Below are 115,343 nucleotides of genomic sequence, written 5' to 3'. Positions count from 1 at the left end.
GCCGTCACCCATACCGGAACCTTCCGCTTGTACCGTGCGGATACCTCTCCAGTGGAGGTGCTGCAGTCCGATCTGGTTGCTTTTGAAAGCGGCAGCGGGCAGGGAAGCAAGGCGATCCTTCAGCTGGAGCTGAAGAGTGTCTCCAAGGACGGGTTTGAATACTCTGTCTCCAGCGACAATGGCACCACATGGGGATTGTGGAGACCCTACACGAATTTCGTGCAGGTGGCTGTTCAACAGACCTCAACCGACCAGCTTCAGTTAAAGGCCAAATTCCGTTCACCTTCGGGTGTGGAGAGCACTCCTGTATCTATTGATACGAGCCATTTCGATGCTACGGCCGATCCTCTGTATGGTCTGGCCGCTTACAGTACTCTGAGGCCGACAAAGAGCGGTGGTATTTCGTTGAGCATAGCTGTGGCCACAGGGATCAAGGTGACTCCTGCGGCAGATAATCCAGCTCTGGCAGAGCGGGTGAAGGGCAATACCTTCAAGATTTCGCAAAATGGCCTCTATACCTTTAATCTGGTTGACCTGACAGCGCCGGAGCGCAAGACCCAGCTGCTGGCGGTAGTGAGTAATATCGATTTGACCCCGCCAGTAGGATTGGTTGAATACAACATAACCGGACCTACAAGAGGGAATGTGACTGCCAAGCTCTCTACCTCCGAGCCGGTGCGTATTGTGAACAATGGAGGAAGAGACAGCTATATTTTCAAGGACAACGGTTCATTCACCTTCGAATTTGAGGATGAAGCAGGGAACTTGGGCTCTACTAAGGCGACGGTGAATAATATCGACAGAACGCCTCCGGAAGTATCTCTGGTCAAGAGCTATGCCTACGGAATAGGCGGCTCCAAATCCTTCAAGACGATTCTGGACACTCTGGGCAACGTGCTGTTGTCGACCGGAGTAACGCTGACGGCAGAAAAAAGCTTGCCTGGCAGCGAGGATTTCCAAGTAGTACAAGGTAAGAATCCAGCGGTCATGCTTCAGAACGATCCGGTCAAGCTCATTGTACAGGACCGGCAGGGCAATACTGCGGCTCTGGAGGAGACCATTGCCAATATTGCTCCTGACCTGTTGCAGCCGCGGATTACCCAGGAATTTGTGGACGGGACCGGGCAGCCGCTGGAGGCAGGCAAGCGGGTCACCATCAACGGCAAGACCTATGCCAAGGGTGCGGTGAAGGTAACGCTGAGTGGGCGGATTGATGAGCCTAACCAGATGTTCGCAGGAGCTGTCCCGGTGGTGCAGGGAACTGGCTATGCCAACAAAATCAGCGACGCGGACGGCAACTATGCCTATACCGTCACCTACCGCGCAAACGGCAATGCCAGAATGGTACTGAGTGATCTTCTGGGTCGCACCGTTGTGTCGGCCATTCAAGTGGACGGACTGGATAACACGGCGCCGGAGATTCAGCTGAAACGTCCGGTGACTGCGGTAATCCGGGGACAGAAGGATTTCGAGCCGCTGCGGGATCTTGGCGGCTTCACCGCAATGGATAATGTATCTGCAGCGGATAAGCTGAAGGTCACAGTAAGCGCACTAGATCTGACCAAGACAGGCAAACAGATGGTCACTTATACAATAACCGACCAGGTGGGCAATACGGCGACTGCCAAGCAGGAGGTTATGGTCATGAATGACAGCGGTCTGCTGATTATCGGCAACGGCCAGGTACTGTCCTCCAGCCTGGCGGAAACGGTATTGTTCGACACGAACCGGATTACGTTCAGTGTGCTTGGCTATGACAAGATGAGCGTAGGCGGAAAGGAGCGGGTTAATGAGAGGGCTGCGTATACGCTGCTCTATCACACCGGATTGTACCGGGAGGGTCAGATGAAAACGATCGCCGAGGAAATACCACTCCAGGAGCTGACAGCGAATCAATATCAAGTCATCTTCCCGAAGACTGGCTGGTACACCCTTATTATCAGAACGCAAGAGAGAGAAAGAGAGTATGTCACCTTCTTTATCGGCGGCAAGGAATCATAAGCTAGCATCAGGCTCTAATACCGGGTGAGAAAGCGGGCGAACGAAAGAGGTGGAAGTATCCCTCTTCGGGTGCCGGCTTTCTTCCTACATCCCTAGAATGAAGGAGTTAAGATTGAATGAGAGGATTAAAGCAGACAATCACGGTTCTACTGGCGTTACTCCTTGCCTTCGGTTCTCCCGTCTCGGCACTGGCCGGTGAAATCGGCAAGAAGGACACAACGGTTCTGAGCAACAGCCTCGTGAAAGTAACCGTTAATAATGATACGGGCCGATTTGCCATCCGCACGGTGGAAGGGCAGCCGATCCGCAAGAAAGACCAGAATATTAACATGATGTTCAGGGGCGATGATCCAGAGACTTCGTTTACGACCTTCCGCATTGACGGAACTGATTATATTTTCGGTAACCCTTACAAGTTCGGCGCAGATTTTTTTTCCGAGATTACAATGCCCCAGATTGTCCAGAATACCGACGGAACCAAGCAGATTGAGACGATATGGACGATTAAGGGTATCCAGATCAAGCAGATTATCAAGCTGTATATGAACACTTCCGATGTGATGAATGCCGGCAATGTGAATGTCAGCTATCTGGTTGTGAATAACACGAAATCCACGGTCGAGGTGGGCTCGCGTATTCTGCTGGACACCATGGTCGGCAGCAATGATGGTCCGGCCTTTCAAGTAGGTAAGGTCTACAAGACCCCTTTGCAAGTAGAGCGGAGGCTGGTGGATGCGGATAAGCTTCCTCCCGGCATCGGCGACGATGAGAAGGCGCTCTATACGCTGCCTGCCTATTGGGTTATGAAGGATAAGTATGACAGCACGGACCCGCTGGCGACCCATGCTGTGGCCTATGGCTTCAATAATTTTTCGGAGAACGACATCAATATTGTCGATGAAATGGTTGTGGGCCACTGGAGCAAAATGGCTAATACGAAGTGGGATTATGAGGTTAATCCGAACCTCGACTTCACGGCGGACACCAATGATTACGGGACAGCGGATTCGGCTGTTGCCTTGTACTGGAACCCTGACGCTATTGCTGCAGGTGCCGTACACAGCTATGAAACGGTATACGGGCTGGGAGAAATTGTGCAGCCGGACAAGGCGTTCTCCATCCGCTATATCGATCCGGTGAACCAGCTGGCGACACTGGAGGATGGCAGCGGATATGAGAACGAGAGCGTCTTTGATATCACTGCCGAGGTGGAAAATCTGGAGGCGTATGCCACGGAGCAATCCAGTATTAGCGTTAGTCTTCAGTTGGACAACGCACTTAAATTCGTTGATTTGGATACAGACGGGAAGATCAAACGGGATGCGAACGGAAAAATCATGACAAGGTCGGGCAACTCGCAGACTGCGATATTCCGCAAGGATGCCACACCGGAGGAGGCGGAGCAGGGGATCCAGCCGAAATTCAAGCCAGGTGAAACTGTAACAGCTTCCTTCAAGGTCATAGCTACCGGTAAAGCTTGGCCGACAACGCCGGAATATTTGCTGAACGTCAGCAGTCCGGAGACTGAGGCCAAGCTGGAAAACATCAAGGATGAGACGGTTAAGGCCCAGTATAAGTCGAGCAAGGCCAATTTTGTATTGTTGCCTCCTGTCGGCACGGCTACCTCGACCTATGTATACGCGATGTCTCCAGAGGAAGTGTACACCTCGGATGTGAAGTACATTACCCTCAATCTGTCCAACATCGAGGCGTACAATACCGGAAGCGCGACGACAGTCCCCAATTTCGACCTCTATTTCAGAGAAGTCGCTACAGGCAACCGCTACAAGGTACCGGTAAAAGAAGCGGTCATTCTGCAGCCTGCCAATGACGGCCAGGTGGGCGATATGCGGATTACCTACCGCACCGGTGATCTGGTTGATAAAGCTGGCAACATCCTAAAGGATGAAGACGGCCGGGAGCGTAAGGATCTGGGGCCAAATCTGCCTCTGGGAGAATATCAGGTGGAGATTGACTACAAGGATTCGGGGGATACCGGCGGTCTGTATGATCTGACCACCTCCCAACGGTTTGTGGTCAGCGACAACGAAGAGGCCCGGATCAAGAAGGCAAGCATTCTGGCAGTAGTCAAGAGAAGCTTCGACTTTACAACTCCTTATAACAGCAGCAACAAGAGCGAGCTGGAGGAGGCCTACGAAGAGGCGTTCCCGGGGTACACCTTCCCCGGCCAGGCTGGATATGCGGGAATGAAGACAGCCTATACTACCGCCATGAATGCGATGGTTCTCAGTGCCAAAGTAACGGACCCTGAATTCGGCGGAGAGTATCTCATGCAGGCAGAGGAGGTTCCCGCCTATCATCTGCAAGCTTTTGAGAGTGAAGAGGAACTCGAGGAATACAAGAAGAGCCTGGCTGAAGAGGATAGCGGCACTGGCAGCGACGAGGAGGAAGAGCCAGGCGATGAGGTGCTGCTGGAGATTCGCGGGATGATTAACCAGATTGGCAGCGGCACTGACGCCGAGTATGTGGTGGACACCAAGAGTGAGCCGGCGATCATAAACAACGCTGTGGCCTATACCGGAAAGGACATGGTGTTCGCCAGTGGCAAGCTCGATGTGCTTAGCATTAAAAAGGCGATTAATACAGACGATACGCCATTATTCGATACGTTAAGTGTAAAAGGTGAAGGTACTCTGAGCGTGGCGGGCAGCGGTTTTGTTTTCTTTGACGGCGAATGGACACTTGATTTCTTCAACGGCTTCAGCAAATCACTGACGAAGCAGGAAGAGGAAGAAACCGGCGATGACGGTGAAGAAGAGCCGGATGAGCAGAAGGAGCAAAAGAAGAAAGATCAGGGAGGCGGTGCGGAGGACAGCTCACTCAACGGAGCGCTAACCTGGGCTGCCGGAGCTGTGGGTGAGCGCCTTAATCCACTGCGTCAGCTGATGATTCCGGATGTTTATTTCAACCAGCGCAGCCTGTTCGCGGCACCAAGCTTCTCGGTTAACGGCTTCGGATTGAAGTTTAACGATTATATCCTCCGTCCGGGCGGGATCTCGTTCGGAGGTAACGTCAATCTGAAGATTGTTGAGTCGGAGATTAACAATGTGATTTTTAATGACAAAGGCTTTGTCGGCATTGACGCCAATCTCAAATTCGATCTGAACGAGAGTATTGGATTGATCTCCAAATCGAAGGAGGGCGACGAGGAGGACGGCAGCAAACCGTCGGGCGAAATCTCGATTGTCCATTATGTGCAGGAAGTAGAGGATGTGTCCAATACCTACGGCCTGAAGTTCAATGCAACCGTGAGTAGCGTAGGTGTAGGGGTAGAGCTTGCCTTCAAGCAGGTTGCGGACAAGCGGATTTTGCCGGATGCCATCGGCTTTAAAGCGGAGCTGGGAGATCCGGGCGTGCTGATTACCGGCGCTACCTATCTGACTGGCATCCGCGGCGCGATCCGCGAACTGGCAGATACGATTGCCGGAGAGGGCGATGTGCCGCTGACACTGGAGGCCGGTGCAGACATCACCTTCGGTGTCCAGCCGGCAACCTTCTACGGCAGCATTGATATGACGCTGAAGAAATCGGGAATTAAGCTGGTCGGCAAAATGGACTACAGCCCGTCTCCTGAATCCGATAAACTGACCATGCTGACTGAAGCCAAGATCGCCGCCCAATGGATGACGCCATGGTTCGTCAGCGCCTCGGCAACAGTGGACGTGCTGGGCTGGGATGTCATTATCGGCAAGGCGTCCCTATTCGTTGGCCAGAATCTGATCAAGAACCGGATTGATTTTGAAGGCTTCCTGAGCGCGAAGCTCCAGATCCCTTCTGATGTGCCGATGGTTGGCGGAATGCCGCTGGCCGGTGTATCGCTGGGGGTCAACAATGACAAGATGTGGGGTAGCTTCGCGATCTTGTTCATCAGTCTGGGTGTGACCTATTATTTCGACGGTGATATTGAATTTGGCACCTCCGGCGAGAAGCTTCCGGATGGATTGCTGTATCTGCAGGTTCAGGATCCGGAAACCGGGCCTAAGCTGGTCGTGTTCGGCCAAGGTGCGGAAGCGGTGGCCACGTCATGGGTCACGAAGGAAGACGTGCAGCATGAAATTGAGTATCACAGTATCGCGGACGGTGTGAGCCTCATGGACAATGGCTCGCTGGATGTGGGCATCGGAGGCATCAAGGTTTCTGAAGATGGCAAGCTTCATGAAATCCCGATCTCGAAGGTAACCGGGAATGCGATCCTGGAAGTGCAATATTACGGCAATTCTGTGCCGCAGCTTGAACTAATGGACAACAACAACCGTGAGTACAAGCTTGTGTACGATGAGCGCCGAGTCAATGATCCGAGCGCCAATGCCTTCACCCAGGTCATTGCCGGGCAGAACGAAACGATCCGCAAAGCGTATATTGCCATTCCGGCAAGCCGGGCCGGCAGCGGCACCTGGAAGCTGCGTGCGGATCAGACGGTGGATACGCGGTTGTTCAACATTCCTGAGGTGTCCAAGCTGGATGAGGTCAGATTGGACCAGGACAGCGGGAACGCGAACGCCTTCACAGCCTCCTGGAAGGTATCCAATGCCAAGTCTGACGATACAGTCAGCCTATATTTAACCAAAGATCCGGTACTGCCGGCTGCTTCCGCTGACGGAGCGGTTCAAGCACCCGGAGATGCAGGCGTACTGATCGCCAAGGATCTGAAAGTAGACCAGGGCGGCAGCGTATCCGGCAGTCTCACTTCCGGCAGCGTCTTGATCGATGCTACCCAGGTATCCCTGCTTGGAGCAACGGAGGACATCCGGGGCCTGATGGCCCAGGGTGACTATTATCTGCGGGCGGAGCTGAAATCGTCCACGAGCTTCGGGACGAAGACGAGCGCAAACAAGTTCAAGCTGGTTGACCCTCTGGCTCCGGCGGAGGTAAGCGACGTAGCGGTCAAGCCTGCGGGCAACGGATATTTTGAGCTGTCCTTCAAACCAGAGGAGAAAAAATCGGCCCAGACCAGCTATGAGCATAGCTACAGCATAGAAGTGCTTCAGCAGGCGAACGGAAAGCTTGAGGAGTACGAGAATTTCAGCTCACTGCAGTTCACTGAGGAGGAATTACAGCCGTACTGGAATAAACAGAGCGGCAAATATGAAGGCATCCGGCTCGGCGGCTGGACACCAGCCTCTAAGTCGAGCCAGGTGGATCATTCCAGTCTAGAAGGCAAGGCGTTTGCTGGTGATTCGCTGAGCTACAAGGGGCTGAAGGTTGGGGAGAAATACGTCGTGGGCGTATCCTCGGCAGTGAAGCCAGACAAGGCTGCAGACAAAAATGAGAATTGGCATTTCGCCAAGCGGGTGGATACGGCTAGCACGCTCCTGCCGGTTCCGGCGAAGCCTGCCCTGTCCATTCTGAGTACAGATTCAACCCAAGTAGGAAAGGCAACCGCCGCTTATGCAGAGGTGCTGAGCAGCAGCGCTGCAAAGCAGAGTATTCGTGTTGTTTCCAATCAGCGCAATGTGGAGGTCGAGGCGATTTATGACGGCAAGTCACTGGGCCAAACCGAGCTTACGGACGGCTCGGCCGGAAGCAGCGGGACGCTGAATTTCACTACTTTTACAACAGACGGTACTTATGCGGTTGAGCTTCGCACAAGAAACAAAACAACCGGCGATTTCACAATTACAATGCTATATCTGACCGTGGACACAATAAATCCGGTTCTCTATATTGATTCTCCGCTTCCAGGGGCCAGGACTTCGGGAGGCAAGATTAAGGTATCCGGACGGACGAGTAACGATGCTGTGCTGAAAGTGAACGGTCAGCCGGTAACCGTAGGCACAAATGGTCACTTTGACGGTGAAGTCACTGCGGCTGGTACGGAGCCCACGCTGAATTTGACGTTTGAGGCTGTAGACCATGTTGGCAACACCAACAGTGCCTCGGTTGTACTGACCAATGGAGGGTATCAGCTGCCGGTTGGCCTGGTGCTGCGAACAGTAGGTACCCTTGGCGTTAAGGATGAACGGCAACTGGAAGCCTTCCTGCGGATCCCCGATGGCAAGGATGCCAGCGGCAAAACCAAGTACAAGGAAGTGCCGGTTGCCGAGAACGACTTGGCCAAGCTGACTTATTCCTTGTACACAGGAGAAGCTGCCGAGGTCTCCGAGGACGGCAAGGTCAAGGGAGTGGCTGAAGGCGCATCAATCGTGTCTGCAGAATACAAACTGTCGGAAAACGCTTCGCTTCAAGGAATGACGGTGGTGAACGTAGTTACCGACATCAAGGCATATACCTCTGCAGTTTCCGGCAATGGGGCAGCAACGAAGATCAATGTATTGTCAGCAGGAGACCTGAACGACGCTAAGCTGGTCTACAAGATATACCCTGCGGGCGACAGCGTTACAACGGTTCCGCGTTACAAGGATGATGTAAGCGGTTGGAAGGTTCTCCCGGCTGACGGTATTCTTCCGGCCGCCAGCGGCGACCGGATAGCAGTAGCTAAGCGTCCTGATGGCGGCAAGCAGGCGCTGGCGGTATCAGCGCTTATGCCGGCGGTGCTGTGGAGTGACAGTGGAAGCGGCACAGGCGGTGGCAACACAGGTGGCGGCAGCACAGGTGGCGGTACGGGCGGCGGTGCCGGCGGTGCGGGTGCAGGCAGTGCAGGAACCGGCAACGATTCCGGCGTTCTTGTCGGCGGCACCGCAGTTCTGGCAGAAATGCAGAATGGCCGTCTGGCGGCCAGAATCACCGGCGCCGGAGCGGTGGGCGACGCCTCTTCCAAAATCTTGCTGATCGAAGGCAAGAATGCGGTCGTGAGCGGATATGAATTCGCCATTGACCGTAAGGTGCTGTCACAGGCAGCGGGTCTGAGCCAAAGGATTCATATTGTACTGCCTTATGCGGAGCTGACCTTCCCTGCCGGTGCAGCAGCAGCAACAGGAGAGGATCTGAAAATCAGCATCGACAAGAACAGCAGTAGCCGGAAGGCAGAGCTCGCACAAATGGCCAAGACACTTGGCGCTACACTGCTGGGCGATGGAGATGGAGTTACTTTTGATGTACAGGAAGCAGGCATTTACAAGAACCGTTCAGTCACGGCGAAGGTGGCTGTGCCAGATACAATTGCCGCAAGAGATATTACTGCGGTTGTGCTGAAGGACAGCAGAGGCAGCTGGACTACGGTGCCATGGTCGCTGGATGTTGTCAGCAACAAGGCATATGTCGATCTGAATTTGACAGGCAACGGAACCCTTGGATTTATCAGCAAGAAACCGGCATTCACCGATGTGAATGATACCCATTGGGCGAAGACGACGATTCTGGAGGCGGCGGCCAAGCTGTATATGCAAGGCCGTTCCGATAAGCAGTTCGAGCCGAACAGCCGCATTACACGGGCCGAGTACCCCGCAGTGCTGCTCCGGGTTCTGGGGCTGATGAATCAGCAAGAGCAGGTGTCCTTCTCTGATGTGAAGACGGACAGCTGGTACAGCCGCACATTGTCCATTGCCGTCAAGAACGGATTAGCCACCGGCTACAAGGACGGCACATTCCGTCCGAATGAGGAAATTTCCCGTTTGTCAGCGATGGTAATGGCCGGACGGGCGGTGAAGCTGCTGGGAGTGGACAAACAGGTCACGAAAGCGGAAGCCGATACCATCCTGGCGAAGTTCAAGGATGCTGAAGCAATCCCGGATTGGGCGAGGGATGCGGTTGTCCTGTGTGTCATGCAGAAGCTGATCTCGGGGCAGGATGGATACCTTCTCCCTGAGGGTGTACTCACCCGTGCCCAGGCTGCAGCTATTGCGATTCGCCTTGGTGATCTTGAACCGGTGGGCACTCCGTAAGTAGCGAGGAAGAGGAAATTCATTTCATAAGGTGGAAGGTGACCTATGCTATTCTCAAATAAATGGATCAAGCTGTTATGCTGCACATTGCTGCTGGTTCCGCTGCAGCCCGGCGCTAAACCGGCGAACGCCAGCGGCGGAAGCTGGGGGGATCATGCGGATACCAGCTGGTATTCAAGCGACTATTCTACCTATATTATTGATTCGGCGGCCAAGCTTGCGGGTGTCGCTAAGCTTGTGAACGACGGCATTACTGATTTCGGCAGCACAACGCTTCAAATTGCCGCCACGGGTCCGCTGTCGCTGGCAGAATATAACTGGATGCCGATTGGCAATGCGGAGCATCCGTTTCGCGGAACTCTCGTGGGTCAGGCCGGGCTTAGCCCGGAGCTGACCGGTATGACGGTTACTGACAGCGTATATGGGGGGCTGATCGGCCGCATGAGCGGGGCCACGGTTGGCCGGTTCTCCCTAACCGGCAGTATTGACACCATTGTATCCGGTGACGCATCTGTGGGCGGGATTGCCGGATACATGGATGAAGACAGCACCATCCTGGATGTGAACAGTGATGTATCCGTTCAGGTTAGAGGAACGGTGACAGGCAATGTGTATGCCGGCGGGATCGTTGGCAGCGGATCAGGGCTGCTGTCGGCAGTGGCAAACCATGGCCGCATTTCGCTTATCGGCGCAAATTGGGGGATGGCTGGAGGTATTGCAGGCTCCACTAATAGTGTTCTGACACTGAAGAAGAGTGACAATACCGGACCGGTGAGCGTATCCGGCAGTGTCTACATGGCAGACGCAGGCGGCATTATCGGTCTGGTGTCCGCCCCGTTGTTCATGGCAGAGGAAGATACTTTCATGAAGAACAGCGGCCAGATCACGCTCGCAGATGTCGGGAGCGGGTCTGCAGGCGGGATTATGGGCAGGGTGACAGCGGATAGCAGCGTCACCATTTCGCTTCAGACCTCGAATACCGGGGAGATTCGAGTGGATTCCGGAGCCGCGGCTGGGGCTGGCGGTACTGGTATCGCTGCGGGTGGACTGGTCGGTGCGTATGAGAACACCGGAGGGCTGAACGTTTCTATCCCATTCGTGCAGACCGCACCGGCCATAGTCAACAAGGCGGGCGGACGAGCTTATACCGGCAGTATTGTCGGCCGCGTAGCCGGTGACTTCACCTGGGGACAGAGCGTTGTCAACAGCTCGTCTCTGGCTGCCGGAGGTTCGTCCGAGGTCTACACTGGCGGGATCGCCGGCAAGGTAGAGGGAACAGCCTCCTTCGTGGCATCGGCTTGGAATCAGGCCACAATCCAGGTGGCGGCTTCCGGTACTGGAGTATATACCGGTGGATTAGTAGGCTTCGCAGGCGACCAGCTGCTATTTCACAGCACTGGAGCTGAAGCATATGGTAACAGCGGCAGCATTGCTGTAACCGGAACGGCATCGGATGTGAATACCGGGGGGATTATCTCCAACCGGAACTATGGCAAGGCTGCTGCCAATGTATTGAGTAAAGGGGATATTGAGGTTACGGGGGGAGAAAGACTCTACAGCGGCGGATACGTAGGGAAGATGACCAATGGGGAATCCGGAATAACCAACGAATCCTACAACGGCCATATTTCCGTGTCCTCTATAGCATCCGGTACTGATAATCAGGTGTATACCGGCGGAATTGTAGGATACTACGGGCTGGGCGGCGTCATCACTGATCCTGTCTTCACTGGAAGGATTAAGGTTGCCGGGGGAGCAGGCGTTCATACCGGCGGTGTTGCCGGCTATATGACGGGAGGCGGCACCATTGCCGGTGCGGTCATCGGCGGAACGGCCGGGTCACCGGCCGTGATTCATTCCAGCGGTAACGCCGGGGGTGTTGCCGGCTACGCAAACGGTGTGATACGTTCTTCCACCGTCAAAAATACTGAGATTACTGCTTCAGGGTCCGGCGGTTCAGCAGGTGGTATCGCTGGTACAGCCAGCGGTCAAATTGCGGACGTGGCGGTAGGCGAAGCGGATGCCGACGGCAGCTACACTGTGAAGATTACCACCGCCGCCGCCGATTCGGCAGCGGGCGGCGTAGCAGGACGGGATGCCGGGACACTGGTGCTTGGAACAGCCAGAGTTAACCGTATCACTCTGTCCGCAGAAGAATTGGCGGCTCGCTCCTCCCTTGGGGGGCTGGCAGGTAAACTTTCGCTAGGAACCACGGTAAGTGTGGCCGGAAAGACTTTTAATGTGCGGAGTATAAAGATGAGCTCCGCAGCGGCCGGCAGTGCCTTAGGCGGAGTTATTGGTGACAACAGCCTGGATCTTAATGCGGACATCTTGCAGAACGTATCCGATATTTCGATTGATGCCCAGGGTGATCATTCAGATCTGGGTGGCATTGCTGGCAGAAACAGCGGCCAGCTGACTAAGCTGACTGTAATGGATGTAAGCATCAAGTCGGCTGGGGCTGCCAGTCAGCTCGGGGGGATTGCAGGATGGTCCACGGGTGTGATCATCAGCCCGGTCGTTATTCCCGGGGACGGGGAGCTGCAGCTCGCCATAGAAGGTTCGGATAGCACAGTCGGCGGTGTAGCCGGAAGCCTCAGCGGAGGAGCTGCGGTCAGCGGCAACGGGGCAGACCGCAATGTGACCGGACTAAGCATCACCGCTGCAGCATCTGCCAGTAAAGCGCGGATCGGTGGTATCGCAGGTGATAGCAAGTCCTCTGCAATCAGGAATATGATTGTGGAGAGTCCGGTATTGAATGCGGCAGGTGCGGACAGCATGATCGGGGGGCTGGTCGGCCGGATTACCGGTGCAGACATAGAGCAGTCGGTGGTCCGGGGGATTCTTCCCGATTATGCCATACTGAATGTGTCCGGCAGTGGCGTCCAGGCGGGCGGTGTGGCCGGACGGGCCGAAGATGCAGTGCTCACAGGAGGCGGAGCATCGGCTCCAGCCGCCGAGACTCTGCTGCTGACCGGGACGGAATCAGCGGCCGGTCTGTATGCCGGAGGTATCGTAGGCTATAACACAGACAGCGCCATCAAGCAGGTGTCTGGTTCCACGATCAAGCTTTCATTGAAAGGAACAGGGACCATCGCCGGCGGCATTACCGGCTATAACCGGGGCGTGGCCGGCTATGGTCTGCCCGCTGCTTCCAGAGTGATGGAGGACAATGTGATGAACGCTATGACCCTTGTCCTGTCCGCTTCGGCGGCTTCCTCGACTGCAGGAGGTCTGATCGGACTGAATGATGCCAGAAGTGACGAGGATTCAGGGAAGCCAGCCTCTTCATCCATAAGCTCCATTCAGCGCAGTAAAATGACCGGAAGCCTTACGGTCCATGGACCTTCTTCGGTTACCGGCGGCCTGGTTGGCGAGAACCGGAGCGTTGTTGCCAAGAACAGCATCAGCAACCTCCTTCCTGTTGTATCTGACGGGGGCAACGGAGTGGTTGGTGGTCTAGTTGGCAGAAACACGGGTACGATCTATTTCATGTCCTCCAATGCAGTTCTGTCCGCAGGAGGTAAGTCTACTGTTATCGGGGGGCTGGCGGGAGTCAACACGGGCCGGGTCGGGTCGTCCTATAACGAGACGGATCTGAAGAGCAGCCTGTCCGGCACGGCAGACAACTACGCCCTGCTGGGCGGTTTGATTGGCAGGAACAGCGGTAGTATTGATAAAAGCTTCACTATGTCCAAAGTGACGGCGAGCGGTGCCTATACGTATGTTGGCGGACTAATCGGTGAGCATTCCGGTTCCGTGATCAATTCGTACACAGGCAAGGATGTCTCTGCCAGCGGCAAAGGCTCATACAGCGGCGGCCTGATCGGACGGATGACAGAGGGCACGGTAGCCAGCAGCTACTCCGCCGGGAGGATCACCGGAGACAAAGGTGCATATGCCGGAGGCTTTGCGGGATATTACGCCAGTACTAACAAGAAACTCATTGACGATACGTATTACGTTAAGGATGAGAGCCTATCCATCAACAGCGGAGTCCTGGATTTTGGCGGGGGAACTTATAATGAATTGAACAATTATGCCCGTCTGAGTCCTGTTCTGTCCTCCACACTGGCCGATAGTAAAGCATTTGCGGCCTTATCCGGCTGGACCTTCGGCAGTTCACCCTGGCGGTATGGCTCAGCCGGTGCGAAGTATACATACCCGGAGCTGAACCTGAGCGCTGATGATAGTGATGCAGGCAGCAATCCGCCTACCCTGAATTTGGACTGGTATACACAAAATCCGCAAACGCTGCGCTTTACCATCAAAACAGAGGATGAGCTGGCAGGACTGGCGGCAATTGTAAACGGTACAGCGGCAGAGGTCGAACCGTTCAATTTCATCGGAAGAACGGTCGATGTGGCGGGGCCGATCAGTATCAGAGCTTCGAGCTGGACTCCTATTGGGAAGGATAACAGCCATTCTTTTGAAGGCACGTTTAACGGCAATCATCACTTAATCGGAGATTTCAGAGTAATTGAAGGGGAATATGCAGGTTTATTCGGAGTGATCGGAAGCAGTGCGGTTGTCCGCCAAGTTTCTGTAGCACCTCTTTCCTTAACCGGCAGCAGCTACGCCGGAGCCCTGGCGGGATTGAACCTGGGTAAGGTTGAGCAGGTGGAGGGAAGCTTGTCAGGTGGAGCCAAAGTGGCCGGAGGGACAGCAGCCGGAGGTCTGATTGGCCAGAATAATGGCGAGATCACCGGCTTGGCGATGACTCTCGGTGAAGGAAGCAAAGTGTCCAGTACGGACGACGGGGCTTCCGTGGGCGGCCTAATCGGCAACAGCCGCTCGGGCCTCAACCAAGGCAGCCTGAGCTCGAGAGCCGGAAGAATTGAAGCGACAGGCCGTAATGCCGCAGCAGGCGGTGCGGCTGGAAGAGTGGACGGCGAACTTACCGCCATCTCCGTTACCTTGCAGGATGGAGGGGCAATTGTCGCGGAAAGTCAGGATAGTGTAGCTGGTGGTGTGGCTGGTGTGGCAGAATCCGGAACATCCGACGGCCTGACTGTCAGTTTGACTGGCGGAGGCGTACAGGCCCTTGCCCCGGGTTCCATAGCCGGTGGGATATTTGGCCATTCGGCAGCAGGCCAGGTGATCCGCCATGCCAAGGTACAGGGAGATCACTCTCCCGGGGCTGCTGTCTCAGCCAGTGTGGCAGCCGGAGGCATTGCCGGCGATAAAGCAGGTGCTGGCAGCAATACGTTTGATATCGAGTCGGTTCAGGTTCGGGACATAACGGTAGTTTCTGCGGGAGAAGGCGGAATTGTGGGCGGGATCGCCGGCAAGCTTGCGGATGCCGCATTGAAGGATAATGTATTTAGCGGAGCCCTCAGGGCAACGGGCAACAGTGCTATAGCCGGCGGGATCGTCGGGCAGGCCAAGGACTCCATCCTGTACAAGCTGGAATCTTCACCGCAGATTACAGTGAACGCGTCCTCGGGTGTAGTTGCAGCCGGCGGCATTGCCGGAATTCTGGAATCCTCGAAGAGAGACACTCCGCTGGACTTTGGGCTGCTGGTCTCATTATATCCGGGGGTATATGAAGCGGAGCTTCCTGCGGGTTTGATCTCTATCAACACGTCCGGTCAGGCAGCAGAGCTGTATGCCGGCGGTATTGCCGGGAAGCTGGACTCCGTCTCCCTGTACAATTCCTCCTCCTCGGTCTCCCTAGACCTGAGCGGAGGGAAGACAGCGACAGCCGGCGGCGCGGTCGGCTATGCCAAAGACACCCGGATGGCTGGAATTGATAGCACAAGTCCGATTCAGGCTGGCAGCAGCACGAATTACAATGTGGGCGGTCTGGCGGGGAAGGTGTCCGGAGGCAGCATCGCCTACTCCAAGGCTCAAGCAGCCGATAACATGCCGATTGTTGTTGGAGATAGCATCGCGGCAGGCAGAACAGAAGCCTATGCGCATATCGGCGGGTTCGTGGGCCAGGCGGACGGTGCAGATATCCTTTCCTCCTCGGCTACCCAAGGAATCTTGATGAACAGCACCTATCCGTATTCCACAGTCTATGCGGGCGGATTCGCCGGTCTCTTGGGAGAAGACAAGAGCGGCGTCATTTCCGTAGCATCTGCTACGGGTGAGATTACGGTTCGCGGGGCGGCCGGGGTCTATGCAGGTGGCTTTGCCGGTACTGTCAATCAGTACCGTATTGAGCAGGCCTACGCCTCAGGGAATGTATCGAGCACAGCCTTTGATGCCAGAGGCGGCGGGTTCGCCGGAGTTATTAACCACGGAAGTACCATTGAAGATGCCTATGCGGCTCAGGTACAGGTCAGCGTTGCCGGAAGCAACGGGGCAACCCGTTCGTATGCAGGTGGCTTTGCCGGTTACAATGATGGCAGCCTTTCACGGGTTTATGAGGGCGTATCTGAGGTTTCAGCCGTGGCGGGCGGCTCTAATTCCTATATGGGTGCTTTTATCGGCTATAACTTCCGGAATGGTCTGATCGAGGACTCTTATTATGAAGGAAGTCTGGCTCCGATCAAACATGATACAAGCAGCGGTGTGCAGAATGGGAATCTGCAGTTGTTGTCCTTGGACGGTTACAGCCAGCCGGAGGGCTGGAATTTCTCGGGAATTAACCCGGTATGGGGCTTTTCTGATGCTAAACAGTCTTATGCGCCTATACTTGTAGGGCTATCCAACTGGCGGTTCACACCTGATCTGAATGTGATTACGGGTGCAAGCAAGAATCAGACTTCATATTCGGCAGGCACCGCCGAAGAACTGGCGGCACTTTCGCTTTTGTATGATGATGGCGCTTCTGTCTATGCTTTGTATGATCCGGCAGCCGCTGCACCGCTCTCAATCAAGAGTATCACACTGACTGGAGATATTTCCCTGTCCGGCAAGCTGTGGCTCCCGGTGGCGGACTTTAGAGGTGTGCTGGACGGCAAACTTCATACCATTTCAGGCTTGAATAATCATTCAGGTGATTTTAACCACTATAGCTTGATTGCCGATAATTTCGGCGTCATTGCTAATGTGAAGCTGCAGGATGCGGTTGTAAGCGTAGGACCTTACACCGGTGTGGTTGCCGCAGTAAATCATCCGGACGGGATGATCAAGAATGTGACTGTAAGTGGCGGCAGGGTGTCGGGCACGTCAGCTGGAGGAGTTACCGGTGACAATCAGGGGATGCTAAGCGGCATTATTACTGAGAATCTCACGGTTGCGGGCGAAGAGTATGCTGGCGGGGCAGCAGGGCTTAATACTGGACAATTGGAAGGTATCTCTGTAAAAGGCCTGACCATCAGCTCTCCAGCCGTGGCGGGCGGCATCACCGGTCTCAATGAGGGAAGCATAGAGGCCTCGTATTCTAGAGCCACTATCAAGGCTTTCGGCCAAAACGGAAGCAGTACGGCCGGCGGGATTGCCGGACAGAACGGAGATGTCGGCCGGATTCATGGGAGCTTCTCGTTCTCTGACATCGTTGTGAGTGCCAAGGACTCAAGCGCAGGAGGCATCGCCGGAGCAAGCAGAGGGACGATTGCCGACAGCTACAATACTGGAACGGTGGAATCAAAAGGTCAGGCCACTGCCCGCGCGGGCGGCATCGCCGGGGAGGCAGCAGCGGGAATGATCTCCACCGCTGTGAATGGAGGGCAGATCGCTTCCAGCATCAACGGCAAACTGGTCAAGGGCGGAACGTTTGCCGGTGGCATTGCCGGACAGGCTGCAAAGACAGTAGTTCTCAGCCACAACTTCTATGATGCACAGATGCTCCAGTATCCGGTAGCTTATTACACCGCAGAGGGAAGTAAGACCAGCGGTGTTGTGGGGCAAGCGGAAGGAATAAGCACCGTACGGCTGACTGGCGGTATGCAGCCTGACGGATTGGAACCTTCCATCTGGAAGACGGTCCAGGGCTTCTATCCACAGTTGGCGTCGTTCTCGGGTGGAGTGGACAGCGATTTGTCCACTGTGGCGGTTGTATTAAAGGAAGGAGATACTGCATATAAGGTAAGGGGGAAATATACGACCACTCCTGACGCAACGATCCACTGGACGGCTCAGGATGAATCCGGCTCGGGTCCGATTTATCTGACCGCATCTAAGAGTGGGATCAGCAGGCTGATCGTCGTTAACAAAACGCCGCTGGCCTACGGCGAAACAGCTGTTGCACCAACAAGCTCCACGGCTCTTCAGTTCAAGGACAAGACCGAGGTGATCCTGACAACGGCTGAGGCGGAAGGCCGGGTTCATTATACAATGGATGGTTCAGCACCTTCCGAATTTTCACCGGTGTATGCGAAGCCCATCCCGTTAAGTGCTTCTGCCGTAGTCAAGGCAATAACGGTAGTAGAAGGCAAGAATGACAGTGCACTGCTCATTGCAGAATTCAAGAAGATTACGGACGTGGACAATGGCAGTGGCAACGGTGACGGCGGTGGGGGCAACTCCGGGAATGGCGGCGGCAGTTCCGGCGGTGGCACTGGTGGTGCAAGCTCCGGAAGCGGGAGCAGCAGCACGTTGCCGGTGGACAGCGGCAACGGGTTCGACATCCTGGTGAACGGCAAGGCCGCGTCAGTGGCTGAGGCCAAGAGCACAACCGCAAACGGTAGAACCACAACCACTATTACTGTCGATGAGGCGGCTCTGATCAAATTGCTGCAGGGTGCAGCCGGTCCGGCCGACGTATCCATTATCTTCAGCGGGAAGACCGATGTGAACCGGGCGGAGCTGAGCGTAAAGCTGGTCAAGCTGATGGCGGAGCACCAGGCGGTGATCCGGCTGGATACCGGGACGGTTGCCTTCCGTATTCCCACCGCGCTTCTAGCTGTTTCGGCAGCGGATCAAGAGGTAGTGAGTCTTGAGTTTTCAGCGCCGGATGAGCAGGAGACCAAGCGGTTGGAGCAAGCCGCAGCAGCCGGTTCATATACCTTCCTTGCAAAGCCGATTAATTTCCGGGCTATGTATGGAAGAGGAGATCAGATGAAGGAGATCGGAATGTTCGACGCTTTTGTGGAGCGGACGATGGCTTTGCCTAAGACAGCGGCTGCCTCGAACGCCATTGGAGTGAGCATCGCGTCAGACGGAAGCGTCAGTCCGCAGCCTATCCGGATTACAGAAGGTGACCAGAGTCTGACCGCTGTGATCAAAAGCTTATCTGCAAGTGGTCTGTATGCTGTGATTTCTGCTAAGGCCGAGACTTCTTTCCGTGATGTTCAGTCACATTGGGCACGGGAAGCTATTACTAACCTGACCCGCCGGTTGATTGTGGGAGGTACAGGGAGCGGAAGCTTTGAACCGGAGCGCAGTATAACCCGGGCAGAATTTTCGGCCATCCTCGTGAAAGCACTGGGTCTCGGCGGGTATGCGGCTGCAGACAGCAGTACATTCAGTGATGTGAACGCGGGAGCCTGGTATGCTTCTTATGTAAAGACTGCTGCTGAGTATGGTCTCGTATCCGGTTATCCGGATGGCAGCTTTGGGGCACAGGAACCCATCAGCCGCCAGCAGATGATGACGGTCCTCTCCAGAGCCATGAAGCTCACGGGCTTGCAGACAGAGGTCAGTCAGGCACGCAAGGAAGAGCTGCTGAAGCCCTTTGCCGATGCCGGCAGTGTTGCTGGTTATGCCAAGAGCGGTTTTGCCGCAGGTATCGTAGCAGGACTGGTATCTGGAAGAAGCAGCACAAAGCTGGCTCCCTCCGATCTGACTACCAGAGCTGAAGCAGTAACTGTTATAGAGAAGCTGCTTAAGCTGGCTGGCCTTATCTGATGAACGGTAATACGCATGCGGCAGAGGTTTGCTCAGAATAAAAGCCTGGTTATACCAATGAAGACCAGTGAGTCTTACGTTAATGGAGGCTCACTGTCTTTTACAGCTTTGGATTACAGGAAATCTTTAGCAAAGGTTATTTCTTCTATTTACATATCGTTTATTTCGTACCTTGAGTGAATGAGACAAGGACAGAAATTGAGGGATTATGAGATGATGTTATACATTGCTCAGCGTTTTGAGAAGAAGCCAGAAGAGATGGACGCGATGAAAGAGAAAAGGCAGCCCGTGGTATCAAGAATTTCAGCGAATACAGATCAGGTCCTCCGGCTGCACCTTGAGATGGATTTCAGAAGGCTTGAAAGAATGTATTTCAAACAAGAACAAATCCAGGAACTGAAGAGGCATGCCAACAGTTCCCAGAAGCTAATCTCACTGCAGCAATTGGAGCGGCTGGAGACTACTACAAACAGCTGTATTTCATCCATGCTCAAGCGGTTGTTTGAAGCAGGGTACGGGCAGGAACTCAAACAGCGGGGACTTGTACAGGAATACCAGACCACCGTTTCGGTCATTTTACATTCTAGTGTGTGATTGAATCGACACCGATGAAGCTATATCTGAAGGATACGTAGCTTGCAGCAGGGAAACCCATACAGTACACTTTCTTTATCCGGTACGATCTAAGATCACTTGAGATGAGTATTCTGTGAAAAAGGAAGTGTTAAGGAATGAATGCAGAGATGGTTATGAAGGAGCTTGAAGCACTCGGCAAGGAACGGACCAAGAAAATATACAGCTCAAATGGAGCGCAGGAACCGCTTTTTGGCGTGGCTACCGGCGCGATGAAGCCTATTTTCAAGAAAACCAAAATCAATCAACCTCTGGCTGAGCAGCTTTATGCCACAGGAAATTACGATGCGATGTATTTTGCGGGCATCATTGCCGACCCCAATGCCATGACGGAAGCCGACTATGAACGGTGGATGGATGCAGCTTATTTTTATATGTTGTCTGATTATGTAGTTGCAGTAACCTTGGCAGAAGCGGATATTGCTCAAGAAGTTGCCGATAAATGGATCGCGAGCGGGGAAGAGCTTAGAATGTCAGCGGGCTGGAGTTGTTATTGTTGGCTACTCGGCAACCGGCCGGACGAAGAATTTGCCGACAGCAAAATTGCCGGTATGCTTGAGCTCGTGAAAAATACGATTCATGATTCTCCGGAACGCACCAAATACGCGATGAACAACTTTTTATACACAGTGGCGGTATCCTATTCCCCTCTTCATGATAAGGCATTCGAGACCGCAAAGACTGTAGGCCAGGTAGAAGTCAATAAGGATAAGGCAAACAGCAAGTTTCTTCACGCTTACGAAAATATTCAAAAGGCAGTCGAAAAAGGTAGGGTTGGTTTTAAACGCAAACATGTAAGATGTTGACGGTGATTAGAGTTAATAACTCCGTCAGGGTCTTTCGCTTATTTTACGTTTATCGTAGCTTGACTGGTAACCTGCAGCAACGCTATGAATGATATCGCTAACTTAACGAAGCCTGACTCACTAACTGGTGAATGTCAGGCTTTTTAATAAGTAACAGCTTGCGAATTGCCTTCCAAAATAATCAGTAGAACCGAATCCGACGCCTAATGAAATCGTAATGGCTTTATGCATGTATGAGGAAGCCACTCGAATTAGGCTCATGCGCTCTGGGTTGGTTTCTTGCGTATGCTAGTAAGTTCAAAAGCCTCTTTAGGAATTCCCATTTCATGAGCCTTCTTCTTTTTAATTACCATGGCCTGTTGTAAGCTTGTGGCTTGAAATTCAATTGTGGTGCCAAGCGGCTCCTCAAATGCATAGTAACTTTTTTTATTGGACATTACTTGTGCCTCCTCATCGTATTCTCGAATAATTTTGCCAAAGGGCATAAGTATATTATCTTGGCTGTTTCCCAGATAGGGCATATCACTTGAATAGTGTGCGTCTCATCTCAAAGAACTATGCACGAAAGACATCCAGGCTTTGATTCAATTCAATTGAATTGTATTGATTCCATTAAGTCTACTATCACGATCGATATATGTAATAGCTGATGACGTACCATCTTTATTCAGAGCTGAGTTTTTCCGTAGTTCATGACTGATGTCTTGTTGGTATTACCAAGGCAATCAGCAGTACAAAACCGAGAGTCTTTTCTTATAGTACCGCGATCCGGAAGTCGCCAAGATGATGGGCAATTGGAGAGTCGAGCTGTAAACCTTGACCGAGCCGCAAGGCCATTAGCGTTTATCCTCATCTATTAACAAAGGACAGGGCAAGTGCTCCCTGTCCTTTGTCAGTTCATAAGGGTGCTTGCGGAATCTGAGTTTCACCCTTTAAAGATACGGGTATATAACCTATGTTTTTGAAATATAACACGAGAAGAGATTCCAGAAGTTGGAAGGTGAGGAGAGCCATGAATTTTCCAGTCAACATCCTGCTCGTAGACGGTCACCCGGAAAACCTGATTGCCATTGAGGCAATTCTCAGCGGAGAACCCTATCGTTTGGTTCGCGCATATTCCGGGATGGAAGCTTTGCGGTGTTTATTGGAAGAGGAATTTGCTGTTATTGTCATGGATGTGCACATGCCGGAAATGGACGGGTTTGAGACCGCCAGTATCATCCGTACCCGGGAGAAAAACAAATACGTGCCAATCATTTTTATGACGGTCACCAGTAATACAATGGAGCATATCGTCGCCAGCTATTCCGTCGGTGCAGTGGATTATATGACGAAACCCGTTATTCCGCAAATTTTCAAATCCAAAATTGAGGGTTACGTCAGCATGTATGAAGCTAACAAAGCCCTTCAGATACAAAGTGAAATGTTGCAGAAACAAACGAGGCAGATGGAAAAAACCAATCAGGCGCTCAGTAAGGCAAAGGAAGCTGCGGAAATCGCCTCCCGTGTGAAATCGGAATTTCTGGCCATGATGAGCCATGAAATCCGGACTCCACTGAATGGAATCATTGGCATGTCGGATCTGCTTCAGGCCTGCGATTTGCCGGAAGAATACGCTGAGATGGCAGGGATTATCCACAAAAGCGGCAATGCACTGCTCTCTGTCATTAACCATATCCTTGATTTTTCCAAAATCGAATCCGGAAAGATAGAGTTGGAGGAGGCACCCTTTTCCCTTCAGCACTGCCTGAATGAAACCATTGATTTGTTCACGGCTCAAACCAGAGAACGGAATCTGGAAATGATGTTAATGGTTGATCCATTAGTGCCATCTAGCATAAAAGGGGATATGAACCGCCTGCGTCAGGTGCTGAATAATCTTGTAGGCAATGCAGTAAAGTTTACACCTGAAGGCAGTGTATACATAATGGTTAACAAGCTGGCGGAGACGGAAAGTTCGCTTACGCTTGAATTTATGATTAAAGATACCGGGATCGGTATCCCTCCGGATAAAATAAACGAACTGTTTCAGCCATTCTCCCAGCTCGATGCCTCAACCACACGGAAGTTCGGAGGCACGGGGCTTGGATTATCGATCAGCAAATCGCTGGTCGAACTAATGGGCGGTACGATTTGGGTTGAACCGTCGAATGGACCTGGAGCAACGTTCATTTTTACGATTGAAGTCAAACCGCACTATTCAAAAATATATGATGCAAAAGGGGTAGGCTACCGTGAAGGATCAAAACCAAATGAACGAAAAAAACGATGATCAAATTGACGCCGGTGAACTGCTTAACGCCTTAATGGCAATGAAAAAAGGCAACTTCACCTATAGAATGCCCTATGACCGCACAGGTATAGCCGGCAAGGTAGCGGATACGTTTAATGAGATCATGGATATTCAAGAAGGACTAGTCTATGAAGTTCAGACCGTAGCCAAGGTTGTTGGTAAAGAAGGCAATCTGTCGAGAAGATTTGTGCAGAAAAATCTGGGTGGTTCATGGGAAACGATCACCAATTCGCTCAATGGGCTAGTCATTGATTTGATTCAACCGACGAGCGAGATGGTTCGGGTGATTAACGCCGTAGCCAAAGGCGATCTGTCCCAGAAGGTGGAACTGGAAATCGAAGGAAGACCGCTCACCGGGGAATTCCAGAGAACGGCAAGCAACATTAATATGATGGTGAATCAGCTCAGCACCTTTGCCTCCGAGGTTACTCGTGTGGCGCGTGAGGTCGGTACGGAAGGGATTTTAGGCGGCCAGGCAGATGTTAAAGGTGTTTCGGGGACCTGGAAAGATCTTACGGATAGCGTGAATTACATGGCTACGAACCTCACCGATCAAGTGCGTAATATCGCGGCAGTAACAACGGCCGTAGCCAATGGGGATCTGTCGAAGCAAATCACAGTAAATGCACGGGGAGAAATCCTCGAACTGAAAAATACGATCAACACCATGGTGGACCAGCTCTCCATGTTCTCTTCGGAGGTTACCCGTGTGGCGCGTGAAGTCGGTACGGAGGGTAAGCTCGGCGGGCAGGCTGACGTTAAAGACGTATCCGGGACTTGGCGGGATTTGACCGAAAGCGTAAACTACATGGCGTCCAACCTGACCAACCAGGTGCGTAACATCGCGGTGGTTACAACAGCGGTTGCAAATGGCGACCTGTCGAAGAAGATAACTGCAGATGTGCAAGGCGAAATTCTGGAGCTTAAGAACACCATCAATACCATGGTGGATCAGTTGTCGACCTTCGCTTCCGAGGTAACCCGGATGGCGCGCGAGGTCGGTACGGAAGGGATACTCGGCGGGCAGGCGGATGTTAAGGGCGTATCCGGGACCTGGCGGGATTTGACCGAAAGCGTAAACTACATGGCGTCTAACCTGACCAACCAGGTGCGTAACATCGCTGAAGTGACAACCGCAGTGGCTAAGGGCGACTTATCGAAGACGATCACCGTGGATGCGAAGGGCGAGATCCTCCAATTGAAAAGCACCATTAACATCATGGTGGATCAGCTTAGCAACTTCGCCTCTGAGGTAACACGGGTGGCGCGCGAGGTTTCTACAGAAGGAATTCTGGGAGGCCAAGCGGATGTTAAAGGAGTATCCGGCACCTGGAAGGATTTAACGGATAGCGTTAACTTTATGGCCGGTACACTGACCGATCAGGTGCGTAATATCGCCGAAGTGACCACTGCGGTTGCGAAAGGTGACCTGTCCAAGCAGATCACGGTGAATGCGACGGGCGAAATTCTGGAGCTTAAAAACACCATTAACACCATGGTGGAGCAGCTCTCTACCTTTGCTTCCGAGGTTACGCGGGTGGCACGGGAGGTAGGAACCGAGGGGATGCTGGGTGGACAGGCCCAAGTGAAAGGTGTTGCCGGAACCTGGCGCGATTTGACCGAAAGCGTAAACTATATGGCTTCGAACTTGACCAACCAAGTGCGCAACATCGCCGTCGTGACGACGGCAGTAGCGAACGGCGATCTGTCCAAGAAAATCACAGCAGATGTGCAAGGAGAAATCCTGGAACTGAAGAATACGATCAACACGATGGTGGACCAGCTCTCGATGTTCTCCTCCGAAGTTACGCGGGTGGCCCGAGAGGTGGGTACGGATGGGAAACTGGGCGGACAAGCTCAGGTTAAGGGGGTCGGCGGGACCTGGAAAGACTTGACCGAAGGCGTTAATAACATGGCCCGGAATCTGACCGACCAGGTGCGGAATATCGCGGACGTCACGACGGCTGTCGCTAAGGGCGACCTATCCAAAAAAATCACCGTCGACGTAAAAGGAGAAATCCTGGAACTGAAGAATACGATCAACACGATGGTGGATCAGCTCTCGACCTTCGCCTCCGAGGTTACGCGTGTAGCCCGCGAGGTTGGCACGGATGGTAAACTTGGCGCGCAAGCAGAAGTAAAGGATGTCTCCGGTACGTGGAAAGATCTGACCGATACCGTTAACTACATGGCCAGCAATCTGACTATTCAGATGCGTAACATTGCTGGTGTTACAACGGCGGTAGCGAACGGAGACCTGTCCAAGAAAATTACTGTAGACGTAAAAGGCGAACTATTGGAACTAAAAAACACGATCAACACGATGGTGGATCAACTGAATTCATTCGCCTCCGAGGTTACACGGGTGGCCCGTGAGGTTGGTACGGACGGAAAGCTGGGCGGACAGGCCCAGGTTCGCGGCGTCGGCGGGATCTGGAAAGACCTCACCGATAACGTTAACATTATGGCGACCAACCTGACGGATCAGGTACGAGGAATCGCCAAGGTCGTGACTGCGGTTGCGAACGGCAACCTGAAACAAAAACTGACCGTGGAAGCCAAAGGCGAAATCGCCGAACTGACGGATACAATCAACAATATGATCGATACACTGGCGACCTTCGCCGACCAGGTGACCACCGTGGCCAGGGAGGTGGGCGCCGAAGGGAAACTGGGCGGACAAGCAAGTGTGCCTGGAGCAGCCGGTACTTGGCGTGACCTGACCGACAACGTTAACTACATGGCGAGTACGCTTACCACTCAGGTGCGTGCCATCACTAACGTCGCAACAGCGGTAACGAATGGCGATCTGTCACGTGCTATTGACGTATCTGCATCCGGAGAAGTCGCAACGCTCAAAGACAATATAAACGAAATGATCCGGAACCTGAAGGAAACAACCCGAATCAACACAGAGCAGGACTGGCTCAAGACCAATCTCGCCAAATTTTCACGGTTGCTTCAAGGACAAAGAGATTTGTATGCGGTCAGCCGCATGATCCTGTCCGAGCTGGCTCCGCTCGTGTCCATGCAGCATGGTGTTTTCTATATCAATGAACCCGTCGATGGTGAACCGGTCCTGAAGCTGTTTGCCAGCTATGCTTACCAGAGCCGCAAACATCTAGCGAACGAATTCCGCGCCGGGCAAGGGTTGGTAGGCCAGTGCCTAATCGAGAAGCAACGGATCCTGCTTACCAATGTGCCGGGTGACTATGTTGTGATATCGTCCGCTTTGGGAGAAGCGACGCCTCTCAACATCATTTTGCTGCCAATCATTTTTGAAGATCAAGTACTTGCGATTCTGGAACTCGCAACCTTTCGTCCTTACAGCGATATCGACATTGCATTCCTGGATCAGCTTACGGAATCCATCGGAATTGTGATTAACACCATGCAGGCGAACCAGCGTACGGAGGAGCTGCTGATCCAGTCGCAGTCCCTCACCGAAGAACTCCAAAAGCAGCAGATGGAGCTGCGGAATACGAATGATGAACTGGAGGATAAAGCAAAGCTGCTCGTACTGCAGAAAGCAGAAGTGGAGAGCAAAAACCATGAGGTTGAAGTAGCCAAACGTTACCTGGAGGAGAAAGCGGAACAGCTTGCTCTCACATCCAAGTACAAATCTGAATTCTTGGCCAACATGTCGCATGAACTTCGTACCCCTCTGAATTCCTTGCTGTTGCTCGCTGAACAGCTTGCCGAGAACCCGGATGACAATCTTCATGAGATTCAGGTGAAGTTCGCGAAGACCATTCAGGACTCCGGACTCGAATTGCTTAACCTTATTAATGATATTCTTGACCTGTCCAAAATCGAATCCGGCACCATAACGCCAGATTACAGTGAAGTATCTTTGGCGGAACTGACAGATGGGCTGGACCGAACCTTCCGTCATATGGTGGATGCCAAGAAGCTCGACTACCGGATCAAGGTTGATCCCGGGGTGCCGGCTAGTGTCATGACAGACTTTAAACGGCTTCAGCAAATTTTGAAAAACTTGCTCTCAAATGCCTTTAAGTTCACGGAACAGGGACAGATCATGCTTCAGATCCGGAAAGCGGGCGAGGGCTGGCACCCGGATAATGAATCGCTGAACCGTGCCAAAACGGTCATTTGCTTTTCCGTAAGCGACACAGGGATCGGTATCCCCCATGAAAAACAGCAGATCATTTTCGAAGCTTTCCAGCAGGCCGACGGCAGTACGAATCGGGAATACGGCGGAACAGGCTTGGGCCTTGCGATATCACGTGAGATTTCCGAAATGCTAGGCGGTGAAATCACCCTGTACAGTGAAGTGGGCAAGGGGAGCGTATTTAATCTGTACCTTCCAACGGAAGCGGAATTCACAGAACTGGAGCCGAAAAAGACACATGTTCCGGAGGTGATCGATATCACCCCGCCGAAACGCAGAAGCAGTCTGGTTAAAGCAGAGGAAGACGCTTTGATGGATGACAGGGATCATATTGAGCCGGGAGACCGTGTATTCCTGATTATCGAGGATGACCAGAAATTCAATGAAATCATTCTCGATCTTCTCCGTAAAAGAGGCATCAAAGCTGTCATTTCAGCCAGCGGCTATGATGCCCTCGAACTCGTTCATAAGTATCTTCCGATTGCGATTACGCTGGACTTGCACCTTGGCGGGGATTCCAACGGTTGGCTCGTATTGGAGCAGTTGAAGAGCGATATCGATGTGCGGCATATTCCGGTTTGCGTCATGACCGTCGATGAAGATGAGTTGCTCCTGCTGCAAAAGGGGGTTCACGATTACTTCCGGAAACCGGTGACGAACGAGGAACTCGAGAATGCCCTTGATCGTTTGAACCAAGTTGCGGACCATAAGGGCCGCAACTTGCTGGTGGCCATCCATGATGAGCAAGAGCGTAAGCAAATTGTCGAACTGCTAAGCAATCAGAATCTCAAGCTCACAGCAGTGGACACGGGGCGCAAAGCTTTGAACCAGATCAACACCAAAGATTACGACTGTGTAGTGCTGGACAATAACTTACCGGATATGAATCTCATCCGCCTAGTCCGTGACATGTACAAGAACGCCAAAAACAAAAGGGTTCCCGTCGTAGCCCGCCTGAGCAAGAAGTTGACGTCAGAGGAGGAGAAGGAGTGGGATGAGCTCTTTAAAATGGCGGTTATCAAAGAGGTGAAGTCGAATATCCAGTTGATTGACGAAACGACGCTCTTTTTGCACCTCAAAGCGGAGGAGCTGCCGTCCGGTTTAAGGGACAAGCTGGTTAAACGATATAATTCCGATGAAATGATTGAGTATAAGAAAGTGCTTGTTGTGGATGATGACATCCGGAACATTTTTGCACTTACCTCCATTTTGGAACGCCATCATATGAAAGTCATTCCTGCAGAGAACGGCCAGGATGCTATCCATCTCCTGGAACAGACACCTGACATCGATATCGTGCTAATGGATATTATGATGCCGGGAATGGACGGTTACGAAACGACCCGCGCGATCCGGCAGAACGTGAAATTCAAGCACCTTCCTATTCTTGCACTTACGGCGAAAGCCATGAAGGGAGACCGGGAGCTGTGCCTTGAAGCAGGCTGCTCGGATTATATCACCAAACCGGTCAACAGCGCGCAGTTGTTATCTATGATGCGTACATGGTTAGACAAGTGACCCCTTCTAAGTTCTAGAATCAAGTGGAAACGGCTTCGCAGGAGATATGTAAGCTGTTTGGGTGGAAGCTCCGCGAACGAACCGTGGTCCAATCTCTGTTGTCCCCAGATTTTATTTATTCTCCTTAGCGTTGAAAATCCGGGGACAAAGGCGACCGCTGCCGCTTTTACGCAGGTCGTTCCGTCCTCTCCGCTAGAGGAAGATATTCAGAACATCACCTCGTTCGTATCGTCAATGCCTACAATCTATTGAAGCGAGCAGCCATGAACCATTGACATAGAGCAGCGTCCTCCGATGACGAGGAGCGCTGCTCTATTGAATTTTATGCTTATAAAATTGAAGGTGGCTTGTCTCTGCTCGCAGAAAATCCACTTTTGAGCCCCCCATTTTCCATCTTCCTTGCTCAGCAATAGATTTCGTTGCTCGCAGGGATGCACGTAAATCCAGCCTGAAGGTAAGCTTAAGTAGGAGGCAAGGAAGAATGGAGGTAAGGGATGTGGAAGGGAATTCATTCAAACCGGAGCAAACCTGGTCACCGGCTGCGCTGGGCGGGGGCGGCTATATTACAGGGCTGATTCAGCATCCCTCAAAAAGCGGTGTGTTGTACGCCCGCTGCGATGTGGCGGGAGTCTTCGCCAGCATTGACGGCGGCTTCCGCTGGGAAGCACGTAATGCCGGACTCACTAAGGCGTATCACCACCAGGTGCAGAGCTTTGCCATTAGTCCCCATCACCCGGAGGTGCTGTTCCGCTGCTCGGGGGAAGTGCGAAGCCGCAAATTTCACGGCTCGGTTCACAAATCAGACGATGACGGACACACCTGGAGAGAGGTTTGTACAGGCATGGGTTTTTACGGCAATGGGCCGACCCGGATGTACGGTGAAATTATCGCGGTAGATCCTCATCACCCGGGAATTGTAGCTGCCGGGGGCTACACGGGCGGTTTATGGATCAGCAGGGATGAAGGGGAGTCCTGGAAGCAGTCTTCGCTGCCGGAGGAGCGGTTTGGCTGCGTCGCCTTCCATCCCGGTATACCGGGATTACTGTATGCTGGAACCATAAGCGATGAAGATCTCAATATGGATTATGTCGAGACAGACGGCGGCGGGGTGTTGGGACTGCTTCAGGACCCGCCCCGTGGCAAGGCTGGCAGGCTGTATGCCAGCACCGACCTCGGTGAATCCTGGGTGCTGCTGCATGAAGGCCCAAGCTTTGCCGAGCTTGCCTGCGATATCCGGGATCCGCAGCACCTGCGTGCTGCCTGCATCTGGAATGGCATCCTCCACAGTCAGAATGGCGGGCAGACCTGGCAGCCAGACATGACAGGGCTGCTCCAGGATGGGCATAGATACGGTACAGTTGTACAGGATATCCATCACCCGCAGCTGTGGTATACAGCCCCGGATGCCCGGCCTCACATGCAGACCGTTCCGCCGATTCCACTGTATGTATCCGGTCTAGACAGCGGCGTCACTGAACCATGGAAGCTCCTCCGGCAGCATAAGGATGAGAATTTGAGCGGATTTCCAGCCTATATGGATCACTTCGGCAGTGGTTCACGTGCGGAGGCCACGGGATGGGCAATATCCAAAATTCTAGTTGACCGCTTTATTGAAGAACGCCTCTATCTGACGAATTGGTACGGAGTTGCAGTTAGTACAGATAGAGGAAGGACATGGCGGGCTGCACAGTTTCAGGGGCTGGAAACGACCTGCATGGAAGCCGTCACCTCCGCTTGGGAGCAGCCGGGCAAGTTCTGTGTTACGATGGCTGACCACCCTCCGAAGGTTACTGAGGATGGCGGAAAAAGCTTTTGGAATCTCCCGGGTCTACCCGGTTATTCAGGAAGTACTGCAGCTGTAATACCGCGAACATCCCGTCAGAGTTATCTCTACGGACTAGTTGGTCAGGGGCGGACCGCATGTATTGCGCTCAGCCGTGACAACGGAGAGACTGCTTCAGCTGTACTTACATTGAGTCCCGGTCTGTTTGTGCAGGCTTTGCAGGAGGACGGAGTGAATGCAGACACCTTTTATGCGTATATGGATGGAGCAATTGCATCGGGGGCTGGAATCTACCGCTCTACGGATAGTGGAATGACCTGGGAGCAAACTGCTTTTCGCCCTCCTGCCTACATGACGGAAATACCGCATATGAAGAACTGGATTGAAGCCGATTTGCTGTCTGTAGTTGTCTATCAGGTCAAGAATGCCTGCGGGGCCAATCAGCTGCTGGCGGCAAACCCCTTACAAGAAGGCCGGGTACTGGTGGGTGAATGGACCGAAGGGATCTGGGAATCATCCGATAGCGGAGACAACTGGGTATCCATTGGAGCAGGTCTGCCTTTTAAGCGAAGAGGTCTGGGCTCTGTATTGAACGCTGTAGCTTATTCTCCAAGTTACCCGGATACGATATATGCCGGCTTCATTACAGAAGGCTTATGGCGCAGTACGAACGGAGGCCAGTCCTGGAGCAAGCTGTATCCTGCTGAAGTGGATGGGCTCTTTAATGTATCCGCTCTGACTCTAGGAATTGGTGACCATGGAGAGGATCTGATAATCGTTGCCTGTGAACCGATGGTGATGAATGGTACAGACTCTCAAGTGTTGTGCAGCAGGGATGGCGGTGAGAGCTGGGAGGCTTGGAATCAGACAGAGCTGGGGGCGGTTCGCTGGAAAGGAATTGCCCTTGATCGTGCAGGAAAACAGGTGCTCGGCGTCTCCTGCGGGAATGGTGCCTACCGAATACTCCTGAAGGACAAAATATAATTCGGCACAAAAACCGGACATCGTTGCTGCAGCATAGTTTTCGTTGCTGTAGTACCTTGTTGAGTTTTGTGGAAAACGCTTACATTGGAGATGCCGGACGACATTATAGTCGTAATTTCACCGGCTAATGTGAGTGGAGGCCTGATTAAAGTGGTACCACGTATGAGGGGGAAATGGTTCCATGGTTGGCTGGCCGTAGTTCTGATCTTTGCTTCATTACTCGTCCCAAGTGTCCCGGTGCTGGGAGCTGGCGAGAATTTGCTGGGTAATCCCGGGTTTGAGTCGGGAGATACGCTGTGGGAGAAATGGGGAAGTCCGGTGGTGACAACCGCCGAGAAGCACGGTGGCGCAAAAAGTCTTCTGGTTAAGCGCAGTACAGGTGGGGCATCAGCGTCAGTCGCAGTCCAGCAGGGGAAAACCTACCGGGTTGGATTATGGGTTAAGTTTGCTGCTGCTGGGGTCACGAATGCAACGATGGATATGGACATTTTCGGCACGCAGCAATCGAAGGAACAGCTGCATTTCTCGGGTTCTACGGAATGGGAATACCGGCAGCTCCTGTATACACCCGGGCCAGGTGTGCAATATATCCGCTTGTCGTTCTGGAACGGTACGAGTAAGGATTATTATATCGACGACGCTGTCATTCGGGAGAATGTGGATATTGAACGCCCAACGACTCCGGGTGTATGGCAGGCCCAGCATGACTCCAAAGCGCTGAAGCTAACCTGGACGGGGTCCACGGATGATATGGGAGTTGATTCCTACCAGATTTTTTACAAAAAAACAGATGCTGCTGACTGGAGTACCGCGGCTGTCCCTCAACAGGAATCTGTTAACCAGTACACGTATACCCTCAATAATTTGGATCCTTTTTCAGTGTATGCAATTATGCTGCGGGCCAAGGATGTCGCGGGCAATACCTCCGATGCCGTGATGGGACTAGAGGCTACGCCGGGATTTAATCAGGTACCCAATGGAGGTCTGGAGTCTGGACACATCTTTCCATGGTATAGAACAGGGACTGTACAAACGACAACTTATGATCCCTATTCAGGAATGTATGCGCTGAAGCTGAAGAATCTATCCACAGTCAAAACGCCATTACTCCCCGCTAATAGCAACGCTTCTTATCTGGTTTCGTTTTGGAGCAAATTCAATACGGTACTGCCGGGGCCATTCACGGTAACACTGGATGTATATCAAGGTTTCTCTGTAAAATCCTATCCGTTCTATACTAACGCCACAGCAGCATGGTCCCGTTCGGAGCAGCAGATTCAGACCGGCAACGGATTGGCTGGTCTGCAGCTGAGGGGCGCGAATTGGAGCGGCGGAGATATGTACCTGGATCAAGTTTTTATCGGCAAGATGCCTGTAATTCCGACTAACCTTAGTCCAACTGCACCTGCGGGTTTCAAGGCTGGAACCATAGACGGGGTATCTGCAGAGCTGGAATGGGCAGCCTCCACAGGACCCTTTGGAGTGAGAGAATATAAGCTGCTATACAAAAAAGCGGCCGACACCGAGTGGAGCAGCCTGACGGTTCCTTATGTTTCCGGGCAATCACTGTATGCTTACAAGCTGGAAGGACTGTCGCCTGAGAGTCTGTATGACATTGAGGTTAAAGCGGTTAGTGAAGGGACCGCAATCTCTGCCCCGAGCACGCTTCAGTTGACCACCGGCAGGATGGTCCCGGTCAACCCGAACGCTAGCGTTGAAGCGACAGCATTGCTCGACCGGCTCTATGCAACGGTGGGGAAAGCCGTCTACACGGGCCAACATAATTATTACGAAGAGCCCGCGAAATGGTACAACACGGCAGCAGAGCTGACCGGTTATTATCCGGCATTATGGGGTTCGGATTTCGCCTATTATATCGGGGGAGACATAGGCGAGCTGCGCCAATCCATGATTGACGAGGCCATTCTTCAGGGTAAGGCAGGAACCATGGTGACTCTAACCTATCACCAGACCCGGCCTATGGACCCGGCTACCTCCGGCTGGGAGAGTGTCACGGGTGACGTGACAGAAGCCCAAATGACAGAGATTGTCACTCCCGGCACCGCACTGTACAACCAGTGGGCTGCCCAGGTGGATGAGATCGCGGGATATCTGGAGCAGCTACAGGATGAAGGTATTCCTGTATTATGGCGTCCATATCACGAGATGAATGCTGAATTTTTCTGGTGGGGTGCAAGACCGGAGCTGTTCAGGCAGCTATGGCACAACATGTACGACCGCTTAACTAATCTTCATGGTCTGAATAATCTGATCTGGGTGTGGAGTCCGAATGCGGAGAGCTCCTGGGCATACGATTCAACCCCCTATTATCCCGGCCACGATGTGGTAGATGTGTTAGCCATGGACATCTACAACAACGATTACCGTGACACTTATTACAACAAGCTTCTGAAGCTCAGCGGCGGCCGGCCTATTGCTATCGGGGAAAACGGTGAGCTGCCGGATATGCAGATGCTTCGGGAAAAGCAGTCAAGATATGTGTATTTCATGACTTGGTCCCAGTATTTAACCGACAAAAATTCGATTAGCGGTATTCAAGCGCTCTACAGTGATCCGCGGGCGCTCAACAACGGAGAGACCGGAAATGGCCCGTTTATTCCGCCTCCGGTGGACTCCTATCTGATCGATGATTTCGAATCCTATGGTGGCTCGAATGGAAGCCTGCGCTCCAAATGGCAGCGCAATGTCTCGGGCAATGCTGCAACTGTAACACTGGATACGTATCAGCTAAACAGCGGAAGCTATGGGCTTAAGCTGGACTATACGGTTGGCAATCCTGGCTATGCAGGTGTCTACCGCAGCATGGGCAAGGAATGGCCGGGCATGGGAGCGATCTCCTTCTGGCTCCAGCCGGATGGCTCGAACCGTCAGCTGGCGGTTCAGTTTCATGAGACGAACGGCGAAGTCTGGGAAGCCGGAATCAAGATTGAAGGCACCGAGCCAAGGCTTGTAACCATTCCGTTTACGGACTTCGCAAGGCCCGGCTGGTCAACCGGCGGCAACGGGGTCATTGATTTGGGCTCCATTAAAGAGTTCGCCTTCTATGTAGCCCAGGGCAGTGGTACCCAGGGCAGCGGGACGATCTACATTGACGATGTGAAGGCCATTAAGCTGTAATCTGCTCATCATTGCTGAACCACACATTTCGTTGACCACGGTACTGGTTCCTCCTTTCAGAACTGCATAAGATTAAGGTGTAGAGCAAAGAAACAGGAAGGATGACAAACGTGGAAATCGAACGAAAGGTCATTACCAGGGCGAAAGGTAAGCCGCTATCATGGTGGACCAGGTGGTTCAGGCAATGGGATATTCAGCTGATGGTTATACCCGCTATGATGTTTATCTTCGTATTCAGCTATTTGCCCATGTACGGGGTACTGATGGCGTTCCAGGATTATCAGCTGTTCGGCGGTTTTTTTCACAGTCCCTGGGTCGGGCTGAAGCATTTTGAAGCATTCTTCAATTCGCCCGACTTCTGGACGGTCATGCGCAACACCATTGTAATCAGCCTGCTGAAGCTGTGCATCGGGTTCCCGGCTCCGATCCTGCTCGCGCTGATGCTCAATGAGATTCGGCTTATGTTATTCAAGCGGATCATCCAGACTGTCAGCTATCTGCCGCATTTTCTGTCCTGGGTAATCGTCGGAGGGTTCGTGGGATCGATGCTGTCGACTGATAATGGAAGCGTTAACATGCTGCTTATGAGTCTGCATCTCACCTCAGAGCCTATCAGCTTTCTGTCCGTGCCGGAGTACTTCTGGGGGATTCTGGTGGGAACAGGCATCTGGAAGGAGATGGGGTTCGCAGCCATCGTCTATCTGGCGGCAATTGCCGGAATCGACCCGCATCTCTATGAAGCCGCTTCCATTGACGGTGCTGGGCGGTTCAAGCAGATCCAGCTGATCACATTGCCCTGCATCCGGCCGGTCATCATCATCTTTCTCATTCTGGCTGTGGGTAATATTCTGAATGCCGGGTTCGAGGATATCCTGATCTTGGCCACCAATCCGATCCTGCGTGATGTTTCAGACGTAATCGATACGTATGTCTACCGGATGGGGATTTTGAACAACCGCTTCTCTTATGCGGCGGCGGCGGGACTGTTCAAAGCGGTAGTGAGTATTGGACTGCTGGCCCTGGCGAATAAGGCAGCCAGAAAAATGGGTTCAAGTCTATGGTAAGCAACAGTGAAGCAGAACAAATGTGGAGAAGGAAGGCGGGGGTCAGGTTATGATGAAGCTGTCGGCAGGAGACAAATTCCTGCAAGTTATTATATATGCAACGCTGCTGCTGCTGGGCTTCATCACCCTGTACCCCTTCTGGAATTCACTCGTGATTTCCTTCAATATGGGCTCGGACACGGCGCTTGGCGGGATTACGTTCTGGCCGCGCAGCCCAACGCTTGATAATTACGAGGTCGTGTTCCGGGACAGCCGCATCGGCCATGCATTTCTAATCTCCATCATGCGCACCATCGTAGGAACCACTCTATCGGTCATGTTTACCGCCATATTGGCCTACGGACTCTCCCGGCATGAACTGATGGGACGCAAAATATATATGGTATTCTGCATCATAACTATGTATTTCAGCGGAGGACTGATTCCCACCTTTCTACTGCTGCGCGAGTTTGGCATGATGGATACCTTCTGGGTGCTGGTCATTCCCGGGATGATCAGTGTCTACAACATGATTATTTTCAGGACTTTCTTTTTGGGACTGCCGGCGGGACTGGTTGAATCGGCGCGGATTGACGGCTGTAACCATATCGGAGTGCTGACCCGTATCATTTTACCCATCTCTGGTCCTGTAGTGGCTACCCTGTCCTTGTTTACTGCCGTATATCACTGGAATGACTGGTTCTCGGCCAGCATTTATATCAATAATCCCGATCTGATCCCGATTCAGACCCTGCTGAAGCAGATCCTGAATTCCAATATTGTGACAGATCAGCTCCAGAAAGCTATCGGGAGTAGTGCAGCTGCTCAAGACCGGCTCGCCCTCGTGCAGTCGGTAACCAGCAAATCGCTGATCATGGCAACCACCATGGTCGCTACGCTGCCGATTATTATGGTCTACCCGTTTTTGCAAAAGTATTTTGTGAAAGGTGTATTAATCGGGTCGCTTAAGGAGTAGAAAGTGAACATTAGAGAGGGGTTACTCATTTGAAATCTACGAAACGGTACCATCCCTTCAAAGGACGGCAAAGCCATTTCTGCTTGCTGCTGAGTGTTGTGTTGTGTTCGGTGCTTTTGATTGCCGGTTGTGGAGGGGGGAACAATACTGCAGCGCCATCCGCTGATCCTACCAAAGAACCAGCGGCAACGGAGGCAGCAACGGCAAGTGCAAGTCCTGAAGCTACATCAGCCGCTGTAGGAAGCACGGTCAAACCGGTCTCCTTCACGTATTACAGTAATTACGATTGGGATACCACGGAAGAATGGGGAAGGGATTCGACCACCAAGTGGATTGCCGACACCCTCAAGGTCAAGATGACCCCGGTTCAGTCCAGCGGCGCTGCCGAAACCAAGTTCAGCACCATGATCGCCTCGGGAAGTCTGCCGGATGTCATTATGATGGACCGCGGTGCGAATGTCGAGCGGCTTCGTCAGCCCGGGCTGCTGGTACCCTTCGATGATTATCTGGACCGTTATCCTAATCTGAAAAAGAACGCCGGTGAAGCCACGCTGAACATGCTGCGCTCTGAAGACGGCAAGCTCTACCAATTCCCCAACTGGTATACGTCAAGCCCGAATGGCAACGGCGGCTGGATCATTAACCGGAAAATATACAAGGAACTGGGTTCACCGAAGCTGGAAACCTACGATGAACTGTATGCCTACCTGAAGCAGGTGAAGGTGAAGTATCCCGATGTAGTGCCGCTTGAAGTGGGAGCCAAAGGCCGGGGACTTGAGACGATGTACGGCGGATTTGCTGAAAATAAACCATATCTGCCCAAAGCCAATCCGGTGGGTAACACGCTGCAATCGATTTTTGAGGATCAGGTGTTCATCGACAACATGCAGTACGCCAGCAAGCTCTTCCGTGAAAAGCTGATCACGCAGGATCTGTTCACCCAGACCGGTGACCAGATTTCCGAGAAACTCAAGACTGGCCGCGTAGCAGTATATGTAGACGGTGATGTGGTGAACCCTGGACGGGGAGCGGATACCGCGCTGCGTACAACAGACCCTGATGCCGGCTACGATATCATCTGGCCGATTCACAAGGCGGGTCTGGATGCAACCCAAATTACACCCAACAATTACAACTCACTGGGTTGGAACGTGCTGGTCATCACGAAGAACGCCAAGGACCCGGAAGCGATCTTCTCCTACCTCGACTGGGTGACCAGCGAAGAAGGCCAGCGGATTTTGAACTTCGGACGTCAAGGCCTGTATTGGGATGAGTACGATGCAGACGGCGTGCCTATTCTGAACGAGGCCGGCCTGAATACACCACAGGGAGACAAGGACAAGGAAAGAATCGGCCGTTTCAACTGGGTCGGCAACACCACCTTTATTGACCAGACCAAAGCCAAGATGGATGCGCAGCTTCCGGCCGACAAGCAGAACTGGACTACGCTTGCCCAGCAGAAGGTGACCTGGAAGACATCGAAGAACTTCACGGAGTTCGTCAATCTGGACCCGCTGCCGGACTCGGAGGAAGGAACGATTGCTACGGCGGTTAACGATATTTATCAGGAGGTTTTTGCGAAAACCCTGTACGCCAAAAGTGATGATGAAGTTCTCAGCCTCTTAAACAAAGCGAATGAAGACGCCAAAAAAGCAGGCTATGAGAAGCTGCTGAAATTCCAAACCGCGAAATGGCAGGACAATTTGAGCAAGATGAAATAAAGCTAGAGCCAGCCTAAACCGTGGGGTATACTGAATCCAAGTGTACCCCTTTTACTATTATATGGTATTCACCACAAGCACAAGTTGCCGGGGGCGGATTGAATTCTGAGTGCGAGGGTGGGATGGGATGTACAAGGTACTGCTGGTCGACGATGAGCTGCTGGATCTGGAGGGTCTGCAGCGCTTCATGAACTGGGAAGGTCTTGGCATGGAGGTGTGTGCAGCCGCGAGCAGCGGCTTTGAAGCTCTGGAGGTGCTGGATTCGCAGGCTGTGGATATTATGGTCACCGATATCAGAATGCCGATCATGTCAGGGATGGAGCTTGCCCGCAGAGCCCTTGAGCTGAACCCGAAGCTGAGGATTATTTTTGTCAGCGGCTATGAAGATTTTCAATATGCCAAGCAGGCCATATCCATGAGCGCATCCGGTTACGTGCTGAAGCCTGTGGACGACGACGATATGCGCAGATCACTGGAAGAGGTTCGGGAGACTCTGGACCGTGAGCGTGAGCATTCCCATTTAGAGCGTTATTTCTCCGAGTCCGAACCGCTTCTGCGCAGAGAGCTGTTCATGCAGCTTCTTGATGGTACACCTGATGAAGAAAAAGTGCTGTCCCTGCTTCAACGTGTCGGCATTAACTGGAATGGGGCGAGGCTGTACACCGCGCTGCTGGAGCCCGATGATATGTCCTGGAAGCTGAATGGCTTCAGCGACGGGGCTAAGGCAGAGATGGAGAACAGCCTGGAGATGTCGATCGAGCGGTACTGTGCCGAGGAACAGATACAGGCCTGCCGGACGGAGCGGTTCCATTACGCACTGATTCTGGAAGAAAGTGTGGGACGTGAAAGACTCCGCAGGCTGATCCATCAGGCAGCGGATGGTATACCGCTGACAGTAACCATTGGTGTAGGTCCCACCGTTAGCCATTTGCGTGGGCTGCGGGATTCCTTCCGGCAGGCGAGGAATGCGCTGGGACTGAAGCTGTTCCTGGGCAAAGGCAAGCTCATCCTCCATTCCGATGCCAGAGGGCCGATCTCAGCCTCCGCCAAAGATTTGGACAGTATTCTGCAGGCCTTGTTCGCGGCGGTGACCTCTTACCGTCTGGTCGATGTGGACGACTGCAATGAGGAGCTGTTTGTTTGGGTGGGTAATATGGAGACCAAGCTTGAGATTTACCAGCTCTTCCTGCACCTCGTCTCCAAGCTCGATGCGTATTTGCATACAATCAATGAGGATTTTTATGAGCTGCTGGGGCTGGAACGGAAGCATCTGAATATTTTATATGATCTGGAAACCATTGAGGATATGAAATCCTGGCTCCGCCGCCGGATGTTTGAGCTGTCCGAGCGGCTGCAGCGCAAACGCCAAGGGAAGAAACGTAAGCTTGTGGAGGAGATCCAGGCATACATTGAAGAACATTTGGAGCATAATGTCATGCTGCGGGATGCCGCCAACCACTTTTCCTTCTCACCTAATCACTTGGGCCAGATCTTCTACGAAGAGACCGGAGTGTATTTCTCCGATTATGTGGGGCTGAGGCGGCTGGAGCGGGTCAAGGTATTGCTTAGTGATCCGAAGCTGAAGGTATATGAAGCCGCGAACCGGGTGGGCTATAAGAATCTTTCCCATTTCAGCAAGCAGTTTAAGGAATTTTATGGTGTGAGCCCAGGTGATTACAGGAGACATTTGTGACATGCGGCGCATGGGGAGCATTCCTTTTGGATACAAGCTCATTCTGCCGTATGTGCTGTGCCTGCTGATTGCCGTGCTGACGGTTGGCCTGTTCGCCTATGCGCATTCCGTGAATTCCCTGCGGGAAAAGACGCGGGAGAATCTTCAAGGAACGCTAAGGCAAATGCGCGACAATATCCGTTACCGTACAGATGATATCGAACGCATCTCGAACAGCCTTTACTATAATTACAGTCTGCAAAATGCGCTTCGCCGTTATGATCAAGGCTGGTACAGCTATGAGACCATGACCAGGACACTCATGCCGGCGCTTGAAAATCTGCTGAATTACACAGCCAGCAATATCGGCCTGTCTCTGTATCTTCAGAACGAAACGCTGCCTGAAGTGTTCTATAAGGACGGGGGGCAGAATCCACTGCTATCCACGAAACGTTACGAGATCTATCATGTGCAGCGGATTCAAGACGCAGATTGGTACCGTATGCTGGAATTCTCGGGTAACCTGCCGGGTCTCAGCCGCTGGCAGCAGATTCTGCGCGATCAAGAGGATGGCAATATTTCGCTGCTGCAGCGTCTGGATGATGTACAGCGCGGGAAGGCGATTGGTCTTGTCCGGGTGGCGGTACAGATCAAGGATCTGCTGGATTCTGTGGATTACCGCAAAATTGGCGAATACAGTACGCTAGTCGTGCTTGATGACAACGGCAGGATTGTGATGCAATCTTCACCGGAAGGCACGATAGCGGCGAGCAGCCGGACAGAGCCCGGAGAGCTTGTCCTTAGTGAATCACTGCACGGTCTGGGCTGGCAGCTTCAAGCCTACATTCCTTACAGCCTGTTCGATCAGAGCGCGAACGAGGTCCGCCGGATGACACTGCTGGTATGTCTGGTCAGTGCCGTTGTCCTGGCAGCCTTGGGAATATGGGTATCCGGTTATTTCTCGCGGCGGATTCAGAAGATCGTGGGGTCCCTTAATGCTTTTCATGACGGGGATTTCCACAAAAGAATCCGCTTCAAAGGCAATGATGAGCTGGCGCAAATTGCTATCGCCTTCAACCGGATGGGAAGCAATATGGAAGAGTTGATTCATAAAAATTATGTTGCCGATCTTCAGAAAAAAGAAGCGGAGCTGGAGTCGCTGCAGGCACAGATCAATCCCCATTTTCTCTACAATACCCTCTCCTCTATTAACCGTCTGGCCCAATTCGGCGATATCGATAAACTGCATATTATGGTACAGGAACTGGCGAAATTCTACAGGCTTAGTCTGAACCGCGGAGAAATCCTGACTACTGTGGGTAAGGAAATCGAACATGCCAAAGCCTATGTGGCGATCCAGTGCATTAAATACGGTGAACGGCTTAGTGTATATTATGATATTGATCCGGAAGTTCTGGAGTACGCAACGGTCAAGCTGATTCTACAGCCGCTGATTGAAAATGCGCTTGAACATGCCTGGTTCGGAGCCACCTTGGGCATCCGGCTTGTCGTAGCAAAGCGGGATTCGGAGATTGTGTTCAAAGTGATTGATAATGGGGTGGGTATGAATGCAGATATCATCCGGCAGATTATGGCCCCTGAGGGTCCCCGTATCGGTTATGGCATCCGTAATGTGGATTCCCGGATCAAGCTGCATCATGGCAACAGCTACGGGGTAATCATTGCCAGCCGTTCAGGGATCGGGGCTTGCATACAGATTTCGATTCCCTGCCGGATGTAACATTGACCATTCAATCAGACATATCCGGTTATAAAGGAGCTAAGAAGCAATTGAAAATCATACTTAGCAATGGCTGTGAAATGAGGCTGGAGGGACAGACCGGAACTTTTGCCCTAGCTCTCTCTTCCTTTATGGATGTCGCTGAGGCCGATGTAGAATATGTTCGTCTTATTATGGATACCTCTAGTCCGGCTGTTCTACCGGAATTATCCCTGAAGTGGAGCTGTGCAGCAGTGGATGTACAAGGCTTGTGGCATCCAACAGTGGAGCGGAGCCGGGGGCTGATCCCCGATTGGCGGCAAGGCTTCCCTTCAAGGTCCACTTCTTCCGCACCGGTTATCTGTCTCTACGGAAACCGGGGCAACAATGTGCTGACCTTTGCCTGCTCGGATGTACTAAGCCCAGTGGAGCTTCATGCAGGTCTGAATGAGGAAACATCCAGCTTCCATTGTTCCGTGACGCTCTTTGCAGACCCAGGCGCGCCCGAAGACCATGTTGAGGTCATGTTGCGATTGGATACGCGAAGTCATCCCTATTATGATGCGCTGAAAAGGGTGGGCGAATGGTGGGCCGGACTTCCCGGCTGTAACCCTTCACCCGTTCCGGACGCGGCCAGGGAACCGGTGTATTCTACATGGTACAGCTTTCATCAACAGCTTTCGCCTGATGCAGTGGAAGCCGGGTGCAGAGCAGCTGCAGCCATGGGCTGCAAGACGGTAATCATGGATGACGGCTGGCAGACCTCAGATGAGACCCGGGGTTATGCATACTGTGGGGACTGGAGGGTGAGTGCGGATAAAATTCCCGATCTGAAGGCACACGTAACCCGGATTCATGAGCTTGGAATGAAATTCATGCTGTGGTATGCCGTTCCGTTCATCGGGAAGCACAGTCAGGCCTGGGCGAGGTACAAGGATAAATTTCTGTACGTAAGTGATGAGCTTGGAGCGGGGGTCGCTGATCCCCGATATCCGGAAATCCGGGAGTATTTGACCGGCATCTATGAGCAGGCGCTACTGGAATGGGATATGGACGGGTTTAAGCTGGATTTCGTTGACAGCTTTTATGCCAAAGGGGATCAATATCTTCCCGCAGATGGGCAAGACACGGGGTCGGTACCGGAAGCAGTGGATAAGCTTCTAAGTGGAATCATCACCCGTCTAAGGCAGTTGAAGCCGGATATTCTGATCGAATTCCGCCAGAATTACATTGGACCGCTTATGCGCAAATACGGCAATATGTTCCGGGCCGGCGATTGTCCTAATGATGCGCTCGAGAACCGGATCAGGACGATCGATATAAGGCTGATATGCGGCACTACTGCGGCACATTCCGATATGCTGATGTGGAACCCCCGGGAGTCTTCGGCGGCAGCAGCCCTTCAGTTCATAAATGTGCTGTTTTCCGTTCCCCAGATTTCGGTCCGGTTCGACCGGCTGCCGGGGGAACATACTGCTATGCTGGCGTTTTGGCTATCCTTCTGGCGTGAGCACCGGGAGGTATTGCTGGATGGCCGCCTGGAGCCGCAGCATCCCGAGCTGCTGTATCCGCTGGTCACAGCCCGCACTACCCGGAAATGGGTGATTGCGGCTTACCATGATACGGTTATCCCTGTAACCGGGGATTTGCCAGAGCTGGTGGTTGTCGTCAACGGTACGTTGCTCTCACGACTGGTACTTGAGCTGGACCGTGACACGGGTCCTCTGGAAATTTGTGTTCGAGATTGTCAGGGAACAGTGACGGCAGAGTATCCATTGAACTGGAACAGCGGGGTGCACACGCTTGAGGTACCTGCAGCTGGTGTGATTACGGTGCAGTCTGTCAGCGGGAAAGAATGAATACCCGAGAGGTCATCCATACCGCTGTTCCCGCATTGCTGTAGCTGCTGGCCTGAGCTTCTATCAGCCATACAGTACGTCAATAGCCGCTGCTCCCTATTTTATTCGGGTCAGCGGCTTTTCTCCGTCAAGGCCGACTTTGTATCGAAACAACGCAGCCCGGTTTTTCTAGCGTTACGTTCGGGGTACAGCGAGCAGCTTCTCAATAAACATCTGTACCGCCATACTCTCCGGGTTGCCTTTGTGCCGGATGATCAGAAATTCACGTTCCAGCAGTCTTTGTCTGAGCCGCAGCTCGCTGATTTCGCCGCCCGCCAGCTCTTTGCGCACGATCCACCTGGACAGGATCGCCAGCCCCAGTCCGGCAGAGACGGCCTCCTTGACACCCTGACTGCTGTTGAATACATACGATCTTTTCATAGATACCCCCGATTCCTGCAGAAAATGATCGCTAAAAGCACGGGTGCCGGAGCCATGCTCGCGCAGGACCCAGGTCTCCTCCTGTAGCATATCCTTTTCCACCGCAAGACTCTCTGCGAGCGGATGTCCTGGAGGGGCGACGATGATCATCTCATCCTTCATGTAAGGAATGATCACAAGCTCGGGGTCAGTGGTTTCACCTTCGATAAAAGCCACATCCAGCTGGTTCATTCTTACTGCCGCGATAATCTCCTCCGTATTGCCAATGGTCAACTGAAGGCTGACCAGCGGATACTGTTTGGCGAATGCAGCAAGCCTGGCCGGTAAAATATACTCCCCGATCGTAAAGCTTGCCCCGATATGAAGATTTCCTGTTACTTCATCCCGCAGCAGACGAATTTCCCGCCCAGCCTCCTCATAATGGGATAGAATCTGCTTGGCATGCTTATAGAGTATCGCTCCAGCTTCCGTCATGCGGACCTGCTTCGGCGACCGGTGGAGCAGCTTGGTTCCCATTTCATTCTCCAGATTGCGGATATGAAGACTTACACCAGGTTGTGACAAGCCCAGCAGCTCGCCCGCCTTAGAGAAATGACTCTGTTCCACAACGGTAACAAATACATTCAGCGCATCAACAATCATATGAATCCCTCATTTTAAATCGGCAAAAATGCCGGAATAGCCTTCATATCATGCATTTTATCATATCGTTTACGTTCAATCATAACAAAAACTGATGCTAAGAATAGCAAAGCTGTATTTCACTTTCACGTGCGAGGCCCTTATAGTGAAGCTATCAAGACTTAGCCGCCGTGAGCGGTGGACGGAGAGTGAAGCAGATGAACCATACACATAAGCTGAATCCATATACAGTGAAGCTCCCGGGGATGACCTGGGGGATTGGAATCACATTCCTGCTCGCCGTAGCAGCCAAATATCTCGCTCTGCTGCCGCTAATGAATATTCTGGGGCAACTGGTCCTGGCCATTCTGCTGGGTATAACATTCCGTGCAGCGGCTGGCGTTCCGCATAGTGCGATGGCAGGGATTCAATTTTCCAGCAAAAGACTGCTTCGGGCGGGAATCATTCTGCTGGGGATGAGACTCAACCTTGCAGATATCCTAGCTGCCGGTCCGAAGGTATTTGCCATTGCAGTAATCAATATCGTGTTCACTTTATTCACCGTGTACGGCTTGGCCAAATGTTTCAGAATCGACAGAAGATTAAGTCTGCTGACAGCCTGCGGTACAGCCATTTGCGGAGCGGCAGCAGTCGCGGCAATTGCCCCGCAAATCAAGGCTTCTGAACATGAAACGGCTGTCGGTGCAGCCACTGTAGCAATACTGGGTACGATTTTTACACTGGTATATTCGTTGCTGTATCCGTTCATGGGATTGAGTCAGGCAGGCTACGGGATCTTTGCAGGAGCTACACTTCATGAGGTGGCTCATGTGATTGCTGCTGCCGCTCCGGCGGGCAGGGACGCTGCGGATCTGGCAGTCATTGTGAAGCTGACCCGTGTGGCGATGCTGATCCCTGTCGCTATCCTCATCGGGAGCTGGGAAGCCTACAGAACACGTAAGAAGGAGAGAGTGGAGAATCCTGCTGAGGAAGCGGAGGCGCGGGAGATTAAGAAAGCCATAGAGTGGAAAAAGCTGCCGGTCCCTTGGTTTATCCTCGGCTTTCTGGTAATGAGCGGAATCAATACATTAGGTATTATCCCGGCAAGAATCACAAGTGAGCTTGTTGTTCTGGCTTACCTTTTGCTGGCAATGGCAATGGCGGGGATGGGTCTGGGGGTTGATCTGAGAACCTTTGGCCGGATGGGGAAAAAGCCATTTCTGGCCGGACTGATCGGATCTGTTCTGCTATCCGTGCTGGGGTATATACTGGTGATTGCTTTTGGATTGGCTTAGATGAAGAGGGCTGGCCGTACAGGTAATAGACGCCTCTCGATAAGATCAAGAAGCGTCTATACCCGAAGCATATTTGCATCAGCTTACTGCTGGTCCTGCTTAGGCACTGTAGTGATCATCCAGAGGATGCCGAATTTGTCCTGAACATGTCCGAAGAGCGCTCCCCAGAATGCAGGGTTCAGTGCTTCCTTGACCACACCACCCTCTGCCAGATTGTCAAAAGCTGCACGCGCTTCAGCTTCTTCCGCGAATTCCAGGTTTAAGTTGACTGTATTCCCATAACTAACCGGTTCGAGGACGGAATCAGACATCATAAAATGGACTCCGGCAGCTATAAAGCTGAGATTGATCACCTTGTCCTTCAATTCCTCACTCGCATTAGGCAAGTCTCCGTGTTTGGTAATGGAATTCATTTTGCCGCCAAGCGCCTCAATGTAGAACTCCGCTTGAGCTTTGGCATCCTCCGACATCAGGTAAGCCGTAAAATTAGCCATGTGAACAACATCCTTTCCAGGGTTGATGTTTGGTTCTGACCTGCCCATTGTACCAAACTTCTTCAGCTGTATTTCTTATGGATTGCTATATTATGGGGCTGGGTTGATGGAATCTATACCCCCGAATATGCCATAAATCCGCCATCGACCGGAACCGTAATCCCCGTAACAAACCCCGACATCTCTTCGTCCGCCAGCCAGAGCAGGGTACCCAGCAGATCCTCCGGTTTCCCGAAGCGGCGCATCGGAGTCTGGGAGATGATTTTGTGTGATCGTTCGGTCAGTTCTCCGTCTTCCCGCAGCAGGAGCTTCTCATTTTGCTTCGTCAGGAAAAAGCCCGGTGCGATAGCATTGACCCGAATTCCGGACTCAGCCAGGTGGACGGCCAACCATTGGGTGAAGTTATTGATCCCTGCCTTCGCCGCACTGTACGCAGGGACTTTGGTCATTGGCGATGCAGCGCTCATGGATGAGATGTTAATTACGGATGCCCCCGGACGCCCAAGCATTTGCCTGGCGAAAATTTGCGTGGGCAGGAGTGTGCCAACCAGGTTGAGATCCAAGACCTGACGGAAGCCGGATGCTGAAAGATCGAAGAAAGAGGTAATTTCCGGGTTCTCCAAATCTCCTTCAGTTAATGTTTCCTGCGTGGTAACCGCTGACGGCTGATTTCCCCCGGCCCCATTGATTAACAGATCGCAAGGCCCCCAATGCTTCAGAACTACAGCTGCGGCACTCCGTACGCTGCTGTCTTCTGTAACATCACAGGCCACAGCAAGGGCCTGTCCTCCAGCTGCGCTAATCCTGGCAGCAAGAGAGTCACCTTTTGCAGCGGTGCGGTTAAGAATAGCGACCCTGACTCCCTGGCGTCCTAATTCCTGTGCCATGACAGCGCATAAGACACCCGCTCCTCCGGTAATGACAGCAACTTTGCCTGCAAGTGCAGGCTGTAAGGCTAACTCAGCCATATATGGCACTTCCTCTCTGAAGGGTGCTGCGCGGAGGCGCAACCCAGGATGAGTAAACAAACAGTTAACAGGGATTTATCGTGTACTGCTCCGGTAGGCCGAAGGGGAGACCCCGGTTGTTTTTTTGAAATATTTAGAGAAGTGGGCGAGCTCCATGCCTACCTGTTCGGCGATATCGGAGATGCTGAAGCCGGTATAAGAAAGCTGTTTTTTGGCGAGCTCCATCCGCTTGAGCTGTACATAATGCATGGGGGTGACCCCCATGAATTTTTTGAAGTAAGGGATGAAGTAATTCGGATGCAAATGCACCTGCTCCGCCAGCTCCTCGACCTCAAGGGGGCGCTTCAGCCGCTGGTCAATGTATTCCAGCACATGCGCGAGTTTGCCCTGATCACTGGTATGCAGCAGCTCATCCATGAAGTCAGAGTAGCCGCCAGCCTCCAGGCACAACGCCATCAGATTGAGCAACGCGGCCTGCACACGAATCGAGGAGAGAAAGCCCTCAGCTTGAAACAGTGAGATCATCTCAGTAAATACCGCCCGGACCGCATCCGGATCGGCAGCATCGCTGATATACAGCTTGTTCGCAGAATAAAACAGCGGCCACTCCCCGATGCGGGCATCGAAATGGCAATAGTAGCGGGTATATGGATGGTCTGGCGATGTTTCGGTCGTCTGTATGGAACCGGCAGGCATGATCATTATTTGTCCCGGTCTGGGATAATAAGCAACTCCGTTAATGATCACTTTTCCTTCTCCGCGGTCAATAAAATAAAGCCGGTTAAAGGAAGGGGTCTCGTTCGTGCGGTTCCAGCCGGGGTACCCGGTGGTGAGCTGGGCATGGGTTACGGTGACATTCAGATTTTGCAGCAGGCGTCCTGTCATATTTCCCAATCGATCCATAGAGCACCTCCTTTCAGGTTATTGTTTCTATTATACCGCTTTCATTTATCTAATACATCTTAATTATATACAAATACTCCTTAATTCCAGTCATGTTCACACTCAAAGATTAAGGTTATTCTCATAACATAAACTGAAATCAGGAAGTGATTATAGAGATGACAAAGGTACGATATGGAATTATCGGCATCGGAAATATGGGCCGGGCTCATGCCCTGAGTCTGCTTGAAGATGTGAAGGGGGCGGAACTGGCTGCCGTATGTGATATCAGTCCTGAACGCCTGGAATGGGCGGTGGATCAATTACCGGAGAAAGTGAAGCATTTCAGCACCGCGACAGCGATGTTTCAGTCAGGCGCTATTGATGCCGTATTAATTTCCACGCCCCACTATGACCACCCTCCGCTCGCGGTAGAAGCGCTGGGCTACGGACTTCATGTTCTGATTGAAAAGCCTGCTGGTGTATACACCAAAGCGGTTCAGGAAATGAACGACGCCGCTGCTAAATCGGACCGCAAATTCGGTATTATGTATAATCAGCGGACCAACCCGCTGTACCAGAAACTACGGGAGCTGATTCAGGCCGGTGAGCTTGGTGAGATCCGCCGTACGAACTGGATTATTACCAACTGGTACAGATCGCAGAACTATTACGATTCTGGCGGCTGGCGTGCGACCTGGGCCGGAGAAGGCGGTGGGGTGCTGCTGAATCAGGACCCGCATCAACTGGATCTCTGGCAGTGGACCACTGGAATGATGCCGGTGCGCATCCGGGCATTTTGCCACTTTGGCAAATACCGCAAGATCGAGGTCGAGGATGATGTAACCGCTTATGCCGAGTATGCTAATGGTGCCACCGGGCTGTTTATCACCACAACCGGAGAAGCTCCGGGGACGAACCGCTTTGAAATTACAGGGGACAATGGAAAAATCGTTATTGAAGACGGTACGCTGACCTTCTGGCGGCTGCGCACACCGGAGCCTGTGTTCAATGCTGAATTTAAGGGCGGATTCGGAGCACCGGAGTGCTGGAAATGCGAGATCCCGGTGAAAAAAGGGGATGGAGAGCAGCACAAAGGTATTTTGCGCAACTTCACAAATGCCATCCTGTTCGATGAACCTTTGCTTGCACCAGGAGAAGAAGGCATCCATGGCCTGACACTCTCAAACGCCATGTATTTGTCCGCATGGACAGACAACTGGGTGGAACTGCCGCTCGACAGCGATCTGTTTCATGAGAAGCTGATGGAAAAAGTGCAGAATTCCACCTTCCAGAAGGATATAACTGTACAAACGACACTGAATGTATCTGGAACACACTAAGACTCAAGGAGTGAAGCGATCTATGAAGACTTCAACGATTGCCGCGCAACTGTATACCCTAAGGGAATTCACCCAGACTGCTGAGGGACTGCGTGACAGTTTTCTGAAGGTACAGGACGTTGGCTATCAGGCAGTGCAGGTATCGGGTATTGGCCCGATTGATCCGCAGCTGGTGAAGCAATACGCGGATGAAGCCGGGCTTGCGATCTGCGCGACACATGTTCCCTGGGACAGGCTGGTGAACGATCTGGATGCACTGGCCGCCGAGCACAAGCTCTGGAATTGTACATACATCGGGCTTGGAGCACTTCCGGGTGAGTACCAGACAAGTCAGGAAGGCTATCGCACATTCGCGAGGAAAGCCTCCGAAATTGCACAAGTCTTGAAGCATAAGCACGGGTTGCAGTTTGTGTATCATAATCATGATTTTGAGTTCGAGCGTCTGGACGGCCTCACCGGTCTTGAAGTACTGCTGCAGGAGTCAGACCCGGAGGCGTTCGATTTTGAACTGGATCTCTACTGGGTTCAGGCCGGAGGAGGAAGTCCGGTGGATTGGATCAACAAGGTGAAAGACAGAATGCGGGTAGTGCATCTGAAGGATATGGCGGTGGTCGCGAGAAAAGCGGAGTTTGCGGAAATCGGCCAAGGCAATATGGATTACAGAGCGATCATTGAAGCCTGCCGCGAGACAGGAGTAGAGTGGTATGTGGTAGAACAGGATGTCTGCCGCCGCAATCCGTTCGAGAGTCTCGAGATCAGTTTGAAGTATCTGCATACCTTGCTGTAATCAGATCTGGAGGGAAGAAGAATGAGCCGTAATGACGGAATGAATTATGCTCCCAAGCATGAGGCAAAACCGGTTGTGGGACCGGGTGAATTCATAATCGCTGCAATTGCGCTGGACCATGGACATATTTATGGAATGTGCAACGGCCTGGTGGAGGCCGGAGCGCAATTGAAATGGGTATATGATCCGGATCAGGAAAAAGTCAAAGCCTTCACCGCCGCATATCCGGGAGTCCGGGTGGCCAGATCTGCAGAAGAAATACTGGAAGACCCTGAGGTACGCCTGGTGGCGGCAGCCGCCGTTCCTTCCGAGAGGGGACCACTGGGCCTGCGTGTAATGGCACATGGGAAAGATTATTTTACAGACAAGGCGCCTTTTACAGCTATAGAGCAGCTGGAGGCAGCGCGGGTACAGGCAGAGAAGACAAAACGTAAATATATGTGCTATTTTAGTGAACGGCTGCATGTGGAAAGTGCAGTATATGCAGGTCATTTGATCAGACAGGGCGCGATTGGCCGCGTGCTTCAGGTCATCGGAATGGGGCCGCACCGTCTGAATGCGCCTAGTCGTCCAGGGTGGTTCTTTCAGCGTGAGAAATACGGAGGTATTCTCTGTGATATCGGCAGTCACCAGATCGAACAATTTCTATACTATACCGGCTGCCGTGACGCCAAGGTGCTGCACAGTAAGGTTGCCAATTACAACCACACAGCCTACCCCGAGCTGGAGGATTTCGGAGATGCCACATTGGTGGGTGACAACGGAGCAACCCAGTATTTTCGCGTGGACTGGTTCACCCCGGAGGGACTCGGCACATGGGGAGACGGGCGCATGATTATCATGGGAACCGAGGGATACCTGGAGCTGCGTAAATACACCGATTTAGCCCGCTCGAATACACCGGATCATGTCTTCTGGGTAGACAGTCAAGGCGAGCATTATGAGCAGGTGGCCGGTAAGATTGGCTTTCCTTTCTTCGGAGAGCTTATTCTGGATTGTCTGCAGCGCTCGGAACTGGCGATGACACAAGCCCATGTTTTTAAAGCGGCAGAGCTGTGTCTCACAGCACAATCGCAGGCTCTGAACCTTACACCGGATAGTCTCAGATAGCAGAATCTAACACAGAGCAGAGCGGAAGGTGAACTGGATGAGTACAATAGGCGCAGCTATCATCGGCTGCGGGGCCATTGCTCCCCTGCATGCCAGGGCTATTCTATCTATGGAAGGGGCTAGGCTGGTAGCCGTTGCCGATTCAGATCCTGAACGGGCAGCACAAGCTGCACAGGACTACGGCTGTGAGTCGGTAACAGACTACAAGCAGCTTCTCGGGAGAACAGATATCGGCATAATCCATTTATGCACACCGCATCATCTCCACGCGGCGATGGCAGTAGAATTTCTTCAGGCAGGACATCATGTTCTGACAGAGAAACCAATGGCCATAGATGTGTCTTCTGCCCAGCGGATGCAGGAGGCTGCTGCGGTCAGCAAGGGGCAACTGGGTGTTGTTTTTCAGAACCGCTATAATGAACCATCCATACGGATCAAAGAAACTATCGATTCCGGCATTCTGGGCCAACTGATCTGCATGAAGGGGATTGTGACCTGGAACCGGAACGAAGCCTATTACACAGAGAGCAGTTGGCGCGGAAAATGGGCTACCGAAGGTGGCGGAGTCCTGATTAACCAGACGATCCACACCCTGGATCTGCTGCAATGGTTCGGAGGCGAAATTACCTCCATTAAGGGAAGTGTGACCACAGATGTGCTGAATGAAGTGATTGAAGTGGAGGATACTGCTCATGCCTGCATTCTTTTCAAGAATAAAGTACGCGGGCTTTTTTATGGTACAAATGCGTATTCAGTGAATTCTCCGGTTGAATTAGAGCTTATCTTTGAACTGGGCACACTGCTTCTGCGCAGAGACTGCCTGTACCTCTGGAAGGATGGCCATGAAACGCTGCTCTGTGAACCCCTGTCCACGGCAGTCGAAGGGAAGTCTTACTGGGGAACCAGTCACAACCTGTTAATCCGTGATTTCTACAAGCATATCATCGATGGCCGGGAATTCTGGATTGACGGGAACGAGGGGATCAAGGCCCTTGAGGTTATTACCGGTATTTATACATCCTCAGAAGTATCTGGAAAAAAATGGGCCATGGACTCCCTCAAATTGACTTGAAACGGATTTAGCCTTATCTTCATAACATACGTTTCTAGTATGGCAGATGATAGACAGGGAGAGGGATACAGATTATGGAACAGGCAATGTTTGCCGGAGGCTGCTTCTGGTGCATGGTAACACCTTTTGAGGAGCTCCCCGGAATTCATGGGATTGTCTCCGGCTACGCCGGAGGATCCGTAGAGAATCCGACCTATGAGCAGGTCAAAACAGGAACGACAGGCCATTATGAGGTAGTCCAGATCACTTATGATCCAGCGTTGTTCCCTTATGAGAAGCTGCTGGAGCTGTTCTGGCCGCAAATCGATCCGACCGATGACGGCGGACAGTTTCAGGATAGAGGGCCCCAATACCGGACAGCGGTATTCTACTATAATGAAGAGCAGCATCAGGCTGCGCTGTCTTCCCGGGAACAGGTAGCGGCCAGCGGCAGGTTCGAAGGTCCGGTAGTGACGGAAATTCTGCCGGCGCCGGTCTTTTACCGGGCGGAAGAATACCATCAGGACTATCATAAAAAGAATCCGAAGCACTATAAAGAGGACCGCGAGCAATCCGGACGCGACACCTTCATCGCGAAGCATTGGTAAAGCTGGAATGGAATTAGAAAAGCCTTATGCCTCCTGTATTATGGAGAATTAAGGCTTTTTTCTTTTTTTGCAGTATCCGATGCCGAAAATATCCTTATTATAACGTTTCACCCGAAATATGGTGCCGAAAACCGAAATTCTGCTCCTACTAAATGTTCTGTAAGGATACTATAATCAACACTGTAAACGCATACATTTATGGTGCGTGATTGAACCTATACCAATTAATGGAGGAAGATTGCGATGAGAAAAAAATGGCTAATGTCCGTACTCGCGCTTCTGCTACTGGTTTCCTGTTTCCCTTTGTTCGCCTCCAAGGCGGAGGCAGCCGATTACTCGCAAGGTGTTGATTTGTCAGGAACCACGGCAACCATCTGGTTCAAATCAACTGTCAGCACGAGTTGGACTGATGTGCATTACAAGGTTAATAACGGTGCTCAGATGAATCTCCGCATGACTTACAGCAGCAGCAACGCCCGCTATGAACAAGCCGTAACGGGTGTTTCAAGCGGAACCGCAATCAACTATTTCTTCACGTACAACAATGGAACGCCTGCTTTTGACACTGGCTGGTTCTCTTACACTGCCGGAACCACACCTACACCTACACCAACACCACCGAATCCTTCCGGGTCGATCTATTCGATTCCTGCTGCTTCCATTCCTACAGCGCCAAGCGGTTCATTGTCGCTTAAGGTAATGAACGGAACCGGCGGCGCATATCCGGACAGCCAGATCTACTGGGGCGTTCTCGGCATCAATCCGGCCAACGGACAATGGAGTTATTTGGACCTGAATGGTAATCTGGTGCCGATCTCACCAGCTCTGAATGACGCTTCAGGCCACTTAACCAAGAATGGCGTGAATTATGCGAATATTTATCATACGGTCAGCCAGGCCTCTTGGGTGAACTTGCCTAAAATCACTTCCGGGCGGATGTTCCTCAGTGTAGGTTCACCATTGTACATCAAAACCTATACTGAAGGCTTCGCCGGACCGGATATCAACAATCTAACCGATCCGAACCGCAATATTTATTTTGATTTTGTGGAATTTACTGTCGATGGATCCGGATATCATGGCAATACTACCCGGGTTGATGCTTTCGGTTTCCCGATCCAGCACCGTCTGGTGAACTTGTCCGGTTCCTACGACCGAACCGTAGGTGAATTGGAATCTGAAACCCGTGCCGGAATATTCACCAAATATCAGAACGAAGTGCCGGCCGCTTTCAAATCGCTGGCTACCGATCAAGCGCCATACCGGATCATAGCGCCGATTTATGGATCCTTTGCTCCAGGCGGAGCAAATGCCAACTATTTCGCTGGCTATTCCGGCTATAGCACGAAGGATATTCTCCGCTGCGACGGAGCCCTAACCGATGCCGCTACTGCGGCTGCGATCAACCGCCATGTCTATACAACCAGCAACTGGAACAATGTAGCTAATTATTACAATGCTGCTCCAGCCAATTATTATGCGAAGTTCTGGCATGACCACAGCATCAGCGGCCTGGCCTACGGCTTCCCGTATGATGATGTCAACGGTCAAGCGGCTTATCTGGAGGTTGGCGATCCCAAAGGTCTGATTATCCGTGTAGCCTGGTAAAAAGAACTGCAAATTGATTCATAGGAAGCAGGAAAACGGCTGTAACGCTCAGAGAAGGGCGGTGCAGCCGTTTTTGTACGAAAAGAAAGATTCAAAGAAATATCACCTCTCAGATAATAGTCATTCTTTATTTGTTGCAATTCTACATTCTTTCTACATAATTATCCGGTACACTTCTATTTACATTCGCGAGTGCAATGAAATGGAGGGATACACCGGTGAAGAAAACCATATGTAAAGCTGCTTTGACTATATTGCTGGGTGCGGCGCTGGCAGGCTGTTCTACGGCGAATAACTCACGTTCCGCGTCAACGGACACTCCATCACAATCAGCTGTTTCTATACCCTGGATCGCTACCAAGAATACAACCAGAATCAATACCTCAGATCCGATCCAAGCGGCAGTGCTCGTATCTCAATCCCTGTGGACGGCGGAAACGAAGAACAATCGGCCTTCCAGTGTAGTCCTTACCGATGTCAGCAGCTGGCAGATTGCCGCGGTAAGCACGGACTTGATCCATCATCCAAGCAATGGTCCGGTGCTATTCATCACCAAAGAGGGTATTCCGGAAGCGACGCTGACGGAACTCAAAAGACTTAAGCCTATGGGAGCGGAGAGTAACGATGGTGTTCAAGTGGTTCTTGTCGGAACAGTAGCAGACGGTGTAGATGATCAACTAAAGGTCCTGGATTTGAAGGTGGATAAAATAGAGGGGGAAGAACCGGATGAAGTTGCTAAATCGATCGATGCCTATTATGAAAAAGTGTCCGGAGCGCTGCCGCCAAGCGTTATAGTCGGCTCCGTGGACAGTCCTGAATATACACTGCCCGCAGTCAACTGGATCGCTCATATGCCCGAGCCCTTACTCTATGTGAGTAAACGAAAAATTCCGGAAGCTACTGCAGAAGCCCTCAAAGCCCGCGGAGGTAAAGCGGCTATCTACATTCTTGGCCCAACGTCCGCAATTTCGGCAGATGTTGAGGCACAACTTCAGGAATACGGAACGGTAAAGCGGATTTCCGGCGATAATCCTTACACGAACGCTATTGCTTTTGCGAAGTTCAAGGATGAGGCTAACGGCTTCGGCTGGGGCATCACAACGCCCGGACATAACTTATCTTTGCTGACGGCGGATTCGACCATGCTGGCGATTGCAGCCGCGCCGTTGTCACACTTAGGCAAACATGCACCGCTAGTTTTCACAAAAAAAGATGGTATGCCGGATTCGTTAATGAATTATACAATGGAGCTTCAACCGAAATTCAAGGATTCTCCTGCGGAAGGTCCGTATAATCATGCCTGGCTGACCGGTGATACCGACACCCTTTCCAGCGGTACGCAAAGTGAAATCGACGATATGCTGGAGATCTCTTCTGCCTCCGGGGGAGACCCTCACTCCGGGCATTAACTTAGGTTAGAACAATAAACCCGTAATATGATAAGCTCATAGAGTGAAATACAGCCCTAAATAGAGGAGGACAATCTATGAGCAGCTTGAAAACAGACAATGTCTACTCCGGATTTAAAGTCATACTTGAGGAATATATCCGGGAAATCGAATCCTCCGTATTTACAATGGAGCATCAGCAAAGCGGCGCAAGGCTGCTTTTCGTGCAGAATCAGGATGATAATAAGGTGTTCAGCGTCAGTTTTCGGACTCCGCCCGTGGACAGCACGGGAGTCTTTCATATTTTAGAACATTCTGTATTATGCGGTTCGGATAAATATCCGGTCAAGGAACCGTTTGTTGAGCTGTTAAAGGGCTCGATGAAGTCATTTCTGAATGCATTTACATTTGCCGATAAGACCATGTATCCGGTGGCAAGCCGGAATGACAAGGATTTCTCCAACTTGATGGAGGTCTATCTGGACAGCGTGTTTAAGCCGAATATTTATAAGCAGCAGGAGATTTTTGAGCAAGAGGGCTGGCATTACGAGCTACAGCGTACGGAGGATGAGCTGATCTATAAGGGCGTTGTATACAACGAAATGAAAGGCTCTTATTCCTCACCGGTTACGGTACTGCTGGACCGGATCAAAAAGTCGCTGTATCCGGACACCCTATACCGTCATTCCTCCGGCGGAGATCCTCAGGATATCCCAACATTGACCTATGAGCAGTTTCTTGCAGCGCACAGCAACTATTACCATCCGTCCAACAGCTATTTTTATCTCTATGGGGATGTGAACATCGAAGAGAGGCTGGAGTTCATCCATCAGGAATACCTCAGCCAGTACACCCGGAATGACTTCGATACCGCCATACCTATGCAGCAGCCGATGGGAATGACGGAATTTAGGGCGGATTATTCCATTCTGGAATCAGAAACAGCTGAGGATAAGACCTATCTGAGCATGAACTATGTGATTGGAACCTCTTTGGACCGGGAGCTGAATCTGGCCTTTGCTATTCTGAAAAACATATTGATGGACAGCAACGCTGCTCCGCTGAAACAAGCACTGCTGGAAAGCGGTCTGGGCAAAGACGCGTTTGCCTTCTATTCCGACAGTATGGTCCAGCCGCTGCTGGGTATTACATTGACTCACTCCAATCCCTCATCCAAGGCTGCTTTTCTGGATCTGATCAGAACGACATTAAGCCGCCTTGCAGCGGATGGACTGGATGAGAAGCTGGTTCTCGCTGCAGTCAACAGCAAGGAATTTGAACTGCGTGAAGCGGACTTTGACCGCTATCCGAAAGGGCTGACCTATAATATTGAGGTTATGAAGTCCTGGCTGTACGAAGGTTCACCGTCTGCCCATCTGGAATATGAAACAGTGTTTGCTGCCATCCGGGAAAAATGTGCGGACCGTTATTTTGAACAGCTGATCGAAACGTATCTGCTGAACAGTCAACATTGCAGTGTAGTTATACTTCAACCTTCAAATACCATTGCAGCCGAAAAAGAAGCAAATTGCCGTAAGCAGCTTGCTGAATATAAATCGTCTTTGACCCCTGAACAGCTCGGTCAGCTTGTTGAGAACACACAGAACCTGTTGGCCCGGCAGAGCCGTCCGGACGCACCAGAGGATCTGCAAAAACTTCCGAGGCTGTCTCTTCAGGACATTACCCGCTGCGCACCACCTCAAGTACCTACTCATGAATACACGCTTAAAGGCATAAAACTGATTCATCATGAGATACCTACGAACAAAATCGCCTATATCAAGTTGTATTGGGATACCGGAGTTGTTGCCGTAGAGCGGATTTCTTATCTGACACTGTTGTCTAAGGTATTCGGCCAATTGGAGACTGACGCTTACAGTATTGAAGAGCTCACCAGTGAAATTGGGATCAAAACCGGAGGTATTCATTTTCAAAACGAGGTTTTTGGTGCTGCTCAGGATTCTGATGTCAAATATCAGCCTAAATTCAGTGCACGCATAAAAGTGATGAAGGGCAACATTGGCGATTCTCTGCAGCTGCTCCATGAGCTGCTCTATGCCAGCAATCTGGATAACTTGACCAAGCTGCAGGAAATCGTCCGCCGGGAAGCCTCAAAGATGGAATCCATTCTGAACCAGAAAGGCAATGAAATCGCAGCCAGCCGTTTGCTTTCCTACTTCTCAGATAGAGGTGCTTATCAGGAACAGCTCGGAGGGGTAGCTTATCACCAGTTTATCCGGGATCTTGCCCATACGATTGACCAGCAGAGTGAACGGCTCTCTGACACGCTCAAAGAGATCTGCGCAGTCTTGTTCAACAAGCAGAATCTGATCTTGTCTGTGACAGGGGCTTCGGATATCTATGAGGAGTTCGCTGCGAATTTGGAACAGCTGGATCTACAGGACCGGCAGGTGGAGCTGCAACCTGTGCTGAAGGCACAAGACCAGGCCAGTAACGAAGGCTTCATGTCTTCAAGCCAGGTGCAGTATGTAGTTAAGGGATATGATTTCAACAAGCTCGGATTTACGTATTCCGGCAAGATGCAGGTTCTCAAAAAAATCCTCAGTCTGACCTACCTGTGGAATGCCGTCCGGGTAAAAGGCGGAGCTTATGGTGGGAGTCTGATTCTACAAAAAGAGGGTATTCTCTTGTTCACTTCCTATCGCGATCCGAATTTGCAGGGGACACTGGAGATCTACGATCAGGCGTACCGGTTTGCCGAAAGCTTTGTAGCAGATGAGGATGAAATGACCAAATCGATTATCGGCACCCTGGCTATGTTTGACCAGCCGCTCAGTCTAAGTGCTCAGAGACGGCAGGCGGACCGGCATTATTTTGAACACATTACTGGAGAAGAGCTGCAGCAGGAGCGGGATGAAATCTTGTCTACTACACCCGGAGATATCAGAGAATATGCCGGGCTGCTAAAAGCTGTGGCGGAGAAGAACTACCTCAGTGTGGTTGGTAATGAAACCAGAATGAAAGCGGCACAAGCCTTATTTGGAAGCCTGGAGGAATTAGTGAGGTAACGTATGAAAACACAAATTCTGATTATAGACGACGAATGGAATATGCGGAATTTGCTGCGTATCTATTTACAAAAAGAAGGCTTTGCTACTCAGGAAGCGGCGACAGGGCACGAAGCGCTCCGTATGGTCGAACAGCACACCTTTGATCTGCTGCTCCTGGATGTTATGATGCCTGACATGGATGGCTGGCAGGTCTGCCGTGCTGTGCGAGAGCATACGCAGCTTCCCATTCTGATGCTTACCGCACGCTCGGAAACTAAGGACAAAGTGCATGGACTGGGAATCGGTGCGGATGACTATCTGACCAAACCTTTTGAGCCGGAAGAATTATTGGCACGAATCCATTCCTTGCTGCGGCGTTCATCGCTGACCCGGGCGGTCGAACCTCAGGAAGAGCAGTTGAATTATCCGGGCCTGCGAATCTCTCCAGAAGCACGAGAGGTCTGGATTGAAGGCCAGAGTGTTGATTTTACCTTGAAGGAGTTCGATCTTCTGACAATGCTTGCACGAAGCGGCCAACGGGTATTTACCAGGGATGAACTGGTGGAACGTCTCTGGGGCAATGATTTTGGCGGAGAGATACGCGTGATCGACACACATATCAAGAATATCCGCGAGAAGCTGCAAAAGGCAGGACTGCCCTACAACCCGGTTCAAACGGTATGGGGACTGGGGTATAAATTCCAAATTCCCGGCACTGTCGAATGAAAAACAACATCATCGGTTTTAAACTGGGAGTTGTGATCATGTCAGTGTTTGTGATTGTTTTGCTGTTTCTGGGGATAGTCATCGACCGGATGTTCAGCAGCTTTTATTATAAAGAAATGCAGACTGAAACGAATGAACTGGCTTCACATTTCACTGTGATGGCTGAATCCAAGGATACGACAAGCGAACAAATGATGCGTACCTTTGCTGAATTTTCCAATGTGAGTATTTTTAACATTTCACGGGACCGGAGCGTTAGTTTTCACTCAGGCTTGCATAATTCGGATGACCGGTCATTTATTCATGCTGCAGATCTGGAACGGATTTTTTCCGGCAACAGTGTGAGCTTTCTCTATAAAGATCCCGGTGGAAACCGCTATTTCGTGACAGGACAACCCATTAAGGCAGGCCAGACCATCAGTTCAGCGCTTTATGTCATGTCCTCTACAGCAAGTATGGAGCAATCCATAGATTCGGTGCGGGTTATCCTGCTGCTCTCGGGAATGGGGGCTTTGGTGCTGGCGCTGGGAATCACCTGGATTATTGCCCGGGTGCTGTCGCGTCCGTTGGTGCAGATGCAGAAAGCAACCCGCAAAATTGCGGCAGGAGAGCTTGAAACCCGGCTGACAATCAGCAGCAATGATGAGATCGGGTTTCTAGCGGCTGCAATCAACGATCTGGCCATCGACTTGCAGCGCTATCGAGACACCCGGCAGGAGTTTCTGGCAAATATCTCGCATGAGCTGCGGACACCGATCACCTATTTACAGGGCTATGCCAAGGTAGTGAAGGGTGAATTATACGAGACGGATGAAGAAAAAAATCTGTATCTTGATATCATTGACCAAGAGGCCCACCGTATCCAGCACCTGGTGGATGATTTATTTGAGCTCGCCAAGATGGAGGAAGGTAAAATTCCGCTACACCTGGAAGATGTGGACTTGAAGCCGATCGTGGAGCATGCAGCCCGCAAGCTGGAATTAACGGCCAAAGAAAAAGGCCTCAGTATTACAGTTTCTTATAGCGGTCAAGCTGTTGAAGTTCGCGGGGACCGCAAACGGATGGAGCAGATTGTCATGAATCTGCTGGAAAATGCCGTGCGCTACACCGATGAGGGCGAGATTAACGTCCAGCTGAATTCTACACCCGACGCCGTACTTTTCATCGTAGAAGATACCGGGATTGGGATTCCTGAAGACGAGCTTCCGTATATCTTTGACCGCTTTTACCGGGTGGAGAAATCCCGCTCACGACAGTATGGAGGTACGGGCCTTGGCCTTTCTATCGTGAAGAAGCTGATCGAGCTCTTGGGCGGTTCGATCCGCATCACCAGTACATATGGTGTGGGCACCCGCTGCGAGGTCAGGTTTCCAAAACATAGTTGAGAACAGTATCAATCTTACTGTGAACTAAAACTAAATAAACCTATTTATATCCAATTGAATTCGACCGAATCGAACTTGATTGAATGGAGTCGAATCTATTCTGAATGTTATAAGTTTCGCATAAACTTTTGGTTTTCAGCATAATAAAGCCTGCACTGGTTTGGATTTTCCTCTGTACTTTCACGAGTGTTGCGGACCGTATATCCCTTATTTGGTCGGATCAGGCGATTCATTAGATCATACGGACACAGATGACGTTACGTAGCCTGTTCCTCTTCAATTCAGGAAGGAATGCACGAAATAACGCCTCCTGAGTCCGTATATGCTAAAGAAACAAGTGTATTCGCAAAATAACGCCTTCTCTGTCCGTAACATTCTGCATTCTTAGACGATAACGAGTTACCAGATCACATTATGTTCAGCCTAAATGCTTCTAAGGTCCCCATACATTCTATGTATTTTATAATTTCATAAGCAATAAAAAAAGAACGCGCAACCACACGCGTTCTTTTCCATTTTCCTATCCCTATGGATGGAAAATAAATAAAAACTTTGAGAAAGGTGGAGAGTAACGGAGGGGATTTTGGAACTGTAGGAGCGGCAGCGTCCGCCTGAAAGCTTTCCGAAGGAAAGCTCGCATCGGAAGCATATACTGTCTGCGGATTTCAACCGCTTATTGCGGTTCAATCATAGAAATCTGCAGACAACAGCGGCCGAAAGTCCAAACATTCCCGCAGTTACGGCTATATACCTTTTCGCTCGTTCTATTTAATTTTCACATCCAACCCAATCTCAATGACTCATCCCAGCCATCCCGCTCATTATCTCAGGATTCACCATCCCGAAGATCATCGCGATATGCGCTACCACAAGAAAGCCGCTGATCAGGATGAAATGTAGTCTCAGCTTATTTTCCTCACTTTGCTTACGGGCAATAAGTCCAAGGTCCAGCAGGGCAAGGGGCAACAGGAAGATGACCCCGCTCAAGTAAAAGCTTACCGCCACTACGTCAACCCAGGTATGCCATTCCCCGTTTGCGGTAATCGGAACAAAGGCGGTAGGGAATAAATACAGAAACACTCCTGTAAAATACAGCCCGGCAAGTATGCTGCATGCCCGGTTAAACGCCCTAAGCGGCCCGTTGAGATTTTTGGTGAACAGAATAATAAATTCGGTCACTGTGATTGTCTCTGCAAAGATGACCGGAATCGCCATAAAAAGAATCAAATTCCATGGCTGATTGTCCGTTAGCAGGGACATGTAATGCGTCATGTTCATGTTAGTTCCTCCATTAGATTAAATAACTGCCATGATCATGTTAGTAAATAAGTGTGTGGAAAGTATGGAGAATCGAAGGTATGATAGTTAAAGCTGTAGAATCACGCAAGTAGCAATTGATCGTGAAGGGAGCACTGCGTAAGTAATGGAGAGACTGCAGAGTATTTTATTTGATCTGGACGGCACCTTAACCGACCCCAAAGAAGGGATCACCAAAAGCGTAGAATACGCGCTGGGCAAATTCGGAATTACCGTGGAGCATCCGGACCTGCTATTGCCCTACATCGGACCGCCCTTATACGATTCTTTCATAGAAATCCAGGGCTTCAGCGCTGAGAAAGCGGCCCAAGCCGTTGAATACTACCGCGAACGGTACCGCACACTGGGAATGTTCGAGAACGCGGTAATACCCGGTATCCCGGAACTGCTTGAGGAGCTGCAGAGTAAAGGTTTCAATCTATACGTAGCTACTTCAAAACCAACGGTATTTGCGGAAGAGATTATCCGTCATTATGGCCTGGACTCCTATTTCAGACATGTAGCTGGAAGCAATCTGGACGGTACCCGCTCCAAGAAGAAAGAGGTTATTCAGTATGTGCTGGACGAGAATCACATTCCTCCGGAAACAGCGCTGATGATTGGAGACCGCGAGCATGATATTATCGGTGCCAAAGCCTGCGGGGTAGCCTCTATCGGAGTCATGATCGGCTATGGCTCGGAAGCGGAGCTTCAAAGTGCCGGGGCGGATCATATTGCATACAATGTGAAAGATATTGGTAATATTATCTCACGTATTCACGATAATTTAATTGACGTGAAATAATGCTGTGATCATACTTTTTCATCCGCAGGTTCAATGACTGGTGAAAAGTCTTTTTATTTGAGTGGTTGACATTTCATAAATGACATGAGTATTATGTAACCAGCAACACCATATCCAAGGCAATGACCAAAGACATGATATCCTTCGCGGACTGGCCAGAGAAAGAAGTGAACGGTGAGAGCTTCTTACAGAGACCGGCAGGATGTTACCCCTTTGCAGCCGTGGCACTGAACCTTCCCTGCTGTTAGGGAGGCTGTAAATGCCACCGTTTTATCCCCGATAACGGATACCAATGAGGATCTAGTATATTATTCTTCCGCCGAACAGCCGGGGGTCGAACGTTGCAGATCAAATTAGGGTGGAACCACGAGCCAGAACGCACTCGTCCCTTTCCGGGAGAGATGCGTTTTTTTGCGTTCTATAACACCAATAAAATCGAAGAAATGGAGGCCACAATCATGGAGATCAATGTAACGCTGCCGGATGGAACAATTAGGAGGTACGCACGCAGCACCACGATTGCGCAAATCGCGGAATCGATCAGCCCTAGCCTGAAGAAGCAAGCAGTAGCAGGCAAAATCGACGGTAGACCCGTTGACTTACATCAACCGGTTGAATACGACTGTCTCGTTGAAATCGTGATGCCGGAAAGCTCAGATGGACTGTCTATCCTGCGGCATAGCACAGCACATCTCATGGCTCAGGCCATCCAACGTATATATGGCGTACCGAAGATTAAGCTGGGCATTGGTCCGGTTATCGAGGACGGCTTCTACTACGACATCGACACAGCTCAACCGATATCCATAGATGAATTCGCTGCAATTGAGCAGGAGATGCAGAAGATCATCCGGGATAATCTGCCGATTGTCCGGCGGGTCGTCAGCCGCAGTGAAGCAATCGAGTTCTTTGAAGCAAAGGGTGAACCGTTCAAGGTAGAACTGATTCACGATTTGCCGGAGGACGCAGAGATCAGCCTGTATGAGCAAGGGGAGTTCACAGATTTATGCCGGGGACCGCATCTGGTTTCTACAGGCCAGATCAAAGCCTTTAAGCTGCTGAGTGTAGCCGGAGCCTATTGGCGCGGTAATTCCGATAATCCAATGCTGCAACGGATCTATGGAACGGCTTTTTACAAGAAAGCGCAGCTGGAAGAGCATCTGCACATGCTGGAGGAAGCGAAGAAACGTGATCACCGCAAGCTGGGTAAGGAGCTGGGACTCTTCATGTTCTCCGAAGAAGCGCCTGGCATGCCTTTCTATTTGCCCAAAGGAATGATTCTCCGCACTGAGCTGGAGAACTTCTCTCGGGCATTGCAGCGTGAACGGGGATATGACGAGGTCCGCACACCCTTGATGATGAACAACCGGATGTGGGAGCAGTCAGGCCACTGGGACCACTACAAGGATAACATGTACTTTACTCAGGTGGATGAAACGAAATATGCGCTGAAGCCTATGAATTGTCCAGGGCATATGCTGATGTTCAAAAACAGTTTGCATTCCTACCGGGAACTGCCGATGCGTATCGCAGAGTTTGGCCAGGTGCACCGTCATGAATTTTCAGGAGCGCTGAACGGGATGATGCGGGTCCGGACCTTTTGTCAGGATGACGCCCATCTGTTCGTGCTTCCTAAGCAGATCGAAGAAGAAATCGGTGGTGTACTGGAGCTGATCGACTACATCTACAAAGTATTCGGTTTCGAATACAAGGTAGAGCTGTCTACACGGCCGGAAGACTATATGGGTTCGGAAGCGTTATGGGATCAGGCGGAAGCGTCGCTCCAAAGGGTACTGGATGAGCGTGGAATAGAATATCGGATAAATGCGGGGGACGGTGCGTTTTACGGACCAAAGATTGACTTTCATATTCAGGATGCACTGAAGAGAAGCTGGCAATGCGGGACCATTCAACTGGATTTCCAGATGCCGGAGAAGTTCGATCTGACTTATGTCGGTGAAGACGGCGAGAAACACCGCCCGGTCGTCATCCACCGTGCCATCTATGGCTCCATTGACCGGTTCATGGGGATTCTTACGGAGCATTTCAGCGGTGCTTTTCCACTGTGGCTATCTCCGGTGCAAGTGAAGCTGCTGCCAGTCTCCGAACACTATGCCGATTATGCCTTTCAGGTAAAAAAAGAACTGCTGGCTGCCGGAATCCGCGTCGAACTGGATCTGCGGAATGAGAAGTTGGGTTACAAAATCCGTGAAGCCCAGCTGGAGAAAGTACCGTACATGCTTGTGCTTGGTGAGCAAGAGCAGAGCTCCGCTATGGTAGCCATAAGAAAACGTGAGGGCGGCGATGCCGGAGTCATGACCCTATCCGAGCTTGTCCGGCGAATTGCAAGTGAGATTGAGGGAAGAGGATAGGATTTCTTCATTAATATGCCTGCAAAAATAACGGCCTTGTGCAGCTCCGTTTTACACAAACGGGGCTGTTTTTTTATATGAATGAGGCAGACAGAGATAATATATGTAATATATAATCATATGAGGGTTCCCTTCTGCGGGGATTGGCTGGCATAATATGTCTATAGGAGGCATCTTCGTGATTTCCAACAATATCAAAGAACTTATCGGCACTAGTATTAGAATGGTTCCTATGGAAGCCGAGCATAAGGCCGAACTGGTTGCTATTCTGATCTATCCGCAAATTTGGGAGTATACCTGGCGCAAAATTACCTCTGCCGCACAAGCGGAAGGATTAATAGATACGGCTCTTGCCAATCAGGCGAAGGGGACGGAGCTCCCTTTTGTCATGATCGAACAATCCACAGGCAGGATCGCCGGCACATCGCGAATTATGCACATCGATCACATTCACCGCAACGCGGAAATTGGCTGTACCTGGATTTCACCGGAGTTCTGGCGGACAGCTGTTAATACGGAAGCCAAGTCACTGCTGCTGCAGTATTGTTTTGAATCCTTGGGTTTCATCCGGGTCAATTTCACTATCGTAGGGGATAACCTTAGATCTCAACAGGCGATCGAACGTATTGGTGCGGTGAGGGAGGGCGTTTTGCGCAAACACCGGATCACTGCGGAAGGCTCTATTTTGGATACCGTACTGTACAGTATCATTGACGACGAGTGGCCTGCGGTGCAAGCAAATCTGCATTACTTGCTTCATGTGAAGTATGCAGAACATTAATTATGGTAAATAATAAGATGAACAAGTTTGAGAATATAGCAATCAAAAAGAAATGTAGTACATACCTTTTTGCTATAATAAAGGTTGTAAGTAATGTATATATCTCAGCCATCAAGGAGGTTATGTGTTGGAAACAGGTAAGCCGGTAACAATAACAGTGGAAACAATCGTTCATTCTCCCGTTGAAAGTGTGTGGACCTATTGGACAGAGCCGAAGCATATCACGCAGTGGAATACCGCTTCCGAAGACTGGCATACGCCATATGCCGAGAATGATCTGAAGGTCGGGGGTAAATTCCTCTCCAGAATGGAAGCCAAGGACGGAAGTTTTGGGTTTGATTTTACCGGAGTATACGACAATGTGAGCATTAACGAGGTCATCTCCTATACGATTGCTGACGGCAGAAAAGTGGAAGTCAAATTTTCCCGCCAAGATAACGACACGAAAATCATCACCGTGTTCGATGCGGAAACGATCAATGCCGTCGAGATGCAGCAAGCCGGGTGGCAGGCAATTCTCGATAATTTCAAAAAATATGTGGAAACATCTCCAGAAGAATAGAATATTCCATTCTTAGAAGCGCATGCCGGTGTTGGCATGCGCTTTGCTGTGTCTATATTAGTAATAACCTGATACTTATCAGGTTTATTTATAATGCATTTATATTTTTGCAAATAGCCAGAATTCTATATCATTGGTATAATAGAAACATATATTCCCTAGTAGCATATAGCCCATATTCCACCCTTCTTGGGGCAGATATGGGTTTATGTTATTTTATGAGGTTTACTAGAAAGTCTTAAATTACGAAGTGATGGCGAGGTTAGAGTGAAGCATGAACTGGAGTGATTTTGGAGAACGGAACAAACGTCTCAATCCCTTATGGACCTTGGGGGCGGGTATGAATCTCGGCGAGCTGCAGCCTTATAAGGAAATGGTTGCATTGAGCGTATTGCTGCAGGTCTATTATCTGGAACTGGAATCCAGTGAGCTTAGAGCCAGGGAGGATATCGTGGAGCTGGCCTGGAGTTCACTCGAGCGGTTCAATATAACCAAACTCGGTACTGCCGAATCTGTGGAACGGCTGGTGGATGGTCTGCTATGGAGCGGGAGCGGCGGAGATTTCGAAGCCTTTTATTATGATGATCTGTCCCGGCAGATGGCGGTGCAGAAATACAAGTACTTTACTGTCGATGAAGACGCTACCCGCACCAGCTGGGAGGAGAGCGGCAAAACCGTATACCGGCTGTCCGAATATGCCATGGAGCTGATCTTCATGAGCCATGAGATTATAGAAGAATTTCAGATCAGCATCAAGCTGCTGGAAATTCAGATGCACATCAAGCATGGACGGGTGACGCGCGCGATGCAGGATGTGGGTGAACTGATCTCGCGGGTACGGAAGATGACTCAGCAGCAGCAGGAATACCGCAATGCGCTCCGCCGCAATCCGAAGCACATATTCAGTGAATACGGTGTGATGCGGCATCAGCGGCTGGAGGAGATCCACCTGCAGTTTGATGAAGAGCGCAAGCATTTTGATAATATCCACCGCTCACTGGCACGTCTGGCCAATGATGAGAAGGATGTTATCGACTTCAATGAGCTCCGTCAGCTTTCGGAAAGAGTGGAGCTGTCGAGACGGGTGCATGATGAACTAGCCGAGGTGGTCCTGAGCATCTTTGAGGCTGAGACGAATCTCAGGCTGAATTTCCCAGAGCTCTTCTGGGGAGCGGGCGGCTTTAATTTCCGTACGAATGTCTGGGAGGAATGGGTCAAAGCCGATGGCTTGCCGGATGCGGACAGCCTGGAGCTGCTGGTTAGCGGACTGTTTGCCCCTAATCAGGATTTTATCTATCCGCTGGCCTGGGCATGGGAAGAACAGGAGGTCGGGTTCCTGCCTGAAGACGCATTGGATGAGCCGGATGAAGCTGGTGAAGAAGAGAGCATCTCCTATACGCCTAGATCTATACCATGGCCGGAGGTTGCTGAGCTGTGGCGTCCTGTTTTTATAGGACTGGCAGATCACGGCAGCTTTACTTTCTCAGCAGAAGCTTTCACAGAGGAGCAACAGCACAAATGGTCGCTTACACCGGATGCAATCGATCTGTGGGTGCAGTTCTTCCATACTGAAATTACAGTCCAGGAGCAGGACCCGGATAATAAGCAGGGCGGAGCAGCAGATGAATGCCAGACCTTAATCCAGCGGCTGCTGGGGGCAAACCCTGATTTGGAGGTGTTGCGCGGTAAGGTGCTGCGTACAACGATTCAGGGCAATAATAGCCCAAGTATCTCCTGGCCGGGCCTGGAAATGAGTCCGTATACCATCACTATAATCGAGAGGTGAGATGTTACAACATGAGCTATTCACTCGAACAATTGCAGCAGGCCTCACGGCTGTTTTTCGACCTGCTTCGCCGCAAGGTGATCTCGCTGGATGATCCCGCAGCCGCCGAGTGCCTTCAGGATACTGGAGCCTATGATGCGCTGCAGTACATGGCCAAAGAAGGAGGCTGCCGGATTATGAATTCCGGACACCGCCTGCATCTGCTGGTCAATCCGCTCGGCTCGGGTTTTGCCAGCAACTTCACCCAACTCCGGAACAAATATTCACGGATTGAGCGTAAAACCCATTTACATATCATCAACATCATCATTCTGGTGTTCCTGGCCGAGATGGATCAGGATGAGCACCACTTCAAGCCGGGGCAGGACAGTATGTCCTATATTCAAATCTCCGACCAGGTATCCTCGCTGTTTCAGGCGTGGGTGGAAATGGATGCTGACGGGGGCTTCAGCAAGCAATGGCGCCTGGACATTCAGGCGATGCATAAGGTTTGGACAAGCCTATACATGCAGACCAAAAGCCAGGAGGAAGGCGATTCCCTGACCCGGGGGGCAGGTTCCCGGATCGGCCTGATTCATGAGGGGATGAAGCTGCTGGAGGAAGAGCATCTGGTATTCATATCGGAGAATGAGAAGCGGATCTTCCCGCGGGAAGAATTATATGAAAGAATGCGTTACCTGTACCATGATGTTGACCGTTATAAGGAACTGAAGGCACTTACCCTACGCACCTTGACGGAGAAGGAGGGGGAGGCCCATGCCGCGTATTGAACGGATCCGGATTGCCGGACTCAAATATGAGAAGATGCTCAAAAAGTATGACGATATGGTTCTGGACCTAAGTAATGATGAGGGTCCGGCGAACACGCTGATTACCCTGATGAACGGTGGCGGTAAGGGAGTGCTGCTGCAGTCGATTTTTCAGTTGCTAATTCCGAAAGCGGCCTGGGGTAAGGACAACGAGAACCAGGTAGAAGCATTTTTCCATAATCACAAAAAACAGCTCAAGCCCTACACCTTCCACGTGGCTATTGAGTGGCGGCTGGACAACAGTGATCGTAACGAGTATATGACCACAGGCATTGCGATGACGGCCCACAGCTCTGCGGATCAATTGGAGATCAAGGTCGACTATCTGCTCTACGCGTTACTAGATTATGAAGAGCATGCAGAACTTACGTTATCTACCTTGCCTCTATATGATGCCAACGCGGGAGGCCCTGTTAGCTTCGATAGTATACAGCAGTTCGTGCGCGACCGGCGGGGCGAAATTGCCTCCTTCGGAAGTCACAGCTCAGATCTGAAAAGGTACTATCATTTCCTGGCGGAACGGGATATCCATATCGGTGAATGGCGCAACATGCGGCGGATCAATGGTGAAGAGGGTGGTATTAAAGGGTATTTTCAGAAAAATGATGCCTTTACGAACCAGAACTTATTCGAAAAGCTCATCATTCCCGAAATCGGCACCAGCCTGAACGAAGGTCTGTCTGAACAGGAGGGCTCCCTTCAGAAGATGTTCATGGACGCGGCGATTATTGCGCAGAGACTGCCGATGCTGGAGCAGCGGGAGAAGGCGTTTGCCGAATTTACTACATTAGCAGCACCGCTATATGAACTGGTGAAACAGGGGATGGAAGCGGACCGGAGCTACCGTGAAACGGAGCTGCTGGGACGGCAAATGTACACGGTCATACATGATGAATTGAAAGCAGCCGAGGAAGAGCGCCGCAAAAAAGCAGACGAGCTGGTGCTGCTGCACCAAGAGGCCCGTCAGCTGCGTTTTGAGGGAGATAACCTGAACTACCTGCGCAGCAGAGAGGAAGTTATCCGGAAACAGGAGGATTTCAAACAGGTTAGTGACAATCTGAACAGGGCCCGTCAACGGCTGGAAGATTCGAAGACCAAGGAAAAGGAGCTTGAAACCGCCCTTTATCTGGCCCGCCGGAAGCTTCAGCTCCGTCAAATGGAACAGTGGCAGAAGGAAATAGAAGCCATCGAAGGCTCCCTGGAAATGAAGGAGCGCCAAGAGGTGGTGCAGGCTTCGAAGGAGAGCCTACGCAAGCAGTGGGCGGATGTATTCAAGTTGTGGCAAGAGCAGATTTCCATGTTCAGCCGCCGCCAGCATTCATTGACTGCTGAAGAGGCGGGGGTTCGCAAAGAACGGGAAAGCTTTTTGCTGGAGCTTGGAGGGTTGGACAGCCGGATTAATGAGCTGACCGCTTCTATCCGCCAATACACGGAAGCGCTGGGAGTGTTCGCTTCCCGCCATGGGCAGGAAGCCGCCCATTCTCCGGCAGCGTCGCTTCAGCGGGCCATCGCTTACGCCAGAAGTTATGCTGACAATATCAGCGCGCTGAACGAACGGCACAAGGCTGCGGATGAAGACCGCTTCAATTTGCATAAAAAACAGACTCAGCTTAGCGAGAAGCTTCTCAGTCATGAACAGCAGGAGAGCGAGCTTCAGTCGCAGCTGGATGTACAGCTGAACAAAGAGTCTCAGCTTTGGTCTCAGCTCGTGGTGCTGCTGGAGCTGTATGAGGAGCATAATGTGCTGGGCGCTACAGGCTTGTTCGAAGCGAAGGCCGCCGTACAGGAACGTTTCATCCGCAGACTGGATGAAGCTGAGGTGCAGACCAAAAGGCTCAGAAGAGAGTATTATCATCAGCTGCTGGATGTTGAACTGCAACATGAAGCGTACTGGCTGCCGAATAGTGATCTGCTGACGGTCAAGGACAGGCTAGATTCGCTGAAAATCAGCTCGATGCTGGGCAGTGCCTTCCTGAACGATCAGCCCTACCTGATCCGGGAGGAAGAACTGGATCGTAATCCTTTACTGGCTTACGGCCTCATCATTAGTGAACGCGAGGCTGCCAAGCTGCAGCCGGACATACTGAAGGATCTGCTGCTAAAATCAGCGGTGCCAATCTTCATCCGCGAACAGATGGCGCAGCCTGCGGCGCAGCCCTTCCTCGTGCTGGACGGGCAAGGTCCGCAAATGGTGCTGCAGCCGGACCGTTTTCTGGAATGGAAGCAGGGGATTTCTGCCAGACTGAAGGAACAGGAAGCTGAGCTGCAGGATGCTGAAGGTTATCTGTCCAAGCTGAAATCCGCAAGGCAGGAATATGAACGGTTATTCCAAGGTGAACATTCGGTTAGTCTGAAGGGCAAGCTGAATGCACTTGAGGGTTTGCTAAACGAGGTGCGCACAGCTATAAGCGCACTGAATACAGAAATCAGTGGAAACGAAGAAACAATAGCGATGATCGTGAGAGAAGCCGCCGAATGCGAAGCTGGCAAGGCCGAGCAGGAGGACAGAGCGGCAGCACTGCGCGAATGGAACGAACGGACCAAGAAGCAGGAACAGGATTATAAGGACAAGCAGAAGGCGCTTGAGCGCAAAGGGGATCTGAATAAAGAGATCACAGGCAAGGAACACCAGCTCGCACAGCTTAAGGCAGAATTGGACAGCATCGCCCTTGAGCGGGAAAAATGGCTTGGAGATACCCGATATTCATTATTCCCGAGACTTCAAACCTGGTTTCCTGAGCTGGCCTTCCCGGACGGGCTTGAGGTTTCAGTTAGTGGGATTCAAGAAGAACTTTCGGAATTCCTGCCTGATGCTACCGTTCAGAACAAGCTGCTGGAGACACTCAGCACTCTAGAAAGTCTCCAGCAATCCCTAAGCCGCAATGAGCTGGAGATCCGTACGAGATCGGCACAGATTAAATCAGCCGCCGGGCAGCTGGCTGAGCTTGAGACGGCGGTCCAGCAAATAGACCCTGACTGGCGCAAGGTACCGGAACCCGTTGACACTCCAGACTCGATTATGTCGGCCAAAGCGCGTCAGAAGAGCGACACCGGGATTCTGGACGAAGACTATCAGCATCTCCGTGATTCCTTCGTCCGCTGTCAGACCGAGCTGGATAACCTTCAGAAGCAGCTGGCCAAATTGGAGAGGTCGATCAAGGAGAAGCATGAAAGGTCGGCTGAGCAGTGGCATGATCCGCTGGACCTCAAAGAAGAAGAGATTAGAGAACGGTCCCGGGAGAATGAATATACGCTGAATAGCTGTAAGCTAAAGCTGACTTCCCTGGATCAGTGGCTTCAGACGCTCGGGAGCCAGAGTAAAATCATGGAAACTCATGTGGAAGGGCGGCTGCAAATGCGGGACATTCCTGAGGAGGTCCAGCATCTGGTAAGAGAGGAATGCGAACGTACGGTGAGTGATTGGCTTCTGCGCAGCAGGGAGAGCCGCAGTGAACGGAGCGAAATTTCGCGGAGAGTTAAGGAAGAGAAGAACGCACTCAGCGGCAAGCTTGCCAAGAGCGGCTGGAATGCGGAGCTGGAGGTTAAGATCCAGGAACGCCTGAACACTGTTCACTGGGAGGATTTCTCCATTGCGCTTCAGGTGCTGGACTCCATGCTCCAGAGCTCGCAGGACCAGATTGAGAGCATCCGCAGTGATAAGGAAGGCATGGAGCTCTCCCGCAAGCTGTGGGTCGGACGAGCTGCCAAGCGGGTTGTGCAGATCGTCGACATTCTGAAGCGGATGGAACGCCGGATGATTATCCACAATGAGAATGGTCATGCCTTCCCGTTGGTGCGTTTGAACTATAAGAACATTAATGTTCCGAAAACCACAGAAGATATCGAACCGCTGGTCAGCGACTACTTCAACAACTGCATCAGCAACCTGCTGGAGAAATTCCCGAAGATGGAGCAGGTTCCGGCAGCAGCGCTCAAGGATCTGATCAGTGACGGTAAGATTGTCTATGCCTCGATGCAGAACCGTTTCCCGGTCTTGCAGGTTTACAAGCCGGTTACAGAGAACTATTTCTTATATGCAGCTCCTGAGGAGTACCACTACTCCGATTGGGAAGTCATCAACCGTGGTGCGCTGGATGAAGCGGTCGGCAGCGGCGGACAACGCCAGTCGGTCCAGCTGCTGGTGGCGATGATGATCATGACCCATAAACGGGTCAACCGCGAGAACAAAGGCTGGACGGTCTTTTTATATGACAATCCCTTTGGTGAAATGGTCTCCAACAACGTACTCGATCCGGTATTTGAAATCTCCAAGGCACTTAGGTTCCAGTGGCTGATCGTTACGCCGCCGGAGCTGGTGAAGAATGATGTCAGTATCCGGTTCGGTGTGTACTGGCAGCTGTATTTTGGCGGTGAAAAGGGAGAAATGCTGGAATCCACGCTTATAAAAGGCGGACGCAAGCTGATTCCGGCAACATTGTTCTAATTAACGGGGCATTCAAGGGGGCGGTGTTGGACGGAATCGCCAAACCTGAAAAAAGACGACATTTCATTCCGAAACAAATGAATGAATGTCGTCTTTTTTGGCATTTTTAACTAGACATTAGTTAGATATGCTTTGCCCTCTTTACGGTTTTTTGAATATTCAGCGGTTGCTGTGAAAAGTACGTCAGAGGATGAATTAAGTGCTGTTTCAAATGAATCCTGTAATACGCCGATGATGAATCCTACACCAACGACTTGAATCGCAATATCATTAGGAATTCCGAATATGCTGCACGCTAGAGGGATGAGCAAGAGCGACCCGCCGGCAACACCTGAAGCACCTGCAGCAGATACAGCAGATAGAACACTTAGAACAAGTGCCGTACCAAAATCCACTTCAATGCCAAGGGTATGAACCGTTGCGAGAGTTAAGACAGAAATCGTAACCGCTGCACCCGCCATATTAATCGTAGCCCCTAGTGGAATGGATACCGAATACGTATCTTTGTCCAAATCGAGTTTTTCACATAATCTCATATTGATTGGAATGTTAGCAGCAGAACTTCGGGTGAAGAATGCGGTAATTCCACTTTCCTTCAGGCAACTAATGACAAGCGGATACGGATTTCTGCGAATATTCAGGTATACGATCAAGGGGTTCACAACAAGCGCCATAAATAACATACATCCCACAAGAACGAGAAGTAATTTCCCGTAATCAAGCATGGAAGAAAGCCCGTTTGAAGTGATGGAATCAAAAACAAGTCCCATAATTCCCAATGGTGCCAGATTGATTACCCATTTGACGATTTGTGATACGGCATCTGAAAAATTGGTTAGCATCTGCAATCAGACCTGCCAGAAAAGTACTTAAACCATAGAGGACAAGGATGGATTTCATATTCGTTTGATGGCCTTTTTTATGCTGCGAGATGGCAGATATCACCAGGAGTAAGACCAATACAGGCGCAACCGCTTTTAATGATAATACAAATAATGAACCGAAAATGTTGATCCCTGTTGCATTTGGAACGGACAACGCCAAGATTACCCCCACTATAATCCCCACAAGGATCCGATTTACAAGGCTTAGTTGATTCCACTTGAAATAATTTCATGTATTCACTCCGGGTTCTTTATGTAAAAATATAACTAGGCCCAGCCAAAAGACCGTTGTACATGAAAATTCACTTTATCGAGGTAATACTTTAAATGAACATTGGGGGATAGTTGAACAAACTGAAACCTTTAATCTATCATTATCGTCTATGATGGGGTATATGAGCTAATGCCCATTTACATTATCAGACAGTACCAGGGAGGAAATCAAGAAGTGAATTCTTCATCATTACCACAGCGCAACACCGTCCGCAAGAAGAAGCCCGTTCGTAAACCCAAGAAAAAAAGCTTTTTTCGCACACTCTCCAAAGTTTTTCTGTTTTTCGTATTTCTGCTGTTAGCCGCTGGCGGATGGCTCTATTTTGCACCCTCTGCACAGAACACCCGCTACTTAATAGCAGATACGCTAATAACCACACAGCACCGCTATCTGGCGAAATATATTATTGGCGAGGATGAGCTGAAGGAACGTGTCACTGAATACAATCTGCGGTTTCAGCATATGGGGGATGAGAAGGATACCCACGTGATCAAGAAACCCACCGCAGAAGAACAAGACAAGCCCCTGGTCGAAATCGAGAAGGTTTCCGGCAGCGGTTATACCGGTTTTGTTATGACGGTTAATGATCCAACCAAGGTTCGCTTGGGCGTACCGGACAAGACTGGTTCGGGCGAAAAAGTGACCAGCATGGTGGCACGTACAGGAGCCATTGCCGGTGTGAACGGCGGGGGATTCGCAGACCCCAACTGGAAGGGAAATGGCTTCAAACCGATTGGACTGGTTATTTCACAAGGCAAGCTTTTCTATAATGGACTCGGGGGTAAGAATTCCACACAGATCGTTGGCCTTGATAAGCAGGGTAAAATGATTGCCGGAAATTACACTCTCAATGAGCTTAGCAAGATGGGCGTGCAGGAGGCCGTGTCTTTTCAACCGCGGATCATAGTCAATGGCAAAGGCCTGATCAAGAATGCTGCCGAGGGCTGGGGAATCGCTCCCAGAACCGCGATGGGTCAGCGTGCCGACGGTGCGCTGCTGTTCGTAGTCATAGACGGCAGACAACCCGGGTACAGCATTGGTGCGAACCTGTATGATGTGCAGCAGATTATGCTGAAGCATGGAGCGGTTATCGCTGCCAACCTTGACGGTGGATCATCAACTGTTCTGGTGAAGGACAATGAGATTGTCAACAAGCCTTCCTCCCAGTATGGCGAGCGTTATCTTCCTACTGCATTCCTGGTGTTTGAGCATCCTGAGCAGGCGGATATCAAGAACATCTGGGAAGGCCTGGACCCGTCCAAGATTGATGCAGGTAAAAAGCGCAGCCAATAAGAAAACGCAAACCCTTCTTGTATCCGGCATGGATGGAACCGTAAATCTATGCTACTATAAGCAGAAACCCAGGTGCCGTTCCTTCCGAGGGACGGCATCTGTTGTAGCCGGGTAATGAAGTATTAGCAATAAAGTCCTTGTAAAAGGAGGAACAGGTTTGACTTTGCAGCAGCTCCGCTATGCTATTGAGATTGCGAACAGCGGCTCAATGAATGAAGCGGCCAAAAGGCTTTTTGTCTCCCAGCCAAGCCTCTCCAATGCCATCAAGGAGCTGGAGAACGAGCTGGGAATTACGATCTTCGAACGAAATAATCGGGGCATCAGCATTTCAGCCGAGGGTGTAGAATTTCTTGGTTATGCCCGGCAGATTATTGAACAGACTGAATTCATGGAGAACCGTTATACCGGCAAGAAACGCAGCCCGATCTATTTTTCCTTGTCCACTCAGCATTATCCTTTTGTTGTGGATGCTTTTGTAAAGCTGATGAAAGAGAGCAAAGTGCCGGAATATAACTTCAGTCTGAGAGAGACGCAGACCTATGAGATTATTGAGGATGTGCGGACCCTCCGCAGTGACCTGGGTATTCTCTATATCAATGAGAGTAACTATAAGGTGATGAATAAGCTGTTCAGTGACGGGAATCTGAAGTTCACCCCGCTGTTCAACACGAATCCGCATGTGTATGTGAGGGCAGGGCATATTCTCGCCGGCAAGGAAATGATCAAGCTGGCTGATATTCTTCCCTATCCGTACATTACCTTTGAGCAGGGGGAGAACAACTCGCTGCATTTTTCGGAGGAGATGCTCAGCTTCACACAGATTGAGAAGAATATCCAGGTTACGGACCGGGCGACGCTGACCCATCTTTTGCTGGGCAGTGATTCCTATACGGTAGGAACGGGAATTATGGATGCTGAACGGAATGGCGATGGGCTGGTAACGATTCCTTTTGACAGTCCTGAGGTATTCACCGTCGGCTGGATCGCCCATAAGGACCGCAAGCCAGGTGAGATGATGTCCGCCTACATCGATATTCTGAATGACCAGGTATCTCGGAATGTTTTCGACCTTAAATCTTTCTTACTCTAACCGCAGGAGGGACGTATGATCAGTCCAGTTATCGGCTCCAAACGAAATACTCCGCCCTTTCGCTACGACATCGTCGGCAGCTTCCTCCGCACAGAGGAACTGAAATCAGCGCGCAATCATCGTTTACAAGGAGAAATCACAGACGGGCAGCTTCATGAAATCGAGAATACGGAAATATTCAAGCTGCTGGAACAGCAAAAATCTCTGGGACTTAAAGCTGTTACAGACGGAGAATTCCGCCGGTCCTGGTGGCATTTGGATTTCTTCCTCGGGATCACAGGCACGCAGAAGATCAGTCTGGATCAAGGCAGAGGTGCTAAAGAGACGGTTCAGCGTGCAGAAAGCTTCCGGATCGTTGACAAAATCTCCTTTGGTGATCATCCCATGGTGGGAGAGTTCATTGAGCTGCAACAGATGGCTGGAGATACACTGGCCAAAATGACTATTCCTTCTCCGGCTTTGTTCCACTTCGTGCAGGATTACAACGGCAATGAGATCTATCCTGACCGCGAGACGCTGTATCGTGATATTATCCTAGTCTATCAGCAGGCCATCCGTGCTTTATATGAGGCAGGATGCCGTTATCTGCAGTTGGACGATACGACCTGGGGGACCCTCTGCAGCGGCAGACACCGGGCGCATCTGCGCAGCCGCGGCATTGATCCCGATCAGCTCGCCAAGGATTATGTGAGGCTGATTAATGAAAGTATCAGCGGGCGGCCGGAGGATATGACGATTGCACTTCATGTCTGCCGGGGAAATTTCCGTTCTACCTGGTTTGCCGCCGGCGGGTATGAGCCCGTAGCTGAAACTTTGTTCGGACTGGCTAAAGTAGATGCCTTTTTCCTCGAATATGACAATGAACGATCCGGCGACTTCACTCCGTTGCGCTTCATCCAAGGTCAACAAGTTGTACTAGGCCTCGTGACAACGAAGCATGGCGGTCTGGAGAGCAGCGAGCAGATCATCGCGCGTATTGAAGAAGCTGCACAGATGGTTCCGATCGACCAGTTGTGCCTCAGCGCCCAATGCGGCTTTGCCTCTACCGAAGAAGGTAACATGCTGACGGAGGAAGAACAGTGGGATAAGCTTCGTCTAATCATTGAAACGGCAAATAAAGTTTGGCTTTGATTGTGTGCGGACATTGTCCAGGCAGTAATCGCAGCTAGAGGTCAAGCTCTTTCGGGAATGGGCGCACATACTGCAACTGTGGCTCATAACGCGCTTACCCTACAATTGGGCATAGAAGCAGCTGTTGAACTCTACAGTGATGTTTTAAAGACAATTAAGACACCTTAGGCTAAGAATCCAATGTACAGTTGTATATAGAAGTACATGAAGCCATCTGGTATTAGGTAATGACATTCTGAACTAGTTTTGCTATAGTGGAATATATTGAAAACAGCATATCACTTCAGCGATGACGAGAAGAGTACTTAGGCGGCATAGTTCACAGAGAGCTTCGGAATGGTGAAACGGAGCAGCAGTGTGCCTAACGAAAAAAGTCTCCGAGCCTCATACGGAATTGGGCAGCACGCCTAAGGATGCTATGACGGGTTCTCCCGTTACAGAGATAGGGTATAAGCGTAATGGCCGTACCCGAAGAGGCGTGCATGGTGACATGTCCGCGAACAGAGGTGGTACCACGGCGCTGATTACAGCTCTCGTCCTCAAGATGACAATCTTGAGGATGAGGGCTTTTTTTGTTGTTTTTTTACAATAATTGTAGAGGTGATTATTCATGCATTGGTCAGAGAAAATTGCAAAACGGTTAATCGAAAGCCACCCGGAGCAGCGGACATTCGTATGCGCATCAGGGATCAGTCCGTCAGGCCACATCCATATCGGGAACTTCCGGGAGATTGTGACGACTTATTTTGTAAGTAAGGCGCTTGAAAAAGCGGGTAAAAAGGTCCGGTTTATTTTTTCATGGGATGACTTTGACCGTTTCCGTAAGGTTCCGGTTCATGTGGACCCAAGTTTCGGTCAGTATATCGGAAGGCCCTATACGCAGGTTCCTTGTCCATACGGGTGTCACACTTCCTATGCGGAGCATTTTGAACAGGAATTTGAACAAGCGCTCAGTGCTTTTGGGATCAGGCCTGAATTTATCTATCAGAGCAAAGAATATCAATCCCGCCGTTATGCACCGGGAATCCTTCAGGCGCTGCGCAGCAGAGGAGAAATCTATGACATTCTGATGTCCTTCAAAACAGGAGAAGCCAGCGAAGCAGAGAGAGCCGCATTTTATCCTGTAAGTGTGTATTGCGGGGATTGTGGAAAGGACTCGACTACAGTGCATTATTTTGATGAAGAGCAAGGACTCTTGACCTACAGCTGTAAATGCGGCCATCACTGTACGATGTCTGTTGCGGAAGCGGAAAATATCAAGCTGCAATGGAAAATCGACTGGCCGATGCGCTGGAATCTGGAGCAGGTGCTGTTCGAGCCTGGAGGCCGCGACCATTCGTCGGAAACGGGCAGCTACAATGTAGCGTCCGTGATCTCGGAGAAGATTTTTGAGAATGAACCGCCTATGTACGAGCCTTACGAATTTATTAGAATCAAAGGCAGCTTTGCCAAAATGTCCAGCTCGTCCGGGAATAACTACACGCCTGATGATCTGCTGAAGGTCTATGCCCCGGAGAATATTCTGTTTCTGTTTGCCAAATACCAGCCGGACGCTGAGTTTCATATCGGAATGGACGAAGATGTGCTCCGCAATTATACGGAATTTGAACGTTATCGGAAGGCTCACGATTCCCATACACTCACGGATGATATGGATTCGGCGGTAGAGCTTTCGCTGATTTATCCGTTGAACGACAGAATACCTAGCTTCGGTCCCATTGCAAGCTTGCTGCCTCTGATTCATTTCGATCTACATCTGCTACAGGAGATTATGACCCGGAACGGAGAGGTAGTGGATGCGGATGGGCTGAAGCAAACAGCGGAACGGGCGGAATATTGGATCAAGCACTGGATGCCGCAAAAGCTGGTTACCGTAAATTCCAGCCGTGATACTGCCTTGTACGAAACCTTGGAGACACATGAGCTAGCATGGCTGGAAGCCTTTTGCGGACTGCTGAGGACCGGGGGGTTGGAGGATGAGCAGATGATGACAGAAATTTACGCTATTTGTTATAACGAGGATAAAAAAACGATGAAAAACAATCAAAAACGTTTGTTCACCCTAATCTATCAGCTGGTGCTGGGCCAGGAGACAGGTCCGCGAATCCCTGTGCTGATCCAGGCTGTCGGGCTGGATAGGTTGCTGGCTTTGCTGGATTTTTAGCCGTCACCGGGACTGCCCTTTACGGGATACACAGAGCGGAGGTATAATATATTGGACTGTTTATAATTAATGTTGGAAAGTGAGCGGGAAGAATATGGGTCGTAAATGGAATAATATTAAAGAAAAGAAGGCATCCAAGGATGCCAATACAAGTAAGGTATATGCCAAGTTTGGTGTAGAAATTTATGTAGCGGCTAAGAAGGGTGAACCGGACCCGGAATCGAACCGTGCATTGAAAGTCGTGCTTGAGCGCGCCAAAACGTACAACGTGCCTAAGGCCATTATCGACCGGGCGCTGGACAAGGCCAAAGGCAGCGGTGACGAAAATTACGTAGAACTACGTTATGAAGGATTTGGACCCAGCGGTTCGATGATCATTATCGACGCGCTGACTAACAACGTTAACCGTACTGCCCCGCTGGTGCGTTCCGCATTCAGTAAAAACGGAGGCAACATGGGTGTCAGCGGTTCGGTAACCTATATGTTCGAGCCTACAGCTGTAATTGGCCTGGAAGGCAAAACAGCTGACGAAGTGATGGAGCTGCTGATTGAAGCGGATCTGGATGTGCGCGATGTGCTGGAAGAGGACGAGGCTGTAATCGTCTATGCCGAGCCTGACCAGTTCCATGCCGTTCAAGAGGTTTTCCGCGGTGCCGGAATTACCGATTTCACTGTCGCTGAGCTGACCATGCTCCCGCAGAACTATGTTGCTCTTCCGGAGGATGCCGAAGCACAGTTCGAGAAACTGATCGACGCTTTGGAGGAACTGGATGATGTACAGCAGGTCTACCACAATGTAGATTCGGAAGAATAGAAGGATTGTAGGTGAGAAAGCCGGACAGGCAGATCGTGAATCTGCTTATCCGGTTTTTTTTGCGGACATTCTCTGGTTCCAGCCACAGTGCATAATCTGCTCCATATCTTGCCACAATAAGCTGATGCGACCCATCAACCCAACAACTTAAAGGAGGCAATACAATGGATAGTCACACCAAACCGGATAAGAATCTGATCAATACGGTAGACGAATTGAACAATGCTCCGGTGACCAGTCAGGAAGCTCAGCAGATGGAACAGAAGAAAAGTGATATCCGCAAGGAAGCGCTGCGGGATGACAAAACTACCTATAAGAAAAATGAACAAAATACGTACAAATGAGCTAGTACAGTCTGAAGGTGACAAGAGTGGCAGGGAGGGTTCCTGTCACTTTTTTTGTATTCATAAATGAAAAATTCCAAAAGTTCATCAAAGAATACTATGGTACACACCCGAGAAATTGTGTATGCTGGAGTTTGTTTGTAGAACACTTACGCGCTGGCAGGAGGCATTTTTCGCATTATGGAGCATGGCAGTATAGCAATGATTTCGATTTTGGTGATTTGCGGTTTTTTGGCGGGAGTGATTGATTCTGTGGTAGGCGGCGGAGGCCTGATCTCCATTCCAGCGCTGCTCGCAGCCGGGATCCCGCTCCCAATGCTGCTGGGCAGCAATAAATTAGCCGGGACCTTATGCTCGTTCACGAGTACGGCGTCTTTTGTCCGTTCCGGGAAGATTAATTTTGGAATGGTCAAATTCCTGATTCCGTTCTCTATCGCGGGTGCAGTGGCTGGCTCGCTTACGGTCCGGCAGGTACCTTCAGCGTTTCTGAAACCGCTTGTGATTGTGATGCTGGTCGTCATTACGGTCTATACTTTGTTCAAAAAATCCTGGGGGGACGTCTCAACGTACTCCCAAGACAGCAAAAAACCGCTGATTATCGGCATGGGTATTGCCTTGGTTATTGGATTTTATGACGGATTCTTTGGTCCGGGCGCCGGTTCGTTCCTGATCTTCGCCTTCCTCATGCTGGGCTTTGAATTTGTGACTGCCGCCGGCAATGCCAAAGTGCTTAATTTCTCGAGTAATATCGCAAGTCTGCTGACGTTTGCCGCATTTGGCTCAGTCAGCCTGTATTATGGCCTGCTTCTGGGCATTCCGATTGTCATCGGAGCTGTAGTCGGTTCAAGGCTGGCTATCCGCAAGGGAGCCAGTTATATACGCCCGCTGTTTATTACGGTTACGTTAATCTTGATCGGGAAGCAAATATGGGATACGATGCACTGATACCTAAAGACGATTCGGAAAGGAACTTTGACTATGACTAAGAAGCTGTATTACGAGTCGGCCTATTTGAAGGAATGGCAGACCTCGATAAGTAAAGTGGTAGAACGCGAGGACGGGCAATATCTGATTCTGGAGGAGACAGCTTTCTATCCTCATGGAGGCGGGCAGCCTTGTGATACCGGAACTATTGGCGGAATTCCCGTGCTGGATGTCATTCTCGAAGAGGACGAGGTCTTGCACAAGGTTGATCGTGTTCCAGAAGGAAGCCAAGTGAGCTGTCAGATAGACTGGAACCGCAGATTTGACCATATGCAGCAGCACAGCGGCCAGCATCTGCTGTCGGCGGTGTTCCTTGAGCTGTTCGAAGCGAATACGTTAAGTTTTCACCTGGGCAATGATTACGCAACTATCGACATTGAGCTTCAGGAGCTAACCGCGGATCAGCTGGCTACGGCAGAGCAGGAGGTTAACCGCCAGGTAGTGCTTGACCACCGTATCGTAAGCTATTTTGTCACCGCCGAGGAAATGGCTAACCTGCCCCTGGTGAAGCTGCCCAAGGTTACGGAGAATATCCGCATTGTTGAGATTGAGGGAGTGGAGCATAACGCCTGCGGCGGGACTCACGTATCTGCTACCGGATCGATCGGAATGATCAAGCTGTTGAGAGCGGAGAAGCAGAAGGGCAACATCCGGGTCACGTTCAAATGCGGAGGGCGTGCGCTGGACGAAGCTAACGAGAATCAGCGTATCCTTGGCGCGCTTTCTGCGAAATTCAATACAGGCAAAGATGAAATCCTGGACCGGATCGGGAAGTGGGAAGCCGAGCAGAAGCAACTGCAGGCCGAACTGGGTGCACTCAAAGAACAGAATGATCATTATTTGGCCCAAGAGCTCTTATCCGGACTTGAGTCTGAGGCAAGGGTAGCCGCACACATCTTCGAGGATAAAACCCTCAAGGATTTACAGAGTCTGGCCATGAAGCTGACTGCAAATACCAGACTTCCCGTGCTGCTGCTGACGGCGGCGGAGAATAAAGTCGTGCTCGCTTCCAGCGGAAGTGCAGAATGGTCCTGTGGTACCTTTTTTAAAGCCAATCTGGGCGAATTCCAGGGAAAAGGCGGCGGCAGCGATAAAATGGCCCAAGCCGGGTTCCCGGACTGGGCACATGCACTCGGATTTTATGAGTTCACAAAAGGCTCTATTCGATAGACTTATCCAGAATATGTTGCGATTTCACAAGGACAAAACCAAGCCGGTTATAGAATTGAACCGCATCAGACCTTTTTTGATTCGTACGCACTCTGAGTTTGGTGAACCCGGATTGTGCTGCCCAAACTTCAGTCTGTGCGATTAACTGCCTGCCAATGCCCTCTCCCCGGTGAGCACTGTCTACCACCAATCCGGTTATTTCCACAAATCGCGGGGCCTCGACCAGAACACGGACCTGGGCATGAATCCAACCCAGCAGTTGATTCCCTGAATCTGCTACATATACGATATTGTCTCTCTGTTCAGTGAGATCACGAAGCCTCTCAGCCATTTGGGAGGCTTCTGCTGCATATCCCAGCTCGCCCGAAAGTCTGGAAATTTCATGTGAATCGCTTATTAACGCTGTCCTGATTAGCATGTGAAGTACCTCCAGTGTTCAATTGTCAATTCATCTCAGATTAGCCGCTTGCCCGATATACGGCCGGATTCATTAATTTCAAGAAATACCTCCGCATATGGATGGTAGAAGTAGGGACATAATGTCTTGTCGGTGAACTCCATTTCACCCGAATCAGGATTTAGAACGGACAAACCCTTTTCCGGTCCCCACATTACAATCTTGTCGTTTACTACAGCGATTTGTCCATGTGGAAAATAATGCTCCCCATATATCAAGGGTTTGGTCCGGTATTCAGGTACTGGAATGAACAGATTTGTCCGTTCCCCGGTTTGCACATCATATATAGCCAGAAAATGAGAGTAACAGCTATCGCCGTAATCCTTCGTGTCCTCTTCATCATACATATCACTTGCCAGTTGTCCCCAGACTGCGATAGTAGACGAATTAAGCCAGACTACAGGCTGATCCCAATCTTCCATGTAGTCCCCGAGCACCCGTAAGGTAGCTCCATCCTCTGACTCCCAGCAGTTCGTCAGCCATGATTGAAGATTCCATGAGCGTATGGATGCGACAGGCTGCCAGTGCCAGCCAGTATCGACGATCCACTCCCCTTGAGGGGAGACATGGATTTTACCGTGAAAATAATCGAGATCGTGTTTCGTGAGCTGTTCTCCATTTACTGCTACGGAAACCGTTGACTGACGTGTAGACAGATTCTCACCTGAGAGGACATCGAGCAAATCCATCTGGTTCCATTTCGTGCCGTGAATCAACAGTGTCCTGCCCTCATGTTCAGCAAAAGCAAGCGAGAAGGTACAAACATCATAATGATAATGATCACGGGACAATGCCATGATCTGCTTGGAATCTTGGAGATCGTACAACGCTGCGTGCTGGCTGAATCTGCCCGAAACTGCTGCGAAGCATTCATCTGCCGATACTACAATCTGTACAGGTTCCTCCAATTTCAAATCGGGTATATCGACATGCAGCAGCATTCTTGCGTGTCCTGTGTGCAAGTCAAATCGCCAGAGATCACTATTCCGATCCAGCGCAAGCAATGATACTGCTCCTTCCCCGGTTCCTTTTAAGGCCTGGACAGCGACAAGCTGGCCCGCACTCGGCACGACTTCAGGAAATGGGATAAGTTCAAACGGCATACTTCAACCTCCTCATGGATTTTGACATCTATGTACCGGATCTAAGCCTTGCACTTAGTCATTCTACCAGATGACGAATTCAATCTTCCAGCGCGGTTCGAATGCAGAAGGAAAGAAAGGGAACGGTCTGGGACTGTATATCTGTAAACAGCTGCTGCAAAAGATGGACGGTGATATTTATGCTGAAGCCACAAGTCGTGGCATGCGCTTTGTGCTGGTGCTCCGTTACTAAGTCCTTGCTATTCTAGTCCCCGCTTTTACGGAAGGATTTCATATGGAAATTGGTAATATGTCGGAATAGGGCTTGTCCATCACGAGTAATGACAAAATCCTGGCTCAGCGGCAGCACCATGGCCCGGTAAGGCTCGGGAATCCAGATATATTGGTGCACATAAGATGTTGCAATGAAGCCGCAATGCTCCCAGAAATAGACCCGCGCCACATCGTCTTCCGTATTCCCAGCTTCCACCTCAATTAGAACCGCGTGAACGTGATGCTCCTGCACCGCCCAGTCGCGGATCATTTCCAGAAATTGTTTTCCCAGACCTTGTCTGTGCAGCTGGGTATCTATGGCCATATAGTCGATGATTAGTATCCGTTCAGCAGATGAACCACTAAGACCTGTAACCGCCATCGCAGCCATTTTCCCGTTCTGGTATCCGGCATGCAGCCAGGCGATTTTTTTGTCCAGCATGGCATGCAGAATGTTAACCGGCTTAGCTCCATGGGGAAAAGCTTCGCGGTAGAGCGGCTCGATTGCTGCCCACAGCGCGTCATCCCACTCCCCGTAAGTCATGAATTCAAGTGGCATTTCAGTCACCTCCAGGATGATCATAGCAGAGCGGATCACATGTAGTAAAATCAGAGCCCCTACGTAAGGTTTTGCAACTTTTTCCAGTCATTCGCGTCCAATTTGTAGGATTATTATAAGGAGACTATGCGAATGCAAAAATGGAAGCAGTCATTGGGCTGTATTGCTGCAGTCTTGGTGTTTGCCTTAAGCACCGGGACCGTGCATGCAGCCAAGGAAAGCGGGATTCTATTAAATGACAAAAGTACCAAAATGGGCAGCAGTCAGATCATTGTGAAGGGGGCAACATGGGTCCCATTAAAGGAACTGGCCGGTTCTATGGGCTATGAGCTGTCCTGGAATCAGAAGACTAGGGCTGCTGTATTGATACGTCCAGGGCGTGAAGTGATCCTTAAGGCAGATTCAAAAATAGTGTCTACGAACAGCATACCTTTAATGCTTGCGGAGGCACCGAATATTCTTGGTGGCAAGTTATACGTTCACTTGGTATCAGCGGTAAGCGCCATGGGCGGCAAAACCTGGACCGATAAGAGCACGGGCAACATCATGCTCGTAGATGAACCGAGATTTACTTCTGCTTCCATTCAAGGCAGGACTTATTGGGTATCCCAGAAGAGCGGAGAAATCTTCCTTAGATCATCATCTGACGGCAAGCCGGAGTCCATCGGTACCTTTCAACTGGGTGAATCGCCATATTCCCACTGGCTTCAGATCAAGAGTGCGGGGAAGGAGAGCGATCTGCTGCTGCTGACCGACAAGCACTACGCGATGTTCAGTGATTTCAGCAATGGCTATCAGGCTCTTATCCAGAACGGAAAAATTGTGAAGCAAATGGATTATCATACCAGAATACCCGCTTATCCGCATCCCGCTGAGCTCCCGTCGGAACAGTTATATATGACAGACGGAAAGAACGTTCAGTATATGAATACCGATGGCAGTCTCGGCAAGCTGTTTGAGCTGGAGAAGGGTAGCGGAAGAACAGGAGATTTCACAGTGGAATATGCGGCAAAAGATGTGCTGCTCGTTCGTGAATTGAAGCATGCCGGGCTGTTTGCCATCCATACATTTTCTGGTGAATTCACGAATCTCAGTGAGGAATTGATCAGCTCAGAGGACCGCAAGGATTGGGATACGGCAGACGGCTCTGACCCGTATGTGGTGACCAAAATGCTGGCTCTAAAAAAGCGCGAAGGGAATGTAATGACCTTCACATATGCAGCCCTTCCGAACGGTAAGGTGAAGACGGTGGTCTATACCCTAAACAAAGAGTAATTTTTTGATAAAACGGCTCGCCATAAAAAGGACCCCAATCCAGACTGAGCCTGGATTGGAGTCCTTTTCGCTGGTTATAGAAATTCTCTGCTGGTTAAGCCATCAGCATTACGGAGGAAGCTTTGATGACAGCAGTCACACTGGAGCCTTCCTTAAGGTCCAAATCCCGCAGCGCTTCTACGGAGATAATGGAAGTAATCTTCTGACCACCTGTGTCGACCACGATTTTGGCATTGACTTGGCCCTCTTCGATGGAGAGTACTTTGCCTTCGAACTGGTTTCTGGCGCTGATTTTCATAGTCCTTACCTTCCTTTCAGTTGGAATAATTGCGAAATGAAGATTTATAGTGTGCTTCGTGGATGCTTTTCAACTAATTATATTTAAATTCACCTAGATAATACTAGATATATATTCGGTAGACAATGATTTCTACAGAATGTAACAAATATCTCGAAGGAGAGTTAGTCAATGATTGAGCTGGGCTATGCTGGGTTTTGAACCCGTGGCGAATTATCCGGTATAATAGAACAAGAATCTATTAGAACGGGAGGCTAATCATATGAACTACCGCAAACTGGGCAAAACAGGTCTATCTATAAGTGAAGTCAGCTTCGGCACATGGGCCATTGGCGGGGATTGGGGTGTGAGCCGGGATGAGGATGGTCTGAAGGGGCTGGAGCAGGCGATAGAACAGGGTGTCAATTTCTTTGATACTGCCGATGTGTATGGCTCCGGCCATGCCGAGGAGCTTCTCGCAAAGGCAACCAAAGGTAAAGAGGATGAGATCCATATCGCCACTAAATTTTGCCGGGCGGGTGACATCCATGACCCGGAAACCTATTCGGAGCGGAAGGTAAGCGATTACTGTGAGCAGAGTCTGCGCCGTCTGAATAGGGAGACTATTGATCTGTACCAGATCCATTGTCCGCCCATTGAGATCCTGCGGGACGGAAGCGTGTTCAGGGTGCTGGACAAGCTGAAGGCAGACGGTAAAATCCGCCATTACGGAGTCAGTGTAGAGACCATCGAAGAAGGACTGCTTAGTCTGGAGTATCCTGGTGTGGAAGCGTTGCAGATCATCTTCAATTTGTTCCGCCAGCAGCCGGCACTTACGCTTCTGCCCCGCGCAGAAGCTGCAGGGGCCGGAATCCTGGTGCGGCTGCCGCTGGCCAGCGGACTGTTGACCGGTAAGTTTAAGGAGAACAGCACCTTTGCCGCGAATGACCACCGGAATTTCAATGCCAACGGCGAGCAGTTCAATGTGGGGGAAACCTTCGCCGGACTGCCTTTCGCAAAAGGTGTCGAGCTGGCGCGGGAACTTGAATGGATTGTGGAAGGACGCGGCAGCATGGCCAGAGCGGCTGACCGCTGGATTCTGGATCATCCAGCGGTCAGCTGCGTAATTCCAGGCTTCAAGAATGAGGCCCAAGTCACGGACAATCTGGCTGCTTCTGGGGTTCCAGCCTTCAGCAACGTTGAAATGGAGCGGCTAAGCGCTTTTTACAAGACTGAAGTTGCACCGCATATCCGTGGAGGTGTATAGCCCTACTCTATGAAGAATGTAACCATTGGACTGCTGGCGCATGTCGACGCCGGTAAAACGACGTTTGCCGAGCAGCTGCTCTATCATACTCAGGCCATCCGCAGCCGTGGCAGAGTAGATCATAAGGATACTTTTTTGGATACCCATGAGATTGAAAAGACTCGTGGGATTACGGTGTTTGCCGACCAGGCAGAGTTTGTGCGCGGGGACACGCGGTACTTTCTGCTGGATACGCCGGGTCATGTCGATTTCTCGCCGGAAATGGAACGTGCGCTGCAGGTGCTGGACTATGCTGTAGTAATTGTCAGTGCTGTTGAAGGTGTGGAAGGCCACACCGAAACGGTATGGCAGCTGCTGCGCAGGCATGGGATTCCAACCTTCTTTTTTATCAATAAAACCGACCGCACCGGTGCTGATCCGCAGCGTGTGTATGAAGAAATATACGCTCAGCTTAGCGATGGGGCGCTGCTTCTCCCGGAATGGGAAGATACTGCATTGCCAGAAGAGCTGAAGGTCTCCCTGGCTGAACGCGATGAACGTATACTGGATGCTTATTTCGAAGGGTCCATGAGTGAATCAGATTGGCAGGAAGCAATGAGGTCCATGGTCCGGGAAGGCAAGCTATTCCCTTGTATGCAGGGCTCTGCTTTGCTGGATCTCGGAATCGATTCTTTTCTGGATAAGCTGGAATACCTGACTGTAACCGATTATGATGCCATCGGGCCTTTTGCCGGAAGAGTATATAAGATCCGCCACGATGATAAAGGAACCCGCATTACCTATATCAAAGCGCTGCAAGGCGTGCTCAAGGTCAGGGATGAGCTGGCCAGCGGGCCTGCTGAAGATGACGAACCCAAGCGGATTACCGGAATCCGCAGAGTAAATGGCCTGAAATATACTACTGTGGATTGGGCAGCAGCAGGAGAGCTGTTTGCTGTCATTGGACTGTCGAAGGTGAAGCCGGGCGATGGTGTTGGTTCTTTGCAGGACAGAAGGGACAGTGAGCTGGTTCCCACGCTGAAGTCTAAGGTCCTGTTCGAGCCTCCGGTTCATTTGAAGGAAGTTCTAAATGCCTTTCAGCTGCTGGGCGCAGAGGACCCGTCACTGAATGTGAGCTGGGATGTGACGCTTCAAGAGCTGCATATCCAGGTGATGGGTCAGATTCAGCTGGAGATTCTAGAACAGATTATGAGCGAACGGTTCATGATCCCGGTAGCTTTTGGACCGCCGGAAATTCTCTACAAGGAGACGATTGCTTCAGCAGTTTATGGCTGCGGACATTTTGAACCGCTGAAGCACTATGCGGAGGTTCTGCTAAAGCTCGAGCCTGGCGAACGGGGCAGCGGACTGAACTTCATGAACGAATGTCATCCTGATGATCTGGCAGTGGGATATCAGCACCAAATCGGGCAGGTTCTGCTGGAGTGTGGACACCACGGTCTGCTTACGGGTTCTCCACTCACTGATCTGCGAATGACTCTTCTTAGCGGTAGAGCGCATAACAAGCATACCCATGGCGGAGATTTCAGGGAAGCGGCGTTAAGGGCGTTGCGTCAGGGGCTGGAGCAGGCAGAGAATATCCTGCTGGAGCCGGTCTATGACTTCAAAATCAGCATAGACCCCGGGCATCTGGGTAAAGTAATGACGGATATACAACAGGCCAGCGGCAGTTTTGCCCCACCGGAGATGACCGAAAGCAAAGCAGTGATTACAGGCAAGGTTCCGGTAGGCACTTTCATGAATTACGCAGTACGGCTGGCTTCCATGACGCAAGGGAAAGGTGCATTATCGCTAAAAGTCACCGAGTACCAGCCTTGCCACCAGACAATAACTGTGGTTGCCCTCAAAAATTACAATAAGGATGCCGATCCGGCGTATCCTTCCTCCTCTATATTTTGTTCTAAAGGGCAGGCCTACCCGGTCCCTTGGGATGAAGCACAAGAGCATATGCACATCCATAATGATTATCCGCCCGTCAGCTGAACTGCGGGGACAAACAGAGGAGGAATACTTTGGTTATGAGTGAAATTATTGATAAGGTTGCCTGGATTCTGATCCGTGAAGGGCGAGTGCTGGGGGCGCGCTCCCAGGGTAAAGATACTTATTATTTTCCCGGAGGAAAAAGAGAATCCGGTGAAACCGATGCAGAAACGCTGATCCGGGAAGTGAAGGAAGAGCTGTCTGTCGATATCCTTCCGGACACAGCGATAGAGTTTGGAATTTATGAAGCTCCGGCTCATGGCAAAGCGGAGGGAATACAGGTGAAGATGACCTGTTTTACCGCTGGTTATACCGGGGAATTGACTCCGGCTTCGGAAATTGCCGAGCTTGCCTGGCTTACCTATGAAGACCGGGAGCGGGTCTCAGCCGTCAGCAGGATCATTTTTGACCAGCTCCATGAGATGAAGTTGCTGGACTAATAATTTTACAGCTACCAACTGTTTGTTCCAGCCCGTTTTGAGCCATTTTCGGCTTGAGGCGGGCTTTGTATTGTTTTGGAGAGTAATCCTGACGTACGAAATTAGCTGTTCAGGACATATGTCCTACCGTAAATGGGGAATATGTCTTTTAATGAAGACAGAGATGAAGAATGAGGAGAGAAGTTATGAAAGGGATTATTTTTGCATTTATCGGCGGGGCCTGTATTACCTTGCAAGGGGTGGCTAACGCGCGGATTAGTCAGGACATCGGCACCTGGCAGGCCGCAACAATAACACAGTTCACCGGATTCCTGATAGCGCTGATGATCCTGCTGTTCGTACGGGATGCGAAGAAGCAGGGCTTCAAACAGGTCAAACCTTTATATCTGATAGGCGGAGCACTGGCCGCATTCGTTATTTACAGTGAAGTTACAGCGATTCAAGGCATTGGCGTTACGCTGACGATTTCTGCCCTGCTGATCGCCCAGCTCTGCCTGACCTTTGTGATTGATATTAACGGGTGGTTTGGTGTGGTGAAGCAAAAGATGCGGCTGCCGCAGTTTATCGGGATCGGTATGATGATTGCCGGTGTGGTTATTTTGAAATTCTAAGGGCGGTGCAGACCATGAAAGAAATTCTGGATTCGGAGCAGCTTGAGGGATATATTGCGGCACAATCCCTGGAATCTATTTTCAATGAACCGCTGAAGGAACATTTGCATCTGTACAGCTTTGAACAAGGGGAGCATATTTGCTCCAAAGGGGACCCATCCGAATATTTATATGTTCTGGTCAAAGGAAAGCTGAAAATTTACACCACCACGCCTGAAGGAAAAACGCTGATCATTTCATTCAAAACTCCGCTGGAGCTGATCGGCGATGTGGAATATATTCAAAACACGGAATGGATCAACACGGTAGAGGCCGTGTCTCCGGTGCATATGCTTGGCATAGAGTACCGCTGGCTGAATAGATACGGTAAGGATCATCCGCCGCTGCTGCATTTTTTATTGGAGATTATCACCCAGAAGTTCTACCGCAAATCCAATTTTCTAAGCCTCAATTTGATGCATCCGGTAGAGGTGCGGCTGGCCAGCTATTTGCTGGCCATCTCCTATGATGAATCCGACCCCAACTTTATGGGGCATCTGAATACGATCAACCTGACAGATACCGCCAATTTCATTGGCACAAGCTACAGACATCTGAACCGGGTCATTTACAAGCTTTGTCTGGATGGTCTTATTGAACGGAATAACGGACATATTCAGGTGAAGGATAAGGCAGGACTTAGTGCACTTGCGAGCCGTAACATCTATGAGCCGAATGGAGTCACATCGATGAAAGTATCGTACACAAAGGGATTGGAGTGAGTATACAATGTTAATAGGAATCCTGCTTGCGCTAATAGCCGGCTCGCTGGTGAGTCTGCAGAATATTTTTAACAGTAAAGTAAATGAGCATACCGGCTCCTGGTCTACTACAACTTTGGTATTAGGCATGGGATTTATCGCTTCACTGCTGATGGGAGTGATTATGGAAGGCACCAACATGTTCACCCTGCAGCATATGCAGCCCTGGTATTGGTTCAGCGGTATGATCGGTGTTGGCGTGGTCATCTGTCTGGTACAGGCTACCCGGCTGCTCGGACCCACTTATGCGATTTCCATCGTGCTTACTTCACAGCTCGGCTTTGCGCTTCTGTGGGATTCACTAGGTTGGTTAGGCTTGGAGAGGGTGCCGTTCTCTTTCAATAAGCTGATTGGTGTGTTAGTCATTGTTGGGGGAATTCTGGTGTTCAAGTTAGGCCAAACGCGTGAATCGGATAGCGAACCTTCGTCCGGTAAGCCGCAACAGGCCTTGAATCTGAAGTGAGATTTCACAAAACATGCGATATCAACAATCCAAGCAGAAACGGCTTTGCCATCCCTTTTTAAGGACAGCACCGTTTCAGCGGGAAAGAGAAGGATAATTTATAGCGTGAAACATATAAATTCTTATCTTTGAACAAAAAGCGCGTATCCATGTAGACTCGGATGCGCGCTTTTTAGCTTTTATCTGGACAGGCCGGACCCGGACGGAGCCTTGTTGCCCAGGAGCGAGTGTTTCCATTGCTGATATACTGCCCATGCCTCACCGTTATCCAGCAAATGCTTACAGGTGTAGACACCTTCTTCAATGGAATTGACCTTTTCGGCCAGATGCAGCCGGACTGCCGCATTAAGCAGCACCTGATTGTAAAAGGCGATGTGGCCGCCGCCTTGGAGCACCGCTTCCGCCGTCAACAGCTGCAGCCGGGGGGTCCAGTCCATTTCCGGCACCGGCGTTTCCAGGCCGAGCGACTCCGGATCGATAATATCCAGTTGCGCTGTGCCGCCGGAAACGGTATATACCCGGTTAGCGCGGTCGATGTATAGATCCTCTGACCCTTCCGCACCTTGTACGACCAAGCCTTTGCGGTATCCAAGTTTGATAATGATTCTGGATATACGGTCAAATACTGTGTTGTGATAAATTCCATATACAATATAAGGCGAGCAGGAATAATCAATCAGCTTTTCTACCGTGTTAAAAATAGTACGCATCCCAATATCCTCACGGAGATTTCGAATGTCTGCTAAGGGTGGACACCACTTTTCAGAATCCACGAACAGCACACCGCTCTTGCCGGCGGATTCAATCACTTCAGCTTTATTAAGCGCACCGACCTCAATCCCGGTTTCTTGAATGATATCCTGCAGGGTGATTCCCCATTTAGGCGGTAAGGAAGCTGAACTGTGAAGCGTGACGGGAAGCCCGGCTGCAGCTAAGACAAAAGAGGTCGGGAAGGTGGCGGCAAAGGATTTTATACGGCCGTCATAAGGTCCTGCGCAATCCAATCCCTGTTGAACCGGTTCACGGTGGGCATATTTCCGGCAGACCGTAACAAAGGCCTCCAGCTCTTCAATGCTCTCCAGCTTGATGCGCTCTGCGATTAGAAAGGCACCGATCTGGACGGGAGAAGCCGTCTGTTTCAGAATCGACTCCGCTGCGGCTTCCGCTTCAATGTAGGTTAAGTCCCGGGCACCCCGTTTGCCCCGGGCGACTTCTTTTAGAATATTAATCATATGGATTCTCCTTAAGTTTGATCCTGCAGCAGCTGATATACCTTGACGATAGAAGTCGCTACATCAACCATTCGTTTGCGTTCATTCATGGCCTGCTTGCGAAGAAGATCATAGGCTTCGGATTCACTGATATTTTTGGCTTTGGAGAGGATGCCTTTGGCCATATCAATCCATTTGCGCTCTTCAATCCGTGATAGAAGCTGCTCCCGCTCCTTCAACCATTGCTGGCGCTCGAAGCATTGTCTGGCGCTGAAATGAAGAATCCAATGGATTTCCTGAGACTGCATGGCGGGGGACAAGATTCCGTCTACCATAATATTTTCTTCACAGGCAGCAGCGGATAAGGTTGAAGTTGATGAGGTGCACCACCATAGAATGGGAGCCGTTTTGCACTGCATCAGCGATGCTCTCCATGTGTTGATCTCTGTAACCGGCAGATCGAGGATGGAGGCATCCGCATCTCGGATCATCAACATCGCCTCTTCTGGTGAAGCTGCCGCTGAGACCACATAGCCGCAGGAACGAAGCAGGGTATCCGGGCCTGTTGTTGAACGCTCTTCTGTGACGTTCTCTGTCTTGTTATTCTGAATAATCAACAGGGAATGCATAGTTTGACGCTCCTTTTATATCGTAGTCACCGGTTGTCATGAACCAGCAGCAGCGTAGCCACGAAACATAGATGATGTAATATTATATAACACAGAAATGCTTGTTTTGTCGATAAATTTAAAATTTTAAAATTTATGTGTTAACAATATTGACGTAATTAGAGCTCCTGTAGTATAGTCGGTTTAACAAATTCATCAAGTCTACGAATACAATGGTGTATTCGCTTGAAGCGGCAATGGCGCCTGCTTTCACTTTTCGCAATCGGAAGATGTATGTTTCCGTGCGGAGTGAAGCGGGCTTTTTCTGTTGCTCACATGGAGAGGAGAGAGACAGATGTCACATATTCGCAAAAAACTCGTATTGGTGGGCAACGGAATGGCGGGGGTACGGGCCATCGAGCATTTATTGAAATTATCCCCGGAGGCTTACGAGATTACCATCTTCGGCTCCGAACCGCATCCAAATTACAACCGGATTATGCTGTCTTCTGTCCTGGCAGGCGGGACCAGCATGGAAGAAATCGTCATCAATGATCTAGAGTGGTACCACAGCCACGGGATCCGTCTATATATGGGTCATACCATTACAAAAATTGACACGGTACAGCGCAAAGTATTCTCGGATCAAGGGGTGGTGCTGCCTTATGATGAGCTGATTCTGGCTACTGGCTCCAATCCGTTTATGCTGCCGCTGCCGGGAGCAGATAAGGAAGGCGTAATCGCTTTCCGCGACATCAAGGATTGTCAGATGATGCAGGAAACCTCACAAACGTACCGTAAAGCTGTAGTTATCGGCGGAGGGCTGCTGGGACTGGAAGCGGCCAGAGGTTTGCTTCATCTGGGAATGGAAGTATCTGTTGTCCACATTCACCCGTATATTATGGAACGCCAGTTAGATGAACCGGCTTCCATCATGCTCCGCAAGGAGCTGGAAGAGCAGGGGATGAAGTTCCTGCTGAGCAAGCAGTCCGAAGCGATTCTCGGCAAAAAGAGAGTCAAAAGCCTGCTGTTCGCAGACGGTGAGGTTGCCGAGGCGGATCTGATCGTTATGGCAGTGGGGATCAAACCCAATGTTGAACTGGCGCAGAAGAGCGGCGTAGAGATTAACCGGGGCATCATCGTCAATGATTTTATGGAGACCAACATTCCTGGAATCTACGCCGTAGGCGAATGTGCCGAGCATAGAGGGATCGCTTATGGACTTGTGGCTCCACTGTACGAACAAGGTGCAGTTCTTGCCAAAAGACTGGCGCAGGTCGCCACGGAAGGTTATTCCGGCTCTGTAACCTCGACCAAACTGAAGGTGTCCGGTGTTGATGTATTCTCAGCAGGCCAGTTCATAGAACGGCCGGGTACCCGGGCGCTTAGATATCAGGACGAGATCGACGGGGTTTACAAGAAGTTGGTTATTAAGGATGACAAGCTGGTCGGCGCGGTATTATTCGGTGATACCGGTGATGGTGCACAGCTCTTCTCTATGATAAAGAACGGTGAGAATATTAAAGGCAAAGAAAAAGAACTGCTGCTTGGCCTATCCTCAGATGCGCTGGCTTCTCCCAAAGGCAACCGGCTTGAAGGGATGGCCGATGATGAAATTATTTGCGGCTGCAACGGAGTTTCGAAAGGAGCCATTGCCGAAGCCATTCAATCCGGAGGCTGCACAAGCGTGGGCCAGATCAAGGCCTGCACCAAAGCCTCCGCATCCTGCGGCGGCTGCAAACCCCTGGTGGAGGGACTTCTTCAATTATATGCCGGAGATCATGTCGTAACGGTGAAGGAAGGGATTTGCGGCTGCACAACCTTAGGACGTGACGAGATTGTCGCGGAAATCAAGCGTATGGAGCTGAAGACCGTCAAGGAAGTCATGAATGTCCTGGAATGGAATAACGAAGAGGGCTGTCCCAAATGCCGTCCTTCACTGAATTACTATTTGGGGATGCTGTGGCCGGAAGAATATGTGGATGAAAAGGAATCCCGTATTACTAACGAACGTTATCATGCCAATATCCAGAAAGATGGAACTTACTCCGTTGTTCCCCGAATCTACGGTGGGGTAACCTCACCGGCTGAACTTATGAAGATCGCCGAGGTTGCTGCCAAATTTGATGTTCCTCTGGTGAAGTTTACCGGTGGTCAAAGACTGGATCTGCTCGGAGTTAAAAAAGAAGATTTGCCTAAGATGTGGGAAGAACTGGATATGCCTTCAGGACACGCGTACGGAAAGACACTGCGTACGGTCAAAACCTGCGTGGGCTCCACCTTTTGCCGGTTCGGAACCCAGGATGCCATGGGCATGGGGATCAAGCTTGAGAAAGCATTTGAACGGCTGAACACACCGGGTAAGGTGAAGCTTGCAGTATCAGGCTGTCCCCGCAATTGTGCGGAAGCTACGATTAAGGATTTTGGCGTAGTAGCGATTGATGGCGGATGGGAACTGCACATTGGAGGCAATGGCGGTGTGCATGTGCGGGCAACCGACCTGCTCTGTGTGGTCAAAACCGATGATGAGGTCATGGAGTGGGCCAGCGCTTTCCTGCAATATTACCGGGAGAATGCCGGATGGAATGAGCGGACCGCGCAATGGGTCGAACGGGTAGGCCTGGACAGTATCAAAGCTGCACTTGAGGTACGGGAGGACCGCCTTGCCCTTCAGGAGAGAATCCAAACAGCGCTCAGTCTTACAACCGATCCTTGGAAGCAAATCGTGAATGAACCGGAGCTGCGTAAAAATTTCGAGCAACTGTCTGAGATGAAGACGGTATTGGAAGGGGAAGCCATATGACAATGACCAAAATACTGGTGGGCAAGGTAACGGATATTGATATGAAAGGCTCCCGTACCGTTAGAATGGGTGACAAAGAAATCGGACTATTCCGCCTGTCGGATGGGGAAGTCCTTGCTGTAGAGAATAAATGTCCGCATAAAGGCGGAGTCTTGTCGGAAGGGATGGTCTGTGGTTCCAAGGTGCACTGTCCGCTGCATGATTGGCGTATTGATCTGCACAGCGGGGCAGTGCAGGCGCCGGATCATGGTCATGTAGTCACTTATGAGGTTGAAGTGGACAGGAGCACTGGTTCCATCTATTTGACTCTGGAGGGAAGCCTATGATCCTGGGAAGTGTGTCAATAGTCGGAGCAGGTCCCGGTGACCCGGAACTCCTTACCATCAAAGCCATGCGCAGGATACAAACCGCTGATGTCATTCTCTATGACCGGCTGGTGAATGAAGCAATTCTCAGCTACGGCAAGCCAGAAGCGCTTCGGATCTATGTCGGTAAAGCACCCGGGCATCATTCCATGCCGCAGGAAGCTATTGAGAAGCTAATCATTAAATATGCTTCTGCAGGGAATCATGTCGTCCGGTTAAAGGGTGGAGATCCCTATGTCTTCGGGAGAGGCGGCGAAGAAGCACTGGCTGTTGCTGCAGCCGGCATTGATTATGAAGTTATTCCTGGCATCACGTCGGCCATCGGTGCTGCGGCTTCTGCCGGAATTCCGCTGACCCACCGCGGGTTGGCTGCATCATTTGCAATTGTGACCGGAAGCCGCTGCCACGATCAGGCTTCAGCTGCACACTGGGAGGCTCTTGTCCATAGTGTAGATACGCTCGTTATCTATATGGGTGTTAGTACACTAAGTGACATCCGCCAACAGTTATTGAAGTTCGGAAAGAATCCGGCAACACCGGCGGCCCTGATCGAGAATGGAACGACTGCCCGCGAGCGGACAGTGACAGGAACGCTGGGGAATATGGATAAGCTCGCTGCCGCACTGAAGATTAGCAATCCGGCCCTTATTATTATTGGTGAATCCGTGGCGGTAAGAGATCAACTGCTAGGGCTTCAAAAGGGTATACACTCCCAGATCGGCTAAAGCCGGGGGGCCTTTACCCGGAGTGTCATAATTGAAGTGACCGCAATCACTGGACCTAGAGGTTCAAACGGACTATACTTTGCTGAGATTACAGTGTTGTATTTTACTGATGCAAAGGAGAGAACGGTGAGATGCAGATTCAATTGGACAGAGTGACGACCGGACGCCTTGAAGAGAATCTAGGTGGTAAGCCGGGATATCTTAAGCTTTTCTACGATACCGAGGATTGTGGCTGCAATGGAGTTCTTGTAATCCAGATTGTAGACAGACCTAACGATACGGACATCGTTATTCAGAACGAGCCTTTCGTCTTCGTGTGTGACCGCCAGCAGGAATCGTTGTTTGATTCCACCATGACGCTGCAAGCAGAGGAGAACTATCCTTCCTATAAGCTTACTAGCCCTTCCGGACTGTTCAGTTCCAACCTAAGAGTTAAGGATCTCCGGTAAGTAAGGAGGGCCGTGGACCAGACAAATCGCTCTATATTAGAGCGGTTTTTTTTGTGTTTGGGTGAGGATAGACGCAGAGGGTGCGGGGAATGGCAGTTTCAAGTATAATGGGGGCATCTGAAACTGGAGGCTGTGACGAAATGAAGCCGATTACAATCTTGATTGCGGATGATGAGGCGGAGATCGCCGATCTGATTGCCATGCACCTGGAGAAGGAAGGCTACCTTACGGTCAAGGCATTGAATGGTAGAGCGGCTATGCATGTAGTGCAAACCCAGCCGGTCGACTTAGCGATACTGGATATCATGATGCCTGAGCTGGATGGTCATGAGGTCACCCGGCAGATCCGTGAGCAGCACCGCATGCCGATCATTTTTTTGAGTGCCAAGGCATCTGATTTGGATAAAATAACGGGGCTGGTCCTTGGTGCGGATGACTACATGACTAAGCCGTTCAACCCGATGGAGCTGGTGGCCCGGGTCAATGCCCAGCTTCGCCGGGCCATGCAGTTGAACCAGCCGGCTGCAGATACCCTGTCCAGCCTGCAGGTTGGCGGACTGATCATTGACCCGGAAACACGCACGGTTACGATCTATGGGCAGACCGTTGAGCTGACTCCAAAAGAATTTGATATTTTGCACCTGCTTGCCAGTCATCCGAACAAAGTGTTCAGTGCAGAGAATCTCTTTGAACAGGTATGGGGCGAGTCCTATTACGACAGCGGGAATACCGTGATGGTTCATATCCGCACCCTCCGGAAGAAGCTGGGCGAGGACCCCAAGAAGTTCATCAAAACGGTATGGGGAGTAGGGTATGCATTCAATGGCTAGACAACAACGCAGTTTCCGCACTAGTATGCTGATGCTGTTCGGACTCAGTATGCTGATCTCGGGTCTCTTCACTTATCTGGTTTATAAAGGGCTCCAAATGTACTATCATAAGCAGGTCCTGGCAGAAGACGATATTGTCCGTGTGCGGGTTTTCATGAACAGGGTCGGCGATGTTAACTTTTTTCTAATTCTGTTTGTGCCGCTGGCGATCTTCTTCTTCTTTCTGCTGACCAAACGCTACGCCACCTATTTTGATAAAATCTCCTCAGGCATCCACAATCTCGCCAACGGTGACTTCAGCGCCCGCGTGGATATTACCTCTCATGACGAGTTCCAGGTTATCGCTGACGACATTAACCGGGCAAGTGAACAGCTGCAAAAGGCTGTGGCGAGGGGGGACTTTGCTGAGAGCAGCAAGGATCAGCTGGTGCTGAATCTGGCGCATGACATCCGCACACCGCTGACGTCGGTGCTGGGCTATCTGGATTACATCCTGAAATCCACGGATTTGTCAGCAGAGCAGGCAAGGCATTATACCCTGATTGCCTATACTAAATCCCAGCGTCTGGAGAAGCTGATTGAAGAGCTGTTCGAGATTACCCGTATGAATTACGGGATGCTTACTGTGGAGAAGAAGCCCATTGATCTAAGCGAGCTGCTGTTCCAGCTCAATGAAGAGTTGTATCCGCTGTTTGAGAAGAACAAACTGGTTTCCAGACTGCATATTACGCCACAGCTGATGATTCCTGCAGAAGGGGAGCTGCTCGCACGTGTCTTTGAGAATCTTTTGACTAATGCGGCGCGCTACGGCAGGGATGGGCAATATGTGGACATACACTGCAGGGCGGAGGACGGAAACGCGGTTGTTCAGGTCATGAATTACGGCCATTTCATCCCACCGGAAGAGCTGCCGTTCCTTTTTGATATGTTCTATACGGGTGACCGGGCACGCACATCGGATAAGAACAGTACGGGTCTTGGACTTTTTATCGCCAAAAATATCGTCGAGCGCCATGGCGGCACCATCACAGTAGAGAGTAGTATCACAAGTACCATTTTCAAAGTGACTTTACCGCTTAATGCTTGATAGGGGTCATGGCTTCAGTTTAAGGAAAATTTTATTTTTAGGCCACTTTGTATTTAAGCTTTTCCCTATAATCTGGTCTTACACATGATAGAGGGAGATGCTTGCATTGAAGAAGTGGCTTTTTTTGTGCATTGTTTTGCTGGTCATCGTATTCAGGTTTTTTCTAAAGGAAGGGCTGCCGGGACATAATCCCTCCATTACAGAGCATACGTCAGAAATATCCGCTTCTGCCGAAGACTCTGTCACCATAAAGATAGACAAAGCACAAATTCACCAGGGAAATCTCATTTTGGTCAATAAGGATTATCGCATACATACGAAAGGTGTTTCTACGGATATCGTTGCACTTTCAGAGCATGAGGAGTTGACGCAGGGCTTCGGACTGCTGGATCATTCCATCGAGCTGTCCCGGAGCGTAACCGAACGGTTCTCTGAATTGACTGAAGCGGCTGCCAGGGTTGGGGTGGAGCATTTCCGCATCAGCAGCGGGTATCGGGATCAAGATGAGCAGCGTAAGCTCTATCGTGAAAAAGGTGCGGATTACGCACTTCCTGCGGGTCACAGTGAGCATAACACAGGGTTGTCGCTGGACATTGGCTCATCGCTTGGAGAGATAGCTCATTCTCCGGAGGGGGACTGGCTGCTGGCCAACGCATGGCATTATGGATTTATCCTGAGGTATCCTAAAGACAAGACAAATATCACCGGGATTAAATACGAGGCTTGGCATTTCCGATATGTCGGGCTGCCGCACAGTCTGCTGATGAAGGAGAAGAACCTGGTGCTGGAGGAATATCTTGCCGATCTCAAACAACAGAAACGTCTGAAGGTCACGGTCGACAACCGAAAATATCTCATTCTCTATGTACCGGGTTCGGAGCTTGACAGTGTTCAATTGCCGGCGGGACATCCTTATGAGATTTCAGGAAACAACATCGATGGGGTAATCGTCACTGTAGAACTCAGCAAATGGGGGAAAAGATGAAGCGACGGAACCGGAAATTTTTGATACTGGGATATGCTCTATACGTGTACCTGCTGATAAAAATTATTTTGTTTAAGTATGGAGCCGTGGATGTCCAAGTGCTCTGGCGTCAGCTGCACAGTGTGCTGGAAGACCCTGGGATGATTCAGAACCGGCTGGCCTTTGCCAACTTTACTCCCTTTGTCTCTATCAACCGCAATCTGGACCGGCTCTCGCAGCCCAATGATTTCATGAATTTGTTCGGGAATATTGCCCTCTTTATTCCGCAGGGAATTTTCGTCCGGCTATCGGGCAAAGGAAGCTTCCTCACTGCTTTTTTATTCTCTTTAGCATGGAGTGCAGCTCTGGAATGCACACAGGTTCTCTTGGCCATGGGCAGCTTTGATGTGGATGATCTGATTCTGAATGTGCTCGGAGGCCTTATTGGATATGCTCTTTGCAAGATATACCCTCAACCTGTTGTTCTTCAAAAGAAATCATAAGAAATAACGCAACAGATTCAACATAGGAGGCAAGCATGTGAAAATCATCGGAATGGATATAGGAACGACCTCCATAACGGGTTTGGTCTATGATCTGGAACACCGCAGGGCTGTGCACTCTATCACTGAAAAGAATTCGGCGCACTTGCGTGCCAGCCGGGAGGACTGGGAACGTCTACAAGATCCCGCAGTCATTCTAAATATAGTGCAAGGTATACTAAGCAACTTGTCGGCGGTGGAGCCGGAGGTCCGGAGAATCGGTCTGACCGGACAAATGCACGGCATAGTGTATACGGACGCTGCCGGGAAACATCTGACCCCGCTTTACTCCTGGCAGGATGGCAGAGGCGGTCAACCTTACGATGATCAATTTACAGTAGCGCAGAAACTGAGGGAGAGCACCGGCTATCCAGTTGCGCCCGGCTACGGGCTGGCAACTCATTTATATAACCTGCAGCATGACCTTGTCCCACCCGGGGCAGTCAGCTTCTGTACCATTGCTGATTATGTTGCCATGAGACTTACCGGGCGGACGTTGCCGCTGGTTGATCCCACCCAAGCTGCAGGAATGGGATGCTACAGCATCCCTGAGGGTGATTTTGACAAAGAAGCCATTGCACGGCTAGGTATAAATATAGACCTGTTGCCTAAGGTAACTTCATCCGGAACGCTGTTGGGATTAACCCGGGAAGGTATTCCGGTATTTACACCTCTCGGAGATAATCAGGCGAGCTTTCTGGGTAGCGTGCCATTTACCGAAGAATCGATACTGCTGAACATCGGCACCGGAAGCCAGCTCTCCGTTCTGATGAATCATTCGGGCATCGGAGCTGAGGGTTTGGAGGCACGCCCGTATCCGGGTGGCGGTGTGTTGATGGTCGGAGCCGCGCTGAGCGGCGGGAAATCCTATGCGCTTCTGGAGAAGTTTATCCGTGAGCTTATAGAAGCTTATACCGGAGAGACCCAGGAGGATATGTACACATTTATGGATAAATTACTCGGAGACGGGCAACCGTCCACTGAGGGATTGTCTGTGAATCCGCAATTTCTGGGGACACGGCTGCATTCTGAATCGCGGGGAAGCATAGATGGGATTACGCTGGACAATTTCACTCCGGGCCTGCTGACCCATGCTTTTCTTCAAGGCATGGTTGATGAGCTATATGCTTTTTATAATCGTATGAAGCAAATGAGTTCTGAGAATCACTGGACTCGATTGATCGGCTCCGGCAACGCGTTGCGCGCAAACCCGGCTCTGTGCACCAAGGTGGAAGAGCGGTTCGGACTGCCCCTTACACTTAGTTCAACTTCGGAGGAAGCTGCCATCGGTGCGGCCTTGTGCGCGGCAGTTGGCGCTGGGCTAATTGGTAGCTTCAAGGAAGCCGGTCAATACTTGGAGTGAAGTCACCATTCACCCACGTGAGGCAATTCATTAGAAGCACTGCGGGAACTGTCGGATGATCGAATTAGTGAGCATATCAGCCATGGCCAATGCTCCCCTTTCGATGGAATCATACAGCTGAACACTTTGTTTGTAATCCTTTTGGAGCAGAGCTACTGCTTCCCCTTTTGTCAATGCAAGATGCTGATAGAACATTTGTCTGAATTCTTCCTTGGGGTAATACGGATTGAGGCGGCTGAGGAATTCCACAATCTGGTCGCCATTGGCCACCCATTTCTTCTCGGCGGGAAAGTAGGGTCTCCAGTGGTATTGCATGGAATTTCCTCCTTAACGTTTAGCCTATGTTCCTTGCACTAGCTTCGTACAAACTGGCTTCTGAAGCATAGGCTTAGATCATGTATACCGTATCTTATGGTATATCCGCCCAAGTGGTTCATAACAAAATATATATACTGAATTTCAGAGAATAGGCGGAAAGAAATGAAAAATAGAGGTATTATGAATAAACGAGAGAGAATTGAAACAGTCATTTTATATGGAGTTTTCATATGTTACATACTTTTTTTATTTAAAATATTTATCTTATCAAGAGTATCACTTGTGGATGTGTTTAATAATCAGAGGACATTACATAGGTCAATCAATCTCATTCCTTTTTATAGTATAAAGGAGTATGTATTTAGCAACTCAGCCAGTATAAAAAGTTTCGCTTTCGCTAATGTGGGCGGCAATATAGAAATCTTTATTCCTCTGGGCGCATATTTGTCACTATTCAGAGCCAATAAAAAAGTAATAACCAATCTGCTATTTATATTCATAGTGAGTTTATTAATTGAAACCATTCAGGGGCTTTTTGGCATTGGAGCATCCGATATAGATGACATCATTTTAAATAGTGTGGGTGGATTCATCGGTATTTTAGGGTATAAGTTTTTATTGTTGATATTAAGAGATCATAAAAAAGTACGTACTGCAATCACAATACTATCAGTAATTGGATTACCTGTTTTATTAAATTTATTATTTGTGGTGAAATTGCACCTCTGAATCTGCACAAAAGATTAATCCACAGAATCGATAAAAGGCGCGTTTCCCCTCATTATAAAGGGAAACGCGCCTTTTTCATTTTCATGAATCTCTTAGTGATTAAAGAACAGACAGTGTGAAGCGGAAGCTGTAAGGACGGTTGGCCGGCAGGGTGAACTCATCGTGCGTTGGAGCACCCCAACTGTCATCTCCGCCGACACCCATTTGTTTGTAATTGACTCGCAGTACGCTTTTGGTGGAAGGAGTCAATTTGTAGGTATGATCGCTGGCTTCCAGCTCTTCAGGCGTCCAAGGGAGCGCATTGATTTCCATCGGCAAGGTGCTCTCCACATGAAATCCGTTGCCGGTTGCACTCTCAGTAAGGGAAGCAAAGCGAACTCCAGTTTTGTTGCCGCACTCCTGTGGTTTGAGGTAATTAACGAACTGATCTTTTACCTTCCCTGTGTAACGTCCCAGCTTGGCACCTGTCTGGCGGTCCCAGTAGTTCTCATGCGGGCCTTTGCCGTACCAGGAGATCGTATCCAGCTCCCCGTCCAGTTCAAAGAGCAATCCGAATTCGGGGATTTCCGGCAATGTATCGCTTCCTGGATTCAGCTCCTGTGAAATATCCACCGTTCCGTCCGGTGTAATCTTATATTGCAGCAGCAAGGTGGAAGCGGGCTCAGTACCCAGCAGGTAGTTCACTGTCACTGTGCAAAGACTATCATCTGCAGAATAAGAGAAGCCGGTAAGTGTTCTGTTATAAGAGACATCCTTCCATACCGCACAGCGTTTATCGAGTCCGTTACCCAGATCGTTGTCCGTCACCGCTCTCCAGAAATTCGGTCTTACCGGTGCAAGCAAGCGTTCTTTGCCGGAAGAAGTATAAGAGAACAGGTCACCTGTTGTAGTATTGAAGGCTAGAGCAAAGCTATCTCCCTGAACGGTAAGCTGATCCGTCGGCTCCGTGATGCGCAAGGTACTTCCAGCAGTGGAAGTATACACAGAGGGGCTTACTTCGACATGCGGCGACAATATAAATTGTTCCCAGGCAACCTCATGTCCTGCTTCAGACCATGCTGTAGCGGCAGGCTGCGTGAAGGACAGAGTCAATACTGCTTCTTGATCGTTCACAATTGTGCTCTGGTCGTAAGGAATGGTGCACTCGGCCGTTCTCCCTGGTTCAGCAGAGACCTGCATTACACCTTCCTGAACAACTGCACCACCCAAGGCTACTGTCCATTTCAACTCATACTCAGCGATGTTCGTGAACAGGTAGTTGTTGCGGATTTCAAAACGGCCTTGAGCCAGATCCGCAGCGGTTATTTTCAAATTCTGATAGCACTTCTTAACCTCAAGCAGCTTAGGGGTAACGGTACGGTCAGCGAAGAGCAGCCCATTGCCGCTGAAATTACCGTCATGAGGCGTTTCTCCAAAATCTCCACCATATGCCAGATAGGAAATGCCTTCGGCTGTAGTCGTGCGGATAGCCTGATCAACCCAATCCCAGATGAATCCGCCCTGAATGATATCATATTGATCGAACAGCTCTGTGTATAAATGCAGACCTCCGCATGAGTTGCCCATCGCATGGCTGTATTCGCAGAGGATGTAAGGCTTTTTCGGATCATTCTTCGCATATTCCACAACTTCCCGCGGCTTGATGTACATTGTGGATTCAATATCGCTTGCCACGTCCGACGGCCGGTAATGGAAGATGCCTTCATAATGAACGATCCGGCTCGGATCCGCTTCACGCAGATAATCATGCATCGCGATAAAGTTATCGCCTCCGAAGGACTCATTGCCAAGCGACCAGATGATCACGGATGGATGGTTCTTGTCTCTTTGCATCATGGAATTGCAGCGGTCAAGTACATTGACACGCCATTCGGGTCTGCTGGCAGGAACGTTGCCGTCATGGAGCTCTTTTTGACCATATTGCCAGGAACCGTGCGTCTCCAAGTTTGTCTCATCGATCACGTAGAGTCCATATTCATCACACAGCTCATACCAGAGCGACTGATTCGGATAATGCGAGGTTCGAACAGCGTTGATATTATGAGCCTTCATCAGCTCAATATCACGAATCATATCTTCTTTGCCGAGTGCGCGTCCGGTCTCACAGGAGAACTCATGGCGGTTCGTACCCTTGAAGACGATCCGTTGTCCGTTAATCTTCATCAGGCCGTCCTTAATTTCGAAGGTGCGGAAGCCAACCTTAGTGCTGACCGCTTCCTGCAATACACCCTGTTCATTCTTTAAAGAAAGGACAAGAGTATATAGATTCGGCTTTTCAGCGCTCCATTTATCAGGTCCGACTACTGTAGCCCCGAGCTTCAGCTGCTGCAATTCACCATCTCCAAAGGAAACGCCTGCAGATACAGGAGCGGCCCACACGGTCTTGCCAGCACCGTCATACAGCTGGATTTCAACCGTACAGGTGCCTGCTTCCGTATTAAAATAATTCTCCACCTTCACATCCACGCTGAGTTCCGCATTGGCGTACTGCTCATCCAAGTTGGTGTGCACGAAGAAGTCGGCAATGTGTACAGGAGGGGCCGTATACAGATAGACATCACGGAAAATACCGCTGAGCCGCCAGAAATCCTGATCCTCCAGCCAGCTGGCATCACACCAGCGGTAGACTTCAACCGCCAGCGTATTCTCCCCTTCTTGCAGGTAGGCCGTAATATCGTATTCGGAAGGTGTAAAGGTATCTTCCCCATAACCTGCGAGCTCACCATTCACCCATACATAAAAAGCAGACTCAACGCCCTGGAAGCTGATATACACCGGCTGGCCCGCCCAATCCTCCGGCACTGTAAAGGTACGGATGTAGGAGCCTACAGGATTGTACTTCGTTGGGGCAAAAGGAGGCTTCAAATCCGGCTCGGATACCACCCACGGATAACGGACATTCGTATATTGAGGGTAGTCATAACCCTGAAACTGCCAATGGGAAGGGACGGGAATTTCGGCCCAGCTGCTGCTGTCATAATCTGTTGAATAAAAGTCTTTGATGCGCTTCTCAGGTGTCTCTGCAAAAGCAAACTTCCAGTTTCCGTTCAGCAGGTGATAATTAGGTGAACCTGCCCGTTCACCCTTGAGCGCCTCGGAGATACTTGGATATGAGATCATGGAAGCATGCGCATCCAGGCGGTTCAGCTGAAAAATCTCCGGGTTGTTATTCCATTCCGGGTATCCATTTGCAGGGGGCTCATAGGTAAATTTGTTGCGCACATTAACATCTCCTTATATTATTATATTCATATTATAAAATGCCAACACTTCAAGATATATAAAAGAATATTCACTTCTATATCATAATATGAAACAGGAGAACTGACATGGAGAGTACATTGATCTTTTGCGAAACAGAAGAAATTGAGGCGCTTCCACTATATGCAACAACTATCGGATTCTGGGAGCATCAACCGGAATTGGAGCGGCCCACGGGGTTCCCGGACTATCAAATGCATCAGGTTCTTGAGGGCAAAGGGGAGCTGTTTATAAAGGATAGACGGTACATTGTGGAGCCGGGGGATGTTTTCTTTCTGTTTCCGCATGTTGCTCATGCCTATGCGCCAATCAGCGCTGAATGGAGACTGTCCTGGGTATCTTTTAACGGAAGAGAGGCGGGAAGACTTCTGACGTATGCCGGAATCCGGGAATCGGGACCAGGACGGCTGAACGATCTCTCACTGCTGAATCCTCTGCAAAAAATGCTGGAGCTGTCCCATGGCAACAGTCTTGCTGTGAATATGGAACGTTCCAAGCTGATGTATGCTTTGATGCTTGATCTCAAAGCACAGTTGTCGGCACCGACAGACGGACAGGATGAGCTGGAACGCATCAAGCCGGTGCTGCAGCATATCGAACAGAATCTGCACCGGACACTGCCGCTCAAAGAATTAGCTGAGGTAGTTTCGATCTCTCCTCAATATTTATGCCGTTTGTTCCAGCGGACACTTCATGAACGGCCTGTAACTTACATTAACAAGCAGCGGATCAACCGCAGCAAGCAGCTGATGTTCAGCGGCAGGGAGAAGAAAATTTATGAGATTGCAGAGCAGGCGGGATTTGAGAATACCAGCTACTTCTGTGCGGTCTTCAAACGTGTCACCGGTATGCGGCCTGAGGAGTTCAAGCAGCTTCATGGGCTAGAGGGGTAAGCCTTAGGGATAAATTAATGATGGCGTTGTATTAAGCCGAACCGAAAATAAACGTTTCGACTGCGTCGACCGCACCTTGAACATCCGGATTCGAATTATCAATCTGCATGATATTTTCCGCCGGAAGCGGCCAGGCAACCGTTCGGCTTCCTAATGATGTGCGGAACATCTCCCAATTCTGGAACTTCCAATCATCCAGCGGCGAGTGCCTGCCTTCAATCCGTGCCCGGTACAGCTCGGCGTTACCCAGGCTCACCAGCACGACCTTAACTTCAATCTCTTCCAAGGTCCGGCCGATCCGGGCCAGCTCACTACTTAACCATCCAGGGTCTTCGGCTTCCTTGGTAAATGGACCCACTACAAATACATCACATTCCAGTCCCATATTGTCGAGCGCAGCATCCATGGTGATCCGGTAGCCCAGATCGCGGCAAAGCTTTTTATATTCGGCTGAATCCCTGTCATCGGGGTCCAGACCGTGCATATTCATGATCACATCTGCAGCAGGCCGGAGCAGAATGTCCATATCCAGGACAGCAGCTTTACGGCGTGACGCGACCGCTTTGGCCAGGGTTGTTTTGCCGGCACCCGCCGGTCCTAGAAAAAATACAAGCTGGTTCATCTCAGTCACTCCTTACCTATAAATATCGTCCCACTATCCTATCACGTTTCTATCGGAAAATCTTTAGGTCCGGACGTAAAGTCACTGACAGTCTGCAGGTGAAATGCTACCTTGTTGGTATAGTGAAACGGGAGATGATCTCTTTGGGCGAGCGTAGCGATGCACCAACGTATTCCTTAACCGGTGAAGACGGAGGAGCAGATCAATACTATACAGATGTTGCTGTGTTTACCGATGAAGTTCTGGAGAAATTGCATGAAGATCAGTCTATATCCAAGTTCAGCCAGTATATCGCATTGCGAAAACTGGAAGTCTGGGATCATAATATCTATGCACTTGAATTGCTGATGATTGGCGTACTGTGGAATGTATACAGTTCAAGGGCGACTGCGGGAAGTGTGTACATGGGTAAGCTGTTATCCTCACTGTACGCGCTTAGAAGCCGAAGCCAAGAGGCGCGCCGAGTCGTAGACCGGCTTAAGGGGATTGCTGGAACTTCGGTGTTGGCCCGGCGCCGACATGTGGATGAACGAATACAGCTGCATTCATTTGCCAAATTGCTAGGGTGGCTTCGCGCCAGTGGTGAGTTTGAGCAAGAGAGCAGGCGGCTAAAGGTCTGGCTGGATTTTCTGCGGGGATTGCCGGAGAAGGAGAGCGAAGGCATATTGCAAAGGGCGGTTCGGAAGGCTGTATGGTTTGAACGGCGGAGTCTGGAATGTCTAGGCAGGTACACCTCGAACGTAGACACTTATATTGAGAACAACCGCCAACGTCTGAGATGGCAGGAAAACCGTATATTCTGCAGCAGGAATCGGGTGGAGTACCATTTGAACATGGTCGGTGCCGAGATCATGAACCAGGTATTTTATGACGGCTTTCATGCAGCACCTGGAAAAATAGTTTTTCTGCCCATTTGCATGCGTAACAAAACCGCCGGGAAATGCCAGGCTGTACAGGAGGGGCCCGGGTACGTCTGCAGACGCTGCTCCAAAACCTGCCGGGTACAAGAAGTAACAGCGCTGGCCGAAGTCTATAGCTGTAAGGTGCTGATGATACCGCATGCCTCTACCGCTTTTGGTCAGGAGCGTATACGTGTGGGAGAGGTTGGCATTATCGGAGTAGCTTGTGTGCTGAATCTCATCTCAGGGGGCTATAAAGCACGGGAAATGGGATATCTGCCGCAATGTGTGCTGCTTCATTATTCAGGCTGTGTGCTGCATTGGCATCGGGAAGGAATAGAGACTTCCATAGATATGGAGCGGCTGGAGCGGAGTTTGCGTGAGGGGCAGACCTGAAGATTTCTTATTTAGTTTCTACTTCAGCTACATGAAAGGAGGATACTAAATTGAATAGTCATAAACTCCAACTGTTATTACTCATAGCAGCCTTGCCGCTGCAAATTGTCGGATGTGATACCCATAAAGACGCACAGCCGGATAAACCGCCTGAGGTGCAGCAAACTACAAAAAACGATCAAAGCAAGGATACTCAAACTTTCAAGGGCAGAGATTATGTATTTCGGGAAAGCAGTACAACGTTATTAACGGAAGACAATCTCAGCAACATCGACAGCAGAATGCTGGAGCTGGCCCGGAATGAGATTTTTGCCCGGCATGGATTAGTGTTTGAACGGGCCGACCTGAATACCTACTTTGCGGGTAAACGCTGGTACAAGGCAGATGGGAATTATAAGGGTGATTTAACGAAAATAGAGAGCCAAAATATCAAGCGGATTCAGAAATACGAAAAACTGCTCTCGGCAAACAAGCTGGAGAGACAATGGGATGTGGATTATCACTTTCTGGGATATCCGCAGGAGAAGAATTCAATCGGACTTCAAAATGCCCATGTGGACATGAACGGTGACGGAGCTATTGATCATATCCATATGACGTTAAGCAAACACTTCGAGGTAGATGACGAATGGATTCTCATGGTGAATGATACTACAGCGAAGATTTCCCTGTCTAATAATTCTATCCCCCATTTCAAGGTCGTAGATGCCAATATCCAAGACCCGTACTTTGAACTCGCCTTGGAGGATACCAATGAGAGTGCGCAGCATTCCACATATTACTATTATTACAATGGAAAAAGGCTGATAAGCATGGGGACCCTGGACGGGTTTACCGGTAATGCGCAAGCCATGGATGGGCAGGGAACCGCGGTTTCTCCGAGACAGGCCTATGATTTTCAATGCTGGTTCTATCTTGAAAATTATAAGCTGGACAGCAATCACTTGTGGAAAGAAGCTCCTGCAGATTTTTATCCGATGGAGCCGCCAACGCCCTGGGTAGCCAAAGTACGGTTTCCTATCTACAAAACCTCCGGGAAGCAGGACATCCTCAAATGGGTAACGCCGGGAGAGACGGTTTATTTTCTGGGCGGTGACACTAAGAAGTATGGGAAGATCAAGATGGCTGACGGCACAACCGGCTGGATTCAGCTTGAAAACCATAAGCTTTCCGGGACGGATACGGATATCAACGACTGTTTTGACGGGAGATTATTGTACGGGTAGATCATTTGACATCTAAACCGTCCAGACGGTATAGTTATTTCAGGACGGTGATGAGTATGGATTCGCAAGCTCAAGAGAAAGAAAAAATCCCCAAACGAAAACTAATTCTACTTGCTGCCGCAGCTGTGATGAAGGAACTGGGAGGAGAGCAATTGACCCTGGATTTGGTTGCCAAGAAGGCGGGCGTCAGCAAAGGTGGCCTGTTGTACCATTTTCCCAGTAAAGAAGCGCTGGTGCTCGGTGTAGTGGAGGAGATGACGAAGACCTTTGAGGCCGATATCGCCAGAAGGATGGAGCGGGATAAGGAAGTAAAAGGGAGATGGAGCAGGGCTTATCTCGAATCTACCTTAGATGATATTGGTGTCGGTAATGACATGGGTCCGGTGCTGGCTTCCGCGCTCTTTTTCAATCCTGAATCATTGAATAGTATCCGGTCCGCATACGTCCAGTGGCAGCACAACATTGAGAATGACGGCCTTGACCCTGTAAAATCGACCATCGCCAGACTTGCCGCTGACGGGTTGTGGTTTGCGGAAATGTTTGGCCTTGCTCCCCCTGACAAGGAATTGAAGGAGCAGATCCTAAACGAATTACTGCTCTATGCGAAGGAGGTGAAATGATGGCTTATTTGTTATTAGCCTTATCCATTTCCAGTGAGCTGCTCGGAACCTCGATGCTGAAAGCTTCTCAAGGTTTTACCCGGCTGTATCCGTCCATCGTGACGGTTGTTGCTTTCGTGTGTTCGTTCTATTTCCTGTCCATATCGCTGAAGACCATCCCGCTAAATACTGCCTATGCGATCTGGTCTGGGCTAGGCACTGTAGTAACTGTGATAATTTCGGTAGTTATTTGGAAGGAAAAGATTAATACGGCAAGTATCGTGGGGATTGCCTTTATCGTCATTGGAGTGGTTGTCCTGAATCTGCTCGGACCGGGTCATGGTTCTTCTGATGATGCGGCCTCTTCGAAAGGGCCAATTCATACAGTAGAAGAGCAAAGCTCGCTACATTAGAGTCTCAGCATCCAATTGCCATTCATGCAGCTGTCCCGGGTCATAGAAAAAGCCACTTCAACATCTGAAGTGGCTTTTTGGGTCTTAGCTAGCTTTATTTATGAACGCAAGGTCTTTAAGGCACCGCTCCATGCGAGCACTTGATCAAGCATGGCATTTACGTTAGGTGTGTGGAGGGCAGCCGGCTTGAAGACAGAACCGTTCTCAAAGTCGGTGAACAGGGACAATAGTGGATGTACACGAACATCGGCGACCATCAATTCGCCAAGAATTCCGCGCAGGTGCTCGGCTGCACGAACGCCTCCAGCAGAGCCGTAGCTGACGATGCCCGCTGCCTTATTGTTCCATTCTTCACGGGCGGAATCCAGTGCATTCTTGAGTGCGCCCGTAAGGCTATGATTATATTCCTGTGCAATGAAGACGAAACCATCGAGAGTAGCCAGCTTAGCCGCCCAAGCCTGTGCAGGAGCATAGTCATCCGATTCTCCAAGGAGAGGCAATTTATAGTCGGCAATATCTACGATTTCATAGTTTGCATCTCCGCGTGCATCCGCTATACCTTTCACCCATTCGCCTACCTGCGGGCTCACGCGTCCTTGACGGGTGCTGCCCAGAATAATTCCGATGTTTAAGGTTGTCATTTAATTTTCCTCCTAAGTAGTTGTATTAGCTTCCTAATCTGCTGTGTAACTTAACATATTTTTATTATAGCATATTACTTTTATATAGCAAGTGTTAATTTGAAACCATAAAATTTTTACTAATCAAGCTCAATTTTAAAAACAACGGGTGCGTTGCTTGCAACAGTAGTTGTTGTAAGGATAAGTGCTTCTTCCGTTCTCTGCCAGGCGGGTTTCTCGTCGCAGCCCAATATACTGATATTTTGGATGATTCCCTGGAAATGATGGGATTCCTCTTTAAGTGACTTAATGTGAACCGTACCTTGCTCAGGATACACAAGAACGGTGGCATATAGAACAGAACCTTTAACCGTAAAGCGGATATCCTCGCTTGTGAACAGCTTGGTCTGGCCATCT

The 115,343-nt window shown here is 50.6% G+C and carries 80 protein-coding genes, 2 pseudogenes and 1 other annotated feature (2 of these 83 cut by a window edge); of the genes and pseudogenes, 64 read left to right on the top strand and 18 right to left on the bottom strand.

All coding sequences use genetic code 11. The annotated features are described in order from the left end of the window. From A3844_RS00550 to A3844_RS00530, 5 genes are all read left to right on the top strand, one after another. A protein-coding gene (locus A3844_RS00550) for a hypothetical protein (RefSeq protein ID WP_074106278.1) crosses the window boundary here: on the top strand, positions 1–2,001 show its final stretch. Its footprint begins 3,276 nt before the window's first position; the window shows 2,001 of its 5,277 coding nt (coding positions 3,277–5,277); the start codon falls outside the window, past its left edge; it ends in the stop codon at positions 1,999–2,001. 116 nt (positions 2,002–2,117) lie between these two features. Continuing rightward, the gene (locus A3844_RS00545) at positions 2,118–9,803 is read left to right on the top strand and encodes an S-layer homology domain-containing protein (protein ID WP_074106277.1); all 7,686 of its coding nucleotides are present in this window, start codon (positions 2,118–2,120) and stop codon (positions 9,801–9,803) included. A 45-nt stretch (positions 9,804–9,848) separates the two neighbouring features. Then, on the top strand, positions 9,849–19,541 hold the full coding sequence (locus A3844_RS00540; protein ID WP_074106276.1) for an S-layer homology domain-containing protein: 9,693 nt from the start codon (positions 9,849–9,851) through the stop codon (positions 19,539–19,541). 213 nt (positions 19,542–19,754) lie between these two features. Continuing rightward, positions 19,755–20,135 carry a hypothetical protein gene (locus tag A3844_RS00535; protein WP_074106275.1) on the top strand — a complete coding sequence of 127 codons (381 nt, stop codon included), beginning with the start codon at positions 19,755–19,757 and terminating at the stop codon, positions 20,133–20,135. A gap of 137 nt (positions 20,136–20,272) precedes the next feature. Then, positions 20,273–20,980, top strand: a complete 708-nt coding sequence (locus A3844_RS00530; RefSeq protein ID WP_074106274.1) for a DNA alkylation repair protein — start codon at positions 20,273–20,275, stop codon at positions 20,978–20,980. A gap of 257 nt (positions 20,981–21,237) precedes the next feature. Here A3844_RS00530 and A3844_RS00525 read toward each other — a convergent pair whose 3' ends face one another. Continuing rightward, positions 21,238–21,417 carry a hypothetical protein gene (locus tag A3844_RS00525; protein WP_074083471.1) on the bottom strand — a complete coding sequence of 60 codons (180 nt, stop codon included), beginning with the start codon at positions 21,415–21,417 and terminating at the stop codon, positions 21,238–21,240. Between the two features lie 575 nt (positions 21,418–21,992). Here A3844_RS00525 and A3844_RS00520 point away from each other — a divergent pair. The 10 genes from A3844_RS00520 (at position 21,993) to A3844_RS00475 (ending at position 43,819) form a co-directional block, all read left to right on the top strand. Next, on the top strand, positions 21,993–23,252 hold the full coding sequence (locus tag A3844_RS00520; protein WP_074106273.1) for an ATP-binding protein: 1,260 nt from the start codon (positions 21,993–21,995) through the stop codon (positions 23,250–23,252). Further along, positions 23,233–28,923: a HAMP domain-containing protein gene (locus tag A3844_RS00515; protein ID WP_244169650.1), complete on the top strand. Its 5,691-nt coding sequence runs from the start codon at positions 23,233–23,235 to the stop codon at positions 28,921–28,923. Before A3844_RS00520 ends, A3844_RS00515 begins: the two co-directional genes overlap by 20 nt. A 481-nt stretch (positions 28,924–29,404) precedes the next feature. Continuing rightward, on the top strand, positions 29,405–31,690 hold the full coding sequence (locus tag A3844_RS00510) for a beta propeller repeat protein (RefSeq protein WP_074106271.1): 2,286 nt from the start codon (positions 29,405–29,407) through the stop codon (positions 31,688–31,690). 150 nt (positions 31,691–31,840) lie between these two features. Continuing rightward, positions 31,841–34,828, top strand: a complete 2,988-nt coding sequence (locus A3844_RS00505; protein WP_167374607.1) for a glycosyl hydrolase — start codon at positions 31,841–31,843, stop codon at positions 34,826–34,828. Between the two features lie 200 nt (positions 34,829–35,028). Then, on the top strand, positions 35,029–35,892 hold the full coding sequence (locus tag A3844_RS00500; protein ID WP_371916078.1) for an ABC transporter permease: 864 nt from the start codon (positions 35,029–35,031) through the stop codon (positions 35,890–35,892). A 49-nt stretch (positions 35,893–35,941) separates the two neighbouring features. After that, positions 35,942–36,847, top strand: coding sequence for a carbohydrate ABC transporter permease (locus tag A3844_RS00495; protein ID WP_074106268.1), 906 nt, complete (start codon positions 35,942–35,944; stop codon positions 36,845–36,847). 29 nt (positions 36,848–36,876) lie between these two features. Then, complete coding sequence (locus A3844_RS00490) at positions 36,877–38,568, top strand: extracellular solute-binding protein (RefSeq protein ID WP_074106267.1); 1,692 nt, start codon at positions 36,877–36,879, stop codon at positions 38,566–38,568. A gap of 127 nt (positions 38,569–38,695) precedes the next feature. Beyond that, on the top strand, positions 38,696–40,261 hold the full coding sequence (locus tag A3844_RS00485) for a response regulator (protein WP_074106266.1): 1,566 nt from the start codon (positions 38,696–38,698) through the stop codon (positions 40,259–40,261). A gap of 1 nt (position 40,262) precedes the next feature. Next, on the top strand, positions 40,263–41,981 hold the full coding sequence (locus A3844_RS00480; RefSeq protein WP_074106265.1) for a cache domain-containing sensor histidine kinase: 1,719 nt from the start codon (positions 40,263–40,265) through the stop codon (positions 41,979–41,981). A 50-nt stretch (positions 41,982–42,031) separates the two neighbouring features. Further along, positions 42,032–43,819 (top strand): glycoside hydrolase family 36 protein, encoded by a 1,788-nt coding sequence (locus A3844_RS00475; RefSeq protein ID WP_074106540.1) that lies wholly within the window; start codon positions 42,032–42,034, stop codon positions 43,817–43,819. A gap of 174 nt (positions 43,820–43,993) precedes the next feature. Here A3844_RS00475 and A3844_RS00470 read toward each other — a convergent pair whose 3' ends face one another. Further along, positions 43,994–44,881, bottom strand: a complete 888-nt coding sequence (locus A3844_RS00470) for a LysR family transcriptional regulator (protein WP_074106264.1) — start codon at positions 44,879–44,881, stop codon at positions 43,994–43,996. Between the two features lie 197 nt (positions 44,882–45,078). Between A3844_RS00470 and A3844_RS00465 the strand changes: the two genes are divergently transcribed. After that, the gene (locus tag A3844_RS00465; protein ID WP_074106263.1) at positions 45,079–46,155 is read left to right on the top strand and encodes a YeiH family protein; all 1,077 of its coding nucleotides are present in this window, start codon (positions 45,079–45,081) and stop codon (positions 46,153–46,155) included. 83 nt (positions 46,156–46,238) lie between these two features. On the opposite strand, the gene A3844_RS00460 is transcribed toward A3844_RS00465, so the two are convergent. The 3 genes from A3844_RS00460 to A3844_RS00450 form a co-directional block, all read right to left on the bottom strand. Continuing rightward, entirely contained in the window at positions 46,239–46,649 is a 411-nt protein-coding gene (locus tag A3844_RS00460) for a VOC family protein (protein ID WP_074106262.1), read from the bottom strand. Positions 46,650–46,762: 113 nt separating this feature from the next. Then, entirely contained in the window at positions 46,763–47,617 is an 855-nt protein-coding gene (locus A3844_RS00455) for an SDR family oxidoreductase (protein WP_074106261.1), read from the bottom strand. 75 nt (positions 47,618–47,692) lie between these two features. Further along, the gene (locus A3844_RS00450) at positions 47,693–48,520 is read right to left on the bottom strand and encodes a helix-turn-helix domain-containing protein (RefSeq protein WP_074106260.1); all 828 of its coding nucleotides are present in this window, start codon (positions 48,518–48,520) and stop codon (positions 47,693–47,695) included. 158 nt (positions 48,521–48,678) lie between these two features. Between A3844_RS00450 and A3844_RS00445 the strand changes: the two genes are divergently transcribed. The 10 genes from A3844_RS00445 (at position 48,679) to A3844_RS00400 (ending at position 61,516) form a co-directional block, all read left to right on the top strand. Beyond that, positions 48,679–49,842: a Gfo/Idh/MocA family protein gene (locus tag A3844_RS00445; protein WP_074106259.1), complete on the top strand. Its 1,164-nt coding sequence runs from the start codon at positions 48,679–48,681 to the stop codon at positions 49,840–49,842. Positions 49,843–49,864: 22 nt separating this feature from the next. Continuing rightward, positions 49,865–50,629: a sugar phosphate isomerase/epimerase family protein gene (locus A3844_RS00440; protein ID WP_074106258.1), complete on the top strand. Its 765-nt coding sequence runs from the start codon at positions 49,865–49,867 to the stop codon at positions 50,627–50,629. Positions 50,630–50,650: 21 nt separating this feature from the next. Next, complete coding sequence (locus A3844_RS00435; RefSeq protein WP_074106257.1) at positions 50,651–51,739, top strand: Gfo/Idh/MocA family protein; 1,089 nt, start codon at positions 50,651–50,653, stop codon at positions 51,737–51,739. Positions 51,740–51,776: 37 nt separating this feature from the next. After that, on the top strand, positions 51,777–52,811 hold the full coding sequence (locus A3844_RS00430) for a Gfo/Idh/MocA family protein (RefSeq protein ID WP_074106256.1): 1,035 nt from the start codon (positions 51,777–51,779) through the stop codon (positions 52,809–52,811). Positions 52,812–52,885: 74 nt separating this feature from the next. After that, on the top strand, positions 52,886–53,398 hold the full coding sequence (gene msrA / locus A3844_RS00425; protein ID WP_074106255.1) for a peptide-methionine (S)-S-oxide reductase MsrA: 513 nt from the start codon (positions 52,886–52,888) through the stop codon (positions 53,396–53,398). Positions 53,399–53,641: 243 nt separating this feature from the next. After that, on the top strand, positions 53,642–55,006 hold the full coding sequence (locus A3844_RS00420; protein ID WP_074106254.1) for a glycoside hydrolase family 64 protein: 1,365 nt from the start codon (positions 53,642–53,644) through the stop codon (positions 55,004–55,006). Between the two features lie 218 nt (positions 55,007–55,224). Next, the gene (locus tag A3844_RS00415; protein WP_074106253.1) at positions 55,225–56,415 is read left to right on the top strand and encodes a cell wall-binding repeat-containing protein; all 1,191 of its coding nucleotides are present in this window, start codon (positions 55,225–55,227) and stop codon (positions 56,413–56,415) included. 77 nt (positions 56,416–56,492) lie between these two features. After that, positions 56,493–59,423, top strand: coding sequence for an insulinase family protein (locus A3844_RS00410; protein WP_074106252.1), 2,931 nt, complete (start codon positions 56,493–56,495; stop codon positions 59,421–59,423). Positions 59,424–59,426: 3 nt separating this feature from the next. Further along, positions 59,427–60,131 carry a response regulator transcription factor gene (locus tag A3844_RS00405; protein ID WP_074083449.1) on the top strand — a complete coding sequence of 235 codons (705 nt, stop codon included), beginning with the start codon at positions 59,427–59,429 and terminating at the stop codon, positions 60,129–60,131. 38 nt (positions 60,132–60,169) lie between these two features. Then, on the top strand, positions 60,170–61,516 hold the full coding sequence (locus A3844_RS00400; RefSeq protein WP_244169649.1) for a sensor histidine kinase: 1,347 nt from the start codon (positions 60,170–60,172) through the stop codon (positions 61,514–61,516). 792 nt (positions 61,517–62,308) lie between these two features. Here the strand turns inward: A3844_RS00400 and A3844_RS00395 are convergent. Further along, positions 62,309–62,794: a DUF6803 family protein gene (locus tag A3844_RS00395; protein ID WP_074083447.1), complete on the bottom strand. Its 486-nt coding sequence runs from the start codon at positions 62,792–62,794 to the stop codon at positions 62,309–62,311. A gap of 145 nt (positions 62,795–62,939) precedes the next feature. Between A3844_RS00395 and A3844_RS00390 the strand changes: the two genes are divergently transcribed. The 7 genes from A3844_RS00390 to A3844_RS00360 all read left to right on the top strand — a co-directional run bounded on the left by A3844_RS00390 (position 62,940) and on the right by A3844_RS00360 (position 74,371). Next, the gene (locus A3844_RS00390; RefSeq protein ID WP_074083446.1) at positions 62,940–63,617 is read left to right on the top strand and encodes an HAD family hydrolase; all 678 of its coding nucleotides are present in this window, start codon (positions 62,940–62,942) and stop codon (positions 63,615–63,617) included. A gap of 458 nt (positions 63,618–64,075) precedes the next feature. Beyond that, complete coding sequence (gene thrS / locus A3844_RS00385; protein WP_074106539.1) at positions 64,076–65,989, top strand: threonine--tRNA ligase; 1,914 nt, start codon at positions 64,076–64,078, stop codon at positions 65,987–65,989. A gap of 178 nt (positions 65,990–66,167) precedes the next feature. Beyond that, entirely contained in the window at positions 66,168–66,770 is a 603-nt protein-coding gene (locus A3844_RS00380) for a GNAT family N-acetyltransferase (RefSeq protein ID WP_244169648.1), read from the top strand. A 127-nt stretch (positions 66,771–66,897) separates the two neighbouring features. Further along, positions 66,898–67,332, top strand: coding sequence for an SRPBCC family protein (locus tag A3844_RS00375; RefSeq protein WP_074106250.1), 435 nt, complete (start codon positions 66,898–66,900; stop codon positions 67,330–67,332). 274 nt (positions 67,333–67,606) lie between these two features. Further along, the gene (locus tag A3844_RS00370; RefSeq protein ID WP_143186151.1) at positions 67,607–69,118 is read left to right on the top strand and encodes a hypothetical protein; all 1,512 of its coding nucleotides are present in this window, start codon (positions 67,607–67,609) and stop codon (positions 69,116–69,118) included. Between the two features lie 11 nt (positions 69,119–69,129). Then, on the top strand, positions 69,130–69,888 hold the full coding sequence (locus A3844_RS00365; protein ID WP_074083443.1) for a DUF6063 family protein: 759 nt from the start codon (positions 69,130–69,132) through the stop codon (positions 69,886–69,888). After that, positions 69,875–74,371, top strand: coding sequence for a coiled-coil domain-containing protein (locus tag A3844_RS00360; RefSeq protein ID WP_074106249.1), 4,497 nt, complete (start codon positions 69,875–69,877; stop codon positions 74,369–74,371). The genes A3844_RS00365 and A3844_RS00360 overlap by 14 nt, the downstream gene beginning before the upstream one ends. Before the next feature lie 110 nt (positions 74,372–74,481). On the opposite strand, the pseudogene sstT reads toward A3844_RS00360, so the two are convergent. Continuing rightward, positions 74,482–75,445: pseudogene (sstT, locus tag A3844_RS00355) on the bottom strand (serine/threonine transporter SstT). Between the two features lie 213 nt (positions 75,446–75,658). Here sstT and A3844_RS00350 point away from each other — a divergent pair. The 8 genes from A3844_RS00350 to A3844_RS00315 all read left to right on the top strand — a co-directional run bounded on the left by A3844_RS00350 (position 75,659) and on the right by A3844_RS00315 (position 84,519). Beyond that, entirely contained in the window at positions 75,659–76,822 is a 1,164-nt protein-coding gene (locus A3844_RS00350; protein WP_074083439.1) for a phosphodiester glycosidase family protein, read from the top strand. A 157-nt stretch (positions 76,823–76,979) separates the two neighbouring features. After that, positions 76,980–77,912: a LysR family transcriptional regulator gene (locus tag A3844_RS00345; RefSeq protein ID WP_074106248.1), complete on the top strand. Its 933-nt coding sequence runs from the start codon at positions 76,980–76,982 to the stop codon at positions 77,910–77,912. Positions 77,913–77,927: 15 nt separating this feature from the next. After that, positions 77,928–79,043 carry a 5-methyltetrahydropteroyltriglutamate--homocysteine S-methyltransferase gene (locus A3844_RS00340; RefSeq protein WP_074106247.1) on the top strand — a complete coding sequence of 372 codons (1,116 nt, stop codon included), beginning with the start codon at positions 77,928–77,930 and terminating at the stop codon, positions 79,041–79,043. 280 nt (positions 79,044–79,323) lie between these two features. Beyond that, positions 79,324–79,587 (top strand) — a binding site (T-box leader). Between the two features lie 66 nt (positions 79,588–79,653). Further along, on the top strand, positions 79,654–81,207 hold the full coding sequence (lysS, locus tag A3844_RS00335; protein WP_074106246.1) for a lysine--tRNA ligase: 1,554 nt from the start codon (positions 79,654–79,656) through the stop codon (positions 81,205–81,207). Between the two features lie 94 nt (positions 81,208–81,301). Next, positions 81,302–82,021, top strand: a complete 720-nt coding sequence (locus A3844_RS00330; RefSeq protein ID WP_074083433.1) for a YebC/PmpR family DNA-binding transcriptional regulator — start codon at positions 81,302–81,304, stop codon at positions 82,019–82,021. A 164-nt stretch (positions 82,022–82,185) separates the two neighbouring features. Further along, positions 82,186–82,365, top strand: a complete 180-nt coding sequence (locus A3844_RS00325; RefSeq protein WP_074103390.1) for a hypothetical protein — start codon at positions 82,186–82,188, stop codon at positions 82,363–82,365. A 180-nt stretch (positions 82,366–82,545) separates the two neighbouring features. Beyond that, entirely contained in the window at positions 82,546–83,310 is a 765-nt protein-coding gene (locus tag A3844_RS00320; RefSeq protein WP_074103391.1) for a TSUP family transporter, read from the top strand. Between the two features lie 33 nt (positions 83,311–83,343). Then, positions 83,344–84,519, top strand: a complete 1,176-nt coding sequence (locus A3844_RS00315; RefSeq protein WP_074106245.1) for an alanyl-tRNA editing protein — start codon at positions 83,344–83,346, stop codon at positions 84,517–84,519. Here A3844_RS00315 and A3844_RS00310 read toward each other — a convergent pair. Together A3844_RS00310 and A3844_RS00305 are read right to left on the bottom strand one after the other, a co-directional pair. Beyond that, positions 84,509–84,937, bottom strand: a complete 429-nt coding sequence (locus A3844_RS00310; protein WP_074083429.1) for a GNAT family N-acetyltransferase — start codon at positions 84,935–84,937, stop codon at positions 84,509–84,511. The genes A3844_RS00315 and A3844_RS00310 overlap by 11 nt on opposite strands. Positions 84,938–84,972: 35 nt before the next feature. Then, positions 84,973–86,079: a hypothetical protein gene (locus A3844_RS00305; RefSeq protein ID WP_074106244.1), complete on the bottom strand. Its 1,107-nt coding sequence runs from the start codon at positions 86,077–86,079 to the stop codon at positions 84,973–84,975. Positions 86,080–86,149: 70 nt separating this feature from the next. On the opposite strand from A3844_RS00305, the gene A3844_RS00300 reads away from it, so the two are divergent. Continuing rightward, entirely contained in the window at positions 86,150–86,311 is a 162-nt protein-coding gene (locus A3844_RS00300; protein WP_083609758.1) for an ATP-binding protein, read from the top strand. Positions 86,312–86,323: 12 nt separating this feature from the next. Here A3844_RS00300 and A3844_RS00295 read toward each other — a convergent pair whose 3' ends face one another. After that, positions 86,324–86,890 carry a GNAT family N-acetyltransferase gene (locus tag A3844_RS00295; RefSeq protein ID WP_074106243.1) on the bottom strand — a complete coding sequence of 189 codons (567 nt, stop codon included), beginning with the start codon at positions 86,888–86,890 and terminating at the stop codon, positions 86,324–86,326. Between the two features lie 132 nt (positions 86,891–87,022). Between A3844_RS00295 and A3844_RS00290 the strand changes: the two genes are divergently transcribed. Further along, positions 87,023–88,165, top strand: coding sequence for a stalk domain-containing protein (locus A3844_RS00290; RefSeq protein ID WP_074106242.1), 1,143 nt, complete (start codon positions 87,023–87,025; stop codon positions 88,163–88,165). A 94-nt stretch (positions 88,166–88,259) separates the two neighbouring features. On the opposite strand, the gene A3844_RS00285 is transcribed toward A3844_RS00290, so the two are convergent. Beyond that, complete coding sequence (locus A3844_RS00285; protein WP_074083425.1) at positions 88,260–88,463, bottom strand: TOBE domain-containing protein; 204 nt, start codon at positions 88,461–88,463, stop codon at positions 88,260–88,262. 262 nt (positions 88,464–88,725) lie between these two features. Here A3844_RS00285 and A3844_RS00280 point away from each other — a divergent pair, with 262 nt between their 5' ends. From A3844_RS00280 to A3844_RS00255, 6 genes are all read left to right on the top strand, one after another. Then, positions 88,726–89,709, top strand: a complete 984-nt coding sequence (locus A3844_RS00280) for an aldo/keto reductase (protein WP_074106241.1) — start codon at positions 88,726–88,728, stop codon at positions 89,707–89,709. A gap of 9 nt (positions 89,710–89,718) precedes the next feature. Continuing rightward, the gene (locus A3844_RS00275; protein ID WP_074106240.1) at positions 89,719–91,692 is read left to right on the top strand and encodes an elongation factor G; all 1,974 of its coding nucleotides are present in this window, start codon (positions 89,719–89,721) and stop codon (positions 91,690–91,692) included. A 35-nt stretch (positions 91,693–91,727) separates the two neighbouring features. Further along, a complete protein-coding gene (locus tag A3844_RS00270; protein WP_074083422.1) occupies positions 91,728–92,129 on the top strand; it encodes an NUDIX hydrolase in 402 nt (133 codons plus the stop codon). 185 nt (positions 92,130–92,314) lie between these two features. After that, the gene (locus A3844_RS00265; protein WP_074083421.1) at positions 92,315–92,740 is read left to right on the top strand and encodes a DMT family transporter; all 426 of its coding nucleotides are present in this window, start codon (positions 92,315–92,317) and stop codon (positions 92,738–92,740) included. 14 nt (positions 92,741–92,754) lie between these two features. Continuing rightward, positions 92,755–93,501 carry a Crp/Fnr family transcriptional regulator gene (locus A3844_RS00260; protein WP_074083420.1) on the top strand — a complete coding sequence of 249 codons (747 nt, stop codon included), beginning with the start codon at positions 92,755–92,757 and terminating at the stop codon, positions 93,499–93,501. 7 nt (positions 93,502–93,508) lie between these two features. Then, positions 93,509–94,003: a DMT family transporter gene (locus tag A3844_RS00255; protein WP_074083419.1), complete on the top strand. Its 495-nt coding sequence runs from the start codon at positions 93,509–93,511 to the stop codon at positions 94,001–94,003. 179 nt (positions 94,004–94,182) lie between these two features. Here the strand turns inward: A3844_RS00255 and A3844_RS00250 are convergent, their stop codons facing one another. Beyond that, a complete protein-coding gene (locus A3844_RS00250; protein ID WP_074106239.1) occupies positions 94,183–95,241 on the bottom strand; it encodes an anthranilate phosphoribosyltransferase in 1,059 nt (352 codons plus the stop codon). A 5-nt stretch (positions 95,242–95,246) separates the two neighbouring features. Further along, on the bottom strand, positions 95,247–95,843 hold the full coding sequence (locus A3844_RS00245; protein WP_074106238.1) for an ANTAR domain-containing response regulator: 597 nt from the start codon (positions 95,841–95,843) through the stop codon (positions 95,247–95,249). Between the two features lie 334 nt (positions 95,844–96,177). Between A3844_RS00245 and nirB the strand changes: the two genes are divergently transcribed. From nirB to A3844_RS00200, 9 genes are all read left to right on the top strand, one after another. Beyond that, positions 96,178–98,625 carry a nitrite reductase large subunit NirB gene (gene nirB, locus A3844_RS00240; RefSeq protein ID WP_074106237.1) on the top strand — a complete coding sequence of 816 codons (2,448 nt, stop codon included), beginning with the start codon at positions 96,178–96,180 and terminating at the stop codon, positions 98,623–98,625. Between the two features lie 2 nt (positions 98,626–98,627). Then, positions 98,628–98,951 carry a nitrite reductase small subunit NirD gene (gene nirD / locus A3844_RS00235; RefSeq protein ID WP_074106538.1) on the top strand — a complete coding sequence of 108 codons (324 nt, stop codon included), beginning with the start codon at positions 98,628–98,630 and terminating at the stop codon, positions 98,949–98,951. Positions 98,952–98,953: 2 nt separating this feature from the next. After that, the gene (cobA, locus tag A3844_RS00230) at positions 98,954–99,715 is read left to right on the top strand and encodes a uroporphyrinogen-III C-methyltransferase (protein ID WP_074106537.1); all 762 of its coding nucleotides are present in this window, start codon (positions 98,954–98,956) and stop codon (positions 99,713–99,715) included. Positions 99,716–99,846: 131 nt separating this feature from the next. Beyond that, positions 99,847–100,164: an iron-sulfur cluster biosynthesis family protein gene (locus A3844_RS00225; protein ID WP_074106236.1), complete on the top strand. Its 318-nt coding sequence runs from the start codon at positions 99,847–99,849 to the stop codon at positions 100,162–100,164. A 140-nt stretch (positions 100,165–100,304) separates the two neighbouring features. Then, on the top strand, positions 100,305–100,994 hold the full coding sequence (locus A3844_RS00220; protein WP_074083413.1) for a response regulator transcription factor: 690 nt from the start codon (positions 100,305–100,307) through the stop codon (positions 100,992–100,994). Then, positions 100,987–102,081: a HAMP domain-containing sensor histidine kinase gene (locus A3844_RS00215; protein ID WP_074103410.1), complete on the top strand. Its 1,095-nt coding sequence runs from the start codon at positions 100,987–100,989 to the stop codon at positions 102,079–102,081. The genes A3844_RS00220 and A3844_RS00215 overlap by 8 nt, the downstream gene beginning before the upstream one ends. A 106-nt stretch (positions 102,082–102,187) precedes the next feature. Then, complete coding sequence (locus tag A3844_RS00210) at positions 102,188–103,066, top strand: M15 family metallopeptidase (protein WP_074083412.1); 879 nt, start codon at positions 102,188–102,190, stop codon at positions 103,064–103,066. Further along, positions 103,063–103,548, top strand: a complete 486-nt coding sequence (locus A3844_RS00205; protein WP_074083411.1) for a VanZ family protein — start codon at positions 103,063–103,065, stop codon at positions 103,546–103,548. The genes A3844_RS00210 and A3844_RS00205 overlap by 4 nt, the downstream gene beginning before the upstream one ends. 37 nt (positions 103,549–103,585) lie before the next feature. Then, positions 103,586–104,950, top strand: a complete 1,365-nt coding sequence (locus tag A3844_RS00200) for a sedoheptulokinase (protein ID WP_083606615.1) — start codon at positions 103,586–103,588, stop codon at positions 104,948–104,950. A 30-nt stretch (positions 104,951–104,980) separates the two neighbouring features. On the opposite strand, the pseudogene A3844_RS00195 reads toward A3844_RS00200, so the two are convergent. Then, positions 104,981–105,232, bottom strand: a pseudogene (locus A3844_RS00195) (acetylglutamate kinase); the annotation flags it as partial. Positions 105,233–105,430: 198 nt separating this feature from the next. On the opposite strand from A3844_RS00195, the gene A3844_RS00190 reads away from it, so the two are divergent. Continuing rightward, positions 105,431–105,997 (top strand): VanZ family protein, encoded by a 567-nt coding sequence (locus A3844_RS00190; RefSeq protein ID WP_208619385.1) that lies wholly within the window; start codon positions 105,431–105,433, stop codon positions 105,995–105,997. A gap of 99 nt (positions 105,998–106,096) precedes the next feature. Here A3844_RS00190 and lacZ read toward each other — a convergent pair whose 3' ends face one another. Continuing rightward, entirely contained in the window at positions 106,097–109,219 is a 3,123-nt protein-coding gene (lacZ, locus tag A3844_RS00185; RefSeq protein ID WP_074083410.1) for a beta-galactosidase, LacZ type, read from the bottom strand. Positions 109,220–109,326: 107 nt separating this feature from the next. On the opposite strand from lacZ, the gene A3844_RS00180 reads away from it, so the two are divergent. Further along, positions 109,327–110,151 (top strand): AraC family transcriptional regulator, encoded by an 825-nt coding sequence (locus A3844_RS00180; RefSeq protein ID WP_074106235.1) that lies wholly within the window; start codon positions 109,327–109,329, stop codon positions 110,149–110,151. Positions 110,152–110,182: 31 nt separating this feature from the next. On the opposite strand, the gene A3844_RS00175 is transcribed toward A3844_RS00180, so the two are convergent. Further along, a complete protein-coding gene (locus tag A3844_RS00175) occupies positions 110,183–110,773 on the bottom strand; it encodes a P-loop nucleotide/nucleoside kinase family protein (RefSeq protein ID WP_074106234.1) in 591 nt (196 codons plus the stop codon). A gap of 143 nt (positions 110,774–110,916) precedes the next feature. On the opposite strand from A3844_RS00175, the gene A3844_RS00170 reads away from it, so the two are divergent. The 4 genes from A3844_RS00170 to A3844_RS00155 are packed head-to-tail and all read left to right on the top strand — an operon-like array spanning position 110,917 to position 114,306. Further along, the gene (locus A3844_RS00170; protein ID WP_167374606.1) at positions 110,917–112,068 is read left to right on the top strand and encodes a DUF116 domain-containing protein; all 1,152 of its coding nucleotides are present in this window, start codon (positions 110,917–110,919) and stop codon (positions 112,066–112,068) included. Positions 112,069–112,118: 50 nt separating this feature from the next. Continuing rightward, entirely contained in the window at positions 112,119–113,294 is a 1,176-nt protein-coding gene (locus A3844_RS00165) for a YARHG domain-containing protein (protein ID WP_074106232.1), read from the top strand. 56 nt (positions 113,295–113,350) lie between these two features. Next, the gene (locus A3844_RS00160; protein ID WP_074083405.1) at positions 113,351–113,914 is read left to right on the top strand and encodes a TetR/AcrR family transcriptional regulator; all 564 of its coding nucleotides are present in this window, start codon (positions 113,351–113,353) and stop codon (positions 113,912–113,914) included. After that, entirely contained in the window at positions 113,914–114,306 is a 393-nt protein-coding gene (locus tag A3844_RS00155) for a DMT family transporter (RefSeq protein ID WP_074106231.1), read from the top strand. The genes A3844_RS00160 and A3844_RS00155 overlap by 1 nt, the downstream gene beginning before the upstream one ends. 98 nt (positions 114,307–114,404) lie before the next feature. On the opposite strand, the gene A3844_RS00150 is transcribed toward A3844_RS00155, so the two are convergent. After that, the gene (locus A3844_RS00150; RefSeq protein WP_074083403.1) at positions 114,405–114,947 is read right to left on the bottom strand and encodes an NADPH-dependent FMN reductase; all 543 of its coding nucleotides are present in this window, start codon (positions 114,945–114,947) and stop codon (positions 114,405–114,407) included. A 119-nt stretch (positions 114,948–115,066) separates the two neighbouring features. Continuing rightward, on the bottom strand, positions 115,067–115,343 hold the 3' end of the coding sequence (locus tag A3844_RS00145) for an alpha-L-fucosidase (protein WP_074106230.1). The gene runs 1,181 nt beyond the window's last position; only the last 277 of its 1,458 coding nucleotides appear in the window; the start codon falls outside the window, past its right edge; it ends in the stop codon at positions 115,067–115,069.

The sequence above is a fragment of the Paenibacillus helianthi genome, from assembly GCF_001909055.1.
Taxonomy (GTDB): Bacteria; Bacillota; Bacilli; order Paenibacillales; family Paenibacillaceae; genus Paenibacillus_AQ; species Paenibacillus_AQ helianthi.
This window is presented reverse-complemented; position numbering and strand designations above follow the sequence as displayed.

Bases quoted from the DNA above. Each gene is read 5' to 3' on its own strand.
- A3844_RS00325 (WP_074103390.1), top strand. From the start codon at position 82,186: ATGGATAGTCACACCAAACCGGATAAGAATCTGATCAATACGGTAGAC.
- A3844_RS00440 (WP_074106258.1), top strand. From the start codon at position 49,865: ATGAAGACTTCAACGATTGCCGCGCAACTGTATACCCTAAGGGAATTC.
- A3844_RS00285 (WP_074083425.1), bottom strand. From the start codon at position 88,463: ATGAAAATCAGCGCCAGAAACCAGTTCGAAGGCAAAGTACTCTCCATC.
- lysS (WP_074106246.1), top strand. From the start codon at position 79,654: ATGCATTGGTCAGAGAAAATTGCAAAACGGTTAATCGAAAGCCACCCG.
- A3844_RS00270 (WP_074083422.1), top strand. From the start codon at position 91,728: ATGAGTGAAATTATTGATAAGGTTGCCTGGATTCTGATCCGTGAAGGG.
- A3844_RS00190 (WP_208619385.1), top strand. From the start codon at position 105,431: ATGAAAAATAGAGGTATTATGAATAAACGAGAGAGAATTGAAACAGTC.
- A3844_RS00450 (WP_074106260.1), bottom strand. From the start codon at position 48,520: ATGGATCGATTGGGAAATATGACAGGACGCCTGCTGCAAAATCTGAAT.
- A3844_RS00485 (WP_074106266.1), top strand. From the start codon at position 38,696: ATGTACAAGGTACTGCTGGTCGACGATGAGCTGCTGGATCTGGAGGGT.
- A3844_RS00435 (WP_074106257.1), top strand. From the start codon at position 50,651: ATGAGCCGTAATGACGGAATGAATTATGCTCCCAAGCATGAGGCAAAA.
- A3844_RS00220 (WP_074083413.1), top strand. From the start codon at position 100,305: ATGAAGCCGATTACAATCTTGATTGCGGATGATGAGGCGGAGATCGCC.
- A3844_RS00520 (WP_074106273.1), top strand. From the start codon at position 21,993: ATGAATTTTCCAGTCAACATCCTGCTCGTAGACGGTCACCCGGAAAAC.
- A3844_RS00420 (WP_074106254.1), top strand. From the start codon at position 53,642: ATGAGAAAAAAATGGCTAATGTCCGTACTCGCGCTTCTGCTACTGGTT.
- A3844_RS00305 (WP_074106244.1), bottom strand. From the start codon at position 86,079: ATGCCGTTTGAACTTATCCCATTTCCTGAAGTCGTGCCGAGTGCGGGC.
- A3844_RS00180 (WP_074106235.1), top strand. From the start codon at position 109,327: ATGGAGAGTACATTGATCTTTTGCGAAACAGAAGAAATTGAGGCGCTT.
- A3844_RS00460 (WP_074106262.1), bottom strand. From the start codon at position 46,649: ATGGCTAATTTTACGGCTTACCTGATGTCGGAGGATGCCAAAGCTCAA.
- A3844_RS00320 (WP_074103391.1), top strand. From the start codon at position 82,546: ATGGAGCATGGCAGTATAGCAATGATTTCGATTTTGGTGATTTGCGGT.
- A3844_RS00455 (WP_074106261.1), bottom strand. From the start codon at position 47,617: ATGGCTGAGTTAGCCTTACAGCCTGCACTTGCAGGCAAAGTTGCTGTC.
- A3844_RS00175 (WP_074106234.1), bottom strand. From the start codon at position 110,773: ATGAACCAGCTTGTATTTTTTCTAGGACCGGCGGGTGCCGGCAAAACA.
- A3844_RS00500 (WP_371916078.1), top strand. From the start codon at position 35,029: ATGGTTATACCCGCTATGATGTTTATCTTCGTATTCAGCTATTTGCCC.
- A3844_RS00155 (WP_074106231.1), top strand. From the start codon at position 113,914: ATGGCTTATTTGTTATTAGCCTTATCCATTTCCAGTGAGCTGCTCGGA.
- A3844_RS00275 (WP_074106240.1), top strand. From the start codon at position 89,719: ATGAAGAATGTAACCATTGGACTGCTGGCGCATGTCGACGCCGGTAAA.
- A3844_RS00510 (WP_074106271.1), top strand. From the start codon at position 29,405: ATGGAGGTAAGGGATGTGGAAGGGAATTCATTCAAACCGGAGCAAACC.
- A3844_RS00295 (WP_074106243.1), bottom strand. From the start codon at position 86,890: ATGCCACTTGAATTCATGACTTACGGGGAGTGGGATGACGCGCTGTGG.
- A3844_RS00395 (WP_074083447.1), bottom strand. From the start codon at position 62,794: ATGAACATGACGCATTACATGTCCCTGCTAACGGACAATCAGCCATGG.
- A3844_RS00470 (WP_074106264.1), bottom strand. From the start codon at position 44,881: ATGATTGTTGATGCGCTGAATGTATTTGTTACCGTTGTGGAACAGAGT.
- A3844_RS00260 (WP_074083420.1), top strand. From the start codon at position 92,755: ATGAAAGAAATTCTGGATTCGGAGCAGCTTGAGGGATATATTGCGGCA.
- A3844_RS00390 (WP_074083446.1), top strand. From the start codon at position 62,940: ATGGAGAGACTGCAGAGTATTTTATTTGATCTGGACGGCACCTTAACC.
- A3844_RS00225 (WP_074106236.1), top strand. From the start codon at position 99,847: ATGCAGATTCAATTGGACAGAGTGACGACCGGACGCCTTGAAGAGAAT.
- A3844_RS00495 (WP_074106268.1), top strand. From the start codon at position 35,942: ATGATGAAGCTGTCGGCAGGAGACAAATTCCTGCAAGTTATTATATAT.
- A3844_RS00535 (WP_074106275.1), top strand. From the start codon at position 19,755: ATGATGTTATACATTGCTCAGCGTTTTGAGAAGAAGCCAGAAGAGATG.
- A3844_RS00245 (WP_074106238.1), bottom strand. From the start codon at position 95,843: ATGCATTCCCTGTTGATTATTCAGAATAACAAGACAGAGAACGTCACA.
- A3844_RS00540 (WP_074106276.1), top strand. From the start codon at position 9,849: ATGCTATTCTCAAATAAATGGATCAAGCTGTTATGCTGCACATTGCTG.
- A3844_RS00365 (WP_074083443.1), top strand. From the start codon at position 69,130: ATGAGCTATTCACTCGAACAATTGCAGCAGGCCTCACGGCTGTTTTTC.
- A3844_RS00405 (WP_074083449.1), top strand. From the start codon at position 59,427: ATGAAAACACAAATTCTGATTATAGACGACGAATGGAATATGCGGAAT.
- A3844_RS00280 (WP_074106241.1), top strand. From the start codon at position 88,726: ATGAACTACCGCAAACTGGGCAAAACAGGTCTATCTATAAGTGAAGTC.
- A3844_RS00445 (WP_074106259.1), top strand. From the start codon at position 48,679: ATGACAAAGGTACGATATGGAATTATCGGCATCGGAAATATGGGCCGG.
- A3844_RS00515 (WP_244169650.1), top strand. From the start codon at position 23,233: ATGAACGAAAAAAACGATGATCAAATTGACGCCGGTGAACTGCTTAAC.
- A3844_RS00310 (WP_074083429.1), bottom strand. From the start codon at position 84,937: ATGCTAATCAGGACAGCGTTAATAAGCGATTCACATGAAATTTCCAGA.
- thrS (WP_074106539.1), top strand. From the start codon at position 64,076: ATGGAGATCAATGTAACGCTGCCGGATGGAACAATTAGGAGGTACGCA.
- A3844_RS00290 (WP_074106242.1), top strand. From the start codon at position 87,023: ATGCAAAAATGGAAGCAGTCATTGGGCTGTATTGCTGCAGTCTTGGTG.
- A3844_RS00255 (WP_074083419.1), top strand. From the start codon at position 93,509: ATGTTAATAGGAATCCTGCTTGCGCTAATAGCCGGCTCGCTGGTGAGT.
- A3844_RS00315 (WP_074106245.1), top strand. From the start codon at position 83,344: ATGACTAAGAAGCTGTATTACGAGTCGGCCTATTTGAAGGAATGGCAG.
- A3844_RS00465 (WP_074106263.1), top strand. From the start codon at position 45,079: ATGAACCATACACATAAGCTGAATCCATATACAGTGAAGCTCCCGGGG.
- nirD (WP_074106538.1), top strand. From the start codon at position 98,628: ATGACCAAAATACTGGTGGGCAAGGTAACGGATATTGATATGAAAGGC.
- A3844_RS00360 (WP_074106249.1), top strand. From the start codon at position 69,875: ATGCCGCGTATTGAACGGATCCGGATTGCCGGACTCAAATATGAGAAG.
- A3844_RS00160 (WP_074083405.1), top strand. From the start codon at position 113,351: ATGGATTCGCAAGCTCAAGAGAAAGAAAAAATCCCCAAACGAAAACTA.
- A3844_RS00300 (WP_083609758.1), top strand. From the start codon at position 86,150: ATGACGAATTCAATCTTCCAGCGCGGTTCGAATGCAGAAGGAAAGAAA.
- A3844_RS00530 (WP_074106274.1), top strand. From the start codon at position 20,273: ATGAATGCAGAGATGGTTATGAAGGAGCTTGAAGCACTCGGCAAGGAA.
- A3844_RS00400 (WP_244169649.1), top strand. From the start codon at position 60,170: ATGTCAGTGTTTGTGATTGTTTTGCTGTTTCTGGGGATAGTCATCGAC.
- A3844_RS00150 (WP_074083403.1), bottom strand. From the start codon at position 114,947: ATGACAACCTTAAACATCGGAATTATTCTGGGCAGCACCCGTCAAGGA.
- A3844_RS00215 (WP_074103410.1), top strand. From the start codon at position 100,987: ATGGCTAGACAACAACGCAGTTTCCGCACTAGTATGCTGATGCTGTTC.
- A3844_RS00205 (WP_074083411.1), top strand. From the start codon at position 103,063: ATGAAGCGACGGAACCGGAAATTTTTGATACTGGGATATGCTCTATAC.
- A3844_RS00370 (WP_143186151.1), top strand. From the start codon at position 67,607: ATGAACTGGAGTGATTTTGGAGAACGGAACAAACGTCTCAATCCCTTA.
- nirB (WP_074106237.1), top strand. From the start codon at position 96,178: ATGTCACATATTCGCAAAAAACTCGTATTGGTGGGCAACGGAATGGCG.
- msrA (WP_074106255.1), top strand. From the start codon at position 52,886: ATGGAACAGGCAATGTTTGCCGGAGGCTGCTTCTGGTGCATGGTAACA.
- A3844_RS00410 (WP_074106252.1), top strand. From the start codon at position 56,493: ATGAGCAGCTTGAAAACAGACAATGTCTACTCCGGATTTAAAGTCATA.
- A3844_RS00265 (WP_074083421.1), top strand. From the start codon at position 92,315: ATGAAAGGGATTATTTTTGCATTTATCGGCGGGGCCTGTATTACCTTG.
- A3844_RS00430 (WP_074106256.1), top strand. From the start codon at position 51,777: ATGAGTACAATAGGCGCAGCTATCATCGGCTGCGGGGCCATTGCTCCC.
- A3844_RS00480 (WP_074106265.1), top strand. From the start codon at position 40,263: ATGCGGCGCATGGGGAGCATTCCTTTTGGATACAAGCTCATTCTGCCG.
- A3844_RS00525 (WP_074083471.1), bottom strand. From the start codon at position 21,417: ATGTCCAATAAAAAAAGTTACTATGCATTTGAGGAGCCGCTTGGCACC.
- A3844_RS00330 (WP_074083433.1), top strand. From the start codon at position 81,302: ATGGGTCGTAAATGGAATAATATTAAAGAAAAGAAGGCATCCAAGGAT.
- A3844_RS00340 (WP_074106247.1), top strand. From the start codon at position 77,928: ATGATCAGTCCAGTTATCGGCTCCAAACGAAATACTCCGCCCTTTCGC.
- A3844_RS00350 (WP_074083439.1), top strand. From the start codon at position 75,659: ATGCCCATTTACATTATCAGACAGTACCAGGGAGGAAATCAAGAAGTG.
- A3844_RS00545 (WP_074106277.1), top strand. From the start codon at position 2,118: ATGAGAGGATTAAAGCAGACAATCACGGTTCTACTGGCGTTACTCCTT.